Here is a 115,343-nt window from a genome sequence, read left to right as displayed (position 1 = left end):
CACCTTCTCCTTCCGATTTTCCGGAAGATAAAACTTCTCCCACCTTCTCTCTAATATTTTTAGGAATACCAGAGCCGCTATCTTCCACTTCGCAGATTACCTTGGATTCTGCGTCATAGATATTTACTTTAAGTGTCCCTTCGCCGGACATTGCTTGGTATGCGTTATCCACTATTTGAGTCCAAAGTCTTACCAGATCTTCTGGAACACATCTCATGGTAGCTTCTGAAATATAATTTCTTTCGACTGTGACTCTGTTTCCGCCAGCGCCTTCGTATACCCCAAGCACAACTTCCATTGTGTCGGAAACTTTAATCCATCTTTCTTTATCTTCTTTTGCGATCCCTGAATATGTTTCTAAAGCGGATACAATTTTGTACATTCTATCAGTGGATCTGTGAATGACTTCCTCTGAAATTTCTAATCCTCGGACGGCCATCAAAAATTCAGAAATACGTTCCCATTCGGAACATCTGCATAATTGAAGAATAAACTCAGGGCAATCCGCAAATCCAAGCTCTGCAACGACAGCCGCCTTATCCCCTGCCTCTTCTATTTGTTCCTGTTTTAAAAATGCTTCGATAGAATGTCTGGTCTCTCTGAACTTTTTGCCAATCTGTTCTTTATGGTTTTCTAATGTTCTTTTTAAAGTAATATTAAAAAATTCTCTCTCAGACTCGGGACCCTTACTCAAATATTCAAACAGAAAAGGCAGAAGTGCCACAACTCTCTTCACATAAAAGGAAATATTCTCTCTGGAAGCTCCAATTGCCCCGAGTGGATTATTGATCTGGTGACTAACAGCCCCAGATATCCTACCGATAGCCGCTAACCTTTCATTTCTAAGTAAGGTTTCTTGTGCGGTTTTTAATTCCCCTAAAGCAACTTCTAATTCTTCTTTTTGAAGACGGATAATTTCGTTACGTGAATAAATTTCAGCGGATTCTCTTAGGATCTTTTCTGAACGGATCTGTTGATCGATCGCGGCCAGTAACTTCTCCTTCATATTTTCCAATGTTATAAAAAGATGATGGATCTCATCCTGGAATTTTCGAGTAGGTATCTGAGCGGAATAATTTCCAGCTCCTAAAGAATCCGCAAAAGTAGTCGCTTCAGTTAAACCTTCTGATACGAACTTGCAAAAGAATCTATCCAGAAAATATAAACATACAGGCAGAAGAGCGAATGTAATGAGTAAACATCTTAGGATAATAGGCCCAAGATCTTTCCAAAGAACCGAATCCGGAACATATACTTCTATGGCCCAATTCTTTCCGTAGGTTCCCATGCTGAATGGGAAAATGTAGGAGTTCCCACCTTCTACTAAATAAGCAAAAGGTTGCCCCGAGGCTAAGGATTTTTGAATGGAATCTTTTACTTCAGGAGTTCCTGCATTCTTTCCTTGCAGTATCCCTTTTGCACCATGAACCGCATATTTTCCACCCGGAGAGATTAATGCCAAATGTCCGTCACCGAATGGTCTTTTGGAAAATAATTCTTCTTCCAGATCCGAAAGTTTCAGATCTAAACCAACAATCCCTATAAATCTTCCTTGGCGGCTAATAGGCCTGATCAAGGAGATCATAAAAATATTCACTCCTTCTAATGGATAAAAATAAGGTTCTCCAACAAAGTCACTTAACGTAGCTTTAGGGATTTGGTAATAGTTGCCACTTTCGTCGGTATTATCATAATAGACACTTTCTTCTAAACTGATCTCATCTGGGTTTTTGACACTTCTATGAAAGTAAGGAACAAATCTACCATTTGAGTTGGAACCCTTACGACCTATAAAGGAAGAATCTTTTCCATCAAAAAGATTTGGTTCGAAAACTGCACCAGCTCCTAAAAATCTTTTATCATTCTGAAAAAGATCCACTAGATCTTTTTCAACGGAAGCGCGAGAAGGACGAGTAAGTTCCCAACGAGTTTTAACTTCTCCCACCTTGGAAATTGCTTCTGAAAAAATTTTACGCACTTCGAAGGATGCACCTTCTGCTTTTGCAAACGCAGCTTCTTGGGAAGAAACTTTGGAATCATAGAATGCGGCCGCGGCCACCAACAAGGTTAGCAAAACGGAGAATGCAAATAGAACAATAGCGCAATAAAGAGAGAAGCGCGTTCGAAGGCTCATTATGCCCCCCTATTTATTTAAGGGCTGAGGTGATAGTGGTTACTAATTCTTTTTCGTCCCAGGGCTTTTTCAAGTAGCTGTATAAATTGATCTCTTTTTTTAAAGCTTCAACGGAAGCAATGTCCGCATGACCTGTAATGATGATCTTTTGGATCTCCGGATATCTTTGGTGAACGATTCTCAAAAATTCGTCTCCCTTGATATTCGGCATCAGCCAGTCGGAAATTACGATCAGGATCTTGACTCCCTCAGTTACTAATTCTTCGATGATTTGCATCGCTTCGGACGCATCTAGAGCAGTCTCATAACGATAAGTATCACCCAGATGTCTTTTGACTTGGGACTTCATACTCATCAAAATGAGCGCTTCATCATCAACAAAAAGAATCGCTTTCTCCACCGCGCCCCCGGTACCAACCTATAAAATTAGACGAACAAAAACGAAAAAACCCCGGCTCAAAATCCGGAGCAAAACAAGGATACTTACTCTATAAATTATGTTTGCAACTCATTTTCGACTTTATTGTTCGAAAGAATGAATTACAAAACCACCCGGAAAAAAATAGGCCAAAGTACCTACTCAATAATTTTTATCGAAACTGGGGTTATGTCAGGAGAAGGCTGCATAATTAGGTATCCTTGCGAATATTCTATGCCCAGAGAACGTACAACCTTCAATTCTTCCGGAGTAGAAACGAATTCCGCGACTACTTTTGCTCCAATTCTGTGAGCAAGCTCCGTGATGGCAGAAGTTAGAATGAATGCAGTTCGATTTCTTTCCAAAGACTGAATAAATTTTCCATCTATCTTAATGAAGTCAGGTTGGATCTCCAATAATCTGGAAAAATTAGAGTGTTCTACTCCAAAATCATCGATTGCAATTTTCGATCCCAACTCTTTCAGTTCTGCGATCACTTTCAGTCTTTCCGGATTTCCGTGAAAACTTGCAGTTTCTAAAATTTCAAATGTCACTCTAGACGGATCAATTCCGTAATGTTCCATACGAGAAGAAGCCCATTTTGGAAAACTTGGGCTCTCTAATTCTGTCTCAGACAGATTGATAGAAAATGAATAAGAAGACTCTGAAAATTTACGAAGTGCTTTTTCGAAAAGTATAGGACTAATCCTTCTCAAAAGTCCAGTCGACTTTGCTAGATACAAAAAACTCGCAGGCGCATATACTTTTCCATCTTCTACGATCCTGGCGAGGCATTCAAATTTTTCGACCTTACCAGTTTGGTTGTCCATGATCCCTTGGAAATAAGGCACTACATTTCCAGAGTGGATTGCTTGGTTCAGCCTTTTCCCCAGATCCATATTGATCTTATACAGATCCTGGTCGTCCATCTTCTCAGTATAGGAATAGATCCCTGATTCTGAATCGAATTCTGGCTCTTGGCTTGCTTTTACGAGTGCAAGTCTCGCTTTATAATATAGATCTTTTTTTCCACTAGCAGTGGCTATGGTTGCGTTGATCCTAAAAGAAATTCCGGAAGCAGTAAAATAATCAGAGCGGAGAAGTATCCGAAATGCGATCAAATGAGGAAGGAACTCCTCTTCTGATACTTTGGAAAGTATCGCAACCTCATCCTCGTATACATGGAAAATTTCTCCATAGTTTCCCAGAATAGATTTCATAGAATCCAGGAACTTCTTCATTAAATCCTTATAGAGAGAAACTCCAAAATCTCTTGTGGTCAAAGAAGTGGATTCTATACGTATCAACGCGAGAAGAGAATCTTCTTTTTCTTCCACTGCGAGATCCAATCTTCTTCTTAAAGATTCCAAATTAGGAAGTCCAGAGTCTCTATTATAAAGTAACGCTTCTTCTAATTTTTTATTCAGTTCAGAAAGAGATATATCTGATTCATAAGAACGGACTGCTTCTTTTACAGTCATGAGTAGATCGTTTGAGTCCCAGGGTTTGGAAAGATATCTATATAAGTTTGCTTTATTCAAAGCATTTCCCACGGACTCTGCACTCGCCTGTCCAGTGAGCATGATCTTCCTGGTATTAGGATTTGTTTCTTGGATACGGATCAGAAACTCGTCCCCTCTAATCCCAGGCATCACCTGGTCGCTTAATATTGCGGGGATATGAATTCCTGCCTGGTTACATTCTTCTACTATTTGGAGAGCTAGCTCTGCGCTGTCTGCAGCTTCTATTTGGTAAGTTTTTCCAAAGGCGGATTTAAGTTGTTCTTTGAGTCCCCTCAAAATGATCAACTCGTCGTCGACGCATAAAATCACCGATCTTTTAGGTGATTCATCTGATGATCCATTTTCTTGGTTTTTCACGATCGGATACTCGGAGAACTGGGAATTAGACGTGGAAAAAAAGAATTTCCGGCTCGGGCAAAAGAATATTTTTATTCTTAGAGCGCATATCGATCGGTCTGAATATTAGTCTTTTAGTATTTTTCATCTAATATAAAAATGAACAAGGATTTAGATCCAATATTGGTCGCCGGATTCAATCTCCCTTTATGATAAAAATTATCTTCGAAAACGATAAGGAAGTTTTCCTCGAACCTTCCGAATTAAACAAGCCATTATTACAAATTTCACTGGATGCAGGAATCCCTCATATACACGCATGTGGAGGTAACGCACGTTGTTCTACATGTAGGGTATTGATCCAAGAAGGAGATGAAAACCTTCTTCCCCGCAACGAAAAAGAAACGGCGTTAGCTCAGAAGAAAGGATTTCCGGATAACGTAAGGCTCGCCTGCCAAACAAAAACCACAGGTGATATCGTACTCAGAAGATTAGTCATAGATGAGGCGGATCAGGCTCTTGCTTCTACATTTTCCGATCTGACCTCTGGGATAGAAAAACCAGTGGCGATCTTATTTAGTGATATTAGAGGCTTTACAAGTTTTTCAGAAAGTCATTTGCCTTATGATGTAGTCCATATTCTAAATCGTTACTTTTATAGAATGGGTGATAAGGTACTTAAATATGGTGGGATCATCGATAAGTATATAGGCGATGGACTTATGGCGATTTTCGGTTTAGAAGATCCAGATCCAGTCCGTTCAAATCTAAGCGCAATCCGATCCGCTCTGGAGATGAGATCTGAATTAGAAAATTTGAATACATATCTTCAAAATCATTTGGGATCCGAATTCGAAATTGGAATTGGGATCAATTATGGAACTGCAATCCTTGGAAAATTAGGTCATCCATTGAGCATGTCATTCACTGCGATCGGAGACACAGTTAACTCAGCAAGTAGGATCGAAACAACTACGAAGAAGGCAGGCGCCAAGATCTTAATTTCCCAAAAGGTTTATGAATCCGTAAAGGAAAGAATAAATAAGGGAAGAAGTTTCGAAACGAAGCTGAAAGGTAAAACCGGAAATTATAGAGTTCATGAAGTATTAGGAACCAAAAATAATTGTGAAGGAAGCATTTGGCAAGAAACAGGATATAGGATCTGGGACAAGATTGATCCGACAGAAGCTGGAGCTTGGCTTCGTATGGTATTTCATGCTTCTTCCATCTTCTCCGCAGATGGAGAATGGTTAGGCCTCGAAGGTTCTATTCGTTTTCCTACAATCCTAAATGATGAGAATAATCGCGGAGTCACAAAACAATTAGAAGCAATCATCCATTTAAAAGAAGATTTGGAAAAAGAAGGAAGAGTTGGAATTCCTTCTCTTGCTGATATGATCGCACTTTCTGGCGCTCTTGCACTCCAAAAAGCAGGAGGACCTCAGGTCCATATTCTTCCAGGAAGAAAGGATTCCAGTTATCCGAACGGAAGAATGTTAATGCCTGTAGATAGTCCTGATATAAAAGATTCTCTGGATTATTTTTCTATGATGGGATTTTCCACAAGAGATACAGTTTTACTCTTGGGAGTCCATACTTTGGGCTGGCATGCTAAGGGATCTTTTACGGAGACTCCGAATATATTCAATAATCATTATTTTAGAGATCTACTTTTGGATGGTGGGGTCAAAATGCTCGCTACAGATCGGGCTCTACTCGCTTCCGAAGAAACCAAAAGAATGGTGATGGAATACGCGCTCAGCGAATCCTTATTTTTCAAAGACTTCCAAGGACTTTACCAAAGATTGGTAGAACAAAAACGATTGGAAGAATCCTGACTCCGTTTTTTTCTGGAATTAGATGAGATTCCAGCCCGCTTTAGACAAGATCCCGGCTTACGAGGCCGGTAAACCAATTGAACTAGTCGTACGTGAATACGGAATTTCTCCTGACAAAGTTCTTAAACTTGCCTCGAATGAGAATCCATACGGTGTATCTCCCAAGGTTTCCGAGGTCATTAAAGGAGCTGTATATAAGATGCCCTTATATCCTGACGATTCTTATAAGGCGCTAAAGGATGCACTTGCAAAGGCCCACGGAGTAGATTCAAAAAATGTAATACAAGGGAACGGTAGCGATCAAATATTCGATTTTGCTACAAGATCTGTTTTGAATCCAGGAGATAAGATCCTCCAAAATGGAAAAACATTCTCCATGTATTCCATTTACGCAGGACAATGTGGCGCGGAGACAGTCCATACAAATTCAGAACTCCATGATTTGGACCAATTTCTGGATCTGTATAAAAAACATTCTCCTAAGATCATATTCATCTGCACTCCTTGTAACCCAATCGGAGATGCTTTGGATCAGTCAGATCTATATACTTTTCTCCAAAAAATTTCCTCCGATACAATGGTCGTATTGGATGCAGCTTATATGGAATTCGGAAAAACTAGAGATCCTAAAAAAGAAGTAAAAGCTGCAGATGTAATTTCAAAATTCCCAAATGTATTATATACAAATACATTCTCCAAAATTTACGGATTAGGTGGAATGAGAATTGGATACGGGATCGCTTCTGAAGAAATGATCCGGGCATTCTATAAATTAAGACCTCCATTTAATGTTTCTCAACTTTCTCAATTAGCAGCCGCAACTGCGTTAAACGATAGAGAATTTGTGGAGAATTATCTAAAATCAAACTTAAAAGAAATGATCCGCTATGAAGAGTTCGCAAAGAAGAAGGGGCTCTCCTACTTCGAATCCTATGCAAACTTTATCACGATCAAATTGGATTCTGCAAAATTAGATTCCACCCAAACCTTCGAAACATTGCTGAAGGAAGGGATTATATTAAGAAATCTGAAAAGTTACGGATTGAACGCTTTGAGAATTACGATAGGAAGACCCGAACAGAACGACCGGGTATTAGAAAGGCTTTCGGAACTTCTGTGATAAGAAGCTCCGGTTTATTTTTCGTATAGATCTGGTCTAAGTCGGACCACTTTTTCGTCTCTGCTTTCTGCCTTTTTAGTGGAGAAATTTACAGCTTCTGAACGAGCAAATTCCTTTCTTACTTGGATAGGTCCAGCGGATTGGAATTGGCTTTTTTCGTTTTTCTCTTTCTCGGATCGAAACATTCGAAACCTCCTTTTTTCGTCTTGAGGGGTAAGACCCGCGGCTTCCATATTTAGTTTCGTCTCGAAACAGCGATTTCCTTACCGTATTATGTCAAAATTTTTTAGTTCTTTAGTAAGATACCTCTTATCTACAACAAGTGAATGACTAGAATATTACAGAAGGATATTTCTTTTAAAGCGAAGGTAGGAACTCCTTTCCGAAAATTCTCAATAGAATATTCGAAAAGGAACCTATATTTGATCAAGCTGCAACAGAAGATCCAGATTTTTGGTATAATACTCCTACTCCGGATAACGTATCCTTCACAGGGCAAATCCTCTCTATATGAGCAAGTAGAGAATCCACATTTTCTTTAGGAGAATCTGTTTGAATATCTACCCTATAACGGATCTGCGAAAATCCAGGGCGAACAGGTGCAAGTTCTTGGAACCCATCCAAATCCAGATCTCCTTCCACGAATACATGGAAATCCTTCAACTCTACCTTATGAGCAGGAGCATAAAGAGAAACCAAAACTCCCACACAACTTGCTAGTCCACCTAACACGAGTTCAACTGGATTCGGTCCTTGGTCAGTCCCGCCTAAAATTTCAGGTTCGTCCACCACCCATTTATGATTCCTGGATTGTAGGTTTAATTTTAATCCTCCCGCCCAAGAAGCCTTACTTTCGAATACAGTATTTGCCATATCATCCTCCCGATATTGAAATCATTCGGGACTCTTACTTTTGGATGGGAAGAACTTAATATGTTATTACGGATATTTTGGACGCTTTATTGAACAAAAGAATAGACCCTTGCCCAATCACTTGGCCTTACATTTTTTCGCCGGGCAGGTCGCTCGCTTGCTTGATCCAAGAAGAAAGTTGAGCCTCATCTATCTTATCATTCTCTTTGATGTCGAGGTAACGGACTTCCTTTTGTTTGGATTCACCAGGAGGAAGTGGTTTCAAATGGCTTCCTCTAAAGAAAGCAATCTTAACGTATTTATTAAAAACATGAATTCCTAGAAACCAACCATCCCCTTCAATTCCGTATAAAGGAGAATTCCATTTTACCGCTTTATATACATAAGGAACTGTGCGGGTTATGATTTCGTCGAGTTTACGACCAATATCCTTTTTCCAACCAGGCATTGCGGAGATATATTCCTGGACCGGGCCGTCTCCATAACCTTTTGCGATTTGGGGATTCCCACCCGAAAGTAAGACCGGCTGCTTTTTCTTAGGACTCTTCTTTTTAACCGCAGGTTTTGTGGGTTTCTTCTTTGCTACAGCCTTCTTCTTAATCATCTAATCCTTTGCCTTTCAGAATATGCGGGATATACTTTTCTATTCTCGCCTCTCTGGTCTTAGATTGTTTTGCAGAAGAAAAATGAAGAAGGTAACCTCTTTGTCTACCAGGAGTTAATGAGTCGAAAGCAGATTTTAAGTTGGGAGATTCCTCAAGCTTACTTAAGAATTCCTCAGGCATATCAAACTCTTTGGTCTTTTTAAAATTTACTTTTTGTCCGGACTTTTCTACTTCTATCGCATTTTTGATATAAGATTTCAAAGAGGTTTTAAGCTTATCGATTTCTTTAAGATTAGTAAATCGAATTTGGCGAGCGGACTGCACATTTTTAGTTTGTTGGATTAGAATTCCTTTTGGGTCTTTTAATAAAGCGCCTTTGAAAAACAAAAACGCACAATATTCTTTAAATCCATGTATCAAAACTATATTATTTTCTTGAGATGTATAACAAGGCTGACCCCATTTTAATTCTTCGGTAAGTCCGGAAGCTAAAGCGATCTTACGCAACGCCTCATATTCTTCCTTCCATTGTTTGGCCTTATTAAAAAAGAAATCAACCTTAGGATTCATTTAGATCACCCTTGTAATTTTCTGTCAGCCGGTCTGAAATACCAAGACACTACTGTAAGCACCAGTAATAATGCGGGTCCGAAATATTCTTTCGCTCCGTCTCCAGCTGCAAAATGAGAAAACACCGCTCCAGACATTGTAAAGAAAAATCCTGCGTATGCCCATTCCTTTACTAAAGGATATTTAGGAACAAGAACAGCGATCACTCCTAATAATTTCCAAACGCCTAATATGATCATCAAATATGCAGGATAACCTAAATGTGCAAACATATCAGCTTCTTCTTTCATTTGTATCGTCTGAACGATCCCAGTCGACACCATCCCTAAGGAAAGCCATGCAGTAGCGATCCAATATATAATCTTATTTCTCATGTCCAATATCCTATTTTAATTTAATTACGATTTCTTGTAATCTGTTATGAGCCATATTGATACCTTGTGCGAAAGGCATTTTTAATAATTGGTCTCTGAGTGAGACAGACTTAAATATGATATGCATTGTAAGTTTGCTTTTCTCTTCTCCTAAAGATTCGAATTCTAAAAATTCAAGTTGGGGTGGAAATGGAGAATTTTCCATCTCAAAAGTACGGATAATCTTTTGGTCCTGAACAAATTCATGTATAACACCATTAAATCCGTGTTTGTTTCCAAGAGGATCCGTGGTTACATATTGCCAGCTTCCATGCTTATTTGCTTCTAATTTCAGAACTTTTGTTCCCATCCATTCTTCTACAATTTCTGGTTCAATATGTGCCTTAAAAACTAGATCCACAGGAAGATCAAATTCTCTTGTGATCAGCAATTCTTGTTTGCCGTCTTCTGCATCAATTTTGGTTTTTCTTTCCATATTCTATTTTCTTGATTTGTATTTTTTCATTACGGACTCTAGCTTATTGAATCGATCGTCCCACATATTACGGAATGGTTCTATAAAGTCGGCAATTTCTTTCATCTTGTTTGGATTCAATTGGTAATAAATTTCCCTACCATTTTGCTCCTGCTTTAATAATTCACACTCCGTGAGTATTTGTAAATGTTTGGAAACTGTGGGCCTGGCCGTATCAAAATTAGAAGCGATCGCTCCCGCAGTCATTGCCTGAGAAGCCACAAGCAAAAGTATTGCCCTTCGCGTAGGATCGGCTATAGCCTGGAATACGTCCCTTCTTAGATTCATTATGTAGCCACTTAGCTACAATTTAAAATGTAGCTATTTAACTACGCAACAAATATTTGAAGTTTTTTGCGGAAAATATAAGAGTGCTACTCGTAATTTTTGCCGGAGATCTTTTTCCAAATGGAAGCCAGATGTTCTTTAATCTTTCCTTCCATTCCGTTTTTGGTTGGTTTATAAAATTGAGGCGGATTGTCGGAAAGATCATCTGGGAAATAGGAGAATGGCACAAATCCACCAAAATCATGAGGATACTTATAACCCTGTCCTGCTCCCTCTTTTTTATGGGTAGAAGTAGGAGCATTTCTCAATCGATTCGGGATTTTTAAACTCGGGCCCCTCTCTTTTACAAATGAAAGTGCAGAACCAATTCCTAAATAAGACGCGTTGGACTTAGGGCAAGAAGCCAAGAATGTAGTGACCTGTCCTAAAATGATCCTTCCCTCCGGCATTCCGATTGTTTCTAATGCATGAAGTCCTGCAACCGCTAAGGGTAAACCATGAACAGAAGCATTTCCAATATCTTCAGAGGCCAAGATGATAAGTCGCCTTGCGATGAAGAGTGGATCTTCTCCCCCTTCTAACATCATTGCCAAATAAAATAATGCTGCGTCCGGATCACTTCCTCTCACAGACTTGATGAATGCAGAGATCACATCATAATGGCTTTCTCCGCTTTGATCGTATTCGATTACTCTACTTTCTAAAAATGTTTCTATATCGGAGGCCTCTATGGAAGCTCCGGAATCTCTGGAAAGAACAAGACCCTCTAAATTAGAGAGAAGTTTTCTGGCATCTCCACCTGAATATCGAACCAAAAGAGAACTTGCTTCTTTTGTAATATTCGGTTTTGGATCTAAAGATTCTGTTCCTCTGGAAAGTATTTCCAAAAGGTCATTTTCACCCAATGGTTCCAGCCTAAGCACCTGGCATCTGGATAATAGAGGTCTTGTAATTCTGAAGGAAGGATTTTCAGTAGTAGCACCAATCAGAACTATTCCCCCGGTCTCAACTCCCTTTAATAAACTATCTTGTTGAGAAGAACTGAATCTATGTATCTCATCCAAAAAGAGAAGAATACTCCCTTCTTTCTCGGATCTTTCTAATAGTTTTTTGATATCTGCAACGCCTGTTGTGACTGCGTTGTATTCTACAAAAGGTAATTTCCAGGTATTACCTAAGATCCTGGCAATCGTTGACTTTCCTGTGCCAGGAGGTCCGTATAATAGAATGCTTACTGGTTCTTTATATTTTTGTAATTGAAGCTTTGCCTTTTCCTGTCCAATGACCTGAGCAAATGAACTAGGTCTGATCTTATGAGGAAGAGGTGCTCTTTCAAATAGACTGCCCAAGTTCTTCTTCCAATTCTCTTTGGATCTTACGTATGCAGGAACGGATTGTAGAATTGCATACATCGCATGCGCTATGACAGCATACTAAGGATTGTTCTCTGATCTTTCCATCCAATACATTCTCTACCAATTCGGAAATACGAACAGGCAAAGCAAACCAATCTAAATTTTCTAAGATCAGCTCTTTTCTGGTTTTAGGAATAAGTCTGGGAGAATCGTCCATTATCTAAATTTTTTACCTTTGCTTTTACTTAGAGTCAATCCGAATGTTTAGATCCCGATCCATCCGCCCTTTATTAGATAGTAATAAAGAATAAAACGGGGAATCCTAAAAAGTGCGGCTGCAAAAAAAAGATCAAGTCTCATTTTCATTGCACCTGCTGCCACTGAGGTCCATGAATAAGGCAATGGAGTAAGTGCTGCAAGCACCACCGCCCAGAATCCAAATCTTTTTACGTATACTTCTAACTTCTCTTCATGGTTCCGAATGAACTTAGTAAATACGGTTAACTTAGGAAGAAGGAATCTTCCTTGAGAGTAGGAACATCCCCCAGCAAGTAAAGACCCAACGGAAGCAAAGAAGATTACCCAAAAATCAGGCATCTTTGCAGCTACTGCCAAGATCAAAAATGTATCGGGAGGAAAGAATACATGCACTGAATCCGCAACGAATATAGAAAGTCCTACTCCCCATACCCCGGTGTAATCCAAAAAGAGGCCAGCTACTTGTGTGACTCTTTCATTGAAAAATCTTGCAAGAACGAGTACTATCAATAACAAGATCACACTTGCGATCAATGTTTGTCTGATCAAGGTGGAGATTACATTCTCCGTAGAGTTTTTAAGTGCTTGGGATTCTGTTTTCAAATTTTACCTGCGATGAAACATTCTTTCCAGATCTTCTCTGGTTAATTTGACCAAGGTGGGTCTTCCATGAGGACAGCGGGATGGATTCTCACAATAACTCAAACGATTGAGCATCTCCGCGATCAGATGATCCGAAAGTTGATCTCCCTTTTTAACAGCAGATCTGCAAGCCACACATTTTGCCATAAGATCGTATAACTCAGGCTCAGGAACTTCCTTGCCACCTGTACGATTTAAAAAATCCAGAACGATCTCTTTTTCATGCCCAGGCAGAAAGTAACCAGGAACTTCTCGAAGGACCATCGTATCTTCTCCGAGTGAGTCTAATTTTAAACCGACTTCTTGGTATTCTCCTAGCCTATCTTTTATATCTTCTGCTTCTTGTTTAGAAACAGGAATACGAACTGGAGTGAGAAGTGGTTGGATCCCGTAATTTTTCTTTTTAAGTTTTCTTAATACTTCTTCGTAACGGATCCTTTCGTGGGCAGTGTGCTGGTCTATGATATAAAAACCATCTTCTCCTTCTGCCAAAATAAACGTTTCGAATAATAATCCAAAATGTTTTTTAGGAATAAACTCTGAATGTTTGATCGGCATATCAGTTAGATCATCTAACCTTGAGCCAGGACCAACTGCTTCTACAAGAAAAGAAGGAGAATGTTTTACTTCTTCGTAAAGTGCTCCGCCCAAAAGATGTTGTTCTGTTCCGGAGGAAGAAGAACCAGAAAAGGAATATAATGTAGATTCCATCTTTTTAGGCTCAGGTCTTAAAAGTCTGTTTTTTAATTCTAAAAAGCTAACTGGAGTGCTGGACCTAAGTTCTTTTTGGATCAATTGCAAGAAGAATGTATTAAATCCTTCTTCGTCCAGGAAGCGGATCTCCTTTTTAGCAGGATGAACGTTTACATCTATAGATTCAGGATCTACTTCGAAAAATAAAAAACAGTATGGATGAGCGTTCGGAGGAAGAAGTTCATCATAACATTTTTTCAATAGATGAGAAGAGTATTTAATCTCAACAGGCCTTCCATTCACGAAAATGAATTGGCCGGTTCGATTGGATTTATAAAAATCAGGATCACTTATATAACCTGTCGCCTTCCAACCTTTTCTTTCCAGTTGGACCTCCAACAAGTGGTCCCTGAAATTTTCTCCGAATAGATCTATGATCCTTTCTCTTTTATTCTTAGGAGGAAGTCTATATATCTCCTTATGATCCTGAACGAATCTAAATCGGATATCTTCTCGTGCGAGAGCCTGGATAGTTACTTTATCTCGGATCTTCTTATCTTCTGAACGAACTGATTTTAAAAATTTTCTTCTGACTGGAGTGTTATAGAATAGATCCTCAACCAGGATCTTAGTTCCCTGAAAACCTGGGATGGATTCTTTGGAAAGGATTTGTCCTTTTTCTGACCTTACTTTCCAAGCCGTGGGCTGGCCTGTTCCTGTTTCGATTGTAAGTTTGGAAACGGAGGCGATGGATGCCAATGCTTCTCCCCTGAATCCATAAGAAGAAACTAATTCAAGATCTTTTAATGTACGGATCTTACTTGTGGCATGTCTTTGGATTGCAAGAGGGATATCTTCTTCTTCTATCCCGGAGCCGTTATCGGAAAGAAGAAGTGAGGTCAAACCTCCGTCTCTGGACTCGACCTCGATCGTGTCCGCGCCTGCATCCACCGAGTTCTCCATCATTTCTTTCAAGACGGAGTGGGCAGATTCTATCACTTCCCCGGCGGCGATTTGGTTGATTAATTCCGGACTGAGCTCTTGGATCCTTCCCATATACTTTGGACCCAGCTTGGAAGGAGGAAATCTTATGTCAAGATTGGATTTCCGGTTTAGATAGGGCGATTTCTAGGATGAATTCGGAACCTTTACCTGGCACACTCTGGACTGAAATATCCCCGTCCATTTTCTGGGCGAGAGCCTTACAAAGTGCGAGTCCAAGCCCCGCTCCTTGGAAAGGTTTAGTAACTCCAGAATCCACCTGCTGGAATGGATTGAATATAGAACTGAGTTTATCTTCGGGAATTCCAATGCCTGAGTCTTGGACCCTAAATCTAAGTCGATAGTCTAGATTCGTATCTTGGACTTTTTCTCCTATAAGTTTGACAAATCCTTTTACTGTGAACTTCTCCGCATTTTCTAAAAGGACCAAAAGCATAGTTTTAAATCTTTCTTCATCACCTTCTACAATTTCTGGAAGGTTATCCGAAAGTGTTACGCTGAAATCCAGATTCTTTCTGCGGATTTTGTCTTCTACCCTCATAGCAGCTTCATAAACAGATGCTTTAAGGCTAAAACGTTTATTCAAAAGATATAATGTACCTTTTTCTAAACTGGAAGCGTCTAACATGGAACCAAGGATGACCATCATAGCATCCCCACTTCTTTTAAGTAACTCCAACATTTCTTGGTGTTCGGGTTTAAGATCTGAATCCAGCAACATCTGAGTGATCCCCATGATCCCGTTCATTGGAGTTCGCACTTCATGATCCACATTGATCAAAAATTCACTTTTTGCTTTATTGGCTGCTTCTGCCTCGTCTCTTGCAAATTCTAATTCCCTGGTCCTTTTTCTAACCAACTCTTCTAAGTTTGTATTTAGAATTTCTTGGACCTTCTCTCTTTCTCTGAATCCGCTCAACATTTTGTTAGATAAAGAAAGTGAATTTCCAAGTACAAATATTCCAACTCCGATCCCGCTCAGTTCCCAAGAATCCAATATTTCAGCATGGAATAATATCTCACTTGTCATGAAGAATAGAAGAAAGATAAAACCAGTGAGATATATATAAGCTCCCACCATTCTCCGAGAAACTGCCTTTGCTAAAACTACCAAAGAGCAGGCGCCATTAAATACAAAAAGAATATAAGAAGGATTAACTAGATAAGAGTAGATCGCTGGCCCAGTAAACAAAGTGATTAGGGTAAATATTCCTGCGAAAATATATCCTAATTTCAGGAATTTTTTTCCGAAGTCCATAGGAAATACTTCTAACAAAAAATGCTGGGCCAATGGCATCCCCATAAACCAGGAGATAAATTCAGTCCTAAGATATATTTCAGGTCCTACTAAAAAATGTTCAGGGAATAATCTGACTCCAGTGGAATATAATCTTAGTCCCACTGTGATAGAAAGAATTCCGAGTATCAAAGCAGAAGAATCTTTTTTATAGAAAACTGATACGAAAATATGAAATAGACCTAAGAAGAAAAGTCCTCCGCAGAGTATTCCTTCTAAGTCCCTTCTGTCCATATAATAGCGACTTACACATTCCGCAGTACCTAAGATAGGAGGTTTCCAAAGTCCTCCTTTTCTATACTGATAATTTGAAATTTCAAAATCAAGATGCGCTGTTCCCTGCCATGCGGGAAGAATAGAATAGCTGGTTTTAAGTTCGAGTCCTTCTTCCGTTGGATCTCCTACCCTTCCCACTTCATTGATTATTTTTCCGTTAAATAGGATCCTATAATTTGTTCCTTGGTCATAGGAAACTAAATGTAAACTTTCTACAGGGGTAGAAGAAACCAAGTCCACTCTATACAATGCTTTTCCGTATTTAGGAAATTCTCCCTCGTCAGAACCAGGCCAATCATGTTTGGTCCAGCTCCCCGGGACAAGACTTGTGGAAAATTTTTCAGGCTCTTTAGGAATACTTGTATCTGGAGTAACACCCAACCATGCAAACTTCCAATCTCCAGTCATTCGGAAACATTTTCCTTGCTGGATAGATTTTTCCCAATCTATAACACCATTCTCTAATAAAGCTTTTTTAGGAGAAGGTGTACAGTATGCGAAAAATAAGAATGCCGCGAAAAGAAAGAACGGATCCTTTTTAGAGAAAATTCCCATAGAGTTGGCTATCTTTTATCGATTTGCTGGAAATAGTCCAGGACAAAATCGACGTTATAGTCCGATCTAAAAATTAAACTGAATCCGCCTGAGAACTGATAAACGGCGCCTTAGGAGATAAGAAGTATCCGCTCAAAGAGGCAAATAATACAGGAGTGAAATTGGAAACTCCAGTTAAACCTGTAAGTAATATAGTAGTGCTAATAGGTGTTTTAGTTACTGATGCATTTACTGAAGCCATCAAACAAATCAGCAAAAAGGATTCATTCTCTGAAGGAAAGAAATCCATAAAAAATCGGCCAGCTACCGCTCCAACGAAGAATAACGGTATAATAATACCACCTCTCCAACCGCTGGAAACAGTGATATTGATCGCTAATATCTTTAATAAAGCAAGAGTTCCAAAAAAGATCCAATTCCCTTTTGTGACTACAATCTCATTTAACTGGTCATGACCAAAATAACGAGTGAGCGGTTCGTAATAAGCAATACAACCTAAGAGTAATCCGCCTATGGTTGTCTTTACAAAAATAGGAAGAGTTATTTTAGAGAAAGAAAATTTAGTAATTCTGAATATTCCATAAAAGATCCATCCTACGATCGCCCCGGCCATTCCGAATCCGATCGCATATTGAAAATCTTCTATTCCACCCGGAACATATTGTGGGAATTCCCAAGTGGGTCCGATTCCTATATCAGTCATAAATAGGAATACGAAATAAGCACTACAACTGGAGAGGAATGCAGGTAATAATGCCTCGTAATATTCTACCACATGTCTATGTTGTAGGATTTCCAACGCGAATAGAGCTCCACCTAGAGGAGAGCCGAATAAAGAAGTAAATCCTGCGGCCATTCCTGCGATGGTCATGGATCTGAGCTCTTCTCCTTCTAATCCTATCTTTTCAGCAAACCAGCTTCCAAAAGATCCTGTGATCTGAACAAGAGGGGCCTCAGGTCCTGCGCTTCCTCCAGAAGAAATACTAAGCAAAGAAGACAAACTCATAGAAGGGTTATTTTTAGGGTCGAGCTTTCCTCCCCTAAAACGAATATTATCAATTACTAATGAGATTTCTCCCGGTTCTCCCAGGAAATAAATGAGAAGTCCTATGCCCAAACCGGATAAGGTCATGATCAGAATGATCGAATTTCCCTGGAAGCCTGCTAAAAGTTTGGTGAGATATTCCAACGCCTTCCAAAATAATGCAGAGAATAATCCTGCAAATAATCCAAGGAGTACGTATAAAATACTCCATCTAGAAAGCATGAATGGATTCTTTTTAGATAAGATAAAAATTGGATTTTTTAAAAGAGTTTGGATCCGATCCATATATCTGCCGGTTTGAAAAGTTCAGACAAAAAGAACAGACTCTTTATTTTTCGAAGTGATTACTCCGATTTTATGGACCAGTTCTCCTTTTTCTTCCAGAGCAGCAGTTGCATCTGCTACTGACTCTGGAGAAACGATGACTATGTATCCGATTCCCATATTAAAAGTGGAATACAATTCCTTTTCAGTTAAAGAAGGAAAATCTTTCTGCACTCGGGTAAAGAATGGATTCTCAGGAAGATTTTCTCTTTTGATCTCAATAGCCAAAGAATCAGAAAGCACTCTAGGAATGTTTTCGTAAAAACCTCCTCCAGTGATATGTACCATTCCTTTTACTTCAACCTTCTTGGTGAGATTTAGTATACTCTGGACATAGATCCTTGTAGGACGAAGTGCAAATTCTTTTAAGAAACCGACTAACTCTGGATCTGCGGGAAGTTTTCTTCCCCCCTCTAAATACAATTTACGAATAAGAGAAAATCCATTGCTATGAGGACCGGAAGATTCTAAACCTAAAACGATATCTCCAGGTTTTATCTTGGATCCATCTATTAAGTCTTCCTTTTCTACTGCGCCCACTACGAATCCGCCTAAATCGTATTCATCTGGATCCATTGTGCCAGGATGTTCTGCAGTTTCTCCACCGAGTAACGCAGCTCCGGAAAGTTTACAACCTTTTACGATACCCGCAACGATCCTTTCCATTCTTTCAGGGATCAATTTACCGCAGGCAATATAATCTAAGAAGAATAAAGGCTCTCCACCGGAGACAAGAATATCATTCACACACATAGCAACTAAGTCTATGCCGATTGTATCATGGATATTGAATAAACGAGCGAGCTCTACCTTGGTCCCTACACCATCGGTACCGCTGAGTAATATTGGGTTTTTATAATTTTTGAGGAAGGAAACGTCGAAGGCGCCTGAAAATCCTCCAAGCCCGCCTAAAACTCTGGGACCATGGGTGGATTCTACGTTTTGTTTGATCTTTTTGACGAATTCTTGGCCGGCTTCTGTATCGACTCCGGCGGATTTATAACTGATTTCTTCTTGCATGGACCCGCTCCAGAACAGAATTCCCGGATCGGGTCTAATGCCCAGAAAAAAAGCTATTTCATTTGATCGATTTGTTCCATTGCGGAGAGCTCACCCGCAGCTGCAGGGCGAACTTTTAGAGCCTTGATCCCAGGGCCTAAGTCCACTGCTTCTCCTGCTTTTACTAAAACTCGGGCCTCGTCGTCTTTTCTGGTAATTTGAACACTACCTTCGCGAACTGCAAATGTTCCAGTTTCATTAGCTGGATTCACTTGTCCCCAGAATTGGGTCCCTCTAACAGCAGCTACTACGGTAGGAGTGTCGATTGAGATGGATTCGTTCTTTTTCAGTTTGGCGACTTTTACTAAAATATTGCCTGAGTTGACCTTAATATAATTTTGATCCGCTCTCAATGCAGCGATAGAAGCCTCGGAACCACCTAAGAGTCGAACTGTCCCTAAAGTAGTGGTTAGATCTAAGGTTGCATCCTTGTCCGTTTTTACAATTTCAGATTCAATAACACGATCGGTTGCCTTCAGGACAGAGCCCGCTTTTTCCGCAGTAGCTTTTCCTACGATGAAGGAGACGATTGCATCCGTAGTTTCTTCTTCTTTAGGTTTGCAGAAGAAGAATAGGGTCGGAATGAGTAGGATCGTAACTAGCTTTGAGATGGATATAGAGTTCATACGGATTCATAAAGCTAATACAAAGTGCCTAGACCGGGAACCAAAAAAATACTCTTTAGGAAAAAAATTTCCACCTGTTATGGGGATACTTTTTGTAATAACTGAGAGGCCAGACCTTCCGTTTCTTTTAGGTTATTAGGGGAAGAAAAGAACAGATTATAATTTGGGTGCCCTTGTTTCTCATCCAAATGAAGAGATCTGACTAAATGGCGGACGGTTCCCTGGTTCCCATCATGAAAAATTGCCTCTGGATAAAGGTCTTTTATTTCGTTTTTTAAGAATACGTAATGTGTGCATCCCAATACAAGAGCACGAATTCCTTGTTCTTGCGGGATTTTTAATATGTTTTTAAGAAGAAGTTTGGCTTCTTCCCATTTTCCATGATCCACGAGCGTTGCAAGACCATCACAATTTAGGTGAACTACTCTTTCGGATGCACCTAATTCGGATTTTAAGTCCTGTAATTTCTCTTCTCTATGAGTAACTGAAGTAGCGAGTAACGCAATTTTTTCTCCAGGGTGTGCGAGAAGAGCCGGTTTGATTGCAGGTTCCATACCGAATACAGGTACGGACAGTTCTTCCCTTAATTTAGAGGCGGAAGCAGAGGTTGCAGTATTACATGCGAGAAGGATTGCATCTACTTCTTCTTTTAAGAAAAAATTACATACATTGCGAGTGAGTTCCAAAACTTCGGAGGTCTTCTTCTCCCCATAAGGAGCGTGCGCAAGATCTCCATAATAAAGAAAATTTGCAGAATATGGAAGATCCAAGAGTTCCTTTAGAACGGAAAGTCCTCCCATTCCGGAATCCATTACTCCGATCTTAGGAACTCTTTCTTTATTGTTTATCATATCCTAAGCGGAAGCTGTATAGTCCTCTATACTCTTTCTCAAAGTATTATAGATCCAACGGAATTTTTCCTCATCTTCTTCCAGAAGAGTGACCCTAAAACCATCTCTATCTGTACAGAAAGAAGAAAGTGGAACCACACAAATCCCAGTAGAAGCCAGGAGATAATACACAAATCTACGATCCGGAGCACAATTCCCGAGAAGAGGACGGATAAACTCTTCTGCCTTTGGATTAGAGATAGGAAGAGTCATCTTATCTCCCAAAATTCCCTTATCAAATGCAACTGTAAGATAGAATGCACCTTTAGGTTCTACTACAGTAACACCTTTGAGCCCTTTAAAAGACTCAGTTGCAAGTTTCGCCTTCTTCTTAAACTTCTCATTTCTTTCTTTTAAGTGGGGAAGAAACTGAGGATGTGAATATACTTCTGGAATTGCCATCTGAGGAAGAGTAGTAGAACATACCTCTAACATCTTTGCATCCAAAAGAGATTTTGCATAACGTGCAAAAACTGGATCCTTGTCTTTATTAAAGATCTCCAACCAACCACATCTTCCGCCAGGCCAAGGAAATTCCTTAGATACGGAACGAAGAGCCATTCCAGGCACCTTGTTCCCGATCACTTCTGAAAGATGAATAGTTCCAGTTTCGGAGTAATTCACATGAGCGTATGTTTCGTCGCAGATAAGCATTACATCATATTTTTCTGCGATCTTTACGATCTCACGCATTACATTTTTATCATATACTGCGCCGGTCGGATTGTCCGGATTGATCAGAAGGATACCAGCAATCGAGTCATTGTATTTGACCTTATTCTCAATATCTTCCAGATCAGGCATCCAACCCTGTTCAGGATTTAAGTTATAAGTCATATGCTCATAACCGGAGTGAGCTGCTTCCGCAGAAGAAAGGGTAGAATAAGCAGGACTCGGTCCTATAACTCGAGCCTCTCTTCTTAAAAATCCAAAAATTTTAGCGACCGCGTCACCAAGTCCGTTGAAGAATAAAATATCTTCGGCGGTAATTTGGGCTCCGCCTCTTTCGTTCACTTTATCTGCTAAAAAATTTCTGGTCTTCTCAAATCCTTGTGTAGCCGTATAGGCCCAGGACTTGTCTTCGAGGATCAGATCAGATACGATTTTTTTCATCCAAGGAGCGACCTTCTCTCCTTTTTGGATGGGGTCCCCGATATTCTCGTACGTAATCGGAACTCCAAGAGCTTCTAACTTTTTAGCGACTCCTACGATCTGACGGATCTCGTAAATGAGAGCATCAGCACCGCTGTGAACGATATTTCTTCTCATGTCTAGCCTTATGATTTTAGAAAAATTATTTCTGTATCAATCTAACGGTCAGTTCTTGCAGGGATTTTTCCCTGTAGATCCTAAGTTTTAACCTGCCGCCTAATCCTACTATTCCGACCTGTTCCCTCAGATCATTAATATTTTTAACTTGGACTCCGTTTGCTTCCATAATGAAGTCATATCGTTTCAAACCGGAACTTTCCGCGGAAGAACCTGAATCCATATCATAAACCAGAACTCCTTTCCAATCTGCGGGAATTCCAAGAGCTCTCCTATGATCCGGAAGTGGGACAGTCGCCATCACACCCAGAGTTGCAGGTCGGATAATTCTGCCCTTATTCTCTTCGATGAGCTGGATTATCTTTTTGGCATAATTCATCGGGATAGCAAAACCGATGCCGGTGTTCCTACCAGAGTCACTACGGATCAAACGATTGATCCCGATTACTTCTCCGTAAATGTTTAGAAGTGGTCCACCACTAGAACCAGGGTTGATCATACTGTCTGTTTGGATATGGGTCTGACCAGTCTCATCCAAATCTTCTCTATATTTTGCAGAAACTACACCAACTGAAAAAGATCTTTCTAAACCAAAGGGAGAGCCGATTGCTATCGCCCAATCCCCCACTTCTATCTTATCAGAATCACCAAAGGAAACAGGTTTGAGTCCACTACCCTCTTTGATTTTAAGAAGAGCAATATCCGCTCTTTCATGACTTCCCACAAATTTAGCTGGGAAAACACTACCATCGGAAGCAATTACTTCTATACTTTCCGCGTCAGAGATAACGTGAAAATTTGTGACAACATATCCTTTTTCGTGGATTAAAAATCCACTTCCGAAAGAGGAAAGTTTTTCGGTACGGTAATCAAAATATTGGTAAGGACTTGTGATCGCTTCTGTTTTTTTAGTCCGGATAGAAACTACAGAATCCTTGGAAGAATTATAAACATTCCGAAAAGCATTCTGCAATTGGATCCCGGCCCTTTGGTCAGAATAACCGAGTGGTTTGCCACCTCGGAAAAAGGAGGACAAACCTCCTTCTCCCGGAAGAATGAGGACGAATAGGAATAAAACCAAAAGTCCGATATTGATCCAAACGATTTTAGGAAGACGAATATTCATGCAATCAGACTCAACCCACCTTCTACCTAATGGAAAGAATCGTCGACTCAGATTCTTTTCCGGGATACCCGTTTTGTTTTTTCTATTCTTTTCCGGCCAAGGATGTGTCTCTTATCTCTATCATCTTGGAAAAGAACAGGCAAAGATACTTCTACAAAGAAAAGCGATCCCAGAAGTTTTAGCAGATCCTGAAATACCTGAAACCACAAAAACAAAATTAAAAGAAGTGGAGAAGATCAGAGAATTCGGAATCCAAGAATTGGCACTCTCACCCGAAGGCGGATTCAAAAGTTTTGTTCAATTGGACAGGCCTGCAATCGGTTGGCATGTGAGTGCTTGCCATCCACTTAAATTTGAATCCTATACTTGGTGGTTTCCGATTGCGGGAACGGTCCCATACAAAGGATATTTCTCATTAGAAAAAGCGAAAGAAGAAGAACAATCTTTGAAAGATCAAGGGTTCGATACAAGAATTCGGATCACTGCGGGATATTCTACTTTAGGATGGTTCGAAGATCCATTATTCTCTTCTCAACTTTATGAAGATCCAGGAGACTTAGCCTCCATAGTCATTCACGAAATGGCACATGCCACAGTATATTTCCCAGGAGATACTTTATTTAACGAAAGTTATGCGAGTTTTGTAGAAGACGCAGGCTCAGATGAATATGTATTTAAGATCGGTGGCCCAAAACTATTAGAAGAAAGAAAAAAATCAGAAGAAGAAACAAAACTTTATAAAAATATAATTATAGAAACTGCAAATTTACTTAAGGCCGCTTATTCAGAAGGTAGCGCAGAGGATATCGTTCGAGCTAAAAAAATAGAGATCATTTCAAATTTTCGTAAAAAGATTCTACAAACGAAATGGACTAAGATCAATTCTAAAAAACTTGCCGAAAGAGATTGGAATAATGAAGACTTTATCGGAATGCTTAGATATAATTCTGGGACTTCCTATTTCAGAAAAAGATTCTTAGAAGTAGGAAAAGATTTTTCTAAATTCCACGATGAGATGAGAAAACTAAAGGAGAAAAGCGCAGAGGAAAGGAAGGCGTTATTAGAGGAGAAGTGAGAAAGCTGATGTTGGAATTCCAACAAGATTAGGACGTAAAATTTAGTTGTGGAGATGAGGATTTTGTGATATAGGCGAATGAGCTCTCCCACGAGCCACTCCCCCCACCCGAACCAGGGAGGGGGCGATCCTCATACCCATGTTGGAACTCCAACATTCTTTATTCCTTCGAAACAAATGAAGTCGTAAACAATCGATAGCCGTTCCAATATTTATCCACTGGATACACTTCTCTCATAGTATTCATAGTTTTTAAAAAACGATTCCGAAGAGAAGTTTTAGAGTCCTCTTTGCGTGAAGTGACCTCTTTTAAAAATTTTGAATTATGAGTATCTGTTTGGAATCCAAGATTTACAATCCCAGGACCTTTCCAAAATTTTCCCAAGTAATATAATGAATCTTTTAAATTCAAAGAAGCATTTCCGAAACCTTCTAAGAAAGAAGAAGCCAATATCCAAACTCCTTGCAAAGTTCCAGGTTCTACTTCAGAAACAGATTTATTTCCAAACAAAATCCCCTTCTCTCTATCTTCCACCAAAGGGATCCGGACCACATGAAATGGAGTGACCGTAGGATTTCCCTTAGGAGAAAGTTCTAAATTTTCTAATTGAACTAACTGAGAATACCAGTCGGGAGAATTTGAATCATCCTTAGTGACAATCCCGAACCCGTCCCAAAATTCTTCCTTCTCTTTATGCACTGGGTTTTTCAGCAAAGTTTCCGGATCTGCCACATAATAGATCTCTTCATCCGACTTAGGCAAAATTGGGGCCAAAAAATGATAAGAAGAAAGATACAAATACGTGGTCTTATTTTTAGAAGGACGAATATTCTGACGGATCTCCGTCTCCAAAGCTTCTCGGAGTAATACCTCAGCTCCACCTTTGTCGGCTTCTTCATTGTATTTATAAATAGAAGCTCTTAACTTTCGATTATCCTTGAATGCAAGGTCGCCCTTGGACTTACCTTTTGTAAATTTGATATAGAAAGTTTTTAAACCCAAATCCATCAAAGCCAAGAACTCTTGGTTCTCAGGGATTTTCTCTTCTATCGCGAAAGAAACCTTATTAAAATTAGGAAGATCAGAATAAGAAACTGAACGACCAAATAAAGCAGAACGAACTGCCGAAACTTTATCCTTGATCAATCCTAAATCGAAAAACGTCTCTGAATCATTTTGTTTAAAGGAAAGAGTCTGCAAATATGTTATAAAATCGTTAAGCTCTCTTCTTTCTGCAGAGCTAAACTTTTTCCTTTTTCTATGTTTAACAAAACGATTTGCCAATTCCACAAATTCGGAAGACTTTTTAGTAGAAGCATTTTCGTATTCTGATAAATAGTCAGAAAAATCGGACTCCGATATCTTACCCGGTTTTTTACCTTCTAAATAAGAAATTTTAGAATTTAAAAATTCAATTTCAGAAGAATAGAGCTCGTCAGAAATTCCTTTCGATTTAGAGATCCAATACTTCGCTTTATCATAATCTCCTCTGGAAAGATAAGCTTTCGAAAACTCCAACGTGATCCTTGCTTGCCTTGGAAAATTTTTCTTAAAATTTTCGAGATCCACAAAAGAATTCAAAAATTCTTCCATTTCCTTTCCGGTTTCTTCTGGCAGAGAATAACGTAGGAGATCCAACACAGAAGATCTAGATTCAGTATCCAATGTTTGGAACAAAGTTTTGGAAGAACTATGGATCTCAGAATATAAAGTAAGAGGAGAAATCCTATGCCCAAACTTTTTACGATTTTCTAAAAATGCCAAATGTCTTGGATAATTCCTCTCTTGGAGATCCAATTCAATTTGATTGGAATTTTCGGACCAATCATCCTCTTCTTCTAATAGAGCTTTTTCTTTTCGGATCCGAGCTTCCATCTTCTTCCACGTTTCCAAATCTGGACCAGAAGAGATGAATTGTTTCGCAAGCCCAAGTTGAGAAGAAGCCAAATCCGGATAATAAGCTTCCAAAGCTAGATTAGAAAGTTTTAATCTAAATAAGAATGGATCATATCTATCTGCAGAAATATTAGAACCCAGAGAAGTTCCTGGAAATTTTCCTTCCTTTAAAGCAAATATTCCATTCAAAATTTCATTCTTAGCTTCTGGAAGAGGGATCTCTCCACAATCCTTATATTCTGTTTCCAATAATCTAGACAAACATAGATTCAGCCCCAGTTCTTTCTGAGAATTCAGATCTCGATTTTCATAACGTAATGAGAAAATTTTTCCCAAAGAAAAATCAGGTTTTGATCTTTGATAGGCTCTTAACAGGTCCGATTCAATTTTGAGAGCCAAATTAGAATTAGGTTCCGCATAAGAACGGGCTTTATGCAAATCGGAAAACACTTCTGAAGAATCTGAAATTCTTTCGTCTTTCCTAGACTTAGCAAAAAGTTTTTCTGCTTCTCCATTTCTATTTCCGGATCTCTCAAGAAGTTTTCCGAAACGGATTGCAGAATTAGATGTTTTTCCCGAAAAAATTTCTTCCAGAGATTCTTTTACACAAGTTTCTCCAGGGCAGATATACATTAAATTTACACCTGAACCGGAAAGTCCAGTGTATGCTTTCAAGATCTGGCGCCAGCTTGGCTTTTCAGAATAAGTAAATATAACTGCGCCTAATCTATGCTCTCTGGAAAAAATTTCTCTGAGTTCGAGAGTATCCTTTTTTCTTTCTCCAAAGGCAGAATCTCCTTTTACATCTGGAAAGGAACTTACTAATATATCAGTATCTTCTAATATATCCGTCCAAGAATCAGAATCTATCCTTCTATAATTCCATCCACCAATAGGTAAAAAAGAAGAAATCACTTTTGGAGCCCTTTCCTCTCTGCTGGAAACAGAAGAAGAAAGTTTAAATCTGATCTCCGAAATTTGAGATCCTAATTTTTCACCAATCGATGTATTTCCAGGATCTATAACAAGATTACGACCAGAATTTTCAAAATTAGATTTAATCCAAGTTTCTGCTTTGGATTCGCTCTCAAAGTTTAGAAATTTGATAGAAGTAGAATTTCTAATTTTGGCAAATACATCACCCCTGGATTCTAATAAACGGATTTCAGTTTCATTCTGTTTTAAAACGTCATCAGAAAAAGATCCAAAAGGATCCAAGAAAGCCGCCTTTTTAGGAAGTTTGGATCGTAACACTTCTAAAGATTTAGAAACTTGCACCCCTGCTTGAGAAAGTATAAACTCTTCTTTTTTTATATCCCCCCTCGTTTCTAAGGCGTTCTGGTATTTAAAATAAGTGTTTTTATAGTTTTTCCAATCTAATTCAAATTTTACGTATTCAGTCCTTGCTTCCCTAAATTCCCAATTGCCTTTCTGAAAATTACGGAAATTCAATAATCTTTGCAATCGTATCCAATCATTAAATGCGTTATTTGTATTCCCAGAATCAAGCTCAGCTCTCATCTTCGTTTCGTATAAGTCACGCAGCAGAAAACTTTTGTTGTCTGAGATTAGATGAAATTGTTTTTTAAGAAGTTCCTCTGCTTTGGATAATTTTACCTTTGCTTTATCTGGCTTTTTCGAAATTAGATCCAGTCTTGCTTGCAAAACCCAGGTTTGGATCAATTCCGCTCCGAAATAGAAAACATTTGCCATTTCTTCTGCAGCCTTTAAACATTCTTCTGCTTTTTCCAAATCACCTAATCTATAAAATACGCTAGCTCTACTTAAAAAATGAAGGACTCTCTCTTTTCTTGGAAATGGATCTTTGGAAAGTCCAACAATCTCTTTAGGTAATCCGGAAGGAGTTTCAAGCAAAGAAGAAGAGATCCCTAATTTTTCGAAACCTTCTAACCATTCGCCTTTTTTAAAATTTTCCTCTCCTGAATAATAAAGAACTGTCGCTTTCAATATATCAAAATCATAATATTGTTTATAGAATGTTTCAGAACATACGGAATTTCCTTCTACCAGATCTTCTGACCAAGAAGAAAGACAGTTTTCCATAGATCCTCTTTTGAATCTTTCCAGTTCTTCCAAGGCATTATTTAATTCTTCTGAATATCCGGTTTTATCTCTTTTGTCGGAGGCTTCTATAGAAGCGAATAATGAATATAAGTATCTTTTAAAGCTACCTGTGGATCTTCCCGAGAGGTTCGCAGAATCTTTTAGAAATTCATTCTCTTCTAAAAATGCTGATTTGGCTTTTTCGAATTCGTTTCTTTTATACTGAAAAAAACCAAAGTCTCCATAGGATTGAGATTGGACTAATTGTCCTGCTAATGTTTTCTTTAATCCTTTTTTACTTACATATTCCAATCGCCGGTCTGTTTCTTCAGCGGCCAAACGATAGTTTTGTTCTAATACAAGATTATTTACTCTTATTCCTGAAGATAATAATGGTTGGAACACTGGAGGGATTGCTTCCGGAAATCTACCTGATCCAGAAATACGAACTGAATCAGGAAGAACTGTTTCAAAGACAAAATCCCAAATAGAGTCCCAGACGGATTCCCAAAATTTCGGACTCACCTTCTTTGGTAACCAAAGAGTTGTCCGAGAAGAAGCTAATATCTCCGCCTCTTTTAAATTTTCTTCGGACTTGGAAATATAACCTAACTTTTGATAAGAAATCGCTAATGCATTTCTGATATTGATTGGATCCACTAATCGAGAAGGTTCATTTAATTCCAATGCTTCTGTCAGATACGGAAGAGCCTGCGCATATTCTCCCAATTCCATATGAGACAAGCCAGTCAAAGTCCTAAGTAAAGTTAATTTCTCTCTATAACTTTGTAGGTTTTTGGCGTAATCGGTCCCAGAGTATAATTGTAAAAATTCGTTCTTAGAATATATATCAGATGCATTCTTTAATTTTCGGACTGCATCTCCATACTTGGACATGTACATAGAAGCGCGAGCAGAGTTAAATAAGAAGACCGCCTTCTGTCTATAATCCTCAAATTGCGCCTTGGATATTATGTAATTCGAATAGGATTCTACTAAAGAATATTGTTCATCCGCTTTAGGGTAGTTCTTGAGTAAAAAATAATTATTACCCAAATTCAATCTGAGATCGGAGAGAGCTTTTTTATTTTGGAAATTTTCTCCAAGTAATTCTAAGATCTGGCTATATAATTCTATATTCTCTTCGAAGTTTTTCTCAGGAAAATACTTAGCATATTCGTCCTTATACTTATCCTCGTCAGCCGGCTCCTTATCGCTTGGTTTTCTGGACTTCATAATGTCCACATATTGGTACAACCAACCTAAAAGTTGGTATGCATCATGATATGTTGGATCTGCGAATATGATCCATCTTAACTCATATTCTGCCTGTTTAAAATCCCTAAGAGCCGCCTCTTTTTTGATACGGTCCATTGTCCCGGAATTATAATAAAATGTTTCGCGGATCACAGAACGATTGATTAAGTAATAAGCATATCCGTATAATGTAGCGAGGTCCAAGAAGGCCCGAGCTCTTGGTAAAATCTTTTCCTTCTCAAAATATTGGTCTATATAGACCAACCCTTCTTTCTTATCCAACGGATCGAATTCAAGAGGGTTCAAATTCCCTAAAATGCCTGAGGCATTCTTTTCACTAATAGATCTGGCCAATTTGAAAGAAGTATCCACCATTAACTTTTGATAATAGATGGCGTAATCCTTATACACAGTATCCTGAAAGAGACTTTTACTCTTTGCCAGGAACATATTCTCAGTATTATAAAAATAATGTAGAGACGCTTGGAAGAAGTCAGTTCTATTCTCATAATTTCGAGCTAAATTCTCAAAATAGATAAAAAACCTTTCCATTTCTTTATCAGAGATATCTACCCCTGAATCATGATCATAATTTTCTAAAAATGTACGAAGGGACTCCAAAGAATATCGAACACTTCCGAGGCCTTTAAAGTTAGAAGATCTTAATAAATGGATTTTTAGAAAGAGCGGATCTTTAGGAGTAATTTCTTTCAATAGGGGCTCTAAGAGAGAATTACTTTCTGCAAAGGAACCTTGCCCAGAGAGTCCGGCGGCTTTTGTATACATTAAAAATCTATGTAATACGGGAGAGCGTTCCTTAATCTTATTAGCAGATTCTATCTTTTCAGAGAGGGAAATTTTTTCAGAGTCTGACTTTCCAGCCAAGATCTGTTCTTCGAAAAGTCCATATAAATTCCTAAGATCAATTGTCTTGGATTCAGATTCATTTGCTGCTTGCAATAATGTAGAAGGAATAGTCCAGTCCTTCTTCTTTGCTTCCCTAAGTTGCAGAGCGCCTATATTTCTTAAAATTTCATGAATATTATAATACCCCGGAAATCGAGTTACCAATTCTTGTTTTGAATTGAGCGAAGCTTCTATCTTACCGGATCTTTCTTCCAAATTTCCGATTTCTTCTAAGATCGCGCCGGCCACCTGTGCATCCGCATGATTTCGAATATTAGAAAAATATTCTTTGATCTCAGAGATCCCCTTGTTTTCGGATTCTAAGTAGAATACATAGGCAAATCCCCATTTAGGATCCAAACGAGAAGCACCCATCTCCTTTTTGATCTCTGATGTTTTTCCAGACTTCTTATAGAGTGAATATTTTTCGTTTAAAACTTTTGCCCTAAAAATAGGATAGAGAGGGTCTTCCTTATAATATAACTCCAAGGAATCTAATGCCAATAGATAATCATCCAAGGATTGTTTTTTACCATATTCTTTGGCTAACTCAAACTGAGCAGAAATATTAGAAGCTTTTGGAATGGATCCACTTAAAGGAAGGAAATAGATATTTAAGGTTCCATAATAGGATGCAGTGAATAAGATACTTCCTCCATTAAAGGAAGAATACTTTGTATCAAATAGAGAAAAATTCCCAGAAGTAAGTCTCCTCTCCTTCATATCAGAAAGATCCAACCGGATGATCAGACTATTATCTCTCTCGTCTAATTTTCTGTTTCCATCAGAATCGGAACGAATGGATGTATAGAATAAATATCTTCCGTCAGGAGATAAGCTAGGAGAAAAATCCAAATAAGGATCGTTAGTCAGTCTTTTCGACTTTCGAGTTGCCAAATCTAAAGAATAGATTTCCCCTTCTCTGGAATCTGCATAAGAAAGATATACGATTGTATTTCCGTCTTGCGACCAATATGGATTTACTGCACCGGATTGAGTGAGTAAAATCGGTTTTTCTTTTCCCTCAGTATCCCATAAGATCAGATTTGGAGTCCCTGGAGTTAGACGATCCGAAGAAAATAATAAAACTCTGCTATCCTTTCCCCAAATAGGGTCAGAATCCGAAAATTTATCCGACTTTTGGATATCTGAATATTCTGGATTTGTAATGAATTCAAAGTCTTCGCTTAAAAATCTTTTTCCTTCTAAGATTTTTCTGGCCCAGATCTCAGGCTCTATCTCCAAAAGAACTATATCTCCGGCTGTATCATATTGTTCTGATACGAATGCTAATTTTTTACCGTCTGGGCTAATCGCAGGCTTGTATTCAGAAGAAGGATGTTCTGTAATTGGAACTACTATAGAACTTTTGAGATCTCTAAACCAGATATCATAATTTCCTTTTTGTCCTGTAGTATAAAAAAGATATCTTCCATCCTTTGTGGTGGAATTATAGAGGTTATTCCCTCTTTGTACAGTCAAAGGAAACGGTTTGTCATTTTCAGGATTGAAATAGTTTTTAGAGATAGGGCCATAATCGAATTCAATCGGCCTTACCCTTTGCGCGGGAATAAAAACGAGGCAATTGCCAAATAGAACTAAGAAAAAAAATAAAACCCCTTGCTTCATTAGGTTATTCCTTCTTTTTCCAATTCCCGGCGGAAGCCTCGTAATATTCTCCTATATCCACAGATCGAAGCCAAGTAGTTTGGATACTTTCCTTGATAGAAACCTTTTCTTTTTCAGTAATAGTGCGATTTGGATCTGAGAATGCCTTCTTTAACTTTTCCTTAATTACGATATCTCTATTCTCGTTTATAAGTTTGATTAGATCATCTATACGAGACTTTTGTTTGGGATCTTGAGAAACCTTCTCTGCACCTGCTTCTCTGATTTTTGGATTCCATCTCACTTTTCCATCCACGCCTTCTGCAAGAACCCCTAGGCTTCTATATTCCCTCAGCTCTCTCGCTAAATAAGCCAGAATACGAAGTGCAATATAAAATTGGTTATCAGAAGTATTTCCAAATTCTTCTTTAATCAGATCTCTTTCCCAAATCTCGGAACCAGAAGAAGAAGTTTTAATAGAAGCAATAAGCCACCCGTCTTTTTCCAGATTTCGATCCTCTCCCAACATCTGTTTTTCTGCAGCAGTTTGGGTCTGAGTGAATGTGATCGGAGGAGCCTTGATCGGGCAATATACAAACAAAGGAAAGAATGCAGAAAGAATAATATAGGATTTTGGAATATTCTTCATAAGTTTTACTGATTAAAGGTTTCGATCTCGTTTTGGGCACGTTTTAGAAAATTCGCCAAAGGCATTCTCTGTTGAGATACCTGGTTATTTTCCAGCTGGATGATAGTTCCTAAAATGGAACGTTTGAATAGGATCACAGCGTATACCAAACCTTTGGATAATTCTAATTCTATCTTATCCACCGCATAACTTCCGTAGATAAAATCGGTGAGTATATTAGAAGGTGCAAAAATATTGATCGCACTTTTTCCAAAATCGTTCCCGATCTGATAGATACTAAAAAATAAATTTAAATTAGGAACTGGATCTCCCAGATTTCTTCCCCAAAGATTTAAGTCCGCTTTTACTTTTCCATCATCTATCTTAGGCTGAGTTTTAGCAGGAAGTAATTGTTTTAGATCTATATCCTTGACTCTCAAAGAAACTGAATATTCCATTTTTTCAGGATCACCGGAGCCAACGTTAACGATCATATCCTTACCCCAAATTTCCCCGTCCAGAGTATATACTTTGAGATAATCCATTCGTAAATAATTTTCTGAATATTCGAGGTTGGCAGAAAGCCCAGGAGAATCCGCTTTAGGCCTACTATATTCAAAAGGAGTTCCCTTTAGGGAAGGATGGTTTCCAATGATCTGTCGGATCGTAAAATTAGGAGCAGGCGTCCTGCCATAATTCATAACGAATTTTCTTTTATTTCCTTCGATCAGATTTTTGGTCTCTTTGACTGAGAGATCATGAGCAAATGGAACATCTGCATTCCATCCATCTATCCTATATAATTTGCAATCGTATCCAGGACAGAGGCCACTTTGCAAAAGTATATTAGAATTTTTAGATATTAAATTTCCTTGAACAAGACTTCCATACCAATTAAATTGGATCCCTGCTTCTCCCTGAAAGAAAAGTCCTTTAATAAGCCCAGATTCCTTAGGAGATAAAAGTTTTAATTCCCCTTTTAAGCTGGGAACAAATTCTCCCATAGAAGGAGAAGGTCCATTTTTAGATGCCTTCGTTAATTCTCCTCCTAATCCTAAATATAATTTTTTAGAGAATGCAGTTAATTCAAGTTTATCAATTTTGATCTTGGAGCTCGGACTTCCGATCATTTTTAGATCTAAAGAAAGTTTTCCGTCTCGGAGATTCATTCCAGGCAAATCTACTCCAAGACTTCCTTGGATATTTTGTCCATGATTCCCAAGTGAATAATAAAAATCTCCGTCTAGTCCTATCTTCTTACCTACTTGGTTTCTGATAGGGATTATTGTTTCTCGGAGAGATAATGGGAGAAGAGGAACAAGATGTTCTAAGTCTAGATCCAATCCCGCTTTTTTCAGATCTAATACAAATGGTTCTCCAAGTCCTATCCTTCCACCTGTATTCAATTTTGCGGCAGAGTTTCCTTCAGGAGAGAAGGCTTGTAGATTCAGATTTGATACTAATATTTCCTCTAAGCCCCATGCTTTTTTAGGAAAATGGAATATAGCTTTTAAACCACCTTCCAGATTTATATTTCCGGAGTTTCCTCTTCCTAATGGAAATCTAAAACCTCTAGCTCTTAATTTCAAACCTGCATCAAGTTCAGAAAAATCTTTTCCAAAAGCAGAAAGTTCAGCAGAAAATTTTCCAGAATATCCTGTTAGATAATCACCCAGCCCAAAATTATCCACTTTTAGATTTAGGTTTGGCCCTTCTGCCTGAGAATAATTTAGATTTCCTTCTAATAGAATTTCATTATAGATTACTTTCAGATTTTTGAATGTAAAAGATCTGATCCAAGGAAGAGGAATTTTCGGTCCTGGATCTTTTTCACTCTGGGGATCGATTCTAACATCCCAATCCAAATTGAATGTGGGTATTGAATGCCTTTTCTTCCCTACTCTGAAATCCAATCCATTACCGCGGACTTCTCCCAAAATCCTTAAATTATTCCAACCACCTTCCGCTAAAATTGGAGCAAGGCTTGCTTCTCCGCTCATGGAGATTGAATCAAATCCAAGGCTATGCAAAAAATCTGATAAAGGTGCGAGTCTTATCCTGGATTTTTGGATGGCGAGATTTACATTTCCGGAATCTGCTGCGAAGTCAGAAATTTTTCCACTTCCTTCTAACCAGGTATCCTCTCCAACTTTCCATTCTAAATTTTTAAGTAGGAGTTCCTTCTTTTCTGGAGAAACATCTATATCATATTTTAGTGAAAAACCAAAAGGTGCACTGACTCTGTTTGCAATCCGTATAGGTATTTTTTCGGAACCGAGGTCGAGCCTGGAATGGAAACCGGACTTGGAACCTTCTACCCTTTCCCAAACCAATGTACATCTAAATGGATGGTCGAGTCCCCCTGAAGAATCTTGGAATCTAAGTTTTATCTGATTCTCCGGATTCAACTTCACTTGGAATTCTTCGATCAGATCTAAAACTTTCAGATCGAATGGGATCCGAGTAAAACGATTCGTATCTAAAAGAAATCCAAGTTCTAATCCCTCAAGCCCTGCTGAATAAGACTTGGATCCATTTTCTGAATTTACTCTTACATTGATATCTTTCAGGTCCAATTCTAAGAATGCACTGACTGGAATATATGTACGGATCTCAGTAAGAGGTTCTGTTTTTTCGGTAGGAACTTCTTCTTTTTTGCTAGGAGGAAAAGCAGATGATATATTCCAAATGTTCCCCCTTTGTTGGAGGTCCAACTCTAATCCGTGTATGGAAATTTTGGAAATTTTCAATCTTCCAAAGATGATAAGAGGAAGATTATAGGAAACCCCCAGCTCTTTAGCGGTCATTACAGGTTTCTGACCCCAGTCGGTTGTAGGATATAATTTTACGTCAGTGAATCTGATTCCATAGAATGGAGAAAAACTTCTGACATTCGCCTCGAACTTTCCCGCGAAAACGGAAGAGGCAATTCTATCGACTAAGATTTGTCCTGTGATTGAGTTGAAAAGGAGATGATAGAAGAGAAAAATCCCCGCAATGATCCCAAGGCGGAGCTTTTTCTTTTTCAAATACTGTAATAACTCGGAAGCCAACCGAAACGTTTAGGCTAGTACTCGAAGGATTCGATAGCCTCTTCCAGCGTTTTGTAGATCTCGAAAATGCTGGCTAACTTTGTAATCTCCATTAGATTTTCGATATCGTTATTCAAATTGGTGAATACCATGCGACCTTTCAAACCGTCGATATGTTTGTAGATGTTAAGGAACATCCCCAAACCGGCTGAGTTGATGAAAGGAACTTTTTTCAGGTCGATGATAAACTTCGGAACGTCACCTTTCGAGATATACTCCTCGATTTTTTGACCAAGTTCGAATTCATTGCCCGCTTTGATCGGGCCTTCGATCTTGATGATGTGAACGTCGTTTTTAGTGGTGACTTTGATTTTCATAACCCTTTCTTGGATTTTTGTGCTTATATAAGATCTGCATTCCGGCCTCCTTGTAAAGCCCTTTTTTGCAGAATTGCCCTGTCGAATCCCTTGAAAGCTCCCAAAAATCAAAGAGAATCTAGGTTTTGACTCTGACAGAAATTACAGGAAATATTGTCGACATTTTGACCGAATACAAACATCGTACCAAGGTCAGCAATGCCCGCAAAGCCTCCTCTTTTATCCCTAGTCATTCCCGTTTATAACGAGGAAAAAACCATCCCCGAACTTGTGAAAAGACTTCGGGGCCTTCTCACTATCTTGAAAGAAAAACATCGCTTCGGAAAAGAAGATACAGAAATTCTTTTTGTAAACGATGGCTCAAGAGATGGAACCTTCGATGTATTAAAAAAATTCTGCGAATCCGAGCCAGGTTTTTTTCTTCTGAACTTATCCAGAAATTACGGACACCAATTGGCGATCACTGCAGGGATCGATACTGCAAGAGGCGAAACAGTTGCTGTAATGGATGGAGATCTTCAAGACCCTCCAGAATTTGTCGCAGACCTTTATGCAAAAATGTCAGAAGGTTTTGATGTTGTCTATGCAAGAAGAAAGAAAAGAGAAGGTGAATCTTTTTTCAAACTGATTACTGCTCACGTATTCTATAGAATACTAAAAAAGCTGACCAGATTTGAGATCCCAATCGATACGGGAGATTTCAGGATCATGAGCAGAAGGGTGACTAATGTTCTAGTCTCCATGAAAGAACAACATCGTTATATCCGAGGATTGATCGCTTGGATCGGTTTCAGACAAACAGGTTTGGAATACGATAGAGACGAACGTTTTGACGGAGAGACCAAATTTTCAGTCAGTAAGATGCTTAAGTTTGCTTTGGATGGAATTACGTCCTTTTCCTCTGCCCCTCTTAAATTTTCTTCTTATTTAGGATTTACTTCAGCGTTTTTCGGAGCGCTGTATACTATCTATATTCTGTATTTAAAACTTTTTACTGATAATACAATCCAAGGCTGGACCTCAGTCATGATCGTAGCATTGGTATTAGGTGGAATACAACTCATTGCGTTAGGTATGATAGGCGAATACCTAAGCAGAGTACATGATCAATCCAAGAATCGCCCTCTGTATGTGATCGAAAAGATCTACTCTTCAAAACCAAAAAGTAAAAAATGAACCGCACTTGGGATAGAGTTTTAGGAATTTTATTTGGCGCCCTGGCATTATTCGCCACTGGAGTTATGATCTCCAAGAATTGGCAGGCCTTCCTAGAGATCTGTCCGATTACGGATCTTTTGACCTGGGATGAAAATATTCGCCTAAATGCGGTTTATGATCAATTCCAAGATTATAGAGATGGCAAAATTTGGAGAGCAACACTTCCTTTCTTGGAAGCAGCAACTTGGCCACCTCTTCGTCCAATATTCTCACTTTTACTTTTAGCAAGCCCTGGGGAATGGCCAATTACTTGGAAAGATTCCTTTCTAGGCTTAGCATTCTATGCTCTTTGTTTTCCTTCTATCATCTATATAGTTTCCAGAATTTCAGGATCTTTTCTTTTCGGAAGTTTAGTTTCTATTTTTGTATTAGCACTAAGTCTTCATACTTCTGAAACACCTGCTTACAGTCTTTCTTCTATGTTAGAAACCCAAGGGATGTTTATTCTTCTTTGGGTATATTGGGGACTATACAAACTTTATGATTCTGTAAAGGATCTAAAACCTGGAGAAAGTTTACCTGCTGGTTCCAAAGTGGCCGCCTTGGTTTCTGTAGTTTTGATACTTCTATTTTTTACTAAGTATCCTTACGGACTTTTGTTATTCATCTCTATCTTTTTATTCGAGTTAATATCCAGATTCCCAGAATGGATCGGATTTATTCGATTCTCTGTAAAGGTTCACTACAAAGGGATCAGGCTTTTATTCTTGATCTTAGTGGTCTTACTCGTGCTTTCACTTCCGGTATTAAGAGTAGTGACAGATTGGAACCTGGACCAAAGATCCTTTAAGAAAGTATTATATTTCCTTACAGTTTTCCTTTTCTTGGACTTCAATTATTTCTTATATAGGAACAGAAAAGACTTAGGGAAAATTTCTCCTCCTTCTATCAAAATACTTTATTTGTATGCGATCCTTCCTTGTTTTATCTGGTTATTCACGAACCTTGATAGGGTTATGAGTCTAGTAAACGCTCAGATGATCGTGAACAAATTTGTTCGCAGTTTTGTTTTAAGTTTATTCGAATCTCCTGAAGATAAATTTCCTGCGAGTCATGTATTCAATGAGCCTTGGATCTTTAGGACCTTCTTCTTATTTTCCTTAGGCGCAATCGGATACTGGCTATACTTAAATAGAAAAGATAAAACTTCTTCTGCCGAAATAAAGGGAGAAGGAAGAATAGATTCGGTCCTTGCCAAATTACAAAATATAACCTGGCCTAAATTTTTAAAAGATCCGTTATTCGCAATTACAGTGATCGTATTCTTGCAGTATATAGTTATAGATGCGAGCACTGGAAACAAACAATTAAGACATGTTTTCTATCCATTACCTGCATTACTTACGATCCTAAGCTTATGGTCTTTCAGATTAGTTCAAATTTCTGAAAAAAGTAGAAAGGTTTTATTCTACGGAGTTTTCCTAGTCTTCTTAATATGGGCTTCGAGCCTATTCGTGAGAGAAGGTGGACTATTTAGCCAAACCTATCTTTCTAAAAATCAATTCTGTTTAAAAGGATTCGAAACTGCTGTATTCGAACCGGCAAGAGAGTTTGCAAAAGAGATAGATCCTCAAGGGAAATACGTCGCATTCAATACATTCCATGATGAAGAAAACTTCCAGTTGCCGGGAAGAATCCTCGCTTCCGAATTCGATCTTTTGTTCAGACAAAAAACGGTCGAAAAAGGTAAATATCGCAACGATAGCAAATACAAATGGAAATCCTGGGACGAGTTTGACAAAGCTGTGTATGTAGGACCTTCTTGTAACCTGCCTCCAAAGGTCCTTTCTAGAGCAGAAAGTTTAGGAATTACCTTAGAACCGATCAAAGAAATTAAACACCAAAACGGAGATTATTGTTTCAAAGAATTTCGTCTTATTAAAAAATAATCGGACTTAACCGAAACCTGTTTTCGGTAAACGACTGAAGGCATCGTGACTCATCCTTGGTTATTACCCACCATCATCGCGGCTACGCCTTCCGCCTTCTTTCTATTTTTTATTTACCTATATTTGTATAAAAAAGAAGGACAGAAGGCTTTGCTTGCCTGGTCCATCTGTTGGGTATTCCATCTTTTAGGTTATTTAGGAAATATTATGCAAGTAGGAGGAGTAGACTCTTACAAATATTTCCCTTCCTTCTCCATTGATTTTATCAGAGCGCTCTTCCAATTTTTAGGATGTTTATATTTTTTAAATAAATCATTCTCCAAACCTTTTCAAATTTTATTTGGCTCGGCTGGTCTTTGGGCATTGTATCTGGATATAGAGAAGACTAAAGATCCTTATATGATCTGGCCTATCTATATATTAATAGGCGGGTCTCAAATTTATACTGGGGTTATTTTTCTTAGAACTAAAAACCTAATTCCTAGTTTAGGAAAGATTATCGCAGGTTGGATCTTTATTCTCTGGGGTCTTCATGTTCTTAATTATCCCTTTTTAAGATTCCATCCTGAGTTTGGTTTTATAGGATATTTTCTGGCAGGCTTGTTTAGATTTTCTTCTGCGATCGTAATACTTTTAGTATTCTTTGAAGAAACGAAAGCTGCTCTTTCTAAAACGGAAGGAAATTACAAAAAAATAGTAGATACAACATTAGAAGGAATTTGGCTGATTGATAAAGATGCCAAAACTAAATTCGTAAATTCTAAAATGGCTGAATTTTTAGGAGTAAGCGAAAAAGAACTGATTGGTAAAAGTTTATTCGATTTTATATCAATAGATAATAACGATTTAGTGAACAAAAGACTGGAAGAAAGAAAACAAGGGCAAGCAGAAGTTCATGATTTCTTTTTCAAACGACCAGATGGAGAAGTGGTTTGGCTTTTGATGTCTACAAATCCAGTCTTCGACTCTCAAGGTAATTACGAAGGTGCACTTGCCATGTGCACTGATATTACTTATTATAAAAAAACGGAAACCGCATTAAAAGAAAGTGAAAGGCAACTTTCTACTTTGATCCGCAACCTTCCGGGTATCGCATATCGTTGTGCTTATGATCCCAACTGGACTATGGAATTTATCAGTGACGGTTGTTTCGAACTTACTGGTTACTCTCCTTCCGATTTTGTTTCCAACCGTACAATTTCTTTTGGAGAGATCATTCATCCAGAAGATGCAGAAAGAGTATTTCATGAAGTTACGGAGGCAGTAAATAAGAATATTACATATAGACTCGTATATCGGATCCATAAAAGAAGCGGAGAAATGCGGTGGGCATTCGAGCAAGGTTCTGCAGTTAAAGGTGATAATGGGGAATTAATCGCTTTAGAAGGTTTTATCACAGACTTCACTCAAGCAAAACTTGCAGAGGAAATTATGGCGAACGCTCTTCACGAAAAGGATATCTTACTCAAGGAAGTCCATCATAGAGTTAAAAACTATCTGCAAGTCTTATCCAGTTTACTTTCCATCCAACTGGAACAAGTAGAAGCGAGTAATCCAACTCAGGTTCTGACAGAATCCCAAAATAGGATCTTATCTATGGCCTATGTTCATGAATCTTTGTATGGAAAACATAGGATCAGTGACGAGTTTTTTCCAGAGTTTGTAAGCAGACTTGTGGATAGTCTTCTCAAATCATTCGGCCATAAAAAAGAAGAGATCCAAATTTTCCTGAATTGTGAATCCCTTCCGATCAAACAGAATTCTGCAATCCCAATCGGTTTGATCCTGAATGAGTTAGTCACCAATGTTCTAAAACATGCATTCTCTATTAAAAAACATTCAGAAGAAAAGATCATCAAGATCTCTTTTTATAAGGATGGAAATTGGATCCATTTGGATGTTACTGATAATGGAAAAGGTAAATCCTCGGAGCCTAAATCAGAAGATTCCATGGGTTTGGAACTTGTGGATCTTTTGACGAAGCAGTTAAAGGGTTCTGTGTTGGATCTTTCTTCTGAGCAAGGGACTGTTACCAGAATAAGATTTCCAGCTTCTTATTAGGATTGTGGTTAAGGATTTTTTTGTAGGAGTTCCTACATGGGTTTAAGGGCGCCCCCACCCTAAGCTTTGGGTGGGGGGAGTGGCTCGTGGGAGAGCTCATTCGCCTATATCACAAAATCGCAATCTTAACAATCAAATTTTACACCTTTTCTCTTGTTGGAATTCCAACATAAAGATACAAACTATTCACGTTGCAATAGTTCTTCATATCGTTTATTCGCCCCTAAATCCCCTGAACCTTCACTTCTCCCAAATTTGAATCTTCCACTACTTCGGGCTCTCGATGAGTTACTTCTCGGAAAGTATCGAAATAATTCTCGTGATTCGTCCCCATTATCCTATCCCAAATATTAAAATATAAACTGTAGTTACAGTTAAAATATTTATGGTGCATATTATGATGAGTAGTAGAATTATGAAGTCTTAATATTCTATTTTCTATAAATCCTTTTGGGAAAAGTTCGAAAGAAAGATGTCCTAATACATTCAAAAAATTACTATAAAAGAAAAATATCACAAGTGCAGTTGTATGCACAGGCAAGAATAAGATCACGAGCGGAACAATTCCCGCTTCTACCACTGCTTCATATGGATGAAAAGAGAATGCCGCCCAAGGAGAAGGGTTTGTTGACTTATGATGGACCAAATGCATTCTTTTGAAAAGAAGAGGATGATGCATCATCCTATGAGTCCAATAAAAATAAGTATCATGGAGGAATATTAAAGCAATAATGCTAAATAGAAGATAAGGAACACCATAGTCTTCTACCTTATCGTAGATAAAAGTCCAGCCGGCCTTCTTCATTAAAACTACCAAAATTCCGGAAGCAGCGAAGATCAAAAGAGTGATCGCTGAATATTTAAGCTCGTGAGTAATTTTGTCTTTTTCTGGAAGTCTTTTCTGGATAATTTTATGCTTAAGCTTGTCTTTAAAGATCAACCAGATAAAAACATAAGCAATCCCGGCCATTAAAATATAGCGAAACCATAATATCCCTAAGGTAAGAAAATAATAGGCTGTATAGCCCATTTGATCCACGATCTCGTTCATCCTATTCTCTCCGTGTAGACACAGTTTACACGATAGGACGATAGTAAGCCTACCTGAATTTTAAAAATCTCTAGCTGATTTCAAAATCGGCAGTACTTTTTAAAGTTTCATCCCTGCCACGATTGCGGCGGAATTCGGTTGGAGTGACTCCGGTAAGTTCTTTAAATGCGCGATTGAAAGGACCGAGAGATTGATAACCCAAATCCATAGCTACTCTGATAATAGGGATCTCATCCTTTCCCGAATCCAAAAGAATTTCACAAGCCTCTTGGATCCTATAACGATTTAAGAAGTCTGGAAAATTCCTAAAACCCATTGCTTGATTGATCAACCTTCTGAGTTTGTATTCTTGCACTTCTAAATCTTCTGCAAGCTGCCCGATTGTCAGACCTTCTTTTCTATAAAGTTTTGTTTCTTCGAATGCAGAGACTAATTTTTTCTTCAATGCAGGATCTGCATATACTGCTTTTTCTTCTTTGTCTCCTGACTCTTCTGGTCTTGGGTCCACGAGACCTTCTTTCAATTCGAAGACCAAATACATAAATGCAAGTATGAGTCCCCAGGCAAAGACCACATTTGCTAAATCTAAAATTTCAGATAAGACCTTACCTCTTAAAATGAGGTGAGAGAACATATTAAAAGTAATTACACTTCCGGTCATCAGAATATGGACTTCACGTAACCTTCTTCTTGTTTCTACAAGATCGTCCTTTCTTCCTGCATAGATCCGGATGATTGCGGCCACTACAAAGCCCAAGGATAGAAGAGTAGGAATAATTATATGAGCAAGAACAGTTTCCGAAACGATAGGCCCCCTCATATTGATCAGATCCAGCACAGGATAAACTGACCAAGCGGAAACTCCCACCTTACTTAGAAGTAAAAGCCAATACCAATATTTAATCTCAAAATGATCCTCGAAGATTGCGAGACTGATCATCCAAAAGAAAAAAGGTAAACTAATAAGACCTGCAAATAAAAAAACACGAATAGAATAAGGGATCTTTAAATCCGGATCCAAAGAAAGAAGGATATAACATATGATCCCGAAAGAAAAACCTCCAGCAATTCGTATTCTAAAATCGTAAATATATCTCCATCCCAAAAGTCCGATGATAAAGATTAGATTCGAAAGGCAGAATAAATGTAATATGTCCGTGATCTGTGAGATCAAATGAGTTCTTCCAGTTTTTCCAATTCTCCCCAAAAGTCCTTTGTTTGTAAACCAGGAAGAAATTTCCGGATCAAGCTACTATCTATAAAACTGTCGTCTCTATCCATCTTTTCTTCGGGGACAACCTGGATCTTACCGTGATCTTCTAAAAATCTGAAGATCTCTAACCATGTATGCCATTGCCCATCGGATAAAATTAACTCGGAAGGTAGATCATTTCCTGGGTAAGATAGAAGCAAACGTACCGCTTCTGAAATATCGTCCCCATGAATGAGGTTCAATTGTCGTTTTGTCTTTTTAACTGAACCCTTTCTTGCCCAGTTGGCCGGATTTCTATCTGGACCATAGATCCCGGAAAGCCTGAGTATCTTGCCGCCCTTCTTCAAAAAGTGTAACTCCGTTTCATAACGATCATGCTTAGGATCTAAAGGAGTTTTTTCAGTGATATCAGATGTGATTCTTTGATAGATACTGGTAGATCCAAACATCCAGACAGATTTGGAGATAGAAAATATGGTATCAAAAACTTGCTCTCTGTTTTCTAGTTTTTGAGCGGGGAAGGTAATAAGGCTCGCGTCAAACAGCGAGCCTTCGTTTTCTTTTCGGAATTTTTCTAATGCTGAGCTATCGGAAAGATCCAGAAGAACAGATCCTTCTGCTTGCGTAGCGCGGGAAACTCCTACAACAGTATTCTCTTTTTGTAAAGTATTTAGAATTCTTAGACCGGTATATCCCAGCCCGAAAACTGCAAACCTAGGCATTACTCCAGACCGAGTCTTTTATAGATCAGCCCAACTTTATCTAAGTAAGGAGAAATCTGGAAGATAGAATCCAGATCTCCAGGTTTTAGAACCTTCTGCACTTTAGGATCTTCGGCAAGTCTAGTCTTCAGATTTTGAGAAATATCTGCCCAAACTGCCATCGCATGACCTTGCACGATCGCATACGCATCTTCTCTAGTAATTCCACCTTTTTCGATCAAGTGAAGAAGAACTTTCTGAGAGAAGATCAATCCTCTTGTGGTTCCCAAAGTTCTTTCGATTGCATCAGGATACACATGAAGATTTTTTACTACGAATAACATCTTATCCAAGATATACTCTAACGCGATTGTAGAATCTGGAACAACAATCCTTTCTGCTGAAGAATGAGAAATATCTCTTTCATGCCATAATCCAACGTTCTGAAGAGCAGTAGAAACATTAGAACGGATCACCCTTGAAATACCGGAGATCCTTTCACAAATCACAGGATTTCTTTTATGAGGCATTGCAGAAGATCCTTTCTGTCCTGGGGAAAAAGGTTCTTCTATTTCTCTACCTTCTGTTTTTTGAAGAAGACGAACTTCAGTTGCAAAACGATCTAAGCTTGCAGCAGTAACACCTAACGCAGACATATAGGCAGCATGTCTATCTCTGGATACAACTTGGGTCGCAATTGGATCAGGCTTAAGACCTAATTTTTCACAAACATATTCTTCAATATCAGGTTCTATATTTGAATAAGTTCCGACGGCACCCGATAATTTTCCTACAGCAACTTCTTCTTTTGCCAAGGCCATACGCACCCGGTTTCTTTTCATTTCTTCATAAAATAATGCGAACTTCAAACCCAAAGTCATCGGTTCTGCATGGATACCATGAGATCTACCGATACAAGGAAGGTCCCTATATTGGATCGCTTTCTCTTTGATCGCTTCGATCAACTGGTCTGTTTTTTTAAGGATCAGGTCCATCGCTTGGACCATTTGCACACAAAGCGCAGTGTCACCAATATCGGATGAAGTAAGCCCGTAATGCACATGACGACCTGCAGGTCCTATATAGGAATTCATATTAGTCAAGAACGCGATAACGTCATGGTGGACCTTGGATTCAATCTCCAAAATTTCATCCACATTGAATCTTGCTTTGGAACGGATCTCTTCGAAATCTTCTTTAGGGACCTCTCCTTTTTTCATTCGGGCTTCGGTGGCCAATATTTCGATTTCTTTCCAAATATCGAATTTGTTCTCCAATTCCCAAATTTTAGAAATTTCCGGATTCGAATACCGATCAATCATTCCAGTTTCCTTGGGGAAATATCCCCATTGATAGGATTTTTATCAGGCACCTATACGTAAACGGTTTTTAACCTAACTCAAAAGAGCTTACAAACTCTTTGATTAGATTGATATGATCCACTTCGGGCGAAGGGTTCTCTTTACTAGGCTCATATAGATGTTCATCGAAAACATGGTAATCAAAAATTTTGAGCTCGAAGTCAGGTATAGTGATGATGATATTTTCGGAATGGATATCGAAGATCAGTTTTTCTTCGGAAGCGAGGTAACGAGTCACTTCTATCACTCTATGGAAGTCCAAGGCGATCTTCTTGAGTTTAGACTTATTGATGATCCCAAATCTATGAGTATCAAAGTTCAACTTCCATTTAGGAAAAAGTGCATCCTGGATCGGATTTTGCCTCACCTTCTCATTCAATCGAATAAATTCTTTTAAATGTTTTCCGGGTAACAAATTCTGATTATCACAAGGAGTAAGTGTAACAACTGGAACACCGAATGGACTTCGTCGAAAACGTAATCCCATAAAAAATCGAGTAGGAAGTACAAGATCAGGGATTAAACTTTTTAGTTTCCAATAATGAAGTCTTTCTAACCCTAAACGAGCAAACTTAAATCGGATCTCGTCTCTTTTAGATTCTCCCCATACAGATTTTTGTAAATGATGCATGAGTCCGATCTCTTCTGTTTTTAAATAACGTTCTAAGTTATTCTGCACTTCTTTATATAAAGAACCAAAAATAGGATCCGATGGAAGTTTAGATTTTCCTATTTTGACTACTTGGTTCCATGGAAGTGTATATACAAATTTATAAGAACCTCTTCCTATATAATTCTCAGAGGCGAGAGGCATAAAATTATCCAAAAACTCTCTGCCATATCTATGCGTTATACGAAACACATGAGATACAGGAAAAAGTTTTTCGTAAAATTTTCGAGCAAAGCCCGATTGCCTGAGACGGAAGTCGATAGGCAAATCCTCTTTTGGGATCTGAGAATCTGCCCTATCTGGATCAAAAAATAATTCTTTATCTAGACCCTTTTCCAGGATCTCTATAAAGCTTGGGATCCCGGGAGAGTTCCAAAAATTTCGGATCGCATCTCCGAATTCGCTGAATCTTCCCTTCTTTGCCATTAGAATCCCAAACCTTATTTGGAATGGTAATATAAGTCTCTTTTATAAGTAGGAAGAGCTGTTTTACTCTTCTTAGAATTTTCTAGAGCTTTGTCTTTTTCTTCGTCTATCCACCATAAAGACTTGGCAGCTCCTTCTCCAGAATATCTGGAAAGAGGATTTTCTGGAGTTCCGAATCTATTCCAATAGAGAACTCTTGTAGATTTAATTCCCCAAAGAAGAACATACGGAACCTCTTTAGTTAAGATCTTATCTATCTTCTTTAAGATTTCCGTTCTTTTTTTAATATCGAATTCTGTTTTTTGCTGCTCGATTAGTTTATCTATTTCCGGATTTTTGAAACCGTTATAATTGTTCTGTCCGTTCTCATTTGCGTATTTAGAATCCCATTGATGTTCCGGATCCGGGAAAGAACTTCCTGATCCCCAAGCGGCCCAGGTAACATCAAAGTCATATTTATCCATTCTTTCGGACCAATTAGCAAGATCTGTGCTCTCAATAGTAACTTGAATTCCCAACTCTTTCACTCTTTCCATAAATAGAGTAAAATATTTTTCAACACTTCTATCTCTTTCGAGGATATGGATCACAAATTGTTGTCCGTCTTTCTCCAAGAAACCTTTTGCATTTGGTTTCCATCCAGCTTCTGCAAAAAGTTTTTTAGCTGCTTCCGGATCATAGTCTATCGGAGGGTTTGGTAATTGTCCTTCTTCCCATACAGAACCATAATAAGAATCAGTGAGTTGGTATTCTCCAAACGCAAGTTTGTCCACCATGAGTTTTCTATTCACCAAATGAGCGATCGCCTTTCTGATACGAACATCATCAAATGGTTTTCTTCTCATATTGAATGCCCAGCCCTGGAAGCCTGACTTCTTATCATTATAGATCTTTTGTTTTATGATATAATTTTTATCAAAAGGTTCTCCAGTCGTTTCCTGGACCCAAGTTGCCGCCTTATACACAGGATATAGATCTATATCACCCTTTTTGAATGCCTGGAATGCAACTGCGTCGTCATTGAACACTTTGAAGATAAGAGTATCAAAATTGTCTGTTCCTTTATAATAAGGATAAGCCCGCATCCAATAATCATTCCTACGTTTCATCTTCACGTAGATCCCTTTTTTTGCGGATTGCAATTCATAAGGTCCGGATATTACAGGGAACTCAAAATTCTCCTTATTAAAATCCTTTCCGTTATAATAATGTTCAGGAAGAATAAAGAATTCGTACGCAATAAATTCAAAGTTTTTCCAATGGATCTCTTTTTGAGTAAATTCTACTTCATATTCATTCACTAACTTAGGAGCTTCGAAACGGGAAAGATCAATACGATGAAGTGCAGTATTATTCTTCTTATTCATGATAATTTCATAAGTAAATAATACGTCTTTAGCAGTAATAGGTTTGCCATCACTCCATCTTGCGTTTTTATCCAGATTGAACGTAAAAGTTTTTTTATCTGAAGAAATCTTCCAAGAAGAAGCAAGTTTAGGAAGAGGTTCGAGTGTAATAGGATGTCTCTCTAAAAGTGGTTCGAACATCTGGCCAAAAATTTCAGCAGTGGTAGAGAAATTTTCTAAATACCAGTTCAGTGATTTAGGATACTGATGGCTATAAATCCTAAATAACCCTCCCCTTTTTGCGTTAGGAGAAACAGAAGGATTCGGCTTCCTCAATGCTTCTGGGATACTATTTGGATCTCCTTCCCAAGGAAGATCTTCAGTTGCGACTGAAATTTGGACATCTTCCTTCTCTTTACAGCCGTTCGATACGAATGTGATTACGGATAATAAAAGTGTAAAATAGCAAATGTTGAGTAATTTGGAATTTTTTAGAGCAAGGTTCAAAGCACACCTCTTAGGAATGTTCGTGTTCGAAAGCTTCCGGGAAAACCCGATTTCAGGCAAACTTAAATGTAAAATTTTCGATGAAAAGATAGAAGGATCAAACCCGCAGCTAATCCTTATTTAACCCTATGAGCAAAGACAACGTCTGGTATCCGTTTTAAATTGCCTAGGATCTCCTTCAATTGGTCCAAATGTTCCACTTCTATCATGAAGCGGGCCATCAGAGTATCTTTTTGGACTGTAGAAGCCCCTGCTTCCAGAATATTCGTTTGGGTTCCGGAGATACTTTTTACCATCTCTAAATAAATTCCCTGACGATCCTTTGCTTTTACTTCTACTCTAACAGGCACAGGCTCCGTTTGACCATAGTCCCAATCTACTGAGATCTGTCTGAGTTGTTCTTCTTCTCTTTGTTTTAATGCAACACTGCAATTTTTTTTATGAACAGAAACACCACGGCCCCTAGTTACGAAACCAATGATTTGGTCTCCCGGAAGAGGAGAACAACAACCTGAAAGTCGAACCGGAATATCTCTTAGTCCTGCAACCAAAATTTTTCCGCCTGCAACTTGTCCTTGTGTTTGAGTTTGTTTAGAAACTTTTTCAGAAGGTTTACGTTTAAGTTCTTCTAATACTTCTGCGTTTAAAGTAAGTTCTGCTGCACTCTCTGCACCTTGTTCCAGATCCTTGCTGGTCTCTTCTCTGAGTTTTCTGAAATAAGCACGTAACTTTTGCCTAGCAGAAGGAGTTTTAACAATACGAAGCCAGATAGGAGAAGGTTTAGATCTTTTATCGACTACAACTTCTACCTGATCGCCACTACGTAATTCGGTGCGAAGAGGAATCATTCTACCGTTTATCTTTGCACCTTTACAATGCAAACCTACATCAGTATGAATTCTAAATGCAAAGTCTAAAACTGTTGCACCTTTAGGAAGTTGTATAATTTCTCCCTTAGGAGTGAAAACGAATACCTCGTCTTCATGAAGATCATATTTAAGTTCTTCTAAAAATTCTTTAGGATCTAAAGAAGAATCCTGCCAAGTCTGTAGGACCTCCAACCATTTAACAGTTAGATGTCTTTCGTTAGCATGAGTTTTACCTTCTTTATAAACCCAGTGAGCGGCGATCCCGAATTCAGCGATCGCATTCATCTCCGCAGTACGGATCTGCACTTCTAAAGGTTTTCCATCGGGACCAATCACAGTTGTATGGAGTGATTGGTACATATTTGTCTTAGGAGTCGCGATATAATCTTTAAATCTACCCGGAACAGGAGACCAAAGTGTATGCACGATTCCTAATACTCCGTAACAATCTTTGATCTCGTCCGTAACGATTCGGATCGCTCTTAAATCAAAAATTTCATCGAAGGTCTTTTCCTTCGTTTTCATCTTACGATAGATGGAGAAGAAATGTTTCGCTCTTCCTTCTACATTCGCGTTGATTTGGATCTCAGCGAGTCTTTGTTTCAGGATCAGCTGAAGTTTTTCTATATAATCTTCTCTTTCAGACTTTTTAGCACTGATCCGTTTCTTAATATCTTGGTATTCTTCCGGAAAAATAACTTGGAATGCTAGATCTTCCAATTCTGATTTTACTGAATAGATACCTAATCTTCCAGCAATTGGAGCGTATAAAGAAAGAGTTTCGTTTGCGATCCTTCTCTGCTTTTCAGGAGGCTGAAAAGAAAGAGTCCTCATGTTATGAGTTTTATCAGCAAGCTTGATCAGAATGACTCGAATATCCTGGATAGTTGCGATAATGATCTTTCGAATATTCTCAGCAGCTTCCGTTTCTTTAGATTGGCTTTTGATCTGAGAAATTTTAGTCACACCTTCCACAAGTTGAGTGATCTCAGTTCCGAAATCTCGGACCATATCATCTCTCGTGTATTTTGTGTCTTCTATCACATCATGAAGGATCCCTGCAGAGATTACCTTCTCATCCAGACCCAATTCGTATAAAATAAAACCAACCTGAAGTGGATGAACAATATAAGGCTCACCCGAAAGACGGAATTGTCCTTGGTGAGAATCTTCAGAGACCTTATAAGCCTTCTCGATCATTTCCAAGGCTTCGGGACCCATTGTTTCCCGAACTCCTTCGATTAACATTTCTTTGGTGGCTGGAGCCTTAACAAATCCCATTATTAGGTCCTTATATCCAAACCAAGATCTAAAAATCTGGTAGTATGAGTTAAGTATCCCATACTCACTCCTACTCCAGGAAATTCTGATAATGCTTCTAATTTTTCCGGAGTGATCCGCCCGGAACATTCTATTAGGATTTTCGGATTTTTTTCTTTTATCCTTTGGAACGCTGCGCGTGTATCAGGTATATTAAAATTATCTAACATTAAAACATCTGGTTCCGCCTCAAGTGCGTCTTCCAGCTGGTCCAAGGAATCTATTTCCAGCTCAACTATTCTTCCTGGAAAATTGGATCTGATCTTTCCTACAGGGATTTTTGCAGATCCGAATAAAGCCAAATGATTGTCCTTGATCATCGCCATTTCAGAAAGATCCAATCTATGATTGGAACCTCCACCGCAGTACACAGCATACTTTGCAAGTTTCCTGTAACCTGGCAGCGTCTTTCTGGTATCCAGGATCATTATACCCTTAGATCCATACTGATCCACGATCTTTCTAGTTGAAGTAGAAATACCGGAAAGATATTGTAAGAAGTTCAGAAGGATTCTTTCAACACGCAACATGGAGAGAAGACTGCCATGTATCTCTGCAATCATGTCTCCTTTGGCAAATTTTTCTCCATCTTTAAAGAAGAAGTTAAACTGCAAATCTCCGTCGGAAAGTTTGGAAAGTACTTCGGTAACACCGCTTCCGCAGAGAATACCTTCTTCCCTTGCATTTAAGTATGCGATCGCTTTTTGATCTGGAGAGAATAAAGAAACAGATGTTATATCTTGGTCAGGACAATCCTCGTCCCATGCCATTTTAGCTAGGGGAAAATAATCCGCCTCGCTCGTCTCTGATATAGGCTTAGTATAAGCCCTCTTCACTTGAAATTCACCGCTAAGTAAAACTGTTTCGAATTATAAATGAGGATCAAGCGGAATTCTGAATTTTTGAATTCTAGAAAAAAGAAAGGCCCGGAAAATTCCGAGCCTTACCATTCGTTAGAGTTGCTAAAATATTAGACTTATATTAACGAGCTTCTTCGTCGCTTTCCTGTTCACCAGAATCGGAAGGCGCTTCACTTTCTGTAGAAGGTGCCGGTGTAGAAGGCTCTTCCTCTTCCGGTTCTTGCTCAGAAGTGGAAGCAGGAGGAGTTGTAGTCTCTTCCTTCTTCTCTGGAGTAGAAGCTTCAACTTTGTCACTTCCAGTCTGCTTTTTAGGAGCTTTTTTCGGATCAAACTTAGTAGATCCTTTAGCAGGTGGAATTAGCAATACTTGTTTAGGATAGATCAAGTTTGGATTTTTGATCTTACCACGGTTCGCATCATAGATACGTTTCCAAAGTTTAGAAGTACCGTAATGTTGTTTGTAAGCGGAAATTCTCCAGAGACAATCTACAGGAATTTTCTTACGAACTACGTATTTTTTCCAACCTTCAGGAAGTTCTCCGGAAGAAGAAGCAGTTGAATCTTCTCCTTTCTTGGTGGAAGAAGAATTAGAATCTCCTGCATCACCTTTGCGACCTGCTACTGAAGATCCAGTGCGTAATCTTTCTGCGATATCATCAGACTGATCTACTACAATGCGAGAAAGTCTGATCGCTTCTTCTGATCTACCAATAGAATCTTCGTATTTTTCGGAAGAATATAACTCTTCTGCGGAAGCTAAAGACTCATCCGCCGCTTTTAAGTTCTCGTCAGCTCTTTGGTAAGAAGTTTGGAGATCTTTGCTGGATTTCAGTTTAGACTGATCGATTCCAGATAGTTTATCCTTAGCTTTTCCGATAGAATCTTTCGCTTCTACCTTTTTCTTGAGTGCATAAGCTTGGATGTTTTTTGCTACGAGTTCAGCTGATTTTTTGCGAATATCATCAACTTCGGAATAACCTTCTTTGATTTTTCCTTCGTCGATTTTTGCTTTAGCAGCATTCAAACGTTCTCTTGTTTGAGCTACTTCTGGGTCCCCACCGCCCGCATATCTGTCCGCATCATCTAGATTTTTTTCGATATCTGCAAGAGAATCGATTAACTGTTGTTTTTGGGAAAGAGCCAAAGACTTGGCATCAGTTGCCGCCTTTTTGGACTCCAGATATTTTTTATTACTTTGTTCGTACTGATCGAAAGCAGCAAGACGAGTTTTAAGTTTTGCGTCGTCTCCGGATTCCTTAGGATAGGATTCCAAAGTGCGGTCCGCGTTATCTCTTAAAGTGTCCCCTTCTTTCTTAAGCTCTACTGCATTATTATAAGGTTCTGCAGCGAGTTGAGAAGCATAAGCCTCATCCGCTTCGTTGATAGCGGTATTGGCTTGTGTTTTGGAATCCTCAGTTAATTGAGGATAAGATCTTTCTAATGCATCATACGCTTTGCTTTTAGCATACTCGGCGCTTTTTTTAGTCTCGCCCAAGTCTTCGTTAGAAGCTTTTTCATGTGCAGTCAAAAGACTTTTGCGAGCTTCCTCGAATTCTCCGGAAGCGTATCTTTCTGCGCCTGCATCTTTAGCGCGAGTGATAGCGGTTTTTGCTTCCGCCAATTCTTTTACGGGTAGTTCCGACCCACAGGCAACTAGGAATCCTAAAACTCCCAGTACCAATGATGGGAACGATATAGCTCGGAAAGTTTTCATTTATTTTGCACCAGCCAGAGGATCGTTAAAAAGTGCCTTACTTATTTGAAGGCAGCGACGGCATCAGCTTCGTTATCAAAGATTTCGAAGAATGACGTTAGTTTAGTTAATTCAAATACCTTTCGTACGGAACCCGCAACATTGATAATCTTAAGTCCACCCTGGTATTTTTTTAAGTTAGAGAGGCTGGAAATCAAAGCACCGATTCCGGATGAGTCAATATAAGAGACCTTTTCCAGATTGATAATCGTATAGTATTTCTGCTCTTCAATGAGCTTTGCGATCACATCCTTAATCTCAGGGGCGTTGTATAAATCGATCTCCCCATTGATGTCCAGAATGACGATGTTACCGCTTTCCCTTCTGGTGATTTCCATAAAAAATCAGCAACTCCTTTCTTTATCTGTTTGAACCATCCTACAATAGGGGGGTCATTCTCTATATAGTCAACGAGAAATTTCCGGTCTTTCGTACAAATTTTTCCATTTAACAAAAAACTCGCTGAAATTTCCAACTTCGATGGAATGTCGAAGTTCTTTCATGAACTTTTTCATAAAATGCAAATTATGGTACGTGCTCAAGGAAAATGCACTTAGCTCTTTCACGTGATGCAGGTGTCTGATATACCCAATGCTGTATCTTTTGCACACTTTGCATTCGCATTCCGGGTCCATCGGCTCTTCTCGAAGCTTCCATTTCTCATTTCTGAGATTCACTTTTCCCTGAGAGGTGAATACTTGCCCGTTTCTAGCGTTGCGGGTAGGAAGAACACAGTCAAACATGTCGACTCCGTTTCGAACTCCTTCCAAAATATCCGGAACAGTTCCCACTCCCATCAGATATAATGGTCTAGTCCTATCGGTGTACGAGGAAATTCCTTCCATAGTTCTGATAAAATCAGGTCTGGGTTCTCCCACTGAGAGACCTCCGATCGCAATTCCGGAGAACGGAAGTGAGCGGATCTTGTCTAAACTTTCCAATCTCAGATCTAAATTGGTTCCACCTTGGAAAATCCCGAATAGGAATTGATTACGCTTGTCTTTCTCCCAGTAATTCACAGCTTCTTCTGCCCAGCGGTGAGTCCGATCCAGAGCATCTTTGATCCTGGAAACAGTTCCGTCTCCAGGAGGACAATCATCTAACACCATCATGATGTCAGAACCGATTGCTCTTTGGATATCGATCACTTTCTGGGGAGTGAAAAAATGAGGACTTCCGTCAATATGAGAACGGAACTCCACTCCTTCTTGTTTGAATTTAACAAGAGAATTCAGGCTAAAAACTTGGAAGCCACCGCTGTCAGTGAGCAGAGCTTTTTTGTAAGAAACAAAATTTTTGAGTCCGCCAAATTTCTCCAGAACCTCGGTGCCTGGGCGAAGATAGAGATGATATGTATTTCCGAGGATCAGTTCATAACCTAACTCATCTATGTCGTCGGAGTCCAAGGACTTGACCGCACCTCTCGTGCCCACAGGCATGAAAACTGGCGTTGGAATTTCGATTCCGTTAAGAGATAAGGTTCCGGTTCGAGCGAAAGAATGTGTATCTGAAACTCTGGATCTATAGATCATTTTTTGTTCGGACAATTCGGATCCAAACAAGTGCCGTAAATATTCAAGCTATGACCAGTGATCTTAAATCCGTTGCTTGCAGCAGCCTGCTCTTGCAACTGTTCGATCCTTTCATCCATGAATTCTACAATCCTGCCGCAGTCCCCACAGATAATATGATCGTGATGAGTATGGCCTATAATATGTTCGTAATACTTATAATCTTGGCCGAAATTATGCTCCTGCAATAATTTCGCTTCCACCATGATAGAAAGAATTCTGTAAATGGTGGCTTTGGAAATTTTATCCCTCTGGTCTTTAAATTCTTCCAGGAGGCTCTCCGCAGTGAAGTGATTGTGTAGGGAGAAAATACGTTCTGCGACTAACATCCTTTGGTTGGTGATCTTTAGTCCCTTCTTCTGTAGGTAATCAGAAAAAGTTTTCATCTCCATCCGGATGGAATCGTCTACGGTTTTCAGAATTTCAGTTTCTCGGTCTTTATTCATTTTTCAGGAGAAAGATGGAACTAGTTTGCAGAAATTTCCTTTCGGATCAAGGAATCTCGTGTGTTCACATTCTTTTCCACAATTTAAGATCCGGTTATGAGAATTATCAAGTGGAATTTCATTTTTAGGAAATGAAATACTACTCTTCCTCACCTTCTATCTTACCCGCTATAGAATAGTACCAGGCTCTTTCCAATTCTTCCGCGATCCGTACAGCGAGAATTTTTAGTAATCTTGTTTGGGCCTGGCCCTCTGTTTCCATAAAACCAACTTGGTCTGAGTAGATAATTCTCGCTGGGATTTCAGTTCTTTCTAATGGAATTTTCTCGCCCCCGGCTTTCTGGAGTTCTACCTTGCAAACTACGAACATCTCTTTGCTAAGCTGCTGGCCACCTTGGTCCAAAAGAGCTCCCACTTGTTGGTAATGGCTGATCTCTCCATAGATACGATATGCGGCTTGGGACTTCTCCCTGGTCTGGATAAATCTTCCGCGATAATTGATCTCTTGTTTTACCAGATCAGAAAGAGTGGTATGCATTGCGATCCCGTAGGAATTGTTCCGAAAATTCTGCACATAGACTGTACGTCTGGAATCAGGGATTGGGATCCCGTCGATTTTAGGAGGATTGCCGGGCTCCCGAGTCATATAAGTGCAAGAACTTAGGCAAAATACTAGGAAAATCGAAACAAGAAGCCTCATAACATCAGGCTTTTCTCCAAGTACGAGGCTGCAAGAAAATTTCGCAGATTTCAGGCTTTACAATTTAGAGGAACCGGATCTGAATTCGCAAATGGGAAAAAATTTCCTAAAACTTTTTCCACAAATCCCGTATCGATTCGGATTTGTATTTCTGCTAGTTATACTTTCATGGACAGAAGGTAAAGCAGGCGAAATTGATTCCAAAGTTTCTGCAGTCTCTCCCAATCTAAAAACAAGTCCGGCTATTCAAAAAAATATTTGGGATGATCTTACTCCTGAGGTTTTGGCGGATCTTGGAAATTTAGGTTTTCCAATGGAGATGGAAACTCCTATCTCAGGTTCCTATGCAGAATATAGAGTGCATCATCTTCATATGGGCTGTGATTTTAAAACATTTCACACGAATGGGATCGCGGCAATTTCTCCATTTCCAGGATATGTAGAATCGATAGGCCAATCCACAAAAGGATACGGCTCCAATATAATTTTAAAATCTTCAGGCTCTACTCTAAAAGCAAAATTTGCTCACTTACTGGACTTCAAAGGTTTCCGAAAAGACTTAGATCTACTAAGAGAAGCTTTGGCATTACTAAGCGGTGGAGAATTTCAGGTAAACCTTTCCCCTGGTTCTTATAATCTCCCTAAGGGAGAAAATATCGCGAGGCTCGGAGAATCCGGAACTGGAGTCAGTCATTTACATTTTGAATTACATTTGCCTAATGGAACATTAAATCCACTTCCCTATTTGCCTTTGAGAGGAAAAGACAGATATTCTCCGGAACTTTTGCTGCTATATGTAGATTCTGAAGATGGAGTACAGGCAAGACTATCCTTAGAAAAAAAGGGAGAAGGTAAATTTGCACTTCCAGGAAATCAAAAACTAAATCTTGCAGGAGGAGTTCGTTTTAGATTAGGCGCCTATGACCAAATGACCTCCCGTAATAAAAACAATTTATTCTTTGCAGGACTGTATAAGGACGAGACTCCTTTATACGAGAGATCCTTTAGGGGAATGAGTTATGAAGAAGCAAGGATCCACCATGATATATTCGACTCAAATCGTTCTTCATTAAATCCTCCTGTTTATGTTTATAATCTATTTCCTGCAAAAGGACCAAGCATAGATCTAAGAAGTTTCGAAACTGGCAGCACGGTCAAACTTGTCCTCAAGGCGTCCGATCATGCAGGAAATCATTCTATTCTTCCTTTAGAAATAGAGGTTGGAACAATAAATACCAAAAAACCATCCATTACAAAAACTGAATTCAACTCCATAGATGGGATTTTAAAGATCAAAACTCCCAACAAGACGACCTACGGCCAAGGCCAATTGATCTTCAAAAAAATTGAAAAACTGGAAGAAAGTATGAAACTTCCAGAAGGACTCAAATCAAAAGGTTCTATTTATGAATTAGAATCTTCGGATCTTTCTTGGGTAGGAGAAGCTGAACTTACATGGAGAGGTGCGGCCCTCGGGAAAAAAGACGGGATCTATATCTACGATAAGGCTTCTAAAAAATGGTCTGCCTTAAAACAAAGGGGCCAATTAGGCTTACTGACAAAACTTGGAGCCTTAGCAATTCTAACAGACGATGCAAAACCTGCGGTCAATTATCCATATCTAATCACAAGAAATAGAAGGATCAAGGGCCAGGAAGAAGAAGGAATCGAAGAAAGATTATATACTGTTTCCGACACAGGTTCCGGCTACGCGGGTGGCGCAGAAGTTTTATTAGAAGGAGAAGTTTATCCTAGCGAGTTTGATGCAGACCGTAAAATGTTGATCATCAAATTTCCTAAAACTTTCTCAGCTTGGAAAAAGTATATGTTACTCCAGATCCGGATTAAGGATCGCGCAGGAAATTCTTCTGATTGGTTTACCGATCTGGTGCGGTTTTAATTCAGCCTAGGGCGGAGTTTCGCACAAATAAAAAAGCCCCGCGAAATCGCGAGGCTTTCAATTTACAAGATTAGAATATTCTTTCTTAGTCTTGGTTTTGGAGAGAGTATCTGCTGATCTGCAGGACCTTAAACTTGGTTTCTGCTCCACCAAGATTTAAAGAAGCATTATCCCCCACTTTTTTACCTAAAAGAGACTTAGCTAATGGAGACTGGTAAGAAATAATATTTCTTTCAGTATCTGCGTCCCAAGCTCCCAAGATAGAATAAGTTTGGTCTTCTCCACTGGACTCGTTTTTGAGTTTTACAGTGGTTCCGATATTGATACGATCTGTTTTTACATTGGAAAGATCCAAAACGATAGCAGCTTTGAGTTCTGCTTCCAGTTTTTTGATCTGAGCTTGTAGCTGGACTTGTTTTTCCATAGCGGCTTTGTATTCCGCATTTTCTCTTAAGTCCCCTCTTTCCTGAGCCTCTCCGATATCTCTTGAGTTTTCAGGCATCTCAACGTTTACCAAATGATCGAACTCTGCTTTTTTAGCGTTTAGAGCACGACGAGTAACAAGAACTGCGTTTTCTGGAATTCTTGCCAGAACATCCTCTTCCTCTTCATCATCATCCTCTTCTTCCCAGATAAGATCCGGTTTCAGAACTCTGATGAGAGACATCAATTTGTCTTTTTCAGTCTCTTCGATATAAGGAACTTCTCTATAAAGTGCATAAACTTTACGGATATATTCTGAATCTCCGTTTTGGATAGCCTCGCTGATCACAGCTGCATCGTTTCCAAAAAGGATCTCTTGGCAGGTGTTCTTAAGCTTGGTTCCTTTTTCCTCGATCTTATTCAGAGGTTTTAATAAACGAAGAACTCTTAGGATTAAATCCTGTCTGGAAACGTTCATCCATTCTTCTTCCCAAGTTTTGAGAAGGATAGATTTTGCCACCCAAAGGAATACTTCAGGATTTTCTTTAGCACGGCTGGATGAGGTTTCGATGAATAAGTTTAGTTCAGCGAATTTTCCGTCATTTTCCAAAACGGAAACAACGTATTTGTTATTCTTAACTGGAACTTCGAAAAGAAGTCCAACCAGAATATTGACCCAATCAGAATGAGATTTTTTCACTAAGTCTACGAAAGACTTTTTGATATCTAAGTTGCTGATCTTAGAAGAATATTCCAGAACCTCTTCTCTTTTGAGAGACTTAACGATCTTGGAAACATCATCCAATTTTTGATATCTTTGGAAATCATAAGGACTTCCGTCTTCTCCTTCCATAGTAGAAGCGACTTCGTCGAGATACAGATAAGCAACGATCTTGCGGAATGAATCGTGAGTTTGCTCTTCTTCGAAATAATGATGAGCGAAAGTATCAATCGCTGATTCAGCTTCTTCTTTGTTTCTAAGAGCTTCGATAGCGATGTCTAGACGTTTAGCAGGATCTGCATTCGCGTTGAATTTTTCAGTCAATTCTTCCGCGTAAGTGATCGGTTTTTCTCTATACCAGAGTTCGTCTTTTTTCTTAGGGTTAAAGCCCAGGTTATCTTCTTTTTTGATAACATTCTTAGCTTTGTTCCACCATTTAGACCAATCAACGACAGGGATAAATTTTCCTGCGATCTCAGCCTTCATTTCTGCAACCAACATATGGTTTTCGAATGAAGTTAATAATTCTTTAAAGAAACCAGGAACATCATTCTCGAATAGAGAAACTACAGATGCCTTATCTTCATAGAATCTTACCCAGATATGATCTCCTTTTAAAGGTTTCAAACTAGTGATCGCCATTTGGATAGAAAGTTTATGATTTTTCTTATCCTTAAAATCAACAAAGATAGAATCTCCGTTAGGCGAAATAGAAACGATCTTACCTACTCCCCAGTTTCTATGTAGAACGTAGTTACCAGTATCAAATACGATGTTTCTTTCGAAGTTGGAAATACAAACCTTAACAGGTTTTCTGTTATTTCCTAACTCGGACATTTTTAAGAAATCTTCCAACAAGCTGTGGTTGGCATATTTCAGTTTATAAACTCTGATTAGTTCGTTTCTTGCTTTGTTAGAAACAGGCTCATGATCCAGGATCTTTTTCAGAAGGTAGATCACTCTGTCCCAATCTTCAGTAATCTTGAATGGATCAACTAAAGGATAAAGATAACCTGCAAGACGGGTCTTTTCACGGTGACCTAAAAGAATACGTTCTATCTTTTCTACGAACTGGATATCATCGTAACTGTTAGTTACAAAAATAGGCCAGATCTCTTCGAACTGTACATAGTCTTTAGTCTTTGCAAAAGTTTCGATAGCTTGTTTGAGATAAGCGACTGCTTTCTCTTTGTTTTCATCAAGAATTGCTAATGCATATTTTTTAGCGATCTCTGGGTTCTTGCGGTCTTGTTTTGCAAGTTTTTCCAGGATAGGCTTTAGCTCTTTGTTCTTCTTTAGTTTTTCAAGAGCTTCTGCTTTAAAACGAAGAGCATAACGATCCTCTCCGAATTTTAAAATATTGTCTGTAATATGTTCAATGATGACCCATTTGCTGGCTTGTTTGAAAGAATCCAGTAAAGTCTTGAAATAAGAAGCAGCGTCAATACTTCCTTTTTGTAGTCCAAGTAATCCAAGCATATATCTTGCAGAAATACTTTCAGGATGATCAGTGAGATGTTCTTCTAATTTGGTTTTAGATGAATCTATAAGTCCGGATGATTGAAAGGATTCTATGAGGTCGTCGTAAATTTTAAATTTAGATGCTGGAATGGAATTTGCGTCCGAGCGTACATAAATCTCCTCGTTAAAAAGAGACGTCAGCTTGTCCAGTTCGCTGGCAGGCTTAGTTTCCGCGGTTGTCGCAGTTTCGTTAGACATAGGAATTACTCCGCCGACGGGGTCGGCATTCAAAAATAGGTTCGGATGGGCGGTTTTTTTGTGTCTTAAGAGCCCTTTCAGATCAATTATAGCAGCTTAGGCTTATACGTAAACTAGAATTTGGGGGAACGAGGCTCAGAGTGCCTTTACGTGTCACTTAGGGAGTCATTTTGGCTTTAATTTTCGCACAGAGGCCATGGAGGTCACGGAGTTAAAAGAGACACAGAGTTTTATGGCACACAGAGGCACTAAGACACAGAGAGAATTTTTTAAGTTTTGTAAGACGCTCGAGACCCCTCCGTGACTCTGTGTCTCTGTGTGAAAAAACCTCTGTGTCTCCAAAAACAAAAAACGCGGGAGATTTCCCGCGTTTCATTAGAGTCGGATGTGAGAAAGGCTTACTTGCCGTTTCCACCACCTTCACATTCTTTCTCTGCTTTAACTTTCAACATCTTATCCAACTTACGTTTAGAACGGCAGTCATCTGCATCGAAGTCGATAGAAGCTCCGTCGAAGTGAACTTCGAATACGTCTGAAAGAACTCTAAGCTCATCAAAGAAGAGATATACAGTTTCTCCACTCGTATCGTTACGAGAGCGAATTTTAAATTGTTTGAATACAAGTGTCTTAACTTGAGGGAAAGAGTTTACGTCTTGAGGAACTCCAGGAGGAATTTCAAAAGTAAGAGGTCTCCAACCAATAAAGTCCAGATCTCCGAATTGGAAGATATGAGAATCACCTTTCCAATCTTCTAACCAACCTTCTAGGTTGTACTCATTACCACGACCGCAAACCCAAACAGAAACCGCTTTTACGATCCCTGGGAATTCAACACCATAGATCTTGAATTCTTTTCTTTTGTTGTTAGCGTCCAAGTAAGCCATTTTACGAGTGATCTCGTATTCAGGAGTGCGAGGAGGACGGATACTTACTGAGTTATCTCCTGGGAAAGTGAATGCAAACTTCACTCCCAAAACTTTTCCAGTTCCAGCATCTACGTTCTTGATGTCTCCAGGTTTTCCAGGAAGAAGTTTAACTTCTCTCACTGCTTGTGCGTTAGAAGCAGTAGGCTGGTATTGGGACTGTTGTCCTTGAGGAACAAGAGTATCCTTATCAGTACTTACTTCCCAACCGTAAGGAGCAGCACCAGGAGGATTATCCCAAGATTCTACAGTGATGGAGCGTAACTCCATTCCACTTACGTCGATACCGGTAGGAGATTCGATCCCGCCTTTTTTCTTTTTGATAAATTGCGCGCTCACGGTCCCGAGAAGAAGGATGGAAGAAATACCTACTACTACTGCCGCGGTGATTTTAGTTTTTTTGCTGAGGTTTTTCATACGTGTCCTACCGGAGTGATATCACCAATTGTCCTTAATTTCAGAACCAGGATACTTCGTATCAGATTTATCGGCACGAACTTCTAAATCATCTACATAAAAGTAGAAGCTTCCGCCAACTTCATGAACATCTGAGGTCACGAAGATAGAAACGAATCTTAGGTTCTTGTCCAATAATGCGAATCTGGTACTTTGAGGAACAAATCCTGGAACAGTTGCAGTTAATTTTCTCCAACCGAAATAATCCAAGCGGCCCATTCTGATATTGTGGGTTTTTCCTCGATAGTCTCTTAGTTTAACAAACAGAGTATGACGGAATTTTCTTCCCAGAGCCCAGATAGAAACCTGGCGAGCTTTTCCTTTCACGATATATTCGTGAGGAGGGAAAACTTCTACTCTGTCAAAACCTCTATCGGTATAATGAGTTTTGATTCCGAGAATATGGTTCTTCTCTAATTGGTCTCCACCATTATCCGGAACAGTATTCTCATCGAATACGTCACGGATCAGACCTCTTTGAACCATTTTAAGAGTTTTAGTCTCTCCCAGGGGAGTAGTAGACTTAGCTCTCCAGTCTTCGGACTCCTCGAAGTTTTCGAGTATAATTTTCTCGAGGGGATCCGGTGCTTGGCCGCCTTGACCACCGCCTTGGTTCCCTCCCGCTGGCTGCTGACCGGAAGTCCCGGTAATCGCCAAGAAAAAGAGAACGCTAGCTAATAAGTACGTCTTTTTCCCCATGAGAACATCTCCTAAAGATTTAGTGCAATCCAATCTAATTCTGAGAGGGAGGGATGTCCGTAATTTCTCCATCCTGAATCAGGTCTTGGAATTTACGTAATACCTCGATCATCTTTCCGACACCTTCTGCCGGAATGAATATGGAAGATTTTTTGCTATTGGACCATTCGGAAACTTTTAAATAGTATCCGTTCTCATTCCGTTTTAGATCTACCAGAAACTTTTTGTTCTGGGTAGCGACCTTCTCCGTTAGGATTTCGGGGTCCAAATAGATTTCTCCTTCCCGTCTCTGTGTATAAATATCGGTAGCCTAAGTTGCAAAATTAGCCAAGTAAAAAGTTTTTTGCAATTCAGAAGAAAAAATTGAAATAATCCCGTTCCGAGACCGAAAAGCCAGCTGCACTCGCCCGCCCTTTTTTGAGACATAACTAATGTTTCCTTTTATTCCAAACAAGGATCCCAATGATCCAGATATAGTTTAAGGCGAGAAGGCCCGCAAGCCCGAGGACTCCCATATTGAATAAAACTTCTTCCGGATTGGAGATTGGCAGAAGGATCCTTGGGTTTTTGGGAAGATCGAAACCGAACTTTTTACAGGCTTCCTGGACTGCTTCCGCATAATAAGAGTTTAACCCTGCAATATTCGAATGTGACAGAGACTGCCCTACTCTTCCGTTTTGTTTCTCCCAATCGCATACTTTTTCGGAGAATTGAGGGCAGACTGCCCAGGTTAGGACCTCGTCACCTTCTTTCCAATCAGCAGAAACCCAAGGCGCCACATGAAAATACAATGTTTTCTTAATAGAACCAGGAGTGGTCTTGGTCACCTGGTATTTGTATAAAAACTTGGAATCTGTAAATCTATAGATATGAGAATTGGAAACTCCACTTTCTTTTTGAAAGATGGTCTGTTCTGGAGATTTTAACCCCAGGAAAAAGCCGAATGCATGGCTGAGATAAAGTGCAGAAACAGGCGCGGAGATAAATCCAAGGAACAAAGCGAAGAATATACTATTTCCATAAAACTTGGTCAGCCTTAAGGTCATAAAGAACATAGGAAGAAATAAAAAACCAAGGCAGGCGATCGTGGAGATCAATGTCCCGAAAAGACCAATCGGTAAGAAAAGTGCTGCCATTCCGTTTACAAACAGGAGGCCCAAGCCGAGTAATCTCCAAGGAGGTTCAGGCTTTTTAGGTCTTTGGTTTTCCCAGTTTTTGACTAAGGCAAACATTCCCTCCTATTCTACGACGATAGAGGAAGAAAATCCACTCCAGATTTTGGTGCCGAGGGCCTCTAATTTGCTTGGATATGCCAAAGAGAATAGCATTCCTCTGGTCCCTCTTAAATAAAATTTTTCCAAAACGATGATCTGGCTTTTGCGACCATCTTCCCCCACAAAATCGAAACTCGTTCTATATAGGTCCCCTTCTTTTTTGCGAAGATAATTCCATTCTCTCATGGTCCTGGAATTGATACCTCTAAGTGAATCCCATATTATATAATAATTTTGCGCGTTAAAGATAGAAGGATGAAAATGGAGTGTGGTTCCTACAGTAAAAACGATCCTATCCGGGCGGAAAAATAGGATACCTTCACTATTCTTTCTATATTCTTTTTCCCAAGTAGAAGGTCCTCCTTCCACTGGAAAGTTTTGGTAGAATCTATGCACCTGCCAGAGATAATCTGAATCTTCTCCAGAAAACTCTCTGTCTTCGTCAGGAAATAAATAAGTAAGATCCGGAGGAAGATCGAATGAATATGCAAAGTCTGAACTTCTGATCTTTAAAACTTCTGGCGTCCAACAACCAAACGGATCAGTGAATCTTTGTAATTCCTTTTCTTTATGAGAATATTGGTCTAAAAATTTCCCGAGGAGTTTTGCAGTTTTTTCATAACCTTCCGGCACAAGTTTTCCATATCTCAATCGATAACAGTACATGGAACCTTTTAAGAGACGGATCGCAGAATATGGATTTGCATGTTTTTGCAAACTTTCTGCCTCGCTATAATGCAGATCCAATTCTTGTCTGTTAGGAAATACTTCTTTATAATTCCGATCCAGTATCATTTCGACTTTTCCGTCTTTGTAAAAGCGATAATTACGAGATCTGGAATCTGTCTTCCAAACATAATGAGCACTTAATCTAAATGCAGTTTGGAGCCTATTATAAAGTAATTCTTCCTTCTTCTCCTGATCAGGAAACCATGGCTGACGCAGAAGTGGATCTAATTCTTGAGAAAATGCAGGACCAGAGAAGAAAAAAGTCGAAAACGAAAGGACAGTATATAATAATTTTATAATATATGAAGTTTGCAAAAACGGATTGGCTATAATCCAAGTTTTCACTTAAACAAACCTTCTAATTCTCTTAGGGCGCTAATTCCTACAATTTCCATTCCAGGGATTTTTTCTAGCTCCGCCAAATTTCCTTTTGGAAGAAAAACTGTTTCGATCCCAACACCTTTCAGCTCTTTTAATCGAAGGGAAACTTGCCCAACAGAACGAACTTCTCCGGAAAGCCCAACTTCTCCAATGACTGCAAATCCTGATTGAACAGGTCTTTCGGTATAACTAGAAAGTATAGAAGCACAGATTGCAAGGTCGAGTGCTGGTTCGTCCACTTGCAATCCTCCTGCCAAGTTTCCGAATATATCACATTCTGATAATGTATGTCCCAAGTATTTTTCGATGACCGCCGCAAGGAGTATGAGTCTTCGAGTGTCGGGACCTTCTGCCATTCTTCTTGCTTGAGAATAATTAGTTCTACTTACCAAGGCTTGGACTTCTACACTGAGAGCTCTGCTTCCTTCTACAACGGAACTGATAACCGAACCACTTTTTCCTTCCGTGAGAGAACTGATAAATACTCTTTGTCTGTCTTTTACTTCTTTTAAGCCGGATTCCAACATTTCGAAAACTGCAAGGTCTCCCACTGCGCCGAATCTGTTTTTTACGGCACGAAGAAGTCTGAAATAATTCAGTTTGTCCCCTTCGAAGTACAATACCGTATCGACTAAATGTTCCAATACCTTAGGACCTGCGATCGCTCCGTCCTTAGTAATATGTCCTGTCATTATAATCGGGATTCCGGTGCGCTTTGCAGTTTCTAAGAGAACCTGTGTACATTCTCTGAGTTGTGTGACTGTTCCTGCTTGGTTTGGAAGTGCTTCTCTTGTAAGAGTTTGGATTGAATCTACAAATACTAGATCGGGGGCAACATCCTCGACCATTGCGGAAATATTCTCAGCGTATGTTTCGGAGGAAAGAAGAAGGCTCTCTGATAGAACATTCATCCGTGCTGCTCTGAGTCCAACTTGAGCCGCAGATTCCTCACCAGATATATATAATATTTTTCTACCTTGAGAGACCATACTTCTGCTAATCTCTAAGATGAGAGTGGACTTACCTACACCAGGTTCTCCACCTACTAAAATTAAACTTCCAGGAACAAGTCCTCCGCCTAAAACCAAATCCAATTCAGAAAGTCCTGAACTCAGACGTTTTGTATCATCTGAAGGAATAGAATCTATAGGAACAGGTTCCTTATAGACTGCAGATTTTTTATAACTGGGAGTAGAGGAAAAACGATCCCCTCCCGATTCTTCTACAATCGTATTCCATTTTCCGCAGGATTCACATTTACCTGCCCAACGGGAAAATTCCTGTCCGCAGGATTGGCAAAGAAAGGTTTTGGAAATTTTCTTTTTCAATGTTCGAATAAATTCTCCATTTGGAGCCAATCAATCTGATTGAATACAGGGAGACATTGGAAAGCTTCTTGAGCAAGTTCGTATCTTCCTTCTCGGATCAATATCTGAGTAAGTTTTTGGGAAAGAGAGATTAGGAATAAAACATCTCCGGAAGCATATTCAATCTGATCCTTAGTTAAACTTTGAGCGCCCCAATCGGAAGACTGATTTTTTTTGTCCAAGGTCTCGTCGAAAAATTCTCTGATAATATCTTTCAGACCATGTCTGTCTGTATAAGTGCGAGCAAGTTTGGATCCAATCTTAGTACAAAAAACTCCCTTGGTTAAAATCCCAAGTCTGTATCTTAAGAATAAAGTATCCATCCTAGCAAAATGGAATACTTTTATAATATCAGGATTTTCGAATAATTTCTTGAGTAGAGGAGCTTCTGTTTGGTTGGGCAGAATTTGTACCAGGCTCACCCTATTTTTGGAATCACAGATTTGGACCACGCAAAGACGATCTCTTCTTGGATTTAAACCCATCATTTCGCAATCTACTGCCAAATGATCGTCCTCTAAATATTCTTTGAATCTCTCTTCTGAAAGATCTCCCGGAAAAAGATCCGGCTTATTGTTCGCGCGGTTAGATGCCATAAAGCCAAAATAATCGAATAGGATCTCAGGTCCGCAAGAAAAGTCCGGCCTCCCCGGCGGTTTTTTTCCTTTTCTATCTTTCGAATCAGTAAACCATCGTCCTAGAATGAAAGCAGTTTTGCGAACCCGTATCTATGAAGAAGAACAAAAGTCTCAGTTTGAGTTTCCGGTAGGAAGAGCGGAGACAAAGAGCGATTGCGGGAATTATAAGTTTTCCTTTAAATTAGTCAAATCCCAGGGTAAATCCACGTATGCTCCCATTTTAGAATGGATAGCAGAAAGAAGGCCTCCTGCTGGTTTAGAACTACTTACCTTCGAGTGGGAACTTCCTTCTCATGGGATCAAAGAAGGTAAAATTTTCAGACATGGATACCAATCCTGGAGTCTCTCCGCTGCTGAAAATTTAGAAGACGCAGATATTTCCCCTAAATTAGGATTTTTGCAATACTCCCAAGAAAATATTTATTCGGAACATGCGGGAGAAGAAGGCAACTGGATCTCAGAAGCCTACGTAATCCTTTTACCTAAAAACGGAGACTCCAAATTTTTTGCGGGAGCAGTTTCCAAAGGAGAAGAAGGAGTTAAGTTTAAGATCCTAATATCACCTTCTTCCAAAAAAACTGCTGATAATTTTTTTAGCGGAGATATTAGAGTAGTATATGATTTCTTCCGTTTCGAAGATTTTAAAGGAAATAAACTACCACTCACCCAGATCCGTGTTTCCAAATTTACAGGCGACGAAGCGATCTTTATTAAAAATTATTTCGCAGAACTTGCAAAAAATCTAAAAGTAAAACTTCCGGAAACACAGGTTCCAACAGGTTGGTGTTCTTGGTATCATTACTATACTAAAATTTCAGAAAAGATCATTCTTCAAAATTTGAAAGAGCTTAGATCCAAAAATCTAGGATTAAAAGTTTTTCAAATTGATGATGGTTACCAAGCAGAGATTGGAGACTGGTTAGAAACAAATGATCGTTTTCCAGGTGGAATGGGTTTACTTGCAGAAGCAATCCGTTCCGAAAAATTAATGCCTGGGATCTGGCTTGCTCCATTCTTAGTACGTAAAAAATCCAAATTTTTCCAGAAATTTCCAGAAGCAGTTTTAAAAGACAGAGATGGAAATCCGGTAGCTGCACTTTGGAATCCAAATTGGGGAGTAGATTATACTTATAGTTTAGATGTGACCCACCCTGCGTCTAAAGAATTTTTAGCCACGGTTTTCAAAACCATAGTTAAAGAATACGGATACAAATATCTAAAACTGGACTTCTTGTATTCTGCATTACTTCCTGGTTGGACTTATGACAGAAGTTTATCACCTCATACTCGTTATGCGGAAGCAATCAAATTCATCCGAAAGGTAGTTGGAAAAGATATATTCATCTTAGGCTGTGGAGCGCCGATGCTTCCTTCTGTCGGATTATTCGATGCGATGAGAATTTCCTGTGATGTGGCACCTTTCTGGTACAGAGAAAAATCCAGGATCCTAGTAAAAGATAGAAACGGGCTCTGTACCGAAAGAGCACTGATTAACGATATCACAAGAGCTTCTATGCATAGAACACTTTGGCTGAATGATCCGGATTGTTTGTTAGTTCGTAAAAAGAAAAACAGCATGACTGAGGCTCAAACAAAGATCATGGCAAGTATCATGTCTGTCTCTGGAGGAATGTTATTTGTCTCCGACGATCTAAGTTTAGTAAACGAAGACAGACTGGAATTATTACAAAAAAGTTTAGCACTCCAATCCAAGTGTAGAAGCAAAACTCCGCTTCCAGTCGGACTCGGAACTGAGTTTTTCCCGAGCGCTCTATACAATCCTTCCGGTTATTTAGGGATTTGGAATCCAAGTAACGAAAAGAAAGAGATTTCGCTCTCCTTATTCTTTCCTTGGGACAAAAAGAATTCTATAGATTATTGGACAGGAAAAAAGCCCGACTCTTTGGAAATAGATTCCCGTAAAAAAATTCTCAAAATTGAAATGGAACCGTGGTCCACAGTGGTCCTATATTCCGGAAAACAAAGTTGACTCTTACTGAATTCAGGAAGAGAATAGGCGCGAACGTGTCAGAAACTTTCTTCCAAAATTCGGAAGATCCAAGGCGAGGTACATCAATGAAATTTTTTCACAAAATTCTGGGCGCAGGTTTACTTACATTCGGGATCCTGCTATCTCAAAATTGTTTTATAGATTCCATATCAAATTCACTTTCTAAATCTTCGGACTCACTACAAAGTATTTCCAATGCTGTTGTCTCCGTAGTTTCTTCCGTTTCCTCTTCTTCTAAAGACGAGGCAGCAGAGAAGAAAGGATATAAAAGAGATGTGGAAAATTTAACCGCTTTCTATTTACAAACTGGATCCACTCGTTCTTCCGAATTTGAATCTGATCTTGCAGAACTCGCTTCTAAAAACGGAGTGATCAACTGGAAAAACTCAGAAAGCACTTATGTTTCCATAGGAAGAGGGCTCAAAAAAGCAGGAGTTAGTGAAGAAGGTTTTAAAAGTTTTGCCGCAAACGTAAATTTCAAACCTGAAATCGCAAAAGCTCTGGAAAGAGGCTATCTTTCCCTCTAATTTGAGATCGAGTATATATAAGCGGCTCTTTTTAAAGAGTCGCTTCCTTCTTCTTTTTTTACTTCTCCCTTTTTCTAATCTCCGCTCTGAAAACAGCTATCTAGATTTCATCTATGTGGATGCGAATACCGGGCAATCCAGCGGTGGGCATTCTGCACTTAGATTCGATGATACAGTTATTCATTTCCAATACTATCCAGATGAAATATTCAGAGTAGTCCGTGAATCTTACGAAAGGTTTTCCTATTCTTATAATACTTACTCCAATCGAACAAGTAAGATTGCTCGAATAACAATTCCAGAAAAGGATTTAGATAAGATCAGAACTGGTTTTGAAAAATTAGCCTTAATACAGTTCAAACATATTAAAAATTTAGAATCTATTAGATCAGATGTTCAATTTCTAAAAGAAATCCATAGACCAGAAAAAAATATAAAGATCAGAACATTCGGTTATTTCAAAAAAGAAGAAGGAGCCAATCTTTCCTCTTTAAAAGAAGAACTAAACTCTGCACTTGGTAAAGGTTGGCTCGGGAAGATACGAACTCAGATCAAAAAAGAACTAAACTCTGCATCTACCGAAGGAAAATTTGCGACATTCTCAGAGGCACCGGCTGTCCAAAATGGGAACTATCCATTTTATAAAGAAGGGATTTCCTCTTGGTTTCTACCGAGGTTAGAAAAACTTTCCGTTTTAGAAATCCTGGATTTAGGATATTCTTTAGATCCTGAAACGATCTTTATTTCTTCCGGAGCTTCTTTAAGCGAAGAAGAAAAAGTAAAACTTATTTCATTAAGTGATTCACTCAAATCTTCTATTATAGAACTAATTAAGGAAAAGAATTCAAACTGGGGCCATAGCGTACTAGTCAACCTGGCAAGATTTTTAGTCTTAGAAAAGAGCATAGAAGAAGGTAAACTATACTTCTTAGTCACCTTTCCTGAATCAATCTCACAAATCACCCCCACCACCTGGTCCAAGGACAAAAAAGGAGTGGAAGCAAGTTCGGATCTGCTATTAGAAGCTTCTAAAACATTTAGAGAAGAAAGAATAAGATCGGAAAATCTAACAGAAGAAAATTATCTTGCCTGGGAAGATTTAGAAAACAGGGACTGGGAATTGAGAACAGGATTAAGCAGAGGAATTTCAATCCGAAATACTTTTGATAGACTTTCTCCTGATCTTTCCGGAAATTTTGTATTCTCTTTTCCTACTCCTGAATCTGAAATTATCTCGGAATATTTAACTCGTTCCGAAAAAGAAGAATTCACATATTATGATAATCTAAAGCAATTTTATACTTTCAAACTTATCACCAAAAACTGCACTTCTGAAATTTTTGATTCTTTAGAAATAATCCTAAACGAAAAAGAATATGAGGTTGTTCTTGGAAAAAGAATAGATCCTCATTCTTCCCTTACATTCATTCCATTTATTGCCTATGATTCTATTACTGAAAAATGGAATGTAAAAGAAGAAACTATAGAACTTTCTCATAGAAAATTAGCTTTAGAAAAATTATACGAATCAAATTCCAAATGGAAAACATATCTAAAAGAATCTAATGTTTTTAGTTCCAGTATTTACAGGGCCAATCCGGATGATTCTTCTTTTGTTTTTTTTACAGATGATGTGATTCTGCTCAGACCAGTTTATGGGATCGTAAACTTGGGCTGGGGAATCGGAAATTTTGCTTTGGGAATATTTACTAGCCCATTTGACAAAGGCAAAAGAATTACGAATGGAATGAACTCAGTATTCTTCTCTTTGCCCGAATTAGTATTTTTTAATATTCGAAAAGGAACCTTTCCGAACGCAAAACCAAATCGTTCCGAAAGAAAATTAGAGTTTCAGAAGTAGATAACTAGAATCGTCTCTGAATTCTCTAGTAGGCAAACTCACCTTGCTGAAAGTTCGGATTGCTTCCTGGTAATCTTCTATACTTAGCCCTTTTTTGCGGACATCTTCCAATTCTTTGAATAGAGGACTGGAAAGGCTGTTTAATAATCCATCACTGTATAAGAACAAAACATCTCCGGACTCGTAAGGAATCTCGTGTGACTCAAATTCAAGAGCATCCATGATACCAAGTAACTGTCCCGATTTTTCGTTCAGAAGTTTTTGTCCGGCGGCCTGGTATAAAACAGGGAAAGGATGGCCTCCCCTTGCATAACAAATTGTCTTTTTTTCCAGATCGATCACGGCAACCGCAGCAGTTAAACTATGAGTTCCTATCTCTTGGGAAAGTTCAAGATTCATTCTTTTAAGAACATTAGAAGGATCCTGGCTTTCTTTATAAGCTTCTCTTGCGATGCTAGTCATGAGAAGTCCGATCAGTCCGGAAGTAACTCCATGATCCTCGATATCTCCAAGAAGGACCATTACCTTATTTCCTATTTTAGAAAGAACATAAAAGTCTCCGCTCACAAAAGAGGCAGGAGTATTATCTACAATCACTTCCAGAGGAGAAATTACAGGAACAGAAAGTATCTTTTTTTGGATCTTAGAGGCAAGTCTTAGATCTCTCAGGATATTTTCATCCCTCGCTTCCTTCTCCTTTAGCAAAGTATAATAATCCAAAGCTCTTTGGACCGCGATACGAACTGTCTGAAGAGAAAATGGTTTTAAAAGAAAATCAGAAGCCTTATGAGTGAGAGAAGTCACCACATTATTGATATCCCTTTCTCCAGTCATCATGATGACCTGGGTGGCAGGAATCAAATTTTTGAAATAAGGTAGGACGTCCAACCCGCTGGTTTTTGGCATATGGATGTCCAAGAAGACGATTGGGTTGGATTCTTTTTCGAAATATTCCTTACCCTTCTCCACTGAATCAAAAAAAGTAGAATTGTAACCTAGTTTGGAGAGGAGAATTTCCAGGGCTTCTCCTACGTCTCGATCGTCGTCTATGATCAGAATTTCAGGCTTAATCGTAATTGATGTCATCTAATCGATCCTAGAAAATTCCCTGGTCTCGGAAATTCTGGCAACCATAGAATCATACTGTTCGTCAAACAAGGATTTTTCGAGGTACGGATTGGTCGCGGACACCATTTCTCCGTAACTCCAGGAGTATACTGCAGAGGCCTGGTTATCTAAAATTTTTCCGGAATGGATGGCTCCGGAGAGAGATCTTAGATTTTCTTTTTTAAAACATCTGAGTAATGCTCTAAATTCTCCCTCTTTTTCAGGAGATAAATATCTGAAATTTTTATGAAATAGAACTGCGTCGTGAAAATATTCAGGAATATTAAAAGCACCTGCTGCTCCAATTTTTCCGGAAAGTAAACGGATAAAAGAAGTGATCTCGTTCATTATATTCAAGCCTGGATATTCTTGGCCTTCGAATAATTTTTTCTTTTCTCCCAATTTTCCGAGCCTTACGTTTTGGCTTAAAAGCCAATCAATATAGATCATTGGAAAAGATTCATTTATCTTTTTGAAAAGAAAGTCTGAAAATTTCAAACGCATATGAACTAAAATTTCGTTCTCTTCTGTTTTGATATAGATTCGATTATCAACTTCTGAAATTCCATGGATCTCTAATTTTGTTTTTTGGAATCCCCTGAACTGCAACATTTCGAACATTCCAGATTGTTCCAAAAGTTCATGAACTTCCTTAGCGGAGAATCTATTGAATAGAGTATCTTCTATCCCTAAATGTGTTTTGAATTCTCTATTTACGTCGATGAGACCTAATGCCTCTGGATCGATATAACTCTGACCCGATGTGGATTTATCTGAACCGGAAAATATACTCATGTAATTAAATTAAGGAGGCGAAAACCCTGATCGTATTAAAATGAATACGAACTGTGTCGTGGAAATTCCTTGCATAACCACCTGCTGGCATAACCACCACGGGAATATCCAAAGAATCCGCAAAAGTTTTTACCATTTTATCCCTTGCCTTCAATCCATCGAAAGTAAGCTTTAGATCGCCTAAAGAATCATCTTCGAAAGGATCCGCACCCGCGAAATAATAGATCAGATCCGGTTTGAATTCTTTTTGGATCTTATCCAAGCCATCTTGTAAACGGGAAAGATATGTTTTGTCACCCGTCCCGTTGTCCAAAGGTATATCCAGATTGGACTTCTCTTTTTTAGGATATAACTCTTCTTGGTGCATAGAAAAAGTCCAAACCGAAGGGTCTCCTTGGAAAATTCTAGCGTTCCCATTCCCTTGGTGAAGATCCAGATCTATAAATAAAACCTTTCGTTCCGGATATTTTTGAAGATAAAGTTTCGTCGCGATCGCAGCATCATTTAGATAACAAAAACCTTCTGCACGATCCGGCATGCTGTGGTGAAATCCTCCACCGATATGATACACATATTTATAATTTTCGGTCATCTCAGTCGCAAGAATGGTCCCTCCCACTCCTAGACAAAAACTTCTGACCATAGTTTGATTGAGAGGGAGCTCAGAATACATGGTCCGATCCGTATATCGCAAATTCATAAAATCAGAAATGAATTCTGGAGTATGGACTAGGCTTAATTCTTCCTCTCCGACCGGGGCCGGTTGGAGGGCAGGCAAAGAAGAAAGTTTAGGATCTTCCTTGACTTGATTGTATATCATTGCGTATTTACGTGCGGGGAATACGTGAGGACCAAGGTCCATATTGTATTCCGGATGATAAACTAGAGCGAGCCGTTCTAACAGTTGGCGCAATTGGGTGTGCCTTTTTTTTCCCAAGCTTACCCTTCGGTTTCGCCCCGTAAAGAACGAAATAGCATTCTTAAATACGTCCAAATTTTCGGAGGTTCCCATTCATGTTTAGCCCGGAAAAAAAAACCAAAATGGTCTGCACCATTGGCCCTTCTTCCTCAGATGAAAATACTATCACCGCACTTCTCCGAGCCGGAATGGACATCGCGAGAATGAATTTCTCTCACGGCACTCACGAAGTTCACAAAAAAGTTTTTGAAACTTTGCGAAAATGCGAATCCGAGTCCGGCGTTCCTCTCGGCATCATGGCGGATCTGCAAGGACCAAAAATCAGAACCGGAAAACTCCGGGTTCCCCAAATCGAATTGGAAAAAGGAAACAAAATCAGACTTTTACCCGACGCGGAATACTTAGGAGATTCCGAGGCGGTCGGCACTACCTACCCTGCCATGATAGAAGATCTTCGTTCGGGAGACAAACTATTAGTAGATGACGGTAAACTCGTACTAGAAGTTGAATCCAAATCAAGCAAAGAAGCTGTTTTAAAAGTTATAATAGGAGGAATTCTAAAAAGCAACAAAGGAATTAATTTGCCGGGAACTCCTATCTCTGCACCCGCACTTTCCGAAAAAGATCTACTGGATTTGAAGTTCGCATTAAATTTAGGAGTGGATTACGTCGCATTAAGTTTCGTAAGAAGAGCCTCCGACTTAGAACTTGCTAGAGAAATGATGAGAGGAACACAAACAGGGCTCATCGCCAAAATAGAAAGACCAGAAGCGATCCGTAATATAGATGAAATTTTAGAAGCAGCCGACGGGATCATGATCGCGAGGGGTGACTTAGGGGTAGAAGTAGAAACAGAAAGAGTCCCAGTTTTACAAAAAGAACTTATCTATAAAGCGAACCGCGCAGGCAAGCCAGTGATCACCGCCACTCAAATGTTGGAATCCATGGTAGACAATCCAAGACCTACAAGAGCAGAAGCAAGTGATGTTGCAAATGCAGTTATGGATGGAACAGATGCAGTCATGTTATCCGGAGAATCTGCCAGTGGAAAATATCCAGTGGAATCAGCAGAGATGATGGCTAAGATTCTAAGAGAAACTGAAAACTTAGATAGAATCTACGAGATCCATTGGAATTTAAAAAAATCCGAATTAGAAATAGAAAGAGCGGCACTCGGTTCTGCCGCAAGAGAGATCGCTCATAGCATCAATGCAAAAGCAATAGTGAATTTTACAAGAAGTGGTTATTCTGCACTCATCACTTCCGAAATGAGACCTAAGGTTCCTATTCTTTCATTTACTCCTTATTTAGCGACTGCAAGAAAGATGAAATTATATCGTGGTGTTCAACCTTACGTAATGCCATTTATGGAAACTTTCTTTGATATGATCCGTTATATGGAAACTAAACTTCCGGAAGATGGAATGTTAACTCCTGGAGATATAGTCGTTATTCTCTCCGGAGCACCGGGCGGAGAAGCTAAGTCCGTGGATTTTTTACAAATTTATAAAATACGATAATTACAAGAACTGAATTCCAGCATCTGCAAATTCTTTCAGAACTTCCCTGGAGATCCTAGCCTTCTGGTTTCTCTTTTCTTTGATATGGGTTAGATACCTAAGAGAAAATAATACTCCACCTTCTTCTACATTTATGTACACGATGGGTGTGGTCTTACCTAAGCGAACCAAATAGTTTTTGGAAAGTTCTCTTACTGAATAATCTATTTTATGTTGGTCTATGATGGATCCGTTTTTCAAAATTCCGTTCAGGATTTTTTCAGCGGCCTCCCAATCAGAACTATGAGGGATCTTGATCCTGAATTCGTCCCATACAAATCCCATTTTTTCCTTCACCACATAAACTTTATGAAGAATGATCGTATGATTCGGAAGATGCACCAATCGATTTGTGGATTGCTCCGATTTAGGGTCAGGACTTAACTCCATCAAAGTGAAACGATTGATCCCTATATTGACTACATCCCCTTTAATACCTTCGATTTCTATCCTGTCGCCTACTTCAAAACCGTTGCTACCATGTATAAGCAACCAACCCACATAATTCAAAGTAATATCTTTTAAAGAGATTACGATACCGGCTCCAGCAAGACCCATCACTGTAGGAAGATAAGATAGTCCGGAAAAAATTACAGGAAGAAGGGATACTGCTCCCACAACCACAAACAAGATCCGAGTCACTCGCCTGCGATTATATCTGACAGAATTATCAGCAGGAGGACTGATCCTATCGAAACTCAAAACGAAAGTTTTATAAACGATTACCAGGGTCAGGATAAAATACGCGACCAGAACGAACTCTTCCGTGATAGTTCGTTCCTTCGAGTTCAGAAGGAAAATCGGATTTAATAACCGTAAAATTTCTTCCATGATGAGAGAGCCCAGGCTAAAGAAACTCTAAGCCAAGGCAAGGCGAATTCTAATCCATCTTCTTCTGTTTTCTAAAAGCAGAAGCTATCTCTTCCAGTTCGATTGGAATATCCCAAATTGGATTCCCAGGAGACTGAAGAAGAACAAATCGAACTGAATTTCCTACATTCTTCTTATCATGAAGAGTGTGTTTTGCTACCTGAGTGGATTTACTTTTATCATGATACGGAAGATCATATGCTTTTAAGATCTTTTTCAAGGCCTCAATCCAAGCAATATCCAGGCCTTGTTTTTCAGCGGAAAGAATAATTGCAGTCAAAAGCCCGATAGAAACTGCTTCTCCATGAGAATACCTTCTGTAATTTGTAAGAGACTCTATGGCGTGAGCGGTAGTATGTCCTAAGTTCAGGACTTTTCTTAAACCGGTTTCTCTTTCATCTTGGGAAACTATATTAGCCTTATATAAAATAGACCCAACGATCAATTCCAAAAGTTCTGGAGAAGTATGATCGTAGACAGATTTATCGTTTGAGCGGACCTTCTCCAGATATTCTCCTCCGGACAAAAGACCATGTTTTACGATCTCTGCCATTCCACATCTCCACTCTCTTTTGGGCAAAGTGGACAATGCAATCAAAGGCAAATATACAAACTCAGGTTGGTAGAAGGAGCCGATCATGTTCTTCCCAAGATCAGCATTCACTGCTACTTTTCCACCTACAGAAGAATCTACAGAAGCAAGTAAGGTCGTAGGAATTTGAGCGAAACGAATTCCTCTTTGGAATGTGGATGCGATAAATCCAGCAAAGTCGCCAACTACTCCGCCGCCCAATGCAAGGATCAAACTTTTGCGGTCCGCTCCGAGCTCTATCAATTTATTATAAACTTCTGCAGTGCGGAGAATATGTTTATTTTTTTCTCCGCCTTTAATATAAATTTCGTGATGTGGAATCCCAAGACCGGAAAGTTCCGATTCGTAAAACTTGGAAAACAATCCTGAAAGTTTTCTTTCCGTAAGTATAAATATGGAAGAAACAGGATAAAATCTTTTGATCGTTTCTCCTAAGCCCCTGAAGTCTGGGTGGATCTGTACTTTATATTCTTTTGAAAATGCTCTGATCTGTACTTCCCGGATAGGATTCATTTATCATATACCCATTGGCTTCGTATAAAAGGAGCCGGTTTGTATTTTCCGGAAGAAAGAAAATCCTTAATATCCGGTCTTATATCCATTTCTAAAACCGCACCCAAAGGAAAATAGCCGAATCCTGTGATCGCCTTTTCTTTCAGGTTCACTGTCGGGTCTTGCTTTTTAACGGTGGCTAAGAATACTAACTGAAGAAGATGACGATTTCCCTTAGGATCAATGGACTCATTCAAAAATAGAAAATTTGCGCTGGTGATATCCAAAGAAAGTTCTTCTTTTAATTCTCTTTTAAGAGCGTCTTCTGCACTTTCTCCGAATTCAATTCCGCCGCCAGGCAATAACCAATAATAGGCATCCTTCTTTTTTTGCTGCAAAAGAAGGATCTCTCCCTTACGATTTCGGATCAAAGCGGCAACGCGGACCCTTAAACCTTTCTTTTTAAAAAAGAATTCCATATTAGATTTCATTAAACCTTGATCTTTAAGGCCTTTAATAATTGTTTCGCGGCGTCTTGTTCCGCGAACTTTTTATTCTTTCCCTTACCTTCTGCAGAGTATTTGTCCCGGATGGATACACTAACGTAAAAGGTCTTTTCGTGATCCGGCCCGATCTCTTTTAGTAATCTGTAAGAAGGTAGAAGTTTAAATTTTTTTTGGCAAATTTCCTGGAGGATGGATTTAAAATCCGTGGCCTCTTTTACTTTATCGGAATTTTTAATGTAATCTATAAGATGTTCGAGTATAAACTTCTCAGCTGCTTCCATTCCTTGGTCTAAATAAACCGCACCGACCAAAGATTCAAATAGATTGGCCCCCAGTTTTTTTTGGGCGCCTCCCTGACCTTCTCCTCTTCCTAATAAAACGTAAGAAGTCAGCCCTAATTTTTCGCTGAGCCCGTTCAACATTGCGGTAGAAACCAAGGTTGCTTTTTTTCTGGAAAGTTCTCCTTCATTCGCAGAAGGATTTGTTCTGTATAAATATTTTGCGACCACGAGTCCGAGAACTGAATCCCCTAAAAACTCAAGTCTTTCGTTATCTTCTTTGTACTGTGGATTTTCGTTTCTGTAAGAACTATGTATGAATGCGATTTCTAAATAAGAAGGTTTATTAAATTTTAAACCAAGTTCGGACGCAAGTAGAGAAGGATCCTTCCTATTTTTAGGATCAGTATTGCTTTGGTTCTGATTGTGTTTTTTTTTTATCAAAGGATTTTGATAAAAGGAATAGAAGAAAGACTTCCGAGTTCCCGTAAGAACCCGGAGGTCTAGTCAATTAGGACTTTAGAGTGTCGATGAACTTAATTACGTCTCCGACGGTTTGGATCTTTTCAGCATCCTCATCGGAAATTTCAACGCCAAACTCTTCTTCAAGAGCCATAACGAGTTCAACTGTGTCAAGAGAGTCTGCACCAAGGTCATCAATGAAGTGTGCTTCAGGAGTCACTTCAGACTCATCCACTCCAAGTTGCTCAACGATAATAGACTTAATCTTTTCGAAATCTGCCATTTGTTTCCTCCGTACCACCGAAGTGGTATGTAAGTTTTAGTTAGGTTTAGAATCGGGGATGAATTCATCCACCGATTTTTAAACATTTTTTTCTCAAATGTTTTGGCAAGCGATAACGGATTGGAAACGGGAAAAAAACTGAATATTATCCAAATTTCCTTTTCATATTTTTTTCAAAGAAGATGTTCTATAACTTACGTATTGGATCGACTTAATAGATCAAAAATTCCGATCCAGTCCTATATTCAAATAATCAAAAAGTCACATTTCTAATATTTGATATTGAGACTATTCTCGATCATTTGTTCGAACGCCGTTCGGATTTATAATTTTATGGAACATTACGAGAATTTTTCTAAGAAAGTATTGATTGGTTCTGCAAAAAAACAAAACAAAAGCCCGGAAAATTCCGGGCTTTCTTACCTGTACTCAGATTGAGATCTAAAGTATTAGGCTTGGACACCTGGGAGGAATCCCCCACCGTTCACTTCGATCACTTGTCCTGTAATGAAAGAGGAAATATCAGAAGCTAAGAACGCGATAGTATTCGCGATATCATCTGGTTGTCCTGCTCTCTTTAAAGGAATCGCAGCTACCATTGCAGTGCGGATCTTTTCAGGGATCGCATCTGTCATTTCAGTAGCGATAAATCCTGGAGCGATCGCATTACAACGGATCTTACGACCAGCCATTTCCAAAGCTACCGCTTTAGTCAGACCGATTACACCTGCTTTAGAAGCAGAGTAGTTAGTTTGTCCAATATTCCCGTTCACTCCAGCGATAGAGGAAAGGTTGATGATGGATCCACCGTTCGGATTTTTTGCCATAAATTTAATAGCTGCTTGGATACAGTTGAAAGTTCCAGTCAGGTTTACTGCAATTACAGCGTCCCACTGTTCTTGTTTCATTCTAAGCATAAGAGTATCTTTAGTGATACCTGCGTTATTCACTAGAACGTCTATTGAACCGAAATTATCCACAACAGCTTGGATACCAGCTTGAGCGGATTCTGCATTTGCTACGTTTACAGCGACTCCGATTGCTTTTACACCTGTTGCTTTTGCGATTTCGTCCGCAGTAGCTTTACTTGCCTCTTCGTTTAAGTCGGCAATGACAACGTTTGCGCCTGCTTGCGCTAGTTTAAGAGCGGTTGCTTTACCGATTCCGCGGGCAGCCCCGGTTATAATGGCGTTTTTGCCTTTCAAATCGATCATTGGTTTTTTCCTTACCAGATTCTGCGGTTAGCGTATTTTTCGGGCCTGGGGGGTCAAGTGATTCTGGGTGTGTAGCGTTCACCTTGGAGTTGGTGAAAGAGAGAATATTAGAACTTTGCCTTCTCTATTTCTTCTTTGATCCTTTGGTTCAGGTTCCTTTCGGCACATTCTACCACCACTCGGATCGCATTTCTGACTGCATGTGCATTAGAAGAACCATGTCCAATTAAACAGGTTCCTTCTACACCAAGAAGAAGTGCTCCACCATACTCAGCATAATCCAATCTTTTCTTGATTGCAGTGAATGTAGGTTTAAGAAGAAGCGCCCCTGTTTGTGCAAGACTGGACTGAGCGATACTTTCTCTGAGTACAGCAAATATGGATTTAGAAAGACCTTCAGTTGCTTTCAGGACTATATTTCCGACGAAACCGTCGCAGACTACTACGTCTACATCCCTTCCACCACCGTAAAGATCTCGTCCTTCTACATTTCCTACAAAATCGATCGGTAGTTTTTTAATAAATTCGAATGCCTTTACTGTGACCGAGTTTCCCTTCTTATCTTCTTCTCCATTGGATAAGATCCCAACCTTTGGTTTATGGATATTGAAGATAAGCCTGGAATATATCTCTCCCATGATAGCGAACTGAGCCAAATACTCTGGCTTACAATCCACGTTTGCACCTGCATCTAAAAGAAGTGTAGGAGCTCCTTTCTCTCTTGGGATGGGAGCAGCAATCGGAGGTCTAAGAACACCTGGAATTCTACCCAGATATAATAATGCAGCAGCCATAGTGGCTCCAGTATTTCCAGGCGAGAACATTCCTACGCATGTTTTGTCAGCAACTAGTTGAGCTGCTTGCACAACAGAAGAATCTTCCATAGCGCGCACCGCAATGGAAGGAGAATCATTCATGCCTATAATCTCACTGGCGTGAACAATCCTGATCTTGTTTGTATCGTATTCGTATTTGAGGAGGGTCTCGCTGATATCTTCTTCTTTACCAACGAGAATGACGTTTCTGCCGTCTTGATTTACCGCGTTAACGGCACCTTCTACGATCCTATCAGGACCGTAGTCGCCGCTCATTGCATCGACGGCGACCCACATATTGATTAGTTCTCTTCGCTAGTCTTCCTGACTTTCGGTTCTACCACTACACGGTCTTTGTAAAAACCGCAAACAGGGCAGATTCTATGAGGAGGTCTGAAGGAATTACAGTTCGGGCAAGGAACTAGATTCGGTTTGCCGATCGCATGATGGGCCCGTTTCATCCTCACTTTTGATTTAGATTTTCGTCTCTTAGGAACTGCCATTGTTTTTCTCTATAGATAAGGTCGATTTACGACTATGTTTTTTTTAAAGGCGGAATTCACAACTGTTTTTCAGTCAAAGCAAAGGAATCTAGGAACTCCCCAACTTCTGCCCGTTTTGTGTATAAGGCGGAACGGTTAAATACCAATCTCGCCGTGGATTCCATAATAACTTCGATTTCTTCCAGATTATTGGCTCTGAGAGTGCCACCTGTGGATACTAAATCCACGATACAATCCGATAAACCCACTAAAGGAGCGAGTTCAATACTTCCGTAAAGTTTGATAACTTCGCAGTTAATCCCTTTTTTCAGGAAGAAGTCCTTGGCAATATTCGGATATTTTGTCGCTACACGGACCTTTCTTTCTCCAGAACTAAGGCTCCAACCTTTCGGGCCTGCCACTGAAAGTCTGCATTTCCCTATAGCCAAGTCCAAGGGAAGAAGAAGGTCATAACCACCTTCCAATAATACGTCCCATCCCACGATACCAGCATCCGCAGAATTTTGTTCCACGTAAGTCGCAACGTCTTGGGAACGGACCAGTAAAATGCGGACCTTCCCTTTTGGGTCTTTATATATAAGTTCTTTGGAATCAGGATCGGGACGGCCAGAAAGCCATCCCCTTTCGAGCATTAGTTCTATGCTCTCTTCGGCAAGCCGTCCTTTCGGAAGGGCCAAAGTCAGCATTTAGTTTGCCTGGCTGCTTTTTAGTAGAAGATAAGTAGCTAGTTCTCTAACTGCTTTAAATTCTTCAGTAGGAGAAGCAATGTCTTGGTCTAAAACTTTCTTAAGTAGATCGATTGCTTCTTCTTTTTTGCCGTTTTGTAGTTTCAAACGACCTGCTTGGTAAAGACTCCAAGCATAAAATCCAGAAACATTCTTACGGCTACTTAAAAGAGAAACGGAAACTCCGTAATCGGATTCAGCTTCCGCGAGTTGGTTTGCACTTTCTCTATAGTTTCCTGCGATATAAAAATAGTAAGCCTTCACTTCTGGAAGCTCATCTATTTTTTTACCCGCAAATTCTAACTTCTCTGCCGCTTTTTGGTATTCTCCGTTTTTAGCATATAGATCTCCCAAAGTTTTGGAAAGTCTGATATCTAAAGAAGGAGAACTATATATTGAAGCAATAGTTTCGTATTTTTTGATCTTATCAGCGATCTCGGTCATTGGAGAAAGAGCCAGCTCCTTCTCCACTTTTTCGATGGCGAGGGTACCCTTGCGGAATTGTTCTGCTCTGTATTCGTTCCAGCTAACAACAGTTAGCACGGTTACGAATAAAACACCTACTCCGAATAAAACCTGCTTTTTATTCTCTCCAATCTTGGAGAATAAAATAGCGAAAAATCTTTCTGCTCCGGTAAGACCAGGATAAGGATCTATATCCGTAATAGAAGCACCTGTTTTAGGTTCGAATCGTTTCATCCAAAACTCCGAGAGTCGTCCTTATTTTAAGGAAGAATTGATAAAGCTGCCTAAACTTTCTCTGGAAGGAGTGTCGGAAGTTTTCAAATACTTCGCCATCTCTTCTCTTTCTAAGGCTTTGTCGAAATCCTTGATAGACAGAGAGATTTTCTTGTTTTTGGAATCGATCTTAACTACAGCACATTTTACGATATCGCCAGGCTTATAAGATTCAGCCAAGTTGGTATCTTTCCCGCCAGGGATCTCGGAGATGTGAACTAGTCCTTCGAAACCAGGTTCGATTTCTACGAACATACCGAAGTCAACGATACTTTTGATCTTTCCTTGAACAACGGAACCGATAGGATAACGATTTCTTAATGCTTCGTAAGGATGTTCTTGCAGTTGTTTTAATCCGCAGGAAATTCTTTGCGCGTCGAAGTTAATGTCTAGGATAATATATTTAACCTCTTCTCCTTTTTTAAGTAGAGAAGTTGGGTTCTTTTGTTTTTCATCCCAAGTGATATCGCTGATGTGGATCAGACCTTCAATTCCATTTTCCACTTCTACAAATGCGCCGTATTTAGTAATACCGGTTACTTTTCCAGTAAGAACATTTCCAACTCTAACTTCAGGACCTAAAGCATCCCAAGGATTCGGTTGAAGTTGTTTTAAACCTAAAGATAATCTTCTGCTTTCGAAGTCGATGTCTAGGATAAGAGCTTCTACCTCTTGTCCTTTTTTCAGAAGTTCTTTTGGATGAGGAGGTTTTTTAGCCCAGGTCAATTCAGAAGTATGAATTAAACCTTCTAAACCTTCTTTCAATTCTACGAATGCACCAAAGTTAGTAAGAGAAGTAACAGTTCCACGGATGACCATGTCTTTTTCCAAGGAACGTTTCGCCCAAACCCAAGGATCTTCATACAGTTGTTTGAGTCCTAATGCGAGTTTGTTGTTTTCTTTCTCCATTTCAAGAATTTGAAGTTCAATCTCTTGTCCGATGGTGAAGTACTGTTTGAATGGTGCGAATTTTTTATACGAAATATCTCTTTGTCTGAGGAGTCCTACAACTCCGTCCAGATCACAGAAAACTCCGAAGCTTGCAATTTTGGAAACAGTTGCTTTAACTTTGTCTCCAACATTAACTTTAAGAGCAAGAGCGTCCCATTTTTCATTATTCACTTCGTCTAGAAGTTTTTTTCTGGAAACAACTCCGGAGCGGGTGCGTTCGTTGATCTCGATTACTTTGAAATCAAGTTCTACACCTTTGTAATTTTCTCCATCGGAGAATTTATAGCTAAGTTGAGAAGCTGGAAGGAAAAGTTCAGAACCTTCTACGTTAACGATGTAACCTTTTCCTTTAATCTCATTTATCAAACGTCCGCTGACTTGATAACTATTTTTGAATGCGTCTTTAACAACTTCCCAACCTTTTCTTTGGTCGGCTTCTTTTTTAGAAAGGATACATCCTGAGTCTGTGGACTCTTTTCTTTTTACAAGTGCTGTAACTAAAGATCCGATTTCCGGTTTTTCGTCAAACTCGGAGCGAGGAATTCTTCCCTCTTGTTTCAATCCTTCGATTGCCACATAGACGTTATCGTTGTCTACGGATACGATTTTGCCTTCGACCACTTGGTCTTTGCGAATTTCGGCTTCGTCGTTTTTCTTTTCTTCCCACTGTTTGAAAACTTCTGCAAAAGTGGACTTGTCTTGTTGGCTACTCATACGGATTGAAATACTCGGTGTTGATTGGGATTAGTGCGAATCGTTATAAATGCCAGAGTCTAGGCACCCAAGGATCTTACTAATTACACTATTTTTTGGCAGGTTATCTGTGTCAATGAGGATTGCGTCCTCCGCTTTCCGGAGGGGGGCGATTTCCCTTTCCGTATCGGATTTGTCACGGATAACGATCTCTTTTTCGATTTCTTCTAAATCAGCAGGAATACCTTGCTCTAATAATTGATTATATCTTCTTTCGGCCCTAACTCTGGAAGAAGCTGTCAGAAAGAATTTGTAACGAGCGTCCGGAAATACATGTGTACCTATGTCTCTACCGTCCATTACCAGACGATGAGTTTGAGAAAGTTTTCTCAATTGAGAATTTACGAATTCTCTGAATGCAGCTTTGTCAGCTATGTATTTAATCTCTCTTGTGATCTCAGGAGTTCGGATATCTGTGGAAACATCTTCTCCATTTAAGAAGATCCTGTTCTCCCCTGTTTCTGCAAATTCGCAGAAAATTTCCACACCCTCAGTAAGTGGCAGGAACTCCTTACCGGATAACCAATCCGAAAACGAAATAGATGAATTTTTGGATTTATAGATCTTAAAAATATGAAGAGTTAGCGCGCGGTAGAATGCTCCTGAATCCAAATATTCAAATCCAAGTTTTTTAGAAAGTTCACGAGCCACTGTACTCTTGCCAGTTCCGGCAGGCCCATCTAATGCGATCACGTTTTCCGTCATTGCACAAAACCTTCCAATAATGATTCGAATCCAGGAAAAGAAGTTTCAATCCAAGAAGTTTCATCCAGATGGACTTTCAAACCGCTCACGGCTTGGACGATCATAAAACTCATCGCGATCCTATGATCCATCTTAGTAAAAATATTTATAGAGTTCCCAGACAACCAAGAAGAAAGTTCAGAAGAATTTACACTGGAATCAATTTCAGGGATCTCATACCCATCCGGATATTCATGCACTGTAATCCCAAGATTTCTTAAATTTTCCACCATTGCGGAAATTCGATCCGATTCTTTTGCGCGAAGTTCATCTGCATGACGGATAATAAATCCACCTTTTGCAAAAAGCCCCGCAATCGTAAGGATCGGGATCTCATCTATAAGAGAAGGGATCCATTCTTCTTTAATTTCAGCATAACGTAAATTAGAAGAAATTGCTTCCAGATCTCCAACAGGTTCTCCACATTCTATCCTTTTGTTATGGACCAAAATTTTCGCGCCCATTGCTTCGAGGGCGTGTAGAATCCCAATACGAGAAGGATTTAATCCGACATTTTTCACAAGTACGGAACCTTCTTTCAAAAGAACTCCAAGCACTAAGAAAAATGCAGCAGAAGAAATATCCCCAGGTACTTTAAATTCTTTTGCTTCGAATATATAAGGGGGCTCCATTTTAAAATGAGTGGGAGAAAAATAAGAAAGTTTGTTCCCCAAAAACCGGAACATATTCTCAGTATGGTCTCTGGAAAGAATATCTTCTTCGTATTCTAAAGAAGTTTCAGAAGCCATTGCAGCTAACATCAAACAGGATTTCACCTGAGCGGAAGCGATCGGGCTTTTATAATGGAAATCGGAAAGTTTTTTTCCGGTAATCTCCAACGGCGCCTTATCATCCTTTCCGGAAATAGAAGCTCCCATAGAACTTAAAGGTTTTATAATACGGGACATCGGTCTTTTTTGGAGAGAGTGATCTCCAGTTAAGGTGGCCTTAATTCCTTGGAGCCCGCAGAGTAATCCTGCAGATAATCTGATCCCAGTTCCTGCATTCCCGAAATCCAAAACTTCTTTAGGAGATTGCAGAGCATGTTTTCCTGGGCTTGTAAAAACATATTCTCCTTTTGAGATCTTCTCCACTTTTAACCCGAGCCTGGTGAAAGCTTTCATTGTATTCAAAGGATCTTCTGCTTCCAAAAACCCGGAAACATGAGAAGCTCCTTTGGATAATACGGAGAATAATACGCTTCTGTGAGAAAGAGATTTATCTCCCGGAACTGTGATCTCTCTTCCGGAAGATTTAAGGATTCTTGGAATCATTTTGTTTCTTTAAAATTGCGTCCCTATCTATACGAGATTGTTCCATGAAGGACTCCCAACGTTTTAGGTCGAGCGGCTTTTCTGGACTTAACTCCGAAAGAAGTTTATCCAATCTATCCTTATAGTCCAAAAGAGCCTTATAGATCTCTTCTTGGTTAGAAGAAAAAATCGGTGACCACATTTTAGGATTCGAACCTGCAATTCTGGTCATGTCCCTAAAACCTCCGCCGGTCAAAGGCAAAGGAGAATTTTGGGTAAATTCTCTTACGCACTCGTTTTCCCAGACCCAATTTGTCATAAGAGAAGAGATCAAATGGGGAACATGAGAAACATAAGACAGTATCTTATCATGGTCATGTGCAGGAATTTCGGTAGTGGACATTCCAAGGAATTTCCAAAAATTCTCTATCTCAGAATATGCTTCGTCAGTAGCACCTTTTGGTTTCGTCAAAATGCAAAGTCTGTTTTCATACAGATCTACATTCGCAAATTCTAAACCTGATTCTTCAGAACCACACATTGGATGAGAAGAAATATATCTATGTTCTCCAGTAAGAACTGACTCCACTGCGTGAACGATCTCTTGTTTAGTAGAACCCATATCAGTCAAAAGACCTTTAAATCCCGAAGGAAGTTTAGAGATCACTTCGACAGTTGTGTTTACTGGAACCCCAAAAACGATCAGGTCGTATGATTCCCAATCAGGAGATTCGGAAAATTCATCCGAAGTAAAAATTTTATCAGCTGATTTAAGACGGATCCCCTTCTCCTTACTGGAAGTAGATCCTACCACTCCCACAATCTCTGCAGAAGAGTTCTTTTTTCGTAAGGCCAAAGAGAGGGAGGCGCCCATCATCCCCAAGCCGTAAATCAGGATTCTAGAAAAATCGGTTTTCACGGGTTAGGTGGAGAGATCGGATAAGATCCCAAAATCCTGAGATAGATTGTATTTTCTTTTAATACGTTCAGGACCTCTTCGATCTGAGGATCCTTTTTATGACCTAAAAAATCTATGAAGAAGTTATACTCCCAAGAAGTCCTGCGCGTAGGTCTGGACTCTATCTTGGTCATATTAATCCCTTTATCAAAGATAGGTTTCAATACTTTGTATAAAGAACCTGGTTTATCCGGGATGGAAAAAACTACGGAAGTTTTGTCGTTACTTGTAGGAGGACATTGGTTTTTACCGATGATCAAAAATCTGGTAGTATTATCAGACATATCCTCGATGGATTCTCGAACCAGATCCAAACCATAAATTTCAGCGGCAATGGAAGAAGCTATTGCTGCACATGCTTCCTTCTTCTCCGCAACAATACTCGCAGCTCTAGAAGTAGAGGGAGTTTCTGAAACTTCTACATGAGGAAGGTTTGCAGCGATCCAATTTCTGCACTGTGAGTTTGCGATCTTGATACCGTATAAAGTTTTGATCTTGGAAAGGTCATGTTCGAACCCTAATAGATTCAAATGTATCTTAAGATAAATTTCAGAATAAATATTTAGATCAGAAACTAAGAACTGGTCCAGAGTGGAGTTCACAAGTCCTTCGGAAGAATTTTCCACAGGAACAACTCCATAATCCACCTTATCAGTTTCCACTGCACGGAACACTTCAGGAATAGAAGGAAATTCAGTAGCCTCAACAGAAGTTCCGAATCTTGCACGAACTGCTTGGTGAGAAAAGGATCCTTCTGGTCCAAGATAACCTATCTTTAAACCTTTCTCTACGGAGAAGGAGCCAGACATGATCTCTCTATAAATTGCGATCAACACCTTGTCTGGAAGAGGTCCTCCGTTCAGTCCAAGGATTTTTTCGTAAACGTCCTTCTCTCTATCAGGGCGATAGATAGGTTCGTTATTCTCTCTTTTGATCTCTCCGATCTCAGAAGCAATCTCTGCCCTGGCCTGGATAGCCTTTACGATTTCTTTGTCCAGAGAATCAATCTTGTCCCGGAACTCTTTCAGTTTGTCGTTATTCTTGGCCATTCTCTATCAAATCATCCAGGTTTTCGAATTTTAATTCCTTCACTTCCACAGGGGCAGGTAAATCGGTCAGTTTATTTAATCCGAAATGTATTAAAAAATCTTTAGTGGTTCCGTACAGCGCCGGTCGTCCAGGAACTTCTTTATTACCAACCGGTTTAACCAGTTTTTTAGATATAAGAGAAGTTACCATCGCTCTAGAAGAAACTCCACGAATATCATCAATTTCAGATAATGTGATCGGTTGTTTATAAGCTATGATCGCCAAAGTATCCAAACTGGAACGGGAAAGTTGTTCTCTCTTCTTTTCTTTGAAGAGCTTTGCTAAAATTTCAGAATATTTTTCGTTCGTAGAAAATTGATAAGAGCCTGCGATCTCTCTAAGAACGAATCCTCCGTCCTTCTCTTGGTAATCCAAGATCAACTCGTCTAATATATCACGAGCTTCCTGTTTTTCGCAGTCTATGGATTTTGCGATACTGGCTAGTTTAAGCGGCTCTCCGGAAAGGAAAAGCAGCGCTTCTATCAGTCCTTTTAAGCCGGCTTTGTCGCGTTCCACGGTTCTCCCACCAAGAATATACGGATTTCGCCGAAAGTTTTATGCTGGCGGATGGATACAATTCTCTGTTTGCAGAGCTCCAACATTGCCAGAAAGACGGCTACTATCTCGGCTTTCTCCGGCTTGACCGTAGAAAACAATTCTTCAAAGGAGATATCCGAACGTTCGACGAGCAGTTCGGAAATGGTACCCATCTTTTCTTCGACAGAATACCGGTGGGGCGCGGTAAGTAAAGCGGGAATCTCGCCTTCATCTTCCCGTTTTTCCAAGATCTCATTAAATGCAGAAATCAGATCTAAAAGGCTTAGATCCAGCCAGGATTCGGACTCATCTATAACCTGATTGGTTTCTCTGGAGAATACTCCAGCCTGGACCTTATCCACATCCCCCATTTTCTGGGCGGTTAATTGGAATTTTTTATGTTCTAGAAGTTTTTCGACCAGTTCGGGTGGAAGAGGGGGATCATAATCTTCTTCTTCGAAACCTGGATCGGGTAATAATGCTTTAGATTTGAGATAAACTAAATTAGCGGCCATAAGAGCGTATTCCGCTCCCATGTCTATATGAATACTTGCAGAAATCTTAATGAAGTTCAGAAAGTCTTGGGTGATTTGAGAAAGGGATACTTCAAATATATCCACCTTATAACTTTCGATAAGAGACCAGAGAAGACTTAAAGGTCCCTCTGTAATACCACCTTCAGAATTGTTCCATTGAACTACGAAGGATTGTGTGGCGTTTTCTCTCTCCATCTCTTTATGAATTCAGTGCTTTTTCTGCCGCCTGTTGCAATCTTTCAGGCGAGAAAGGTTTTACTACAAAATCCTTCACTCCCATCTTGATCGCTTTCGCAAGAAGTTCTTCCTGACCAAGAGCAGTTACCATGATGATACGTGCTTTCGGATCTAATTTAAAAATTTCCTGGGCTGCTTCGATCCCGTCTTTTTCTCTCATGGTGATATCCATGGTGACTAGGTCCGGCTTGATCGCTTTGTACTGATCAACAGCGATGTTTCCGTTTTCGGCCTCGCCGACGATCTCATGCCCTCCGGCGACGAGTGCGTCCTTCACCATGGTCCTCATGAATTTTGCATCGTCTACTACGAGAATTCTGGCCATAATTAGTTTCCCCTTTCTTTAAGAATGGAAAGTATCCTTGATGTTATTGCGCTTACAGGTTCTACGAACTGAACCCCACCCATTTCGATGGCTTGGCGATTCATTCCGAAGATCACGGAGCTGTCCTCGTCTTGGGCAACAGTAGAAGCTCCAGTCTCTCTCATTCTGAGAGTCGCCGCCGCTCCATCTTTTCCCATGCCGGTCATAATCACACCGACTAAGGCGCTCCCGTATTCCCGGATTGCGCTGTCGAATAAAACTTCGACTGAGGGCCTGTGTCCATTTACCAGTGCTTCCCTACCTAAGGCAATCCATTTCCGTCCTGCCTTAGATTCGATCTTCAAATGTGCATCACCCGGAGCCACGTAACCTGTTCCGGGACGAACTTCTTCTCCGTCCTCGGCTTCTTTTACTGTGATTTTAGAATGATCATTTAAACGAGAAGCAAAAGCTTTCGTAAAACCCACAGGCATATGTTGTACGACGAAAATTGGTAGATGAAAATTCTCCGGAAAATCAGAAAAAACAGTCTGTAATGCTTTTGGACCACCGGTTGATGTCCCAATACAAACAGCTTCCACGGTTTTTTTTTCATCTTTGAAAATTTTACTTTTGACCGTATCTACGATTTTTCTGGGATCAAGGCCCGCATGACTTGGTCTTAAGCTATCGAAATAAGCGAGTATTCTATTTTTGAGAACTGTTCCAATTTCTTCCGGATTAAATTGATTACTGGAAGAAGGTTTAGGAACGAAATCTATTGCTCCGTATTCTAACGCTTTGAAAGTTGCATCAGCTCCATGTTGTGTCAAAACAGAGAGCATCATTACTGGAATACCCAATTTTCGTTTCTGCAGTTCTTGTAGTGCGGAAAGCCCATCCATTACAGGCATCTCTACATCTAAAATTACAATATCAGGTCGCAGTTTTGTTGCGAGTTCAATACAATCTACTCCGGTTTTACCGGTAGCTATAACTTGGATCCTACTTTCTTTTTTGATCTGGTCCGAAATAATATTTCGCACCAAGAGAGAGTCGTCTATGATTACGACCCGAATCGATTGATCCGCGGGAGTTACTACCACGACAAAATCCTAGTGTTTAAAATTTCGGAAGCAAATCCATGAGTTCATCAAAGTCCGGAAGGAATAAAAGTACTCCTAACAGGTTGTTTCCCTCATGATTAAATTCAGTGAGCATGCTTAAGAACTTAGTTCTTTCCGGTTTAACAACATCCAGAACTTCTAAGAAGGTTCCTTCGACAAGTTCTGGAACATCCGGCATCACACCCACTTTCGCCTTATTGGAAATAGAGTTCAAAACGGAGGCGCAAACTATGTTTGCGATCTCAGATAGAACGCTCTTAGTATCATCGTCCAAAACGTCTCCGCTCGGATTAGAATCTAAAAGTTCTCTAGCTAAATTTTTGGCATTCTCTCTGGAGAACATCATAAGCATGTTCCCGTTCAGATCGCCGGTCATTCTGACTTTCATTCCGTAGAATTTATCGTCAGAGAAACGGATCTCAGAAGCCAAACCTTCTTTATCATTCATGATAATTTCAGGAATAAACAGATCCACGTTCCTATTCAGGATCTGAGAAAGCACCATACCGGCATTCATCATACCAGTATTAACTACAGATTCAATCTTCTTGATCTGTTCCTTGGTCAAGTTCCCTGTGAATTCTTTAGAGTGAGCAACGGACATCATTCTCTGTTTTTTCTGCTCCAAGAAACCTTCTATAATGTGATCAGCTCTTTTTCTTTCTTCATCAGAAACTGGAGAATCAGAGATCAATTCATTGATATGAGATCTATAAGCTTCTTCCATTCCTTCTTTTTTAGCAGCAGGTCTTTCCAGAACTGCAGTATTGGAAGAAAGTTCAGAAGGAGTTTCAGTAGAAGTGATTAGTTTTTCCTCGGAAGGTCGGATCTCCATAGTAGTTTTGATCGGAGCAGAAGCGACTTCTCTTTCGAGTTCTTCTTTCGCTACGATTACCTTTTTGGATTCATCCGATTTTTTACGTTCGCTCTTCTTGCGACGCTCTCTTTCACGAGTAGTGATCTCATGTAGTTTATGATTATAAACGTTAGTAGGGTTGGAAGTTTTTTGGATATATTTCTCTTCTTCCGTTTCGATTGTGCGGATCGTGCTGATACGTTTCATCGTTTCGAGATGATAGTTCACATATCTTGCATTCTCTTCCAACTCGGCGGCAAATTCCACAAGTCCTGGAATATCTAAAACCATGATAATGGTTCCGTCTCCCATGATGGAAGCTCCAGTAAGTCCTTTGATATTTTTGAAATTTTTCTCTAAGGATTTGATAACTGTTTCGTGTTTTCCAACGAGCTCATCAACCATGAAGCCTAATTTGCGGCCTTTATATTGAACGATAACAACTGGGAATTCTTCTCTGTCGGTTTTGTCCTGAAGACCCAAGATACGATTCAATCTGTAGATAGGAAGAACCTCTCCTCTCAAATTGATGATCTCGTTTCCTTCGAGAGTAGTGATCTGTTCGTTGTTTACCTTGATAGTTTCGTTCACTTCTGAAAGTGGGAAAGCATAAACTTCTTCTTCCATTACGATCAAGATAGAAGGAATGATCGCAAGCGCTTGAGGGAATGATAGAACGAAAGAAGTTCCCGATCCTTTCTGAGATTGGATCAGAATTTTACCTTTAAATTCTTGGATGAGGCTATTCACCACATTCATTCCAACACCGCGACCAGAGATATCAGTGATTTTGTCTGCAGTTGAAAAACCAGGAGCAAAGATGAACTGATAAATATCACTTTCTTCTAAAGCGATTGCATCAGTTTCGGAAACAAGTCCCTTCTCTATTGCTTTTTTGCGGATCTTATCTAGATCCAATCCGCGACCATCGTCACGGATCTCTACCATAATATTGCTTCCACCTTGGTAAGCGTTTAACTCCACGATCCCAGTTTCAGGTTTGCCCAACCTTTTTCTTTCTTCTGGAGATTCGATACCATGATCCACAGAGTTTCTGATCAAGTGGAGAAGTGGCTCTCCCAAAGCATCGATTACTTTTTTGTCCAACTCAGTGGACTCTCCATTTAAAACCAGATCCACTGTTTTACCAGTTTCTAAAGAAAGGTCTCGGACCAAACGAGAGAAACGACGGAAAACTGTAGAAATTGGAACCATCCGAATATTCATGATACCGGATTGAAGTTCTTTGGAGATACGGTTGATTAGATCGATACGACCTTTGAGTTCGTTAAATAACTGATCATCTCCGAATGTACGAAGAAGATCATCGTAAATTTTTTGGAAGCCTGAGTTCGTAATAACAAGCTCGCCCACATTATTCATGAGCTGATCCAGTTTATCAGAAGATACTTTAATACTTTTTAGAGTAACTTTCGCCTCAGTACTTCTTTCTTCTTCATCCAATTGGTAAGAAGAAGAAACTCCAGTTTCGGAATATCCGCTAAGTTTGAACTCTTGGATCATCAGGTTTTCAACCATGTCTACGTTTGCAGCCTTGGTAAGCTCTTCCTGAGATTCGGAACTTACGATCAGGATAGAAAGGTATGGAGCCTCTGTTCCATTCTCCAATTCTTCTGCATTCGGTTTAGTGCGAAATACTTGGCCTAAGTTTTTCAGGTTTTGAACAATAAGAGTATAACGTAGGCCTTTCATTGGGGAATCTTTTTTAAGTCCCACTTTTAAGAGCCAAGGTTTTCCGGAACCATTACGAAGGATTTCTTCTAATTCTTTTTGGTCGTCCACATCTAGCTCAATTCCATTGCCAGAAAGTTCTTCTTGTTTTGCGACAGGAGTTGCAGATTGAGAAATAGATCTTCCGGCAGCGCTTGAAGCAGCAGCTACGTCAGGATTTTTTTCGTAAGCTTCCAGTCTTTGGATCATATCCGTATAAGGGGTATCCACTTTTTTACCGGCAGCAACATTCACGATCACATTCTTAATAAGATCAAAACATTGGAATAATAGATTTACTAAAGAAAGATTAACTGCAAGTTTTCCATCTCTGATACTTTGGAGAAGGTTCTCCATTTTGTGCGCGAGATCGGAAAGATTATATAATCCAACGAAAGCAGCAGAACTTTTCAAAGAGTGAGCCGCACGGAAAATATCATTTATAGTTTGAGGATCCGATTGATCCTTTTCCAGTTTTAGAAGATTCGCATTTAGTTCTTCAATCTGGTCTTCGGATTCTTCCAGAAAGAGTTCTGTGTATTCGCCAAGTACTCCTGCCATTTACGCTTCCTCCCCTGCATAATCCATGACCTTGGATAGATTCAAGTTTAGAATGAGAGAGTCTTCAACCTGGCTGACAGATTCTATAAGTTCACTATAATTAACACTTAGGTCTTCGTTTGCTTGACTGACCTTATCCTTGCGGATCTTAACAACTTGTTTAACTGAGTCAACGAGGAGCCCTGCCCTTTTTTCTCCAGTAACAACAACAATGATCCGAGTGGAAGGAAGAATATCACAAAAACCTAATCCAAAAAGTTCCTTAAGATCCATGATCGGAATGATCTCACCTCTTAAGTTGATCACTCCTAATATAAAACCTTCTACATTAGGAATTCTTGTAATAGGCACCGGTTTTAGGATTTCGTGGATATAAAGAATATCGATCCCGAAAATTTCCTTATCCACTTCGAATGTGAGAAACTCCTGGAGAGTATCCAGTTCTCTCTCTTCTTGGTTTTGTTCCGTGTGGTTGTTTTTATCTATGGTTTTCACCGGTTCTCCGCCACTTACTCTTTCAAAACGGAAACTTTGGGCACAAGTTTCCGACTTAGTACATTGTCGACACGGAGCCCCCTGAAAAAGAAACTCCTCATCAAATTATCCGACTGATTTTTCTCCCATTTTCCCGGGAAAGCAATGGTTTTTTTTCTCCGTAATCACTGTACCCACTTTTAGATCATGGGGTTCCGCGGAAAAATCGCAAGGGTATAGGTCCTCAAAAGAAAGGCCAATCATTTTTTCCGAAAGTATATCCTTTAGAGAACGATCATAAAAACCCTTTCCCCTTCCGAGCCTTGCCCCCTTCTCATTCCAACCAAGGGCGGGCACAATAATCCAATCAGCATTTTCCGGTTGTAATAAACCTTGTCCAGTTGGTTCTAAAATGCCAAAAGCGCCTGAGGAAAATCCGGATCCTAATTTAAATTCAAGTCCTGAGTTTGTTACTTTTGGAAAAAATATGTCCAAACTTAAACTTCCTATCTGTAAAGAAGGGCCTAACGGTAGAAAAGGAGAAATTTCAAAATCATCAGCAACATAAGAGATGATTTTTAATTGGGTAGAAGATGCGCTATGTCTCAGAAATTCCAAAAGACTAGCACGGATATTTTCTTCTTTTTCTTTCCTGGAAGGAACTCCCAAGAGAAGAGATTTTATTCTTTTTCTGGCTTCCGATTTAGAAACCAAATCAAAGATCTCCGATCAAACCTTCTTCCAAAAGAGTGATCAATTTTTTGGTCTTTTCTTCCGCTTCGGGAGAAGAAGGTCCTGAGTCGCCGGTTTGATTTTTGGATTGTTCCAATTCGTCTGCGAAGTTTAAAGCAGCGAGCACCGCGAGTTTCAATTTAGGCGCGTTAGGCATTCCTAATTGTAACTCACGAACTTTTCGGTCCACCAATTCGGCGAGCCTATGGATGTACTCCGAATCGGCATCGCCTACTATGGTATAGTCTTCGCCCAGTATACGAGCTTTGACTTTCTCACTCATAAAAATTATTTAGGATCGTCTTCGATGACTAAAAAGTCGTCATCCTCATCCGCATCGAATACGCTGATCGCATCATCATCATCTTCGATAATGATATCATCATCGTCAGCAGAAACAGGGCTGAAGTCATCGATAGGTTCGTCAGTGATGATGATCTCGTCATCTCCTCCGGAAGAATCAGAGGATTCAGTTAGAACAGAGATATCATCGTCTTCGTCGTCTAGAAGAATGATCTCATCATCTTCGTTAAAATCTTCGTCGGAAGAATCTCTAACTACTGATGGAGCAGCAGATGCCGCCGCTCCTGCAACTGCACCAGCTGCAGCGCCAGTCGCAAAAGAAGAACTTGAACTAGGCTTAGGTGAAGAAGAAGTAGAGGAAGATCCGCTACCGGAAGCAGGAAGACCATCCAAACGTCCCAGAAGTTGATTGATCTTACCTTCCAGAGCTCTTTCTCTTTCCTTAATATCTTCCAACTCCTTATTCGCTTTTTGGAGTTGTTCGCGGAGAGAAGAAAGCTCTTTCTCTTTCTCTTCCATCGCCAGTTTCATCTGGTCGTTTTCCGCACGAAGAGATTCGTTTTCTGTTTCCAGGCGACCGTTTTCCGCCCGAAGGTCGCTAATGAGTTCGAGTGCTTTTAGGACTTTACTCTCGAGCTCCTCAATTGTCTCCATAGTTAACATAGTGCGAACCTCGTTCTCCTCAGTTGGAGTGGTTTATTTTATAAAATTACACTTAGAGCGAAATTCCGCCTAAATATTTGGGACAAGCCAAATCGGCAAAATCCATCCCATTTTTCATCTTTCTCAAAAAGAGAAAAACCTTTTTTTCTAAAAACAAAGAAAGCCCGTAGAATTACGGGCTTTTTACAAGAGGAAAGGTCCGTAACCGAACCCTTCCTAAGGGCGAAAAATCTTACGCCGCTACCTTGATTTTTTCAACTAAAGCGTTGAAAGTTTCTTTGTCGCTAAACGCGAGTTCTGCCAGGGCTTTTCTATCCAAAGAAATATTGGCTTTTTTCAGTCCGTACATGAACTGAGAATAAGAAAGTCCAGCTTCACGAGCAGCAGCATTGATACGGATAATCCAAAGTTTACGGAAATCACGTTTTTTTGCTCTTCTGTCTCTGTATGCCCACTGACCCGCTTTCATTACTGCGGATTTCGCAGTTCTGTAAAGTTTGGATCTCGCTCCTCTAAAACCTTTTGCGGTCTTTAGGATTTTTTTACGACGATTCTTGTGTATGGTTCCGTTTGTTGCGCGTGGCATTATCGAACTCCGTAAGGCATGAGTCTAACGATTGCTTTCCAATCCGCATCCACTACCAAAGTCATTCCCCTAAGACGACGACGTCTTTTAGGTCCTTTTTTGGTAAGAATGTGACGGGTGTTCATACTCTTCCGTTTTATTTTATTATTTTTGGAAAACTTGAACCGTTTAGCTGCGGCTCTATTTGTTTTAAGCTTAGGCATTTCCCCTACCTCGATAATTCCTGAATATTTACTCTATTGCTTTGCAGCAAGAGGTGTGATAACTACAACGATTTGGCGGCCGTCTAACACTGGTTCTCTTTCCGGAGTACCGACCGATTTCAAATCTTCTACCATTCGATTTACTACGTTCATCCCGAGTTCGGAGTGCATCATTTCACGACCGCGAAAGCGAAGGCTGACTTTGACTTTGTCACCTTTTTGAAGAAACTCCACTGCGTGGCGTTTTTTAATCTCGTAATCGTGTTGTTCGATCCTTGGACGGATCTTCACTTCTTTCACGTTGATTACGTGTTGTTTCTTCTTAGCTTCCTTACTCTTTTTAAGTAGTTCGAACTTATATTTACCGTAATCGATGATCTTGCAGACATGAATCTCTTGGTCACCGGATACTTCTACCAGGTCCAAGTTTTCTTCTTTAGCGCGACGTAAAGCTTCGTCAAAAGAAACGATCATTACACCGTCATCCGACACCAATCTTACCTGGGACACCCCTGTAATTTTCTCATTAATTCTATGAGTAAATAGCTTATCGGTGGGTTTCGGTTGAGGCCTCTTCTGCATTCAATCTCCGGTTTTTTCCAATTTTTTGGCTAGTAGGCTAGCTTTCAAGCGATTTTCTCTACGGATAGCCTAGTTCATCAAGTAGAATTTAGTTCAAAGTCCTTCTGAGACTTCCTTTTCCAGCAAAGATTGAAACTCGGAATAAGACATAGAAATTGTTTCTTCTGAGCCTCGTTTCCGGACCGCAACAGTGCCTGAATCCTTCTCCTTTTGGCCTAGTACCAGTAGGTAATTTGCCTTTTTGAGGATAGAATCTCGGATCTTTGCGCCGATCTTCTCATTTCTGAAGTCAGCTTCTGCCCTGAAACCGGAATCAATAAGATTTTTCAAGATCTCGGAGCCATATTCCTGCACATTTTCAGTTACGGTTAGAACACGTATCTGGTTAGGAGAAAGCCAAAGTGGAAATTTCCCTTCGAAATGTTCTATTAGTATCCCAATAAATCTTTCTAAGGAACCATAGATTGCTCTGTGGACCATAACTGGCCTTTTCTTAGCTCCATCTGAATCAGTATAATCCAATTCGAAACGATCTGGCATGGAGAAGTCTATCTGAACAGTTCCACATTGCCACATTCTTCCAATAGAATCCTTGATATTAAATTCTATCTTAGGTCCGTAGAATGCGCCTTCTCCCTCTTTAATGGAGAATGGAATGTTTCTTTTTTCCAAAGCTTGCTGAAGAGCGTTGGTTGCAAACTCCCAATCTTCGTCCTTTCCTTGCGATTTTTCAGGACGAGTCGCGATATAAGTTTTAAATTCTTGGAATCCAAACTTCTTATACACATTAAAAGTGAAGTCAATGATATCCAACACTTCTGCTTCCAGATATTCCAGAGGTGCATAAATATGCGCGTCATCTTGGGTGAATGCTCTTACTCTAAAAAGTCCATGAAGAACTCCATGTAATTCATGACGATGCACACTTCCTAATTCTGCGAATCTAAGAGGAAGTTCTCTGTAAGAATGAAGATGGTGTTTGTAGATCAAACTACAACCAGGACAGTTCATTGGTTTGATCGCGAATTCTTCTTCGTCGATATCAACGAAATACATATTCTCGTTGAAGTTATCCCAGTGACCGCTTCTTCTCCATAACTCAGAAGAAAGAACTGCAGGAGTTTTAATCTCTTGGTATCCACGTCTTGCACATTCTTTACGAATATAATCTGCTAATGCATTCCAAAGAGTAGTTCCCTTAGGATGCCAGAAAGGAAAACCAGGAGCTTCTGGTTGGAAAGAGAATAGATCCATCTCTTTTCCGATCTTTCTGTGGTCCCTCTTCTTAGCCTCTTCCAGTTGGAAAACATACTCGTCCAATTCCTTCTTACTTGGAAATGCGATCCCGTAAATTCGGGTGAGCATACGATTGTTTTTGTCCGCTTTCCAATAAGCTCCGGAAAGTGCAGTCAACTTGAATGCTTTCAAAAATCCGGAGCGAGGAATATGTGGTCCTCTACAAAGATCGAACCATTCTCCCATTCCATAGATAGAAACTTTGTCGTCAGGAATTTGTCCAACGATCTCTATCTTATAGTTCTCTCCCAATTTTTCGAAAACAGAGATTGCTTCCTTTTTGTCCCAGACCTTGCGGAAAACTTCGTGGTCGCTATCCACAATCTTCTTCATCTCTGCTTCGATCTTAGGAAAATCTTCCGGAGTGATTACAGTTTCTGTGAAATCGATATCGTAATAAAAGAACCCAGGCCCATTTTCTATCACAGGACCAACGGTTAATTTTGCATCTTTGTATAAATTCTGAACCGCCATTCCGAGCAAGTGAGCCGCGGAATGTTGGAAGGTTTCCCAACCTTCTTTGTCCTGGAAGGTCAAAACTTCCAGCTTAGGTGTTGTATTAGGGGTGGTTGTCGAATCAATGGTCCGGCTCAAATCCAAAACGGTTGTGCCGTCCAAACGGACTGCTAACGCCTTGTTCTTTAAGAACGGAAGTTGGGACTCTATAAAATCCTTATATGAGGAACCGGCGGAAACTTCTTTTGAACTTCCATCCGGTAAGATAAATTTGACTGACTGATTTTGAACTGCCACAGCTACCCCTGCTTCCATTCCGTCGATACACGGTTTTTTCCGCAAGCGTCTTAGAAGAGCGAGTTTGTAGGAATTCCAACATGGATTAGTGAGTGTGGATTTCATTGACGAAGGAGGGATTTTGTGATAACGGGGAAAACGCTCTCCCACGGGCCACTCCCCCCTCCCGAGTCTGGGTGGGGGCGATTTCAAAAACTCTGTTGGAGTTCCTACATCGGAAGAATCGTTAGAGTTAGAGTTTTGTAGGGCGGATCCTCACGATACTCGGACCAGGCTGCTTTCGGGCTACGCTATCGCTTCGGTCCTTTCGGACTTCCCCTTCACATCCTTGCCGCAGAGGTCAGGTCATAGGAGCTTTGTTTGTTTTCTATCTCTGTGTGCTCCGTGGTCTCTGTGCGAAACTTTCGAGATTTTTGGTTCACACAGAGATCACAGAGGTTCAGCCTCCCCCCGCGGCAGCGATGCGCAGATCTTTAGTCCGGGCTTCGCCCGGATGAGCGTGAATACGCGAAATCGAAGCAGCGCGACCCGAGCGATAGCGAGTGGTGCCGCCCAAATTTTTCCCTAATGAACTTGTTGGAGTTCCTACAAAATTCTGGGTGATTCCACTTGACCCTTGCCTTCGGTGCGAAAGCCTGTCCTTAATGAAAGCGTTCTTGGTTTTAGAAAACGGGGACGTATACGAAGGTGAATCCTTCGGCTACGAAACTGAGTCCGTCGGGGAAATCGTCTTTAATACTTCCATGGCGGGTTACCAGGAAATTCTCACCGATCCTTCCTACGCCAACCAAATCGTAACTCTAACTTACCCGATGATCGGGAACTACGGGATCCATCCTGAAAATATGGAATCCGGAAAGATCCAAGCGGCCGGAATGATCGTGAAAGAATATGTGGATCGTCCTTCCAACTTCAAGGCCCAAAAGACATTATCTCAATTTCTAAAAGATTATAAAATTCCAGGGATCCAAGGGATCGACACTCGAAAGTTGACCCGATTCATCCGCACGAATGGAGCTCCTAACGGAGGGATCTTCGTCGCAAATGAATACTCCGATTCTTTTTTAGCACAAGTGAAGAAGTTCCCGGGGATCGCAGACGCAGATCTCGCGAAAGTTGTCACCACTGATAAAAAATATGAGTTCGGTTCCAGCATTGGAAAAAAATATAAACTAGCTGTTTATGATTATGGCGTGAAAACAAATATTCTTCGCCTCTTAGACTCTGCAGGTTTTGCAGTTTCTGTTTACCCTGCTCAAACTCCTGCTTCTGAAATCATGAAAGATGGTGTAGATGCTTTCTTCCTTTCGAATGGTCCTGGAGATCCAGCAGCTTGCACTTACGCGATCGATTCTACAAAAGCTATATTAGAAAATAATTATCCTCTTTTCGGGATCTGCCTAGGCCATCAAATCATTGGCCTAACCTTAGGTAAGAAAACTGAAAAAATGAAATTCGGCCATAGAGGCGGAAACCAACCTGTAAAAAATTTGGAGACCGGTAAAGTGGAGATCACTTCTCAAAACCATGGCTTTGCTGTGGTTGCGGAGTCTTCCGAAAAGGAACCGATCTCTTTTATCAATCTGAACGACGATACTGTAGAAGGTATTTTGAAATCAGGTTATCCTCTTCTGTCAGTTCAATACCACCCGGAAAGTTCTCCAGGCCCGAATGACAGTAGATACTTGTTTCAGAAATTCTACGATTTAGTAGATTCAACTAAGAGAAAGTAGGCTCCAGGCGGCGTGTTGGAATTCCAACACGGGATTGTGAGCACGGATTTCGTTGACGGATTGGCGATTTTGTGGTAGGCGTGTAAGCGCTCTCCCACGAGCCACTCCCCCCACCCAATGCAGGGAGGGGGCGCCCCTAAAACAAATGTAGGAACTCCTACAAAGATTTATCTGGTCAGTCAGCTACTTAAGTTTTTCCAAATACTTAGCAAGGTTGCCGATATGTTGTTTAGCGCCTTCGATCGCACCATATTTTTCATTCACTCTTTCGAGTTCTTCTTTGCTCGGGAAGATTTGTTCCATTATAAGGTTCGTGCCTTCTCCATTTGCTTCGAATAAAATTTTTGATTCGAAATGAACATCATGATCACCTTCTCCATCACCCAGATGTTTATAATAAATATGATGTGACTCTTTAATATCAGTGAATTGGATCTTGTTTTTATAATCATGTCCGTCTGGCCCATGCATGATAAATTCCCAAATTCCGCCGTTGGTAAAATCCATACGCTTAGTAGTTAATGTAAATCCATCTGGTCCCCACCATTCGGCAAGATGTTCTGGCATTGACCACATTTCGAAGAGAAGTTCTGCGGACACGTCAAAGTATCTTTTATAGATGACCTTGTTACCTTCTACATTTGTTTCTACGTTATTTTTTATCACGGGCTCTCTCCTTTTTGATCTTTAAAACGTATCGATCCAATTTATCCAGGCGCTTATTCCATAAATCGATTATATCCAATAACCAATCTTCCATTTCGTTAATGCTCGAGCCGTTAAGACTATAGATTCGTTTTTGCGCTTCCTTCTTCATATTAAGGACCTTAGCGCTCTTTAAGACTTTTAAGTGATGAGAAATGGCTGGTGGTGTTATATTAAAATTTTGCCCGATCTCGGTTGAAGTGAGTTCGCCGTTTTTGGCTACCAATCTCACAATTTCCCGTCTTGTATCATCTGCAAGGGCAGCAAAAGCATTCATAAATCTATTATTTAAATAATCATTTAATTAAGTCAATGTTTAAATAATAGATTTTGAAAATAGATCGGTCCTTAAGGAATGGCAGAACGGGAAGGAAATGTTGGAATTCCAACAAGAGGAAGGAGATAAGGATCTGATTGACTAAGGAGAGATTTTGTGATAAGCGGGAATGAGCTCTCCCACGGGCCACTCCCCCCTCCCGAAGCTGGGCGGGGGCGATCTTTAGAAAGTGTAGGAACTCCTACAACACAATCCAAAAAAACTAGCTCAGGATTCTTCTATTAGTTCCAACATTCTTTCTTTCTCTCTGGTATCCGCAGGATAACAAAGAGTTTGGTTTGCCGTAGAAGTTTGAAAGTCTTTGTTCTTTCTATCCAATTCCACAATTCTGTTTCTGATTTTACGAACTACAATCTGGGTTTCTTCCCTATCTTTTCCATCAAGGACGACTACGTATTTTCCTTGGCCTACTCGATAGCAGTAATCTGTTTCCCCCAGATTTTCCTGGATCGATGACCGCAACTCTTCGCAGTAATGAGCGAAAAATCCAGCACCCTTGATACGAACCATTCTGGTTGCGTTTTGGACTTTAAAAACAGTAAGACTGAAAGGTGTTCCTATCTTGGAAGCTCTTAAAATTGCTTCGTCTATTCTTGATTCTACAGGACTGAATGGGTCTCTGAAAACTGCATCTCTTTCTTCCAGCATTAGTAAATTTGAAAGTACTGGAGAAGCGATCTCCGAAATTCCAACTGCAGTTTCGCGATCTGTATCCGTCCAAGGCCTTTCAGTTTCGTGAATGAATAACATTCCCACAAGCCAGTTCAGATTCAAGAAAGGAAGAATATCGAAATCGTGCATAAGTCCGATCTCATCATTTGATAACTGAGATAGAAGTTCCGGATTTTTTCTGAAATTTGCAATTCTGAATACCCCAGGAACATTAGCAACGATTCCGACTAAGTTGGAATCCAACCCCAATCTGAACTTTCCAGAAGTATCAGGTGTGAGTAAGTTTGTTCCGAATACTTTGTATTCTTTTCTGGTGCTTCTATCCAAAAGTAAGAAACTCCAACGTCTTAGTCCGAGTTCTTTTTTTAAGACTTCTACAAGATAGTCGTAAGCCTCGTCCATGTCACGGACTCCGGCCAGATCTCTTGCAGTTGCGAGTATTCTCTCGTTACTTTTGACAACTTGGTTTAAGCGATCATTCTCTTGGTGAAGTGCCTCGAGGTCCATGATCCTTCTTAATACGGATCCAGCCATTTCTCCTACAATCTTCAAGAACTCCAAGTCCTCGATCGTGTAGTCTTCACCCTCTATAGTTTTACTTAATATAATAATTCCATAAAATTCATCGTAACTACGAATAGGGATAAGCATCTCAGCTTCTGTTTTTTCCAGGATCTCTTTTTCTTTTTTAGGAGGGGAATGTTTTAAGATCTCTTTCGCATAGACTACAGAAGGAGTTTTTAATGCAGCTTGGTAACTTTCATCGCCTACTTCTAAAACCCAATCAGGGTCCGCCCCAATTCCTTGGGCTTCTACAACTCTGAGCACATCATACTCTCCATTTGTAGAAGAGAAAATTACAATAGATTCAGCGCCAATCTGGCCTTGGATAGAAAAGCTTAGGTTTTCGAAGAAGTTGGTAAAATCTTTGGAAGCGGAAATCTCTTTAGAAATTTCAAATGCGGATAGGTAGTTCTCTAATTTTTTACGAGAAGCGATTTGCAAATCGATAGGCAATGTAGAATAATCAGAATCATCATCAAATAAAAACTGAGCATTTTCTGTATCACTTTGCTCTTTACTAAAAGGACGAGTTGCTTCTTGGCTTGCTTGGTTTTCCGCGTCCTTGACCCAATCATCAAACGGATCTTTAATCGCATCCGGTTTAGAAAGATCAGAAGGGAAATTCTCTTCTTCTTTTGCTTCTGCCGCTTTAGATAATAGACCTTTGTGAGAAGTTTCCTCAGGAAGTTCTCCAAAGTCTGCACCCAGATCAGAATCTTCTAGTCCCAATCCAAGATCAGGGTCGATTGCAAAATCGGACTCTTCTTCATCTGAAGGACCGAAGTCTGTTGAAGATAGATCAAAATCGCTGTTTGAATCTTCTCCAAAACTTTCTCCGCCGAATGCGGAATCTGGAAAAGAAACTTCTGAATCCGAATCTTCCCCACTGAATGAATCACTCGGAATGTCGGTGCCAAAATCTATATCTCCGAAATCTGCAGAAGGAGAATCAAAACTAAAATCATCTTCAGAGGAAGTAGAAGCAGTTGCAGGTTCAAAGTTAGTAGGGTCTTCGTAAACAGAACTTGCCTTCTCTTTTCTTCCTCCGAAATCCATCGCCTTTTCTAAAAGACCTTTGGCTCGTACTGCCATGGATTTTTTCAAAAGAGAAGGTTTTTCATCTCCGGAAATTGCAACCGAAGATGATTTAGTTCCGGATTCCAAATTACCGGAACGAATAAGACGAGTGACCTTGTCTAATAGACCCATCGTCAAACGCCGATTTGTTTCATTAATTTCTTATAAAGTTCGAAATAGTCTGAACGAGAGAAATCACGGATCATATCGTCGGGAAGATTTCCGAGTAACTCATCCAGATATAAAAGAATTCGTTTCATCTCATCTTGAGTAGGAATTGCCTCGCCGGTTTCGGCGTCATCTGTTGCAGCTCCTGCTTGGCGGATCTCTTCCAGAGGAGAAAGTTCATTCTCGTCAGCATACTCGTCTAAGATAAAGTTCAGTTCCGTTTCTGGAGCTAATTTTTCTATAGTTGGGACAATCTCCCCACCTATATTATCAGCAAAATCCAAACCTGAAATTTGAATGTCATCTTCAAAAGAACCCAATGCATTTAAGTCGCTTGCTTCAGGAGGAGAAGATAATAATGAATCTAAATCTTCTGAATCTACTCCTTGTGGAGCTTCATCAGAGAGTAAATTCCCTAATTCATCATTAGATAATGTGATTGGTTCGTCAGCTTCTTCCCCTAAATCCCAATCAGAAGGGGCAGCAACCGCATTCTCTTCTCCAGTTCCAAGATCGTTCAGATTTGCAACAGGTCCGTCCCAATCTATATCATAATCAGAAGATATATCAGGTGTTCCAATATCGTCTAACTCGTTGATCGGAAGTGAAATTGGCTCATCAGAATCTTCCATCAGATCGGAAGAAGCAGTTTCCACTTCAGGCTCTTCTTCCAATAAATGTCCTAATTCATCTTCTGAAAGAGCGATAGGTTCATCCGCTTCTGTATCTAAACTGAAGTCTCCGAATTCTACCGGAGCAGCATCATCATGTTCTTCTGGTGGAGCATCTGCAAATATATCTGCATCTGAAGCTTCTTCATCTCCAGAAGATAATAGATCTCCTAATTCGTCGTCAGAGAGTGCAATTGGTTCGTCATCTTCCGAATCTAAAGAAGAAACTGTTTCTTCTTCTCCGGAGAGTAAGTTTCCAAGTTCATCATCTGAAAGTGCGATCGGCTCGTTATCATCATCTAAATCGGAGGAAAGGTCTAAAGAAGTTCCAGTATGCTCTTCTTCCTCTTCTGTTCCAGAAGATAATAGATTTCCAAGTTCATCGTCAGAAAGTGCGATTGGCTCGTCTGGATCAGAACTTTCAGAGAAGAAATCATTTTCAGAAGTTTCAGTAGGAGAGAAATCCATCAGATCAGAATCTGAACTTCCTAATATATCCTCATCACTTGCGGAAGTGAAGTCTCCCAAAGATTCTTCGAATGCCTTATCTTCCGACTTAGTACTGTCTTCGAAATCTTCCAGATCCAATCCGGTATCCAGAGGATTTTCTTCTTCGCTCATTCCGAAATTATCGAAATCGGAAACAGGGAGAGAGATAGATTCATCTTCTCCACCAAATTCGTCTTTGGTTCCGTCCGGCTCAGATTCAAAATTAAAATCACTTAGATCTAATTCAGAAGAAGAGTCAGTATCTTCTTCCATTCCAAACTCTGACTCTGCTGTAGGAGCTCCTACAGAATCCAGATCATCCAGTTGGATACTTTCGATTTCGTCCTCATCTCCTGAGGATAATAGATTTCCAAGTTCATCGTCAGAAAGTGCGATTGGTTCGTTTGCTTCTTCTTCCAGATCTGAAGAGGAAGAATGTTCTTCTGCAACGGAGCCAAGATCTAGATCTCCGAAATCCCCTAACTCATCAAAAGAACTTTTGTTTTCGAAAGAAGCATCATCTCCTTCTAAAAGATGATCCAATTCGTCGGTAGAAAGTGCGATATCCTTCTCGTCTTCGCCTTCGAAATTAATGTCTTCAGTTAGCTCGGAAGAAGGCATAGAAATATCGTCTCCGCCCAAATCACCGAATCCTTCTTCTTCCATATTTGGACTGAAGTCTTCTGCCATGATATCGTCTAACTCATGTTCGGAGAGAGAAATTGGACCTTCGTCATCAGAAACTATTTCATCTTCAAATGATTTGGAAACTGAATCTTCCGGCGCAGAAACTTCTTCTTCGTCCATGGAGAAGTCTGCAAGGTTAGAACCTATATCAATATTATGCAATTCGTCGTCAGAAAGTGAGATTGGTGCCTCATCATCCAGATCTTCATCTGAGAGCCCGACTACCTCATCCTGATCAGAAGAGTCGCCTCCCCAATCGAATGGTTGGTCATCTGAATGGAATGCAGAAGAAGGCACTTCTCCAGGCTGAGAAAAATCTCCTAGATCCAAAGAGCCTAAGTCTCCGAATGCTTCCTCATGATTTTCAGGGGAAGAAGTAGGAGCAGATTCTCTCCAAGAAGGAGCAGAGGAAGAAGATGTTGGAGGAGAATTCAGATCATCATCAATGTCTAAAAGTCTATCGATCTCAGCATCGATCATTGGATCGGTGAGTTCGAAATCAAAGTCTTCGTCCAAATGGACTGACTCATCTAGTTGGCTTAAATCAGAACCAAAATCAGATTCTTCTGGTTCGAAGTTAGGAATATCATCCGGATAATCATCTCCGGACGAAGCGAGCAACTCTTCAAAGCCTTCGCTATCTGGAGAATCTCCTGGAACGGAATCGAAATTAAAATCGGAAGAATCTCCATCGCTAGCCAAGAGAGAATCTATTTCGTCCAAGCTCATTTCACTCGGATCAAAATCCTCTCCATTTCCAGCTGGAAACCCCTCTCCCTCGTCTATCGTAAAATCGTCCGCCATGCTTCCTACAGTGTACTAAAAATCCGTCTGTATATTCGGAGGATCTCCTAAGTTGTAGGAAATACAATCCGAAAAATTCCGAGACAGTCCTCTTATATTAGAAGACCTTCTCTATTACTTATTGGGAAACTTCTTCGGGCTTAACCGATAGAAGTGTCCCTTTATAATTTTCGGAATTTGGAACCCCTAAATATTAGCGGGAAGCTGCTAAAATTCGGGTTTTTGCTTTTAGGACGAGAGTATTTTTCTCGTTAGAGGCAGGGAGAGCTTCCGCTTCTTCTAGGGCTTTTTGGGCAGCAGCAAGGTCGATATCTTCCTTAAGGCTACCGTGGTCCGTCAAAATTGTAACTTTATTGTCTCTTACTTCGAAAAACCCGCCTTCGATTGCGGCGATTTTGGTTTTATTTCCTTGTCGGACTTCCAACACGCCGATCCCAAGCAGGGAAACAAGAGAAGTATGGCCCGGATACACTCCGAAAAACCCTTCGCTTCCAGGCACGACGATGCTGTCCGCATCGCCGTGGAAGAGTAGTTTCTCTGGAGAGATTACCGATACGTCTAGCTTGGCTACCATCGATTATGCTCTCAGGTTTTTGGACTTCTCGATCGCGTCTTCTATGGTTCCTACCATGTAGAAGGCTTGCTCTGGAAGATGGTCGCAATTTCCTGCGATCAATTCTTTGAAAGAGCGAACTGTATCGGCAAGTTTTACGTATTTTCCAGGAGATCCTGTGAATACTTCCGCTACGTGGAAAGGCTGAGAAAGGAATTTCTCGATCTTTCTTGCTCTTGCAACAAGAACCTTATCGTCCTCAGAAAGTTCGTCCATACCTAGGATCGCGATAATATCTTGAAGATCTTTATAACGCTGAAGGATCCTTTGAACCTCACGAGCAACACCATAGTGTTCCGCACCCAGAACTTCTGCGTTCATCACGCGGGAAGTAGAGTCAAGTGGGTCAACCGCAGGATAAATTCCTTTATCAGAGATAGCACGAGAAAGAACCGTAGTTGCATCCAAGTGAGCGAACGCGTTCGCAGGAGCAGGGTCAGTCAAGTCGTCCGCAGGAACGTAAATCGCCTGAACGGAAGTAATGGATCCTTTACGAGTGGAAGTAATACGCTCTTGAAGAGCACCCATCTCTGTAGAAAGAGTTGGTTGGTATCCCACCGCAGAAGGCATACGTCCAAGTAGAGCTGATACTTCTGATCCCGCTTGGGAGAAACGGAAGATATTGTCCACGAAGAGTAATACGTCTGTTCCGATGGAATCACGGAAATGTTCTGCCATTGTTAGAGCAGAAAGAGCAACACGAAGACGAGCACCAGGAGGCTCATTCATCTGACCATAACAAAGTACGGTCTTGTTGATAACTCCGGATTCTTTCATCTCTCTCCAGAGGTCGTTTCCTTCTCTGGTTCTTTCGCCAACACCAGCGAATACTGAGAATCCACCGTGTTGTTTCGCGATATTATTGATCAACTCTTGGATAAGAACTGTCTTACCTACTCCGGCTCCTCCGAAGAGTCCGGTCTTTCCACCTTTGATATAAGGTGCAAGAAGGTCGATAACCTTGATCCCTGTTTCGAATACTTCTGTTTTAGGAGAAAGGTCTTCGTAACTTGGAGCCGCTCTATGGATCGGCTTACGTTCTTTCACTTGGATAGGAGCGCCCTCATCAACAGGCTCTCCAAGAACGTTAAAAATTCTTCCGAGGGTCACGTCCCCAACTGGAACGGAAATAGGAGCTCCTGTATCAGAAACTTCCTGGCCTCTGGTCAACCCGTCGGTAGAGGAAAGAGCAATCGCTCTTACTGCACTACCACCGATATGCTGTTGCACTTCGGCTACGATTTTTTCTTTTTGACCGTTGATTACCGCGTCGATTTCAAGCGCGTTAAAAATTTCGGGCAGATGTCCGGACTCGAATTCGATATCCAAAACGGATCCGATGATTTGTTTTACTTTACCTTTGCTCATCCAAGTACTCCAATACCAGAACTAGTTTAGCGAGTCCGCACCCGCTACGATCTCCGAGATCTCCTGAGTGATCTTCGCCTGACGGATACGGTTGTAACCGCGGGTCAGAAGTTTGATCATCTCGGAGGCCGCGTCCGTTGCGGATTTCATGGCCACGCGCTTTGCGATCTGCTCGGAACAATTCGCTTCCAAGATCGCCTTTAAAAATGCAGTTTTTACTACTAAAGGAAGAAGTGATTCCAGAATATCAGCCGGACTTGGCTCATATAGAACGTTGGAACCTACGTTAGCTTCTCCTTGTGCTTCAAACGGAAGAACCTTAGTAACTTCTGGCTCTTGGTTTGCAGAAGAATGATAAACTGTAGAAATAATTTCTACTGAATCCACTTCCTCACTCGCAAATAAACCCAAGAAGAAGTCCGCAAACTCTTCTGCTTCCTTGTAACCGGACTTGTCATCGATATGAGTATAGGATTTTTCTATTTTCTCTTTTGCGAATTGGAAATAGGAAATTCCTTTTTTACCTACGACAAAAAGTCGAACATTCACGCCTTGATCTTTCAATTCTTGGATGCGATTTTTTGCTAAACGGATTGTTTTGGAGTTATATCCTCCACAAAGACCTCTGTTAGCAGTGATCACAAGAAGAGCGATCGAACGGATCGTATTTGGTTTTCTTAAATAAGGACTTTTTACTACGGAAGCAAGGGATGCAAGCGCTCCCACCAATTCTTTAATCTTGTTAGAGAATGGATGAGACGCGTTCACCCGATCACTTAACTTTTTGGATTTAGCCGTAGCGACCATTTCCATAGTTCGAGTGATCTTCCGAGTGTTCTTAACGGAGCTGATCCGTTTTTTTATTTCCCGAGGTGTAGCCAAGATTTTTCTCCGCTTACTTCAGGTTCCTAACAAAGTCGGCCGCGATAGAGGCGATAACCTCTCCCAGTTTTCCTTCGTCCGAAATTTTCTTTTCGGTGCGAATAGCGTTCAATACTTCTGGTTGTTGGGTGCGAAGAACATTTAATAAATGTGCTCCGAACTCTCTTACCTTAGGAACTGGAACCTTGTCCATATGTCCTCTGGTTACCGCAAAAATTTCGACCACTTGTTCTTCTACAGGATAAGGGCTGGAAACAGGTTGTTTCAACATCTCAACGATGCGATATCCTCTGTCCAACTGAGCCTGAGTGATTGGATCCAAGTCAGTTCCAAGCTGAGCGAATGCTTCTAACTCTCTGAACTGAGCTAATTCCAGTTTCATTTTTCCAGCGACTTGTTTCATCGCTTTAATCTGAGCTGCGGAACCAACACGAGATACGGAGATACCCACATCCACTGCAGGACGAACACCTGATGCGAATAAGTTAGATTGTAGATAGATCTGACCATCAGTGATCGAAATCACGTTAGTCGGAATATAAGCAGAAACCTCACCTTCTTGGGTTTCGATAATAGGAAGCGCGGTTAATGAACCTGCTCCATATTTCTCATCCAATTTAGCCGCTCTTTCTAATAAGCGAGAGTGAAGATAGAATACGTCTCCAGGGTAAGCTTCGCGGCCCGGAGGTCTACGAAGAAGAAGACACATTTGGCGATAAGCAACCGCTTGTTTTGATAAGTCATCATAAACAACTAAGGTAGCTTTTTTCTCATTATACATGAAGTATTCAGCCATAGAACAGCCAGAATACGGCGCGATATATTGTAAAGGAGCAGGATCAGCAGCAGTTGCGGAAACCACGATGGTATATTCCAGGGCTCCAACCGCTTTTAGTTTTTCCACGATAGTTGCTACAGTGGAAGCTTTTTGTCCGATTGCTACGTAAACGCAGATAACTCCGGAACCTTTTTGGTTGATGATCGTATCAAGAGCGATGGAAGTTTTACCAGTTCCACGGTCTCCAATGATCAACTCCCTTTGGCCTCGGCCTATTGGGATCATTGCATCAATACTTTTGATACCAGTTTGAAGAGGCTCTTCCACTGGTTGTCTTTTAGAAATACCAGGAGCAGGACTTTCTACCGCACGAGTATGTTTGGTATTGATTGGTCCTTTTCCATCCAAAGGCTCACCGAGTGGGTTTACCACACGTCCGAGCATTTCCGGTCCAACCGGAACTTCTAAAATTTTTCCAATTCTTTTTACGGAGAATCCTTCACGGATGTTTTTGTAATCTCCGTAAATGATCACACCCACGGAATTGTCTTCCAAGTTGAATGCCTGACCGCGAACTCCATTTTGGAATTCTACAAGTTCTCCGGCCATAACGTTTCTGAGACCGAAAACTCGAGCGATACCGTCCCCTACTTCCAGAACAGTTCCGACTTCTTCGACACCCAGATCTTTTTTATAATTTAAAATTTCCTGTTTGAGGACCGACGTAATTTCGTCTGTTTTAATTTTCATACACCACTCCGACCGGTAATTTGCTGTCCAGCAAGGTTTGCCTTACTTTCTTAAGTTGGCTTTTCATGGAAGAGTCGATCGCCAAGTCTTGGAATCTGACCACGAAACCTCCGAGAAGGCTCGGATCTTCACTTGCTTCCAAGATGAATTCCGATTTGAATCTTTCTTTTAATACTTCCCTTAATTTGGAGAGAGAAGCCTCATCCATAGCGGGATAACTTTTGACTTTCGCGCGAACTCTTCCTGCTTTACGATCCAGTTCTTCTTTTAAAGCTTCGTGAATTTCGGAAAGAAATGAAAATCTTCCCCTACGAAGAAGCACCTGTAAAAAGTTCAGAGTGATTTCCGAAATTTTACCCTGGAAGGTCTTTAATAGAACAGCTTCCTTATCTTCCCTTTTCACGGAAGGGGTATCGAAAAAATCGCGGAACTGTGGTTCTATCTTAAAAATACTTACGATAGAATCCAATTCCTGTTCGGCTTCTTCCGGAGAAGAACTAGCGTCCGCAAAAGCGGCCGCGTATGTTTTTGGGATCGCAGAATAGCTCATTTGTTACGCGCTCAGTTTCTTGATCTTGCCTAACTCGTTCTCGATAAAGGACTTATAATCGTCCGCTTTTAACTGTTTCTCCAGAACCAGAGCTGCGACTTGAACGGTCATGTCTACGATCTGTCCTTGGAGTTCTGCCAATGCTTTGGATTTTGCGAGTTCGATATCTTTCAGTGCAGTATCTTTAAGAGCCTTCACTTCTTTCGAAGCATCATCCAACATTTTGTTTTTTAGGTTAGTAGCGTCCGATTTAGCTTCCGCTACGATTCCGTTAGCTTGGTCTTTTGCTTGTGCGATTCTTGTTTCATAATCTTTCAGCAGAGATTCCGCTTCGGAACGTACGTCAGCAGCCTTACGAATATCGTTTTGAATGGTCTCAGCTCTTTCATCCAGAGCTTTGAGGATCACATCCCAAGCGAAAACTTTAAGGATAATGACGACTATTGTGAAGGTAATCAGGGTCCAAATGATCAGACCCGGATTAACGTCTAATAGTGCGCCTAATCCCCTGTCAGCTGCCAAGAGAAACAAGATTATTTACCTTCAGCCGGTGCAGAAACTTCAGTTTTAGCAGCAGATGCTTTGCTAACTGCAGTGTTCAGAGTTCCACCTGCAAGGAACGCAATAACGATTGCGAACAGAGCCGCACCTTCGATAAGGGCTGCAGAGATGATCATTGCAGTTTGGATTTTTCCAGCTGCATCAGGTTGACGGCTGATTCCTTCAGCAGCAGAGCCACCGATTCTTCCGATTCCGAGTCCTGCGCCTAAAATAGCGAGTCCAGCTGCGATTCCTACTCCAATGTATCCTAGTCCGAATTCCATTTTATTACTTTCTCCTATTTGAAATCAAAACGCTTAAAATTAAAATTAGTGCCTGTGCATACTCGAGCCCACGAAGAGCGAGGTTAGAAGAGCAAAAACGTATGCCTGTAAGAAGGCTACGAACAATTCTAAGAAATAGATCGCGGTAGCTCCGAAAACCGAGATCGGCGCAACTCCCCAAGATTGGAATTGGAAAATAAATCCGAGTAACGCTAAGATGATTACGTGTCCAGCGGTCATGTTCGCTAAAAGACGCACAGTGAGTGCGAATGCTTTAGCAAGTGGAGAGATAATAAACTCCAATGGCCACATTAGGATGTATAGAGGTGCAGGAACTCCGTTCGGAACAGAGTGAATGATGAACTTTGGTCCTTGGTAAATAAATCCAGTTCCGTAGATCAAAAGTAAAGTGATGAGTGCAAGTGTTACAGTAACTGAAACATCACCTGTAACAGTAATACCATTCCAAACTTTTGCAATCCAGATCGGTTCGTGATGAGCAGACGCAGCATGTGCTTCTGCAGCGGCTGGAACTTCTTCGCCTGCATTAACAGATTCAATTCCAAGTTGGATCACTTCTCCCACTGGAGGAATGAGTCCCATCAAGTTACAGAATAGAATGAAGAAGAATAATGTGAAAATATAATGATAATAAGAATGTCCGTGACCGTCTGTGTTTGCATCCACAACATCCTTTTTCAGGAAAGTTATGAAAGCCTCGACTCCGTTAGCGAATCTGTTTTGTATCTTTAAAGGGTTTTTTGCGATCAGACGAGCCGCAGGGATAAATACGATAAGAAGAAGTAAGGAAACAATCCACATCATCGTAACACGGCGAGTGATATGAAGATCGGTACCACCAACAAAGTGGAATCTATGACCGGTAGTATGATCTACGAAGATGTTTTCTGCATGAGGATCAAAACCTTCATGACCTTCGAAAACTTTAGTCCCGCCCACATTGAAAGGAAACTCAGCATGGTCCATCAAGTGGTGAACCAACACATCATTCAAATCGAATGGTTTGGAAGCTTCTCCCTCGGAAGCAAATAATGGAAGTGAGAACAATAATAATGCGGTTGCGAAGATTTGTTTCAACATACTTGTAAAAGGGTCCTCTCGTAAACGACAGGAAAGAA

101 protein-coding genes (1 of these 101 cut by a window edge) are annotated in these 115,343 nt (G+C 40.0%); 12 read left to right on the top strand and 89 right to left on the bottom strand.

What is annotated here, in order from left to right:
* The 3 genes from CH362_RS12010 to CH362_RS12000 form a co-directional block, all read right to left on the bottom strand.
* On the bottom strand, positions 1–2,134 hold the 5' portion of the coding sequence (locus CH362_RS12010) for an ATP-binding protein (RefSeq protein ID WP_100710572.1). Its footprint begins 116 nt before the window's first position; only the first 2,134 of its 2,250 coding nucleotides appear in the window; it begins with the start codon at positions 2,132–2,134; the stop codon falls past the left edge of the window.
* A gap of 13 nt (positions 2,135–2,147) precedes the next feature.
* The gene (locus CH362_RS12005; RefSeq protein WP_008597002.1) at positions 2,148–2,534 is read right to left on the bottom strand and encodes a response regulator; all 387 of its coding nucleotides are present in this window, start codon (positions 2,532–2,534) and stop codon (positions 2,148–2,150) included.
* Positions 2,535–2,710: 176 nt separating this feature from the next.
* On the bottom strand, positions 2,711–4,432 hold the full coding sequence (locus CH362_RS12000) for an EAL domain-containing protein (protein ID WP_100710571.1): 1,722 nt from the start codon (positions 4,430–4,432) through the stop codon (positions 2,711–2,713).
* A gap of 188 nt (positions 4,433–4,620) precedes the next feature.
* Here CH362_RS12000 and CH362_RS11995 point away from each other — a divergent pair, with 188 nt between their 5' ends.
* Positions 4,621–6,249: a peroxidase family protein gene (locus CH362_RS11995; protein ID WP_100710570.1), complete on the top strand. Its 1,629-nt coding sequence runs from the start codon at positions 4,621–4,623 to the stop codon at positions 6,247–6,249.
* A 22-nt stretch (positions 6,250–6,271) separates the two neighbouring features.
* Positions 6,272–7,369, top strand: coding sequence for a histidinol-phosphate transaminase (hisC, locus tag CH362_RS11990; RefSeq protein WP_100710569.1), 1,098 nt, complete (start codon positions 6,272–6,274; stop codon positions 7,367–7,369).
* Positions 7,370–7,383: 14 nt separating this feature from the next.
* Here hisC and CH362_RS19270 read toward each other — a convergent pair whose 3' ends face one another.
* The 18 genes from CH362_RS19270 to CH362_RS11900 form a co-directional block, all read right to left on the bottom strand.
* On the bottom strand, positions 7,384–7,554 hold the full coding sequence (locus tag CH362_RS19270; protein ID WP_165780259.1) for a hypothetical protein: 171 nt from the start codon (positions 7,552–7,554) through the stop codon (positions 7,384–7,386).
* A 241-nt stretch (positions 7,555–7,795) separates the two neighbouring features.
* Positions 7,796–8,242 carry an OsmC family protein gene (locus CH362_RS11980; RefSeq protein ID WP_100710567.1) on the bottom strand — a complete coding sequence of 149 codons (447 nt, stop codon included), beginning with the start codon at positions 8,240–8,242 and terminating at the stop codon, positions 7,796–7,798.
* A gap of 127 nt (positions 8,243–8,369) precedes the next feature.
* A complete protein-coding gene (locus tag CH362_RS11975; RefSeq protein WP_100710566.1) occupies positions 8,370–8,846 on the bottom strand; it encodes a DUF1801 domain-containing protein in 477 nt (158 codons plus the stop codon).
* On the bottom strand, positions 8,839–9,417 hold the full coding sequence (locus tag CH362_RS11970) for a YdeI/OmpD-associated family protein (protein ID WP_100710565.1): 579 nt from the start codon (positions 9,415–9,417) through the stop codon (positions 8,839–8,841). The genes CH362_RS11975 and CH362_RS11970 overlap by 8 nt, the downstream gene beginning before the upstream one ends.
* Before the next feature lie 5 nt (positions 9,418–9,422).
* The gene (locus tag CH362_RS11965) at positions 9,423–9,791 is read right to left on the bottom strand and encodes a DoxX family protein (protein WP_100710564.1); all 369 of its coding nucleotides are present in this window, start codon (positions 9,789–9,791) and stop codon (positions 9,423–9,425) included.
* 10 nt (positions 9,792–9,801) lie between these two features.
* Entirely contained in the window at positions 9,802–10,266 is a 465-nt protein-coding gene (locus CH362_RS11960; protein ID WP_100710563.1) for an SRPBCC domain-containing protein, read from the bottom strand.
* Positions 10,267–10,269: 3 nt separating this feature from the next.
* On the bottom strand, positions 10,270–10,593 hold the full coding sequence (locus CH362_RS11955; RefSeq protein WP_100710562.1) for an ArsR/SmtB family transcription factor: 324 nt from the start codon (positions 10,591–10,593) through the stop codon (positions 10,270–10,272).
* 86 nt (positions 10,594–10,679) lie between these two features.
* Positions 10,680–11,942, bottom strand: a complete 1,263-nt coding sequence (locus CH362_RS11950; protein WP_100710561.1) for a replication-associated recombination protein A — start codon at positions 11,940–11,942, stop codon at positions 10,680–10,682.
* The gene (locus CH362_RS11945; protein WP_425269053.1) at positions 11,926–12,165 is read right to left on the bottom strand and encodes a hypothetical protein; all 240 of its coding nucleotides are present in this window, start codon (positions 12,163–12,165) and stop codon (positions 11,926–11,928) included. The genes CH362_RS11950 and CH362_RS11945 overlap by 17 nt, the downstream gene beginning before the upstream one ends.
* Positions 12,166–12,212: 47 nt before the next feature.
* Positions 12,213–12,809, bottom strand: coding sequence for a YqaA family protein (locus tag CH362_RS11940; protein ID WP_100710559.1), 597 nt, complete (start codon positions 12,807–12,809; stop codon positions 12,213–12,215).
* Between the two features lie 3 nt (positions 12,810–12,812).
* Positions 12,813–14,597 carry a DNA mismatch repair endonuclease MutL gene (mutL, locus tag CH362_RS11935; protein WP_100710558.1) on the bottom strand — a complete coding sequence of 595 codons (1,785 nt, stop codon included), beginning with the start codon at positions 14,595–14,597 and terminating at the stop codon, positions 12,813–12,815.
* A 37-nt stretch (positions 14,598–14,634) separates the two neighbouring features.
* Positions 14,635–16,671, bottom strand: a complete 2,037-nt coding sequence (locus CH362_RS11930; RefSeq protein WP_100710557.1) for a sensor histidine kinase — start codon at positions 16,669–16,671, stop codon at positions 14,635–14,637.
* Positions 16,672–16,744: 73 nt separating this feature from the next.
* The gene (locus tag CH362_RS11925) at positions 16,745–18,001 is read right to left on the bottom strand and encodes a chloride channel protein (RefSeq protein WP_100710556.1); all 1,257 of its coding nucleotides are present in this window, start codon (positions 17,999–18,001) and stop codon (positions 16,745–16,747) included.
* Positions 18,002–18,022: 21 nt separating this feature from the next.
* Positions 18,023–19,060 (bottom strand): phosphoribosylformylglycinamidine cyclo-ligase, encoded by a 1,038-nt coding sequence (gene purM / locus CH362_RS11920; RefSeq protein ID WP_100710555.1) that lies wholly within the window; start codon positions 19,058–19,060, stop codon positions 18,023–18,025.
* Between the two features lie 53 nt (positions 19,061–19,113).
* The gene (gene lsa19, locus CH362_RS11915; protein WP_100710554.1) at positions 19,114–19,725 is read right to left on the bottom strand and encodes an adhesin Lsa19; all 612 of its coding nucleotides are present in this window, start codon (positions 19,723–19,725) and stop codon (positions 19,114–19,116) included.
* A gap of 77 nt (positions 19,726–19,802) precedes the next feature.
* Positions 19,803–20,576, bottom strand: a complete 774-nt coding sequence (gene murI / locus CH362_RS11910; RefSeq protein ID WP_100710553.1) for a glutamate racemase — start codon at positions 20,574–20,576, stop codon at positions 19,803–19,805.
* Positions 20,577–20,579: 3 nt separating this feature from the next.
* Positions 20,580–21,884: a pyridoxal phosphate-dependent aminotransferase gene (locus tag CH362_RS11905; RefSeq protein ID WP_100710552.1), complete on the bottom strand. Its 1,305-nt coding sequence runs from the start codon at positions 21,882–21,884 to the stop codon at positions 20,580–20,582.
* A 25-nt stretch (positions 21,885–21,909) separates the two neighbouring features.
* Positions 21,910–23,010 carry a S1C family serine protease gene (locus tag CH362_RS11900; RefSeq protein WP_100710551.1) on the bottom strand — a complete coding sequence of 367 codons (1,101 nt, stop codon included), beginning with the start codon at positions 23,008–23,010 and terminating at the stop codon, positions 21,910–21,912.
* Here CH362_RS11900 and CH362_RS11895 point away from each other — a divergent pair.
* On the top strand, positions 23,009–24,085 hold the full coding sequence (locus CH362_RS11895) for an aminopeptidase (protein ID WP_100710550.1): 1,077 nt from the start codon (positions 23,009–23,011) through the stop codon (positions 24,083–24,085). The two genes, CH362_RS11900 and CH362_RS11895, sit on opposite strands and share 2 nt — an antisense overlap.
* A gap of 160 nt (positions 24,086–24,245) precedes the next feature.
* Here CH362_RS11895 and CH362_RS11890 read toward each other — a convergent pair whose 3' ends face one another.
* From CH362_RS11890 to CH362_RS11875, 4 genes are read right to left on the bottom strand one after another with little or no spacing between them, the layout of a single operon-like run.
* Positions 24,246–31,838 (bottom strand): PD40 domain-containing protein, encoded by a 7,593-nt coding sequence (locus CH362_RS11890; RefSeq protein WP_100710549.1) that lies wholly within the window; start codon positions 31,836–31,838, stop codon positions 24,246–24,248.
* 4 nt (positions 31,839–31,842) lie between these two features.
* Positions 31,843–32,466, bottom strand: a complete 624-nt coding sequence (locus CH362_RS11885; RefSeq protein ID WP_100710548.1) for a DUF1318 domain-containing protein — start codon at positions 32,464–32,466, stop codon at positions 31,843–31,845.
* Positions 32,467–32,471: 5 nt separating this feature from the next.
* Complete coding sequence (locus tag CH362_RS11880) at positions 32,472–35,498, bottom strand: LIC_11026 family protein (protein ID WP_100710547.1); 3,027 nt, start codon at positions 35,496–35,498, stop codon at positions 32,472–32,474.
* A gap of 14 nt (positions 35,499–35,512) precedes the next feature.
* Positions 35,513–35,854 carry an STAS domain-containing protein gene (locus CH362_RS11875; protein ID WP_008594836.1) on the bottom strand — a complete coding sequence of 114 codons (342 nt, stop codon included), beginning with the start codon at positions 35,852–35,854 and terminating at the stop codon, positions 35,513–35,515.
* A gap of 198 nt (positions 35,855–36,052) precedes the next feature.
* Here CH362_RS11875 and CH362_RS11870 point away from each other — a divergent pair, with 198 nt between their 5' ends.
* Genes CH362_RS11870 through CH362_RS11860 form a run of 3 tightly spaced genes read left to right on the top strand, consistent with a single transcriptional unit; the run spans position 36,053 to position 41,022 of the window.
* A complete protein-coding gene (locus CH362_RS11870; protein WP_100710546.1) occupies positions 36,053–37,030 on the top strand; it encodes a glycosyltransferase family 2 protein in 978 nt (325 codons plus the stop codon).
* On the top strand, positions 37,027–38,961 hold the full coding sequence (locus tag CH362_RS11865) for a hypothetical protein (RefSeq protein ID WP_100710545.1): 1,935 nt from the start codon (positions 37,027–37,029) through the stop codon (positions 38,959–38,961). The genes CH362_RS11870 and CH362_RS11865 overlap by 4 nt, the downstream gene beginning before the upstream one ends.
* A 45-nt stretch (positions 38,962–39,006) precedes the next feature.
* Entirely contained in the window at positions 39,007–41,022 is a 2,016-nt protein-coding gene (locus tag CH362_RS11860; RefSeq protein ID WP_100710544.1) for a PAS domain S-box protein, read from the top strand.
* Positions 41,023–41,245: 223 nt separating this feature from the next.
* On the opposite strand, the gene CH362_RS11855 is transcribed toward CH362_RS11860, so the two are convergent.
* The 13 genes from CH362_RS11855 to CH362_RS11795 form a co-directional block, all read right to left on the bottom strand.
* A complete protein-coding gene (locus CH362_RS11855; protein WP_100710543.1) occupies positions 41,246–42,073 on the bottom strand; it encodes a sterol desaturase family protein in 828 nt (275 codons plus the stop codon).
* Between the two features lie 70 nt (positions 42,074–42,143).
* Positions 42,144–43,247, bottom strand: coding sequence for an AraC family transcriptional regulator (locus tag CH362_RS11850; RefSeq protein WP_100710621.1), 1,104 nt, complete (start codon positions 43,245–43,247; stop codon positions 42,144–42,146).
* Positions 43,244–44,008 (bottom strand): Rossmann-fold NAD(P)-binding domain-containing protein, encoded by a 765-nt coding sequence (locus CH362_RS11845; RefSeq protein ID WP_100710542.1) that lies wholly within the window; start codon positions 44,006–44,008, stop codon positions 43,244–43,246. Before CH362_RS11845 ends, CH362_RS11850 begins: the two co-directional genes overlap by 4 nt.
* Complete coding sequence (gene purB / locus CH362_RS11840) at positions 44,008–45,309, bottom strand: adenylosuccinate lyase (protein WP_100710541.1); 1,302 nt, start codon at positions 45,307–45,309, stop codon at positions 44,008–44,010. The genes CH362_RS11845 and purB overlap by 1 nt, the downstream gene beginning before the upstream one ends.
* A 67-nt stretch (positions 45,310–45,376) precedes the next feature.
* Positions 45,377–46,444: a hypothetical protein gene (locus tag CH362_RS11835; protein ID WP_100710540.1), complete on the bottom strand. Its 1,068-nt coding sequence runs from the start codon at positions 46,442–46,444 to the stop codon at positions 45,377–45,379.
* Between the two features lie 14 nt (positions 46,445–46,458).
* Positions 46,459–48,297 (bottom strand): extracellular solute-binding protein, encoded by a 1,839-nt coding sequence (locus CH362_RS11830; protein ID WP_100710539.1) that lies wholly within the window; start codon positions 48,295–48,297, stop codon positions 46,459–46,461.
* Between the two features lie 116 nt (positions 48,298–48,413).
* Positions 48,414–50,447 carry a RelA/SpoT family protein gene (locus CH362_RS11825; RefSeq protein ID WP_100710538.1) on the bottom strand — a complete coding sequence of 678 codons (2,034 nt, stop codon included), beginning with the start codon at positions 50,445–50,447 and terminating at the stop codon, positions 48,414–48,416.
* Positions 50,448–50,449: 2 nt separating this feature from the next.
* A complete protein-coding gene (gene nadC / locus CH362_RS11820) occupies positions 50,450–51,322 on the bottom strand; it encodes a carboxylating nicotinate-nucleotide diphosphorylase (protein ID WP_100710537.1) in 873 nt (290 codons plus the stop codon).
* Between the two features lie 145 nt (positions 51,323–51,467).
* Complete coding sequence (locus CH362_RS11815; protein ID WP_100710536.1) at positions 51,468–53,060, bottom strand: lipoprotein LipL71; 1,593 nt, start codon at positions 53,058–53,060, stop codon at positions 51,468–51,470.
* Between the two features lie 41 nt (positions 53,061–53,101).
* Positions 53,102–53,437, bottom strand: a complete 336-nt coding sequence (locus CH362_RS11810) for an STAS domain-containing protein (protein WP_008595243.1) — start codon at positions 53,435–53,437, stop codon at positions 53,102–53,104.
* 69 nt (positions 53,438–53,506) lie between these two features.
* Positions 53,507–54,631, bottom strand: a complete 1,125-nt coding sequence (gene tgt / locus CH362_RS11805; RefSeq protein WP_165780264.1) for a tRNA guanosine(34) transglycosylase Tgt — start codon at positions 54,629–54,631, stop codon at positions 53,507–53,509.
* On the bottom strand, positions 54,628–55,116 hold the full coding sequence (locus tag CH362_RS11800) for a Fur family transcriptional regulator (RefSeq protein ID WP_008595524.1): 489 nt from the start codon (positions 55,114–55,116) through the stop codon (positions 54,628–54,630). Before CH362_RS11800 ends, tgt begins: the two co-directional genes overlap by 4 nt.
* A gap of 139 nt (positions 55,117–55,255) precedes the next feature.
* Positions 55,256–55,816, bottom strand: coding sequence for an LPS assembly lipoprotein LptE (locus tag CH362_RS11795; protein WP_100710534.1), 561 nt, complete (start codon positions 55,814–55,816; stop codon positions 55,256–55,258).
* Between the two features lie 91 nt (positions 55,817–55,907).
* On the opposite strand from CH362_RS11795, the gene CH362_RS11790 reads away from it, so the two are divergent.
* Positions 55,908–57,716: a M23 family metallopeptidase gene (locus tag CH362_RS11790; protein WP_100710533.1), complete on the top strand. Its 1,809-nt coding sequence runs from the start codon at positions 55,908–55,910 to the stop codon at positions 57,714–57,716.
* A gap of 85 nt (positions 57,717–57,801) precedes the next feature.
* Here CH362_RS11790 and greA read toward each other — a convergent pair whose 3' ends face one another.
* The 8 genes from greA to CH362_RS11750 form a co-directional block, all read right to left on the bottom strand.
* Entirely contained in the window at positions 57,802–60,579 is a 2,778-nt protein-coding gene (gene greA, locus CH362_RS11785) for a transcription elongation factor GreA (protein ID WP_100710532.1), read from the bottom strand.
* Positions 60,580–60,977: 398 nt separating this feature from the next.
* A complete protein-coding gene (gene flaA1, locus CH362_RS11780) occupies positions 60,978–61,919 on the bottom strand; it encodes a flagellar filament outer layer protein FlaA1 (protein WP_100710531.1) in 942 nt (313 codons plus the stop codon).
* 21 nt (positions 61,920–61,940) lie between these two features.
* The gene (gene flaA2 / locus CH362_RS11775) at positions 61,941–62,657 is read right to left on the bottom strand and encodes a flagellar filament outer layer protein FlaA2 (protein WP_100710620.1); all 717 of its coding nucleotides are present in this window, start codon (positions 62,655–62,657) and stop codon (positions 61,941–61,943) included.
* Between the two features lie 34 nt (positions 62,658–62,691).
* The gene (locus tag CH362_RS11770; RefSeq protein ID WP_100710530.1) at positions 62,692–62,925 is read right to left on the bottom strand and encodes a DNA-binding protein; all 234 of its coding nucleotides are present in this window, start codon (positions 62,923–62,925) and stop codon (positions 62,692–62,694) included.
* 160 nt (positions 62,926–63,085) lie between these two features.
* Positions 63,086–63,889: a hypothetical protein gene (locus CH362_RS11765; protein WP_100710529.1), complete on the bottom strand. Its 804-nt coding sequence runs from the start codon at positions 63,887–63,889 to the stop codon at positions 63,086–63,088.
* A 6-nt stretch (positions 63,890–63,895) separates the two neighbouring features.
* The gene (locus CH362_RS11760; protein ID WP_100710528.1) at positions 63,896–65,005 is read right to left on the bottom strand and encodes an LIC10775 family protein; all 1,110 of its coding nucleotides are present in this window, start codon (positions 65,003–65,005) and stop codon (positions 63,896–63,898) included.
* Entirely contained in the window at positions 65,002–66,369 is a 1,368-nt protein-coding gene (gene radA / locus CH362_RS11755) for a DNA repair protein RadA (protein WP_100710527.1), read from the bottom strand. Before radA ends, CH362_RS11760 begins: the two co-directional genes overlap by 4 nt.
* Positions 66,366–67,004: a ribonuclease D gene (locus CH362_RS11750; protein WP_100710526.1), complete on the bottom strand. Its 639-nt coding sequence runs from the start codon at positions 67,002–67,004 to the stop codon at positions 66,366–66,368. Before CH362_RS11750 ends, radA begins: the two co-directional genes overlap by 4 nt.
* Positions 67,005–67,110: 106 nt before the next feature.
* Here CH362_RS11750 and CH362_RS11745 point away from each other — a divergent pair, with 106 nt between their 5' ends.
* From CH362_RS11745 to CH362_RS11735, 3 genes are all read left to right on the top strand, one after another.
* On the top strand, positions 67,111–69,036 hold the full coding sequence (locus tag CH362_RS11745) for a glycoside hydrolase family 36 protein (RefSeq protein ID WP_100710525.1): 1,926 nt from the start codon (positions 67,111–67,113) through the stop codon (positions 69,034–69,036).
* Between the two features lie 86 nt (positions 69,037–69,122).
* Positions 69,123–69,584: a putative lipoprotein gene (locus CH362_RS11740; RefSeq protein WP_100710619.1), complete on the top strand. Its 462-nt coding sequence runs from the start codon at positions 69,123–69,125 to the stop codon at positions 69,582–69,584.
* A gap of 115 nt (positions 69,585–69,699) precedes the next feature.
* Positions 69,700–71,445: a hypothetical protein gene (locus CH362_RS11735; protein ID WP_244280561.1), complete on the top strand. Its 1,746-nt coding sequence runs from the start codon at positions 69,700–69,702 to the stop codon at positions 71,443–71,445.
* Here CH362_RS11735 and CH362_RS11730 read toward each other — a convergent pair.
* The 3 genes from CH362_RS11730 to CH362_RS11720 are packed head-to-tail and all read right to left on the bottom strand — an operon-like array spanning position 71,428 to position 74,209.
* Positions 71,428–72,531 carry a SpoIIE family protein phosphatase gene (locus tag CH362_RS11730; protein WP_100710523.1) on the bottom strand — a complete coding sequence of 368 codons (1,104 nt, stop codon included), beginning with the start codon at positions 72,529–72,531 and terminating at the stop codon, positions 71,428–71,430. The genes CH362_RS11735 and CH362_RS11730 overlap by 18 nt on opposite strands.
* Positions 72,532–73,347, bottom strand: a complete 816-nt coding sequence (locus tag CH362_RS11725; protein WP_100710522.1) for a hypothetical protein — start codon at positions 73,345–73,347, stop codon at positions 72,532–72,534.
* A 4-nt stretch (positions 73,348–73,351) separates the two neighbouring features.
* The gene (locus tag CH362_RS11720; protein ID WP_425269052.1) at positions 73,352–74,209 is read right to left on the bottom strand and encodes a histone deacetylase family protein; all 858 of its coding nucleotides are present in this window, start codon (positions 74,207–74,209) and stop codon (positions 73,352–73,354) included.
* A 152-nt stretch (positions 74,210–74,361) separates the two neighbouring features.
* On the opposite strand from CH362_RS11720, the gene pyk reads away from it, so the two are divergent.
* Entirely contained in the window at positions 74,362–75,786 is a 1,425-nt protein-coding gene (gene pyk / locus CH362_RS11715) for a pyruvate kinase (protein ID WP_100710520.1), read from the top strand.
* Here the strand turns inward: pyk and CH362_RS11710 are convergent, their stop codons facing one another.
* From CH362_RS11710 to thrS, 28 genes are all read right to left on the bottom strand, one after another.
* A complete protein-coding gene (locus CH362_RS11710) occupies positions 75,787–76,656 on the bottom strand; it encodes a mechanosensitive ion channel family protein (RefSeq protein WP_100710519.1) in 870 nt (289 codons plus the stop codon). It lies immediately after the preceding gene.
* A gap of 49 nt (positions 76,657–76,705) precedes the next feature.
* On the bottom strand, positions 76,706–77,800 hold the full coding sequence (aroB, locus tag CH362_RS11705) for a 3-dehydroquinate synthase (protein ID WP_100710518.1): 1,095 nt from the start codon (positions 77,798–77,800) through the stop codon (positions 76,706–76,708).
* The gene (locus tag CH362_RS11700; protein ID WP_100710618.1) at positions 77,797–78,258 is read right to left on the bottom strand and encodes an NUDIX domain-containing protein; all 462 of its coding nucleotides are present in this window, start codon (positions 78,256–78,258) and stop codon (positions 77,797–77,799) included. Before CH362_RS11700 ends, aroB begins: the two co-directional genes overlap by 4 nt.
* An 11-nt stretch (positions 78,259–78,269) precedes the next feature.
* Entirely contained in the window at positions 78,270–79,007 is a 738-nt protein-coding gene (gene rnc / locus CH362_RS11695) for a ribonuclease III (RefSeq protein WP_208859576.1), read from the bottom strand.
* A 67-nt stretch (positions 79,008–79,074) separates the two neighbouring features.
* On the bottom strand, positions 79,075–79,308 hold the full coding sequence (gene acpP / locus CH362_RS11690; protein ID WP_008594933.1) for an acyl carrier protein: 234 nt from the start codon (positions 79,306–79,308) through the stop codon (positions 79,075–79,077).
* 449 nt (positions 79,309–79,757) lie between these two features.
* A complete protein-coding gene (gene fabG / locus CH362_RS11685) occupies positions 79,758–80,522 on the bottom strand; it encodes a 3-oxoacyl-ACP reductase FabG (protein ID WP_100710517.1) in 765 nt (254 codons plus the stop codon).
* Positions 80,523–80,629: 107 nt separating this feature from the next.
* Positions 80,630–81,634, bottom strand: a complete 1,005-nt coding sequence (gene plsX, locus CH362_RS11680; protein ID WP_100710516.1) for a phosphate acyltransferase PlsX — start codon at positions 81,632–81,634, stop codon at positions 80,630–80,632.
* Between the two features lie 5 nt (positions 81,635–81,639).
* A complete protein-coding gene (rpmF, locus tag CH362_RS11675) occupies positions 81,640–81,840 on the bottom strand; it encodes a 50S ribosomal protein L32 (protein ID WP_008593555.1) in 201 nt (66 codons plus the stop codon).
* A gap of 56 nt (positions 81,841–81,896) precedes the next feature.
* Entirely contained in the window at positions 81,897–82,526 is a 630-nt protein-coding gene (gene hisG, locus CH362_RS11670) for an ATP phosphoribosyltransferase (protein WP_100710515.1), read from the bottom strand.
* Complete coding sequence (locus tag CH362_RS11665; protein WP_100710514.1) at positions 82,527–83,264, bottom strand: tetratricopeptide repeat protein; 738 nt, start codon at positions 83,262–83,264, stop codon at positions 82,527–82,529.
* A 21-nt stretch (positions 83,265–83,285) separates the two neighbouring features.
* The gene (locus CH362_RS11660; protein WP_100710513.1) at positions 83,286–84,968 is read right to left on the bottom strand and encodes a 30S ribosomal protein S1; all 1,683 of its coding nucleotides are present in this window, start codon (positions 84,966–84,968) and stop codon (positions 83,286–83,288) included.
* Between the two features lie 30 nt (positions 84,969–84,998).
* Positions 84,999–85,712 carry a (d)CMP kinase gene (cmk, locus tag CH362_RS11655; protein WP_100710512.1) on the bottom strand — a complete coding sequence of 238 codons (714 nt, stop codon included), beginning with the start codon at positions 85,710–85,712 and terminating at the stop codon, positions 84,999–85,001.
* Positions 85,709–87,025 (bottom strand): 3-phosphoshikimate 1-carboxyvinyltransferase, encoded by a 1,317-nt coding sequence (gene aroA, locus CH362_RS11650; protein ID WP_100710511.1) that lies wholly within the window; start codon positions 87,023–87,025, stop codon positions 85,709–85,711. Before aroA ends, cmk begins: the two co-directional genes overlap by 4 nt.
* The gene (locus CH362_RS11645; RefSeq protein ID WP_100710510.1) at positions 87,006–87,923 is read right to left on the bottom strand and encodes a prephenate dehydrogenase; all 918 of its coding nucleotides are present in this window, start codon (positions 87,921–87,923) and stop codon (positions 87,006–87,008) included. Before CH362_RS11645 ends, aroA begins: the two co-directional genes overlap by 20 nt.
* On the bottom strand, positions 87,920–89,011 hold the full coding sequence (gene pheA / locus CH362_RS11640; RefSeq protein ID WP_100710509.1) for a prephenate dehydratase: 1,092 nt from the start codon (positions 89,009–89,011) through the stop codon (positions 87,920–87,922). The genes CH362_RS11645 and pheA overlap by 4 nt, the downstream gene beginning before the upstream one ends.
* On the bottom strand, positions 88,998–89,537 hold the full coding sequence (scpB, locus tag CH362_RS11635; RefSeq protein WP_425269056.1) for an SMC-Scp complex subunit ScpB: 540 nt from the start codon (positions 89,535–89,537) through the stop codon (positions 88,998–89,000). Before scpB ends, pheA begins: the two co-directional genes overlap by 14 nt.
* A gap of 5 nt (positions 89,538–89,542) precedes the next feature.
* Entirely contained in the window at positions 89,543–90,319 is a 777-nt protein-coding gene (locus tag CH362_RS11630) for a segregation and condensation protein A (RefSeq protein WP_100710507.1), read from the bottom strand.
* Positions 90,320–90,323: 4 nt separating this feature from the next.
* Entirely contained in the window at positions 90,324–90,686 is a 363-nt protein-coding gene (locus CH362_RS11625) for a response regulator (protein WP_008594408.1), read from the bottom strand.
* A 2-nt stretch (positions 90,687–90,688) separates the two neighbouring features.
* The gene (locus CH362_RS11620) at positions 90,689–91,771 is read right to left on the bottom strand and encodes a protein-glutamate methylesterase/protein-glutamine glutaminase (RefSeq protein WP_100710506.1); all 1,083 of its coding nucleotides are present in this window, start codon (positions 91,769–91,771) and stop codon (positions 90,689–90,691) included.
* 16 nt (positions 91,772–91,787) lie between these two features.
* Positions 91,788–94,940: a chemotaxis protein CheW gene (locus CH362_RS11615; RefSeq protein ID WP_100710505.1), complete on the bottom strand. Its 3,153-nt coding sequence runs from the start codon at positions 94,938–94,940 to the stop codon at positions 91,788–91,790.
* The gene (locus CH362_RS11610) at positions 94,941–95,426 is read right to left on the bottom strand and encodes a chemotaxis protein CheW (RefSeq protein WP_425269055.1); all 486 of its coding nucleotides are present in this window, start codon (positions 95,424–95,426) and stop codon (positions 94,941–94,943) included.
* Positions 95,427–95,540: 114 nt separating this feature from the next.
* Positions 95,541–96,128 carry a 5-formyltetrahydrofolate cyclo-ligase gene (locus CH362_RS11605; protein WP_100710503.1) on the bottom strand — a complete coding sequence of 196 codons (588 nt, stop codon included), beginning with the start codon at positions 96,126–96,128 and terminating at the stop codon, positions 95,541–95,543.
* A 1-nt stretch (position 96,129) separates the two neighbouring features.
* Entirely contained in the window at positions 96,130–96,429 is a 300-nt protein-coding gene (locus CH362_RS11600; RefSeq protein ID WP_100710502.1) for a cell division protein ZapA, read from the bottom strand.
* Between the two features lie 5 nt (positions 96,430–96,434).
* The gene (locus tag CH362_RS11595; protein ID WP_100710501.1) at positions 96,435–97,112 is read right to left on the bottom strand and encodes a hypothetical protein; all 678 of its coding nucleotides are present in this window, start codon (positions 97,110–97,112) and stop codon (positions 96,435–96,437) included.
* A gap of 232 nt (positions 97,113–97,344) precedes the next feature.
* Complete coding sequence (rplT, locus tag CH362_RS11590; RefSeq protein WP_008595819.1) at positions 97,345–97,698, bottom strand: 50S ribosomal protein L20; 354 nt, start codon at positions 97,696–97,698, stop codon at positions 97,345–97,347.
* Positions 97,698–97,901: a 50S ribosomal protein L35 gene (gene rpmI, locus CH362_RS11585; RefSeq protein ID WP_010514334.1), complete on the bottom strand. Its 204-nt coding sequence runs from the start codon at positions 97,899–97,901 to the stop codon at positions 97,698–97,700. Before rpmI ends, rplT begins: the two co-directional genes overlap by 1 nt.
* A gap of 33 nt (positions 97,902–97,934) precedes the next feature.
* Positions 97,935–98,483, bottom strand: a complete 549-nt coding sequence (gene infC / locus CH362_RS11580) for a translation initiation factor IF-3 (RefSeq protein ID WP_008596924.1) — start codon at positions 98,481–98,483, stop codon at positions 97,935–97,937.
* Between the two features lie 93 nt (positions 98,484–98,576).
* Positions 98,577–100,550, bottom strand: coding sequence for a threonine--tRNA ligase (gene thrS / locus CH362_RS11575; RefSeq protein ID WP_100710500.1), 1,974 nt, complete (start codon positions 100,548–100,550; stop codon positions 98,577–98,579).
* Between the two features lie 626 nt (positions 100,551–101,176).
* Here thrS and carA point away from each other — a divergent pair.
* Complete coding sequence (gene carA / locus CH362_RS11570) at positions 101,177–102,265, top strand: glutamine-hydrolyzing carbamoyl-phosphate synthase small subunit (RefSeq protein WP_100710499.1); 1,089 nt, start codon at positions 101,177–101,179, stop codon at positions 102,263–102,265.
* Between the two features lie 183 nt (positions 102,266–102,448).
* On the opposite strand, the gene CH362_RS11565 is transcribed toward carA, so the two are convergent.
* From CH362_RS11565 to atpB, 12 genes are all read right to left on the bottom strand, one after another.
* On the bottom strand, positions 102,449–102,931 hold the full coding sequence (locus CH362_RS11565; protein WP_100710498.1) for an SRPBCC family protein: 483 nt from the start codon (positions 102,929–102,931) through the stop codon (positions 102,449–102,451).
* On the bottom strand, positions 102,918–103,247 hold the full coding sequence (locus tag CH362_RS11560; protein ID WP_100710497.1) for a metalloregulator ArsR/SmtB family transcription factor: 330 nt from the start codon (positions 103,245–103,247) through the stop codon (positions 102,918–102,920). The genes CH362_RS11565 and CH362_RS11560 overlap by 14 nt, the downstream gene beginning before the upstream one ends.
* Positions 103,248–103,514: 267 nt before the next feature.
* Positions 103,515–105,752, bottom strand: a complete 2,238-nt coding sequence (locus tag CH362_RS11550) for a GAF domain-containing protein (RefSeq protein ID WP_100710495.1) — start codon at positions 105,750–105,752, stop codon at positions 103,515–103,517.
* A 2-nt stretch (positions 105,753–105,754) separates the two neighbouring features.
* Entirely contained in the window at positions 105,755–108,439 is a 2,685-nt protein-coding gene (locus tag CH362_RS11545; RefSeq protein WP_100710494.1) for a midas domain-containing protein, read from the bottom strand.
* A gap of 193 nt (positions 108,440–108,632) precedes the next feature.
* Positions 108,633–109,013 carry an ATP synthase F1 subunit epsilon gene (gene atpC, locus CH362_RS11540; protein WP_100710493.1) on the bottom strand — a complete coding sequence of 127 codons (381 nt, stop codon included), beginning with the start codon at positions 109,011–109,013 and terminating at the stop codon, positions 108,633–108,635.
* Positions 109,014–109,016: 3 nt separating this feature from the next.
* The gene (gene atpD / locus CH362_RS11535) at positions 109,017–110,420 is read right to left on the bottom strand and encodes a F0F1 ATP synthase subunit beta (protein WP_100710492.1); all 1,404 of its coding nucleotides are present in this window, start codon (positions 110,418–110,420) and stop codon (positions 109,017–109,019) included.
* Between the two features lie 21 nt (positions 110,421–110,441).
* Entirely contained in the window at positions 110,442–111,302 is an 861-nt protein-coding gene (atpG, locus tag CH362_RS11530) for an ATP synthase F1 subunit gamma (protein ID WP_100710491.1), read from the bottom strand.
* Between the two features lie 13 nt (positions 111,303–111,315).
* Positions 111,316–112,830 carry a F0F1 ATP synthase subunit alpha gene (gene atpA, locus CH362_RS11525; RefSeq protein ID WP_100710490.1) on the bottom strand — a complete coding sequence of 505 codons (1,515 nt, stop codon included), beginning with the start codon at positions 112,828–112,830 and terminating at the stop codon, positions 111,316–111,318.
* Complete coding sequence (atpH, locus tag CH362_RS11520) at positions 112,820–113,380, bottom strand: ATP synthase F1 subunit delta (RefSeq protein ID WP_086446201.1); 561 nt, start codon at positions 113,378–113,380, stop codon at positions 112,820–112,822. Before atpH ends, atpA begins: the two co-directional genes overlap by 11 nt.
* 3 nt (positions 113,381–113,383) lie before the next feature.
* Positions 113,384–113,911, bottom strand: coding sequence for a F0F1 ATP synthase subunit B (locus CH362_RS11515; RefSeq protein ID WP_086446200.1), 528 nt, complete (start codon positions 113,909–113,911; stop codon positions 113,384–113,386).
* Between the two features lie 2 nt (positions 113,912–113,913).
* On the bottom strand, positions 113,914–114,204 hold the full coding sequence (gene atpE / locus CH362_RS11510) for an ATP synthase F0 subunit C (RefSeq protein WP_008595212.1): 291 nt from the start codon (positions 114,202–114,204) through the stop codon (positions 113,914–113,916).
* A gap of 45 nt (positions 114,205–114,249) precedes the next feature.
* Positions 114,250–115,305 (bottom strand): F0F1 ATP synthase subunit A, encoded by a 1,056-nt coding sequence (gene atpB / locus CH362_RS11505; RefSeq protein ID WP_100710489.1) that lies wholly within the window; start codon positions 115,303–115,305, stop codon positions 114,250–114,252.
* Between the last annotated feature and the right edge of the window lie 38 nt (positions 115,306–115,343).

It is taken from the genome of Leptospira saintgironsiae (assembly GCF_002811765.1).
Classification (GTDB): Bacteria; Spirochaetota; Leptospiria; order Leptospirales; family Leptospiraceae; genus Leptospira_B; species Leptospira_B saintgironsiae.
This window is presented reverse-complemented; position numbering and strand designations above follow the sequence as displayed.

Coding starts and splice junctions, on each gene's coding strand:
- CH362_RS11995 (WP_100710570.1), top strand. CDS start 4,621: ATGATAAAAATTATCTTCGAAAACGATAAGGAAGTTTTCCTCGAACCT.
- hisC (WP_100710569.1), top strand. CDS start 6,272: ATGAGATTCCAGCCCGCTTTAGACAAGATCCCGGCTTACGAGGCCGGT.
- CH362_RS19270 (WP_165780259.1), bottom strand. CDS start 7,554: ATGTTTCGATCCGAGAAAGAGAAAAACGAAAAAAGCCAATTCCAATCC.
- CH362_RS11980 (WP_100710567.1), bottom strand. CDS start 8,242: ATGGCAAATACTGTATTCGAAAGTAAGGCTTCTTGGGCGGGAGGATTA.
- CH362_RS11975 (WP_100710566.1), bottom strand. CDS start 8,846: ATGATTAAGAAGAAGGCTGTAGCAAAGAAGAAACCCACAAAACCTGCG.
- CH362_RS11970 (WP_100710565.1), bottom strand. CDS start 9,417: ATGAATCCTAAGGTTGATTTCTTTTTTAATAAGGCCAAACAATGGAAG.
- CH362_RS11965 (WP_100710564.1), bottom strand. CDS start 9,791: ATGAGAAATAAGATTATATATTGGATCGCTACTGCATGGCTTTCCTTA.
- CH362_RS11960 (WP_100710563.1), bottom strand. CDS start 10,266: ATGGAAAGAAAAACCAAAATTGATGCAGAAGACGGCAAACAAGAATTG.
- CH362_RS11955 (WP_100710562.1), bottom strand. CDS start 10,593: ATGAATCTAAGAAGGGACGTATTCCAGGCTATAGCCGATCCTACGCGA.
- CH362_RS11945 (WP_425269053.1), bottom strand. CDS start 12,165: ATGGACGATTCTCCCAGACTTATTCCTAAAACCAGAAAAGAGCTGATC.
- mutL (WP_100710558.1), bottom strand. CDS start 14,597: ATGGGAAGGATCCAAGAGCTCAGTCCGGAATTAATCAACCAAATCGCC.
- CH362_RS11930 (WP_100710557.1), bottom strand. CDS start 16,671: ATGGGAATTTTCTCTAAAAAGGATCCGTTCTTTCTTTTCGCGGCATTC.
- CH362_RS11925 (WP_100710556.1), bottom strand. CDS start 18,001: ATGGATCGGATCCAAACTCTTTTAAAAAATCCAATTTTTATCTTATCT.
- purM (WP_100710555.1), bottom strand. CDS start 19,060: ATGCAAGAAGAAATCAGTTATAAATCCGCCGGAGTCGATACAGAAGCC.
- lsa19 (WP_100710554.1), bottom strand. CDS start 19,725: ATGAACTCTATATCCATCTCAAAGCTAGTTACGATCCTACTCATTCCG.
- murI (WP_100710553.1), bottom strand. CDS start 20,576: ATGATAAACAATAAAGAAAGAGTTCCTAAGATCGGAGTAATGGATTCC.
- CH362_RS11905 (WP_100710552.1), bottom strand. CDS start 21,884: ATGAGAAGAAATATCGTTCACAGCGGTGCTGATGCTCTCATTTACGAG.
- CH362_RS11895 (WP_100710550.1), top strand. CDS start 23,009: ATGCAATCAGACTCAACCCACCTTCTACCTAATGGAAAGAATCGTCGA.
- CH362_RS11900 (WP_100710551.1), bottom strand. CDS start 23,010: ATGAATATTCGTCTTCCTAAAATCGTTTGGATCAATATCGGACTTTTG.
- CH362_RS11890 (WP_100710549.1), bottom strand. CDS start 31,838: ATGAAGCAAGGGGTTTTATTTTTTTTCTTAGTTCTATTTGGCAATTGC.
- CH362_RS11885 (WP_100710548.1), bottom strand. CDS start 32,466: ATGAAGAATATTCCAAAATCCTATATTATTCTTTCTGCATTCTTTCCT.
- CH362_RS11875 (WP_008594836.1), bottom strand. CDS start 35,854: ATGAAAATCAAAGTCACCACTAAAAACGACGTTCACATCATCAAGATC.
- CH362_RS11870 (WP_100710546.1), top strand. CDS start 36,053: ATGCCCGCAAAGCCTCCTCTTTTATCCCTAGTCATTCCCGTTTATAAC.
- CH362_RS11865 (WP_100710545.1), top strand. CDS start 37,027: ATGAACCGCACTTGGGATAGAGTTTTAGGAATTTTATTTGGCGCCCTG.
- CH362_RS11855 (WP_100710543.1), bottom strand. CDS start 42,073: ATGAACGAGATCGTGGATCAAATGGGCTATACAGCCTATTATTTTCTT.
- CH362_RS11845 (WP_100710542.1), bottom strand. CDS start 44,008: ATGCCTAGGTTTGCAGTTTTCGGGCTGGGATATACCGGTCTAAGAATT.
- purB (WP_100710541.1), bottom strand. CDS start 45,309: ATGATTGATCGGTATTCGAATCCGGAAATTTCTAAAATTTGGGAATTG.
- CH362_RS11835 (WP_100710540.1), bottom strand. CDS start 46,444: ATGGCAAAGAAGGGAAGATTCAGCGAATTCGGAGATGCGATCCGAAAT.
- CH362_RS11825 (WP_100710538.1), bottom strand. CDS start 50,447: ATGGGATTTGTTAAGGCTCCAGCCACCAAAGAAATGTTAATCGAAGGA.
- CH362_RS11815 (WP_100710536.1), bottom strand. CDS start 53,060: ATGAAAACTTTCCGAGCTATATCGTTCCCATCATTGGTACTGGGAGTT.
- CH362_RS11810 (WP_008595243.1), bottom strand. CDS start 53,437: ATGGAAATCACCAGAAGGGAAAGCGGTAACATCGTCATTCTGGACATC.
- tgt (WP_165780264.1), bottom strand. CDS start 54,631: ATGATCTATAGATCCAGAGTTTCAGATACACATTCTTTCGCTCGAACC.
- CH362_RS11800 (WP_008595524.1), bottom strand. CDS start 55,116: ATGAATAAAGACCGAGAAACTGAAATTCTGAAAACCGTAGACGATTCC.
- CH362_RS11795 (WP_100710534.1), bottom strand. CDS start 55,816: ATGAGGCTTCTTGTTTCGATTTTCCTAGTATTTTGCCTAAGTTCTTGC.
- CH362_RS11790 (WP_100710533.1), top strand. CDS start 55,908: ATGGGAAAAAATTTCCTAAAACTTTTTCCACAAATCCCGTATCGATTC.
- greA (WP_100710532.1), bottom strand. CDS start 60,579: ATGTCTAACGAAACTGCGACAACCGCGGAAACTAAGCCTGCCAGCGAA.
- flaA1 (WP_100710531.1), bottom strand. CDS start 61,919: ATGAAAAACCTCAGCAAAAAAACTAAAATCACCGCGGCAGTAGTAGTA.
- flaA2 (WP_100710620.1), bottom strand. CDS start 62,657: ATGGGGAAAAAGACGTACTTATTAGCTAGCGTTCTCTTTTTCTTGGCG.
- CH362_RS11765 (WP_100710529.1), bottom strand. CDS start 63,889: ATGTTTGCCTTAGTCAAAAACTGGGAAAACCAAAGACCTAAAAAGCCT.
- CH362_RS11750 (WP_100710526.1), bottom strand. CDS start 67,004: ATGGCATCTAACCGCGCGAACAATAAGCCGGATCTTTTTCCGGGAGAT.
- CH362_RS11745 (WP_100710525.1), top strand. CDS start 67,111: ATGAAAGCAGTTTTGCGAACCCGTATCTATGAAGAAGAACAAAAGTCT.
- CH362_RS11740 (WP_100710619.1), top strand. CDS start 69,123: ATGAAATTTTTTCACAAAATTCTGGGCGCAGGTTTACTTACATTCGGG.
- CH362_RS11730 (WP_100710523.1), bottom strand. CDS start 72,531: ATGACATCAATTACGATTAAGCCTGAAATTCTGATCATAGACGACGAT.
- CH362_RS11725 (WP_100710522.1), bottom strand. CDS start 73,347: ATGAGTATATTTTCCGGTTCAGATAAATCCACATCGGGTCAGAGTTAT.
- CH362_RS11720 (WP_425269052.1), bottom strand. CDS start 74,209: ATGGACCTTGGTCCTCACGTATTCCCCGCACGTAAATACGCAATGATA.
- pyk (WP_100710520.1), top strand. CDS start 74,362: ATGTTTAGCCCGGAAAAAAAAACCAAAATGGTCTGCACCATTGGCCCT.
- CH362_RS11710 (WP_100710519.1), bottom strand. CDS start 76,656: ATGGAAGAAATTTTACGGTTATTAAATCCGATTTTCCTTCTGAACTCG.
- aroB (WP_100710518.1), bottom strand. CDS start 77,800: ATGAATCCTATCCGGGAAGTACAGATCAGAGCATTTTCAAAAGAATAT.
- CH362_RS11700 (WP_100710618.1), bottom strand. CDS start 78,258: ATGGAATTCTTTTTTAAAAAGAAAGGTTTAAGGGTCCGCGTTGCCGCT.
- acpP (WP_008594933.1), bottom strand. CDS start 79,308: ATGGCAGATTTCGAAAAGATTAAGTCTATTATCGTTGAGCAACTTGGA.
- fabG (WP_100710517.1), bottom strand. CDS start 80,522: ATGATCGATTTGAAAGGCAAAAACGCCATTATAACCGGGGCTGCCCGC.
- plsX (WP_100710516.1), bottom strand. CDS start 81,634: ATGTGGGTCGCCGTCGATGCAATGAGCGGCGACTACGGTCCTGATAGG.
- rpmF (WP_008593555.1), bottom strand. CDS start 81,840: ATGGCAGTTCCTAAGAGACGAAAATCTAAATCAAAAGTGAGGATGAAA.
- hisG (WP_100710515.1), bottom strand. CDS start 82,526: ATGCTGACTTTGGCCCTTCCGAAAGGACGGCTTGCCGAAGAGAGCATA.
- CH362_RS11665 (WP_100710514.1), bottom strand. CDS start 83,264: ATGAAACGATTCGAACCTAAAACAGGTGCTTCTATTACGGATATAGAT.
- CH362_RS11660 (WP_100710513.1), bottom strand. CDS start 84,968: ATGAGTAGCCAACAAGACAAGTCCACTTTTGCAGAAGTTTTCAAACAG.
- cmk (WP_100710512.1), bottom strand. CDS start 85,712: ATGACGGAAAACGTGATCGCATTAGATGGGCCTGCCGGAACTGGCAAG.
- aroA (WP_100710511.1), bottom strand. CDS start 87,025: ATGATTCCAAGAATCCTTAAATCTTCCGGAAGAGAGATCACAGTTCCG.
- pheA (WP_100710509.1), bottom strand. CDS start 89,011: ATGGCCAAGAATAACGACAAACTGAAAGAGTTCCGGGACAAGATTGAT.
- CH362_RS11630 (WP_100710507.1), bottom strand. CDS start 90,319: ATGGAGAGAGAAAACGCCACACAATCCTTCGTAGTTCAATGGAACAAT.
- CH362_RS11625 (WP_008594408.1), bottom strand. CDS start 90,686: ATGGCCAGAATTCTCGTAGTAGACGATGCAAAATTCATGAGGACCATG.
- CH362_RS11615 (WP_100710505.1), bottom strand. CDS start 94,940: ATGGCAGGAGTACTTGGCGAATACACAGAACTCTTTCTGGAAGAATCC.
- CH362_RS11600 (WP_100710502.1), bottom strand. CDS start 96,429: ATGAGTGAGAAAGTCAAAGCTCGTATACTGGGCGAAGACTATACCATA.
- CH362_RS11595 (WP_100710501.1), bottom strand. CDS start 97,112: ATGTTAACTATGGAGACAATTGAGGAGCTCGAGAGTAAAGTCCTAAAA.
- rplT (WP_008595819.1), bottom strand. CDS start 97,698: ATGCCACGCGCAACAAACGGAACCATACACAAGAATCGTCGTAAAAAA.
- rpmI (WP_010514334.1), bottom strand. CDS start 97,901: ATGCCTAAGCTTAAAACAAATAGAGCCGCAGCTAAACGGTTCAAGTTT.
- infC (WP_008596924.1), bottom strand. CDS start 98,483: ATGCAGAAGAGGCCTCAACCGAAACCCACCGATAAGCTATTTACTCAT.
- thrS (WP_100710500.1), bottom strand. CDS start 100,550: ATGGAAGCAGGGGTAGCTGTGGCAGTTCAAAATCAGTCAGTCAAATTT.
- carA (WP_100710499.1), top strand. CDS start 101,177: ATGAAAGCGTTCTTGGTTTTAGAAAACGGGGACGTATACGAAGGTGAA.
- CH362_RS11560 (WP_100710497.1), bottom strand. CDS start 103,247: ATGAATGCTTTTGCTGCCCTTGCAGATGATACAAGACGGGAAATTGTG.
- CH362_RS11550 (WP_100710495.1), bottom strand. CDS start 105,752: ATGGGTCTATTAGACAAGGTCACTCGTCTTATTCGTTCCGGTAATTTG.
- CH362_RS11545 (WP_100710494.1), bottom strand. CDS start 108,439: ATGGCGGACGATTTTACGATAGACGAGGGAGAGGGGTTTCCAGCTGGA.
- atpC (WP_100710493.1), bottom strand. CDS start 109,013: ATGGTAGCCAAGCTAGACGTATCGGTAATCTCTCCAGAGAAACTACTC.
- atpD (WP_100710492.1), bottom strand. CDS start 110,420: ATGAGCAAAGGTAAAGTAAAACAAATCATCGGATCCGTTTTGGATATC.
- atpA (WP_100710490.1), bottom strand. CDS start 112,830: ATGAAAATTAAAACAGACGAAATTACGTCGGTCCTCAAACAGGAAATT.
- atpH (WP_086446201.1), bottom strand. CDS start 113,380: ATGAGCTATTCTGCGATCCCAAAAACATACGCGGCCGCTTTTGCGGAC.
- atpE (WP_008595212.1), bottom strand. CDS start 114,204: ATGGAATTCGGACTAGGATACATTGGAGTAGGAATCGCAGCTGGACTC.
- atpB (WP_100710489.1), bottom strand. CDS start 115,305: ATGTTGAAACAAATCTTCGCAACCGCATTATTATTGTTCTCACTTCCA.